The sequence below is a fragment of the Meiothermus cerbereus DSM 11376 genome (assembly GCF_000620065.1).
GTDB lineage: Bacteria > Deinococcota > Deinococci > Deinococcales > Thermaceae > Meiothermus > Meiothermus cerbereus.
Map to the genome: position 1 here is coordinate 1 of NZ_KK211062.1, position 114387 is coordinate 114387.

94 protein-coding genes, 3 tRNA genes and 2 pseudogenes (1 of these 99 only partly in view) are annotated in these 114387 nt (G+C 61.9%); 48 read left to right on the plus strand and 51 right to left on the minus strand.

Features of this window, described 5'->3' with window-relative positions:
• Window positions 1–362: 362 nt before the first annotated feature.
• From Q355_RS0113955 to Q355_RS0113975, 5 genes are all read right to left on the minus strand, one after another.
• Window positions 363–1505: a citrate synthase/methylcitrate synthase gene (locus Q355_RS0113955; RefSeq protein WP_027878340.1), complete on the minus strand. Its 1143-nt coding sequence runs from the start codon at window positions 1503–1505 to the stop codon at window positions 363–365.
• A 61-nt stretch (window positions 1506–1566) separates the two neighbouring features.
• Complete coding sequence (locus tag Q355_RS0113960) at window positions 1567–2367, minus strand: HesA/MoeB/ThiF family protein (protein WP_027878341.1); 801 nt, start codon at window positions 2365–2367, stop codon at window positions 1567–1569.
• Window positions 2368–2397: 30 nt separating this feature from the next.
• On the minus strand, window positions 2398–2790 hold the full coding sequence (locus tag Q355_RS0113965) for a M67 family metallopeptidase (protein ID WP_036259686.1): 393 nt from the start codon (window positions 2788–2790) through the stop codon (window positions 2398–2400).
• Window positions 2787–3470: a DUF2461 domain-containing protein gene (locus Q355_RS0113970; protein ID WP_027878343.1), complete on the minus strand. Its 684-nt coding sequence runs from the start codon at window positions 3468–3470 to the stop codon at window positions 2787–2789. Before Q355_RS0113970 ends, Q355_RS0113965 begins: the two co-directional genes overlap by 4 nt.
• Window positions 3471–3539: 69 nt before the next feature.
• A complete protein-coding gene (locus tag Q355_RS0113975; protein WP_027878344.1) occupies window positions 3540–4046 on the minus strand; it encodes a TlpA family protein disulfide reductase in 507 nt (168 codons plus the stop codon).
• Between the two features lie 380 nt (window positions 4047–4426).
• Between Q355_RS0113975 and Q355_RS0113980 the strand changes: the two genes are divergently transcribed.
• From Q355_RS0113980 to Q355_RS0114000, 5 genes are all read left to right on the plus strand, one after another.
• A complete protein-coding gene (locus tag Q355_RS0113980) occupies window positions 4427–5704 on the plus strand; it encodes an MFS transporter (RefSeq protein WP_051529448.1) in 1278 nt (425 codons plus the stop codon).
• A 9-nt stretch (window positions 5705–5713) separates the two neighbouring features.
• Window positions 5714–7999, plus strand: a complete 2286-nt coding sequence (locus Q355_RS0113985) for a DEAD/DEAH box helicase (protein ID WP_027878346.1) — start codon at window positions 5714–5716, stop codon at window positions 7997–7999.
• A 160-nt stretch (window positions 8000–8159) separates the two neighbouring features.
• Window positions 8160–9473 (plus strand): tRNA uridine-5-carboxymethylaminomethyl(34) synthesis GTPase MnmE, encoded by a 1314-nt coding sequence (gene mnmE, locus Q355_RS0113990; protein ID WP_027878347.1) that lies wholly within the window; start codon window positions 8160–8162, stop codon window positions 9471–9473.
• A gap of 342 nt (window positions 9474–9815) precedes the next feature.
• Entirely contained in the window at window positions 9816–10334 is a 519-nt protein-coding gene (locus Q355_RS0113995; protein WP_027878348.1) for a hypothetical protein, read from the plus strand.
• A gap of 16 nt (window positions 10335–10350) precedes the next feature.
• Window positions 10351–11928, plus strand: a complete 1578-nt coding sequence (locus Q355_RS0114000; RefSeq protein ID WP_027878349.1) for a cation:proton antiporter family protein — start codon at window positions 10351–10353, stop codon at window positions 11926–11928.
• A gap of 1 nt (window position 11929) precedes the next feature.
• Here Q355_RS0114000 and mnmC2 read toward each other — a convergent pair whose 3' ends face one another.
• Entirely contained in the window at window positions 11930–12607 is a 678-nt protein-coding gene (mnmC2, locus tag Q355_RS0114005) for a tRNA (5-methylaminomethyl-2-thiouridine)(34)-methyltransferase MnmC2 (RefSeq protein WP_051529449.1), read from the minus strand.
• Window positions 12597–14021, minus strand: a complete 1425-nt coding sequence (locus Q355_RS0114010) for a pyridoxal phosphate-dependent decarboxylase family protein (RefSeq protein WP_027878351.1) — start codon at window positions 14019–14021, stop codon at window positions 12597–12599. Before Q355_RS0114010 ends, mnmC2 begins: the two co-directional genes overlap by 11 nt.
• A 184-nt stretch (window positions 14022–14205) precedes the next feature.
• Between Q355_RS0114010 and Q355_RS0114015 the strand changes: the two genes are divergently transcribed.
• The 5 genes from Q355_RS0114015 to Q355_RS16070 all read left to right on the plus strand — a co-directional run bounded on the left by Q355_RS0114015 (window position 14206) and on the right by Q355_RS16070 (window position 20683).
• A complete protein-coding gene (locus Q355_RS0114015) occupies window positions 14206–15861 on the plus strand; it encodes a S8 family peptidase (protein ID WP_027878352.1) in 1656 nt (551 codons plus the stop codon).
• Between the two features lie 390 nt (window positions 15862–16251).
• Window positions 16252–17364, plus strand: a complete 1113-nt coding sequence (gene menC / locus Q355_RS0114020; protein WP_027878353.1) for an o-succinylbenzoate synthase — start codon at window positions 16252–16254, stop codon at window positions 17362–17364.
• 21 nt (window positions 17365–17385) lie between these two features.
• Window positions 17386–18180, plus strand: coding sequence for a GNAT family N-acetyltransferase (locus Q355_RS0114025; RefSeq protein WP_027878354.1), 795 nt, complete (start codon window positions 17386–17388; stop codon window positions 18178–18180).
• Between the two features lie 84 nt (window positions 18181–18264).
• A complete protein-coding gene (locus Q355_RS0114030) occupies window positions 18265–19314 on the plus strand; it encodes an amidohydrolase family protein (RefSeq protein WP_084496147.1) in 1050 nt (349 codons plus the stop codon).
• A gap of 37 nt (window positions 19315–19351) precedes the next feature.
• The gene (locus Q355_RS16070) at window positions 19352–20683 is read left to right on the plus strand and encodes a chloride channel protein (protein ID WP_036259687.1); all 1332 of its coding nucleotides are present in this window, start codon (window positions 19352–19354) and stop codon (window positions 20681–20683) included.
• Here Q355_RS16070 and Q355_RS0114040 read toward each other — a convergent pair.
• Window positions 20586–21251, minus strand: a complete 666-nt coding sequence (locus Q355_RS0114040; RefSeq protein ID WP_027878356.1) for a PIG-L deacetylase family protein — start codon at window positions 21249–21251, stop codon at window positions 20586–20588. The genes Q355_RS16070 and Q355_RS0114040 overlap by 98 nt on opposite strands.
• A 64-nt stretch (window positions 21252–21315) precedes the next feature.
• Between Q355_RS0114040 and Q355_RS0114045 the strand changes: the two genes are divergently transcribed.
• A tRNA-Ser gene (locus Q355_RS0114045) sits at window positions 21316–21406 on the plus strand.
• 252 nt (window positions 21407–21658) lie between these two features.
• Here Q355_RS0114045 and Q355_RS0114050 read toward each other — a convergent pair.
• Genes Q355_RS0114050 through Q355_RS0114060 form a run of 3 tightly spaced genes read right to left on the minus strand, consistent with a single transcriptional unit; the run spans window position 21659 to window position 24371 of the window.
• Entirely contained in the window at window positions 21659–22846 is a 1188-nt protein-coding gene (locus tag Q355_RS0114050; RefSeq protein ID WP_027878357.1) for an aminotransferase class V-fold PLP-dependent enzyme, read from the minus strand.
• Window positions 22843–23334 carry a heme-degrading domain-containing protein gene (locus tag Q355_RS0114055; RefSeq protein ID WP_027878358.1) on the minus strand — a complete coding sequence of 164 codons (492 nt, stop codon included), beginning with the start codon at window positions 23332–23334 and terminating at the stop codon, window positions 22843–22845. The genes Q355_RS0114050 and Q355_RS0114055 overlap by 4 nt, the downstream gene beginning before the upstream one ends.
• Window positions 23331–24371 (minus strand): oxidoreductase, encoded by a 1041-nt coding sequence (locus tag Q355_RS0114060; RefSeq protein ID WP_027878359.1) that lies wholly within the window; start codon window positions 24369–24371, stop codon window positions 23331–23333. The genes Q355_RS0114055 and Q355_RS0114060 overlap by 4 nt, the downstream gene beginning before the upstream one ends.
• Before the next feature lie 159 nt (window positions 24372–24530).
• On the opposite strand from Q355_RS0114060, the gene Q355_RS0114065 reads away from it, so the two are divergent.
• Window positions 24531–25574 carry a Gfo/Idh/MocA family protein gene (locus tag Q355_RS0114065; protein ID WP_027878360.1) on the plus strand — a complete coding sequence of 348 codons (1044 nt, stop codon included), beginning with the start codon at window positions 24531–24533 and terminating at the stop codon, window positions 25572–25574.
• 96 nt (window positions 25575–25670) lie between these two features.
• Window positions 25671–28043, plus strand: coding sequence for a glutamine--tRNA ligase/YqeY domain fusion protein (locus Q355_RS0114070; protein ID WP_027878361.1), 2373 nt, complete (start codon window positions 25671–25673; stop codon window positions 28041–28043).
• A 65-nt stretch (window positions 28044–28108) separates the two neighbouring features.
• Here the strand turns inward: Q355_RS0114070 and Q355_RS0114075 are convergent, their stop codons facing one another.
• On the minus strand, window positions 28109–29323 hold the full coding sequence (locus tag Q355_RS0114075; protein WP_027878362.1) for a PQQ-dependent sugar dehydrogenase: 1215 nt from the start codon (window positions 29321–29323) through the stop codon (window positions 28109–28111).
• A gap of 151 nt (window positions 29324–29474) precedes the next feature.
• Between Q355_RS0114075 and trhA the strand changes: the two genes are divergently transcribed.
• Entirely contained in the window at window positions 29475–30134 is a 660-nt protein-coding gene (gene trhA, locus Q355_RS0114080; protein WP_051529455.1) for a PAQR family membrane homeostasis protein TrhA, read from the plus strand.
• A 303-nt stretch (window positions 30135–30437) separates the two neighbouring features.
• On the opposite strand, the gene Q355_RS0114085 is transcribed toward trhA, so the two are convergent.
• Window positions 30438–30647 carry a hypothetical protein gene (locus Q355_RS0114085; protein ID WP_027878364.1) on the minus strand — a complete coding sequence of 70 codons (210 nt, stop codon included), beginning with the start codon at window positions 30645–30647 and terminating at the stop codon, window positions 30438–30440.
• 27 nt (window positions 30648–30674) lie between these two features.
• The gene (locus Q355_RS0114090) at window positions 30675–31265 is read right to left on the minus strand and encodes a hypothetical protein (RefSeq protein WP_027878365.1); all 591 of its coding nucleotides are present in this window, start codon (window positions 31263–31265) and stop codon (window positions 30675–30677) included.
• Between the two features lie 137 nt (window positions 31266–31402).
• On the opposite strand from Q355_RS0114090, the gene Q355_RS0114095 reads away from it, so the two are divergent.
• The 4 genes from Q355_RS0114095 to Q355_RS0114110 all read left to right on the plus strand — a co-directional run bounded on the left by Q355_RS0114095 (window position 31403) and on the right by Q355_RS0114110 (window position 34738).
• On the plus strand, window positions 31403–32164 hold the full coding sequence (locus tag Q355_RS0114095) for a metallophosphoesterase family protein (RefSeq protein WP_027878366.1): 762 nt from the start codon (window positions 31403–31405) through the stop codon (window positions 32162–32164).
• A gap of 52 nt (window positions 32165–32216) precedes the next feature.
• Window positions 32217–33098, plus strand: a complete 882-nt coding sequence (locus Q355_RS0114100; protein ID WP_027878367.1) for a DNA polymerase III subunit gamma/tau — start codon at window positions 32217–32219, stop codon at window positions 33096–33098.
• A 113-nt stretch (window positions 33099–33211) separates the two neighbouring features.
• A complete protein-coding gene (locus tag Q355_RS0114105) occupies window positions 33212–33991 on the plus strand; it encodes a PSP1 domain-containing protein (RefSeq protein ID WP_027878368.1) in 780 nt (259 codons plus the stop codon).
• A 132-nt stretch (window positions 33992–34123) separates the two neighbouring features.
• Window positions 34124–34738 carry a hypothetical protein gene (locus tag Q355_RS0114110; RefSeq protein WP_027878369.1) on the plus strand — a complete coding sequence of 205 codons (615 nt, stop codon included), beginning with the start codon at window positions 34124–34126 and terminating at the stop codon, window positions 34736–34738.
• A gap of 190 nt (window positions 34739–34928) precedes the next feature.
• Here the strand turns inward: Q355_RS0114110 and Q355_RS0114115 are convergent, their stop codons facing one another.
• On the minus strand, window positions 34929–35840 hold the full coding sequence (locus Q355_RS0114115; RefSeq protein WP_027878370.1) for an ABC transporter permease: 912 nt from the start codon (window positions 35838–35840) through the stop codon (window positions 34929–34931).
• 3 nt (window positions 35841–35843) lie between these two features.
• A complete protein-coding gene (locus tag Q355_RS0114120) occupies window positions 35844–37718 on the minus strand; it encodes an ABC transporter permease (RefSeq protein ID WP_027878371.1) in 1875 nt (624 codons plus the stop codon).
• 134 nt (window positions 37719–37852) lie between these two features.
• Between Q355_RS0114120 and ubiE the strand changes: the two genes are divergently transcribed.
• Together ubiE and Q355_RS0114130 are read left to right on the plus strand one after the other, a co-directional pair.
• The gene (gene ubiE, locus Q355_RS0114125; protein WP_027878372.1) at window positions 37853–38617 is read left to right on the plus strand and encodes a bifunctional demethylmenaquinone methyltransferase/2-methoxy-6-polyprenyl-1,4-benzoquinol methylase UbiE; all 765 of its coding nucleotides are present in this window, start codon (window positions 37853–37855) and stop codon (window positions 38615–38617) included.
• Window positions 38604–39149: a hypothetical protein gene (locus Q355_RS0114130; protein WP_027878373.1), complete on the plus strand. Its 546-nt coding sequence runs from the start codon at window positions 38604–38606 to the stop codon at window positions 39147–39149. Before ubiE ends, Q355_RS0114130 begins: the two co-directional genes overlap by 14 nt.
• 361 nt (window positions 39150–39510) lie before the next feature.
• On the opposite strand, the gene Q355_RS0114135 is transcribed toward Q355_RS0114130, so the two are convergent.
• Window positions 39511–39981 carry an FKBP-type peptidyl-prolyl cis-trans isomerase gene (locus tag Q355_RS0114135; protein ID WP_027878374.1) on the minus strand — a complete coding sequence of 157 codons (471 nt, stop codon included), beginning with the start codon at window positions 39979–39981 and terminating at the stop codon, window positions 39511–39513.
• A 128-nt stretch (window positions 39982–40109) separates the two neighbouring features.
• Between Q355_RS0114135 and cysK the strand changes: the two genes are divergently transcribed.
• The 4 genes from cysK (at window position 40110) to Q355_RS0114155 (ending at window position 46221) form a co-directional block, all read left to right on the plus strand.
• Window positions 40110–41036 (plus strand): cysteine synthase A, encoded by a 927-nt coding sequence (cysK, locus tag Q355_RS0114140; protein WP_027878375.1) that lies wholly within the window; start codon window positions 40110–40112, stop codon window positions 41034–41036.
• 99 nt (window positions 41037–41135) lie between these two features.
• A complete protein-coding gene (gene radA, locus Q355_RS0114145) occupies window positions 41136–42449 on the plus strand; it encodes a DNA repair protein RadA (protein ID WP_027878376.1) in 1314 nt (437 codons plus the stop codon).
• On the plus strand, window positions 42446–43516 hold the full coding sequence (locus Q355_RS0114150; protein WP_027878377.1) for a PIN/TRAM domain-containing protein: 1071 nt from the start codon (window positions 42446–42448) through the stop codon (window positions 43514–43516). Before radA ends, Q355_RS0114150 begins: the two co-directional genes overlap by 4 nt.
• A 92-nt stretch (window positions 43517–43608) precedes the next feature.
• Window positions 43609–46221, plus strand: coding sequence for a tetratricopeptide repeat protein (locus Q355_RS0114155; RefSeq protein WP_027878378.1), 2613 nt, complete (start codon window positions 43609–43611; stop codon window positions 46219–46221).
• On the opposite strand, the gene Q355_RS16820 is transcribed toward Q355_RS0114155, so the two are convergent.
• A complete protein-coding gene (locus Q355_RS16820; protein WP_156941939.1) occupies window positions 46218–46367 on the minus strand; it encodes a hypothetical protein in 150 nt (49 codons plus the stop codon). The two genes, Q355_RS0114155 and Q355_RS16820, sit on opposite strands and share 4 nt — an antisense overlap.
• Before the next feature lie 33 nt (window positions 46368–46400).
• Here Q355_RS16820 and Q355_RS0114160 point away from each other — a divergent pair, with 33 nt between their 5' ends.
• The 3 genes from Q355_RS0114160 to Q355_RS0114170 are packed head-to-tail and all read left to right on the plus strand — an operon-like array spanning window position 46401 to window position 48882.
• Window positions 46401–46970, plus strand: a complete 570-nt coding sequence (locus tag Q355_RS0114160) for a hypothetical protein (protein WP_027878379.1) — start codon at window positions 46401–46403, stop codon at window positions 46968–46970.
• The gene (locus tag Q355_RS0114165) at window positions 46967–47881 is read left to right on the plus strand and encodes an LptA/OstA family protein (RefSeq protein WP_027878380.1); all 915 of its coding nucleotides are present in this window, start codon (window positions 46967–46969) and stop codon (window positions 47879–47881) included. The genes Q355_RS0114160 and Q355_RS0114165 overlap by 4 nt, the downstream gene beginning before the upstream one ends.
• Window positions 47882–47889: 8 nt before the next feature.
• On the plus strand, window positions 47890–48882 hold the full coding sequence (locus tag Q355_RS0114170; protein WP_027878381.1) for a DUF5666 domain-containing protein: 993 nt from the start codon (window positions 47890–47892) through the stop codon (window positions 48880–48882).
• 59 nt (window positions 48883–48941) lie between these two features.
• On the opposite strand, the gene Q355_RS0114175 is transcribed toward Q355_RS0114170, so the two are convergent.
• Window positions 48942–50486: an ABC transporter ATP-binding protein gene (locus tag Q355_RS0114175; RefSeq protein WP_036259691.1), complete on the minus strand. Its 1545-nt coding sequence runs from the start codon at window positions 50484–50486 to the stop codon at window positions 48942–48944.
• Window positions 50487–50591: 105 nt separating this feature from the next.
• On the minus strand, window positions 50592–51725 hold the full coding sequence (locus Q355_RS0114180) for a BMP family lipoprotein (protein ID WP_027878383.1): 1134 nt from the start codon (window positions 51723–51725) through the stop codon (window positions 50592–50594).
• A 298-nt stretch (window positions 51726–52023) separates the two neighbouring features.
• Between Q355_RS0114180 and ligA the strand changes: the two genes are divergently transcribed.
• Complete coding sequence (gene ligA / locus Q355_RS16075) at window positions 52024–54045, plus strand: NAD-dependent DNA ligase LigA (RefSeq protein WP_036259694.1); 2022 nt, start codon at window positions 52024–52026, stop codon at window positions 54043–54045.
• Between the two features lie 205 nt (window positions 54046–54250).
• Here ligA and Q355_RS0114195 read toward each other — a convergent pair whose 3' ends face one another.
• From Q355_RS0114195 to Q355_RS0114270, 17 genes and pseudogenes are all read right to left on the minus strand, one after another.
• Complete coding sequence (locus tag Q355_RS0114195; RefSeq protein ID WP_027878384.1) at window positions 54251–55009, minus strand: 3-hydroxybutyrate dehydrogenase; 759 nt, start codon at window positions 55007–55009, stop codon at window positions 54251–54253.
• 29 nt (window positions 55010–55038) lie between these two features.
• Window positions 55039–55743: an ABC transporter ATP-binding protein gene (locus Q355_RS0114200; protein ID WP_027878385.1), complete on the minus strand. Its 705-nt coding sequence runs from the start codon at window positions 55741–55743 to the stop codon at window positions 55039–55041.
• Complete coding sequence (locus Q355_RS17360; RefSeq protein ID WP_425411867.1) at window positions 55740–55967, minus strand: ABC transporter ATP-binding protein C-terminal domain-containing protein; 228 nt, start codon at window positions 55965–55967, stop codon at window positions 55740–55742. Before Q355_RS17360 ends, Q355_RS0114200 begins: the two co-directional genes overlap by 4 nt.
• Before the next feature lie 9 nt (window positions 55968–55976).
• A pseudogene (locus Q355_RS17365) lies at window positions 55977–56393 on the minus strand (ATP-binding cassette domain-containing protein); the annotation flags it as partial.
• 55 nt (window positions 56394–56448) lie between these two features.
• Entirely contained in the window at window positions 56449–57357 is a 909-nt protein-coding gene (locus Q355_RS0114210) for a branched-chain amino acid ABC transporter permease (RefSeq protein WP_027878387.1), read from the minus strand.
• Entirely contained in the window at window positions 57354–58211 is an 858-nt protein-coding gene (locus tag Q355_RS0114215) for a branched-chain amino acid ABC transporter permease (RefSeq protein ID WP_027878388.1), read from the minus strand. The genes Q355_RS0114210 and Q355_RS0114215 overlap by 4 nt, the downstream gene beginning before the upstream one ends.
• 82 nt (window positions 58212–58293) lie before the next feature.
• Window positions 58294–59457: an ABC transporter substrate-binding protein gene (locus tag Q355_RS0114220; protein ID WP_027878389.1), complete on the minus strand. Its 1164-nt coding sequence runs from the start codon at window positions 59455–59457 to the stop codon at window positions 58294–58296.
• Between the two features lie 19 nt (window positions 59458–59476).
• Entirely contained in the window at window positions 59477–59881 is a 405-nt protein-coding gene (locus Q355_RS0114225) for a MaoC family dehydratase (RefSeq protein ID WP_027878390.1), read from the minus strand.
• Entirely contained in the window at window positions 59878–60681 is an 804-nt protein-coding gene (locus Q355_RS0114230) for an alpha/beta fold hydrolase (RefSeq protein ID WP_027878391.1), read from the minus strand. The genes Q355_RS0114225 and Q355_RS0114230 overlap by 4 nt, the downstream gene beginning before the upstream one ends.
• On the minus strand, window positions 60674–62146 hold the full coding sequence (locus Q355_RS0114235; protein ID WP_027878392.1) for a class I adenylate-forming enzyme family protein: 1473 nt from the start codon (window positions 62144–62146) through the stop codon (window positions 60674–60676). Before Q355_RS0114235 ends, Q355_RS0114230 begins: the two co-directional genes overlap by 8 nt.
• Entirely contained in the window at window positions 62137–63150 is a 1014-nt protein-coding gene (locus Q355_RS0114240) for a 3-oxoacyl-ACP synthase (protein ID WP_027878393.1), read from the minus strand. Before Q355_RS0114240 ends, Q355_RS0114235 begins: the two co-directional genes overlap by 10 nt.
• 410 nt (window positions 63151–63560) lie before the next feature.
• Window positions 63561–65345: a DNA primase gene (gene dnaG / locus Q355_RS0114245; RefSeq protein WP_027878394.1), complete on the minus strand. Its 1785-nt coding sequence runs from the start codon at window positions 65343–65345 to the stop codon at window positions 63561–63563.
• Window positions 65346–65444: 99 nt separating this feature from the next.
• Window positions 65445–65837 (minus strand): annotated as a pseudogene (locus Q355_RS0114250) (IS4 family transposase); the annotation flags it as partial.
• A gap of 269 nt (window positions 65838–66106) precedes the next feature.
• Window positions 66107–69154 carry an AAA family ATPase gene (locus Q355_RS16080; protein WP_245597599.1) on the minus strand — a complete coding sequence of 1016 codons (3048 nt, stop codon included), beginning with the start codon at window positions 69152–69154 and terminating at the stop codon, window positions 66107–66109.
• 313 nt (window positions 69155–69467) lie between these two features.
• Window positions 69468–69932 (minus strand): hypothetical protein, encoded by a 465-nt coding sequence (locus Q355_RS0114260; protein ID WP_027878396.1) that lies wholly within the window; start codon window positions 69930–69932, stop codon window positions 69468–69470.
• A 445-nt stretch (window positions 69933–70377) separates the two neighbouring features.
• Window positions 70378–72954, minus strand: a complete 2577-nt coding sequence (locus Q355_RS0114265; RefSeq protein ID WP_027878397.1) for a BamA/OMP85 family outer membrane protein — start codon at window positions 72952–72954, stop codon at window positions 70378–70380.
• A 125-nt stretch (window positions 72955–73079) separates the two neighbouring features.
• Window positions 73080–81512, minus strand: a complete 8433-nt coding sequence (locus tag Q355_RS0114270; protein ID WP_027878398.1) for a translocation/assembly module TamB domain-containing protein — start codon at window positions 81510–81512, stop codon at window positions 73080–73082.
• A 147-nt stretch (window positions 81513–81659) separates the two neighbouring features.
• Here Q355_RS0114270 and Q355_RS0114275 point away from each other — a divergent pair, with 147 nt between their 5' ends.
• Window positions 81660–81926 carry an acylphosphatase gene (locus Q355_RS0114275; protein WP_027878399.1) on the plus strand — a complete coding sequence of 89 codons (267 nt, stop codon included), beginning with the start codon at window positions 81660–81662 and terminating at the stop codon, window positions 81924–81926.
• 364 nt (window positions 81927–82290) lie between these two features.
• Here Q355_RS0114275 and hflX read toward each other — a convergent pair whose 3' ends face one another.
• The gene (gene hflX, locus Q355_RS0114280) at window positions 82291–83976 is read right to left on the minus strand and encodes a GTPase HflX (protein ID WP_027878400.1); all 1686 of its coding nucleotides are present in this window, start codon (window positions 83974–83976) and stop codon (window positions 82291–82293) included.
• Window positions 83977–84144: 168 nt separating this feature from the next.
• On the opposite strand from hflX, the gene Q355_RS0114285 reads away from it, so the two are divergent.
• Window positions 84145–84726 carry an HAD family hydrolase gene (locus Q355_RS0114285; RefSeq protein WP_027878401.1) on the plus strand — a complete coding sequence of 194 codons (582 nt, stop codon included), beginning with the start codon at window positions 84145–84147 and terminating at the stop codon, window positions 84724–84726.
• 9 nt (window positions 84727–84735) lie between these two features.
• Window positions 84736–85266: a YdcF family protein gene (locus Q355_RS0114290; protein ID WP_027878402.1), complete on the plus strand. Its 531-nt coding sequence runs from the start codon at window positions 84736–84738 to the stop codon at window positions 85264–85266.
• Here the strand turns inward: Q355_RS0114290 and Q355_RS0114295 are convergent.
• The 6 genes from Q355_RS0114295 to Q355_RS0114320 all read right to left on the minus strand — a co-directional run bounded on the left by Q355_RS0114295 (window position 85263) and on the right by Q355_RS0114320 (window position 88962).
• Window positions 85263–85745: a DivIVA domain-containing protein gene (locus Q355_RS0114295; protein WP_051529456.1), complete on the minus strand. Its 483-nt coding sequence runs from the start codon at window positions 85743–85745 to the stop codon at window positions 85263–85265. The two genes, Q355_RS0114290 and Q355_RS0114295, sit on opposite strands and share 4 nt — an antisense overlap.
• 80 nt (window positions 85746–85825) lie before the next feature.
• A complete protein-coding gene (locus tag Q355_RS0114300; RefSeq protein WP_027878404.1) occupies window positions 85826–86470 on the minus strand; it encodes a YggS family pyridoxal phosphate-dependent enzyme in 645 nt (214 codons plus the stop codon).
• A 36-nt stretch (window positions 86471–86506) separates the two neighbouring features.
• Entirely contained in the window at window positions 86507–87328 is an 822-nt protein-coding gene (locus Q355_RS0114305; protein WP_027878405.1) for a purine-nucleoside phosphorylase, read from the minus strand.
• Between the two features lie 287 nt (window positions 87329–87615).
• Window positions 87616–87692, minus strand: a tRNA-Met gene (locus Q355_RS0114310).
• A gap of 1 nt (window position 87693) precedes the next feature.
• A tRNA-Met gene (locus tag Q355_RS0114315) sits at window positions 87694–87770 on the minus strand.
• A 103-nt stretch (window positions 87771–87873) separates the two neighbouring features.
• Entirely contained in the window at window positions 87874–88962 is a 1089-nt protein-coding gene (locus tag Q355_RS0114320; protein ID WP_027878406.1) for an XdhC family protein, read from the minus strand.
• A 469-nt stretch (window positions 88963–89431) separates the two neighbouring features.
• Here Q355_RS0114320 and Q355_RS0114325 point away from each other — a divergent pair, with 469 nt between their 5' ends.
• The 5 genes from Q355_RS0114325 to Q355_RS0114345 all read left to right on the plus strand — a co-directional run bounded on the left by Q355_RS0114325 (window position 89432) and on the right by Q355_RS0114345 (window position 95442).
• Entirely contained in the window at window positions 89432–89932 is a 501-nt protein-coding gene (locus Q355_RS0114325; RefSeq protein ID WP_024050194.1) for a (2Fe-2S)-binding protein, read from the plus strand.
• Between the two features lie 63 nt (window positions 89933–89995).
• Complete coding sequence (locus tag Q355_RS0114330) at window positions 89996–92362, plus strand: xanthine dehydrogenase family protein molybdopterin-binding subunit (protein ID WP_027878407.1); 2367 nt, start codon at window positions 89996–89998, stop codon at window positions 92360–92362.
• A gap of 104 nt (window positions 92363–92466) precedes the next feature.
• Entirely contained in the window at window positions 92467–93303 is an 837-nt protein-coding gene (locus Q355_RS0114335; RefSeq protein WP_027878408.1) for an FAD binding domain-containing protein, read from the plus strand.
• Window positions 93304–93367: 64 nt separating this feature from the next.
• The gene (locus Q355_RS0114340) at window positions 93368–94261 is read left to right on the plus strand and encodes an AAA family ATPase (RefSeq protein WP_027878409.1); all 894 of its coding nucleotides are present in this window, start codon (window positions 93368–93370) and stop codon (window positions 94259–94261) included.
• Entirely contained in the window at window positions 94258–95442 is a 1185-nt protein-coding gene (locus Q355_RS0114345) for a vWA domain-containing protein (RefSeq protein ID WP_027878410.1), read from the plus strand. The genes Q355_RS0114340 and Q355_RS0114345 overlap by 4 nt, the downstream gene beginning before the upstream one ends.
• A 289-nt stretch (window positions 95443–95731) precedes the next feature.
• Here the strand turns inward: Q355_RS0114345 and Q355_RS0114350 are convergent, their stop codons facing one another.
• Window positions 95732–96943 (minus strand): S8 family peptidase, encoded by a 1212-nt coding sequence (locus Q355_RS0114350; RefSeq protein WP_027878411.1) that lies wholly within the window; start codon window positions 96941–96943, stop codon window positions 95732–95734.
• 101 nt (window positions 96944–97044) lie between these two features.
• Complete coding sequence (locus tag Q355_RS0114355; protein ID WP_027878412.1) at window positions 97045–98706, minus strand: acyl-CoA carboxylase subunit beta; 1662 nt, start codon at window positions 98704–98706, stop codon at window positions 97045–97047.
• A gap of 122 nt (window positions 98707–98828) precedes the next feature.
• Here Q355_RS0114355 and tpiA point away from each other — a divergent pair, with 122 nt between their 5' ends.
• The 7 genes from tpiA to paaZ all read left to right on the plus strand — a co-directional run bounded on the left by tpiA (window position 98829) and on the right by paaZ (window position 106152).
• Complete coding sequence (tpiA, locus tag Q355_RS0114360) at window positions 98829–99575, plus strand: triose-phosphate isomerase (RefSeq protein WP_027878413.1); 747 nt, start codon at window positions 98829–98831, stop codon at window positions 99573–99575.
• Between the two features lie 11 nt (window positions 99576–99586).
• A complete protein-coding gene (locus tag Q355_RS0114365; protein WP_027878414.1) occupies window positions 99587–99910 on the plus strand; it encodes an MliC family protein in 324 nt (107 codons plus the stop codon).
• Between the two features lie 67 nt (window positions 99911–99977).
• Window positions 99978–101102, plus strand: coding sequence for a pyridoxal phosphate-dependent aminotransferase (locus Q355_RS0114370; RefSeq protein WP_027878415.1), 1125 nt, complete (start codon window positions 99978–99980; stop codon window positions 101100–101102).
• A 161-nt stretch (window positions 101103–101263) separates the two neighbouring features.
• On the plus strand, window positions 101264–102298 hold the full coding sequence (pdhA, locus tag Q355_RS0114375) for a pyruvate dehydrogenase (acetyl-transferring) E1 component subunit alpha (protein ID WP_027878416.1): 1035 nt from the start codon (window positions 101264–101266) through the stop codon (window positions 102296–102298).
• Window positions 102295–103293, plus strand: coding sequence for an alpha-ketoacid dehydrogenase subunit beta (locus Q355_RS0114380; RefSeq protein ID WP_027878417.1), 999 nt, complete (start codon window positions 102295–102297; stop codon window positions 103291–103293). Before pdhA ends, Q355_RS0114380 begins: the two co-directional genes overlap by 4 nt.
• A gap of 98 nt (window positions 103294–103391) precedes the next feature.
• Complete coding sequence (locus Q355_RS0114385; RefSeq protein ID WP_027878418.1) at window positions 103392–103925, plus strand: DMT family transporter; 534 nt, start codon at window positions 103392–103394, stop codon at window positions 103923–103925.
• Between the two features lie 166 nt (window positions 103926–104091).
• Window positions 104092–106152 carry a phenylacetic acid degradation bifunctional protein PaaZ gene (gene paaZ, locus Q355_RS0114390; RefSeq protein ID WP_027878419.1) on the plus strand — a complete coding sequence of 687 codons (2061 nt, stop codon included), beginning with the start codon at window positions 104092–104094 and terminating at the stop codon, window positions 106150–106152.
• Here the strand turns inward: paaZ and Q355_RS0114395 are convergent.
• Genes Q355_RS0114395 through trpB form a run of 4 tightly spaced genes read right to left on the minus strand, consistent with a single transcriptional unit; the run spans window position 106128 to window position 109827 of the window.
• Window positions 106128–106976 (minus strand): MBL fold metallo-hydrolase, encoded by an 849-nt coding sequence (locus tag Q355_RS0114395; protein ID WP_027878420.1) that lies wholly within the window; start codon window positions 106974–106976, stop codon window positions 106128–106130. The two genes, paaZ and Q355_RS0114395, sit on opposite strands and share 25 nt — an antisense overlap.
• Window positions 106945–107805 carry a DNA-methyltransferase gene (locus Q355_RS0114400; RefSeq protein ID WP_027878421.1) on the minus strand — a complete coding sequence of 287 codons (861 nt, stop codon included), beginning with the start codon at window positions 107803–107805 and terminating at the stop codon, window positions 106945–106947. The genes Q355_RS0114395 and Q355_RS0114400 overlap by 32 nt, the downstream gene beginning before the upstream one ends.
• 10 nt (window positions 107806–107815) lie before the next feature.
• Window positions 107816–108607, minus strand: a complete 792-nt coding sequence (trpA, locus tag Q355_RS0114405; RefSeq protein ID WP_027878422.1) for a tryptophan synthase subunit alpha — start codon at window positions 108605–108607, stop codon at window positions 107816–107818.
• The gene (gene trpB / locus Q355_RS0114410; protein WP_027878423.1) at window positions 108604–109827 is read right to left on the minus strand and encodes a tryptophan synthase subunit beta; all 1224 of its coding nucleotides are present in this window, start codon (window positions 109825–109827) and stop codon (window positions 108604–108606) included. Before trpB ends, trpA begins: the two co-directional genes overlap by 4 nt.
• A gap of 260 nt (window positions 109828–110087) precedes the next feature.
• On the opposite strand from trpB, the gene Q355_RS0114415 reads away from it, so the two are divergent.
• The gene (locus tag Q355_RS0114415; RefSeq protein WP_027878424.1) at window positions 110088–111317 is read left to right on the plus strand and encodes an aminopeptidase; all 1230 of its coding nucleotides are present in this window, start codon (window positions 110088–110090) and stop codon (window positions 111315–111317) included.
• 121 nt (window positions 111318–111438) lie between these two features.
• Entirely contained in the window at window positions 111439–112308 is an 870-nt protein-coding gene (locus Q355_RS0114420) for a hypothetical protein (protein ID WP_156941940.1), read from the plus strand.
• A gap of 125 nt (window positions 112309–112433) precedes the next feature.
• On the opposite strand, the gene Q355_RS0114425 is transcribed toward Q355_RS0114420, so the two are convergent.
• Window positions 112434–112889 (minus strand): regulatory protein RecX, encoded by a 456-nt coding sequence (locus Q355_RS0114425; RefSeq protein WP_027878426.1) that lies wholly within the window; start codon window positions 112887–112889, stop codon window positions 112434–112436.
• Between the two features lie 135 nt (window positions 112890–113024).
• Here Q355_RS0114425 and Q355_RS0114430 point away from each other — a divergent pair, with 135 nt between their 5' ends.
• From Q355_RS0114430 to Q355_RS0114440, 3 genes are all read left to right on the plus strand, one after another.
• Window positions 113025–113762, plus strand: coding sequence for a metallophosphoesterase (locus Q355_RS0114430; protein WP_027878427.1), 738 nt, complete (start codon window positions 113025–113027; stop codon window positions 113760–113762).
• Between the two features lie 126 nt (window positions 113763–113888).
• The gene (locus Q355_RS0114435) at window positions 113889–114173 is read left to right on the plus strand and encodes an Lrp/AsnC ligand binding domain-containing protein (RefSeq protein WP_027878428.1); all 285 of its coding nucleotides are present in this window, start codon (window positions 113889–113891) and stop codon (window positions 114171–114173) included.
• Window positions 114174–114180: 7 nt separating this feature from the next.
• Window positions 114181–114387 carry the beginning of a CPBP family intramembrane glutamic endopeptidase gene (locus Q355_RS0114440; RefSeq protein ID WP_027878429.1) on the plus strand. The gene runs 354 nt beyond the window's last position, so only the first 207 of its 561 coding nucleotides appear in the window; its start codon is at window positions 114181–114183; the stop codon falls past the right edge of the window.

Below are 114387 nucleotides of genomic sequence, written 5' to 3' on the forward strand. Positions count from 1 at the left end.
TCTATCTCCAGGAGCACCCCGAGGTCATCCGGGGGGTGGCGGGGTTCGGGTGGATTCCTGAAGAATGACTATCTATCTAAGGTTGGTATAATACCGGATTCAAAAAGATAATCTTCAAACAAAAAGCGCTAAGAGGCTATCTTTTTGAATCCTAGAGCACTCCCTTCGGTCGGGTTATTTCGTCACCGTTCGGTGACGAAATAACCGAATCTGGTATAAATGCCAGATTCCCACGAGTGCCGCCCATTCAGGCCCTAGCATCCGTGGGAACCCCGGCTATTTATCGCAGCGCATCTTTGTTAAGCCCGATTGACTCCCTTCGGTCGGGGCCGTCTAAACAATCTTGCCAAACCTGTCTTTGGCTAGCGCTTGGACAGGGGCTTATAGGGCAGATCCAGCTTACCGGTGTAGTGGGAGTCTGGGCGCAGTAGGCGGTTATCCACTTTGGTGTACTCGAGGATGTGCGCGCACCAGCCCGAGATGCGGGCCACCGCAAAAATGGGCGTGAAGAACTCGAGCGGGTAGCCCAGGTCGGAGTACACCACCCCAGAGTAGAAATCGACGTTCGGGTAGATGCCTTTGGGGTTGTAGATGGCACCCGCCTGGCGCTCGAGCTCCTTCAAAATGGCGTACTCCTTGCTGTGGCCGTGCTTGGACGCTACCTCTCCCGCGTACTTGTCCAGCACCCCAGCCCTGGGGTCGTAGGACTTGTATACCCGGTGGCCCATGCCCATTACCCGGCCCCTGCGGGCCTGCAGGTCGGCCAGCCAGGACGCGACGTTCTCGGGTGCGCCAATCTCGGCAATCATCTTCATCACGGCCTCGTTGGCCCCGCCGTGCCGAGGCCCTTTGAGCGCGCCTACCGCCGCCACAATGGAGCTATAGATGTCGGTCTGGGTAGAGTAGGTCGCGATGGCGGTAAAGGTAGAGGCATTAAAGCCGTGTTCGGCCTGCAAAATCAGGGCTACGTCCATCAGTTTGGTCTCTTCCTTGCTGGGCAATTTGCCGTTGGACATGTAAAGGAAGTTGGCCGCGTGGGACAAGCCTTTGCGGGGGGCAAGAATTTTCTGCCCCTCCCGGTGGCGCTTGGTGGCCGCTACGATGGTGGCAAACTTGGCGATCAGCGAGAGTGATTTCTCGTAAAGGGCCTCGGGCGAGACGTCGCCTTCGGTGGGGTCGGTCATGCCCAGCTCGCTCACCGCCGTACGGAGCATGGACATGGGGTGGGCATCGCGGGGGAACTGTTTGATTTGCTTGATGACGGAAGGCGGCAAAGCCCGCAGCGAGGCCAGCCTGGCACTGAAGGCCTTAAGCTCCGCTTTGTTGGGTAGGTGGCCGTGCAGAAGTAGGTAGGTTACCTCCTCGAAAGTGGAGTACTCGGCCAGATCCTGGATTTTGTAGCCAGCATAGTACAGGCGACCCTGATCGCCATCGATAAAGCACAGGCTGCTTTCGGTGAAAATGACGTCTTCCAGACCTCGAGCAATGGTTACGGTTGCGCTCATAGACTCTCCTTAAGCTTTCCCGACTGCAGTCGGCTATAGCCTGTGTATTGTATCGCGCTTTTTACACCGAAATACCGCACCAAAGCTCATAATCTTGCAGTGTAGTTACACTAGGGTGTTCGCCACACACCCCACAGTCCGGGCGACGGGGAAAACCAAGGCGGCGGAAGCGCGCCTGCAAGCCGTCGTAGAGCAGAAGCTGGCCGGACAGCACCTCTCCCAGCCCCAGCAGCACCTTGAGCGCCTCGGTAGCCATCAGGCTGCCAATCACGCCGGGAAGCACCCCAAACACCCCGGCTTCCGCACAGTTCGGAACCGCTCCAGGCCTGGGTGGCTGGGGAAACAAACAGCGGTAACAGGGTCCTCCCTGGTAATGAAAAACCGAGAGCTGGCCCTCAAACTGGTGAATGGCCCCGTAAACCAGCGGTTTATCCAGCAAAACACAGGCGTCGTTGATCAGGTAGCGAGTAGGAAAGTTGTCGGTGCAGTCGATGATGAGGTCGTAAGGCTCCAGCAGCCCTAATGCGTTTTCGGAAGTAATGCGCTGGGCATGAGCTTCAACATGGGTATGCGGGTTGATGCTTTCCAGTCTATTTTTTGCCACTTCGGCCTTGCGCTGTCCGATAGATGCGGTATCGAACAGTACCTGCCGCTGCAGGTTGGAGAGGTCCACCCTATCCATTTCTACCAGACCCAATCGGCCCACCCCCGCTGCGGCCAGGTACATGAGCACCGGCGAGCCCAGGCCGCCTGCGCCCACCACCAGCACCGAGCTTTGCTTGAGCCTGGCCTGGCCTGCGCCCCCCACCCCTGGCAGCACGATGTGGCGGGCGTAACGATCCAGCTCCTCCTTAGTCCACATACCAGCACTATAGCAACCCTGCGCAAACGTTCAGTCTTGCTCGAGCCAGACCGGCACTTCTTCCCCTTGCGGTAGCCAAAAAGCCCGCAGGTGTTCTGAACGCATATCGAAGATTACGTAAGGGACACGCCAGAAGGCCTGGGCACGGTCGGTTTCACTAGGCTGCGCGGGCCCATTGGGGTGGGAGTGAAAAATTGCCACGAGCTCGAGGCCCGCCCGTTCGCTATACCGGACTGCTTCGAGGAGGGACTGGGGTTCTGCCTGGTAACGTTCCCAGGGTCGGAGATGAACGTTGGGCAGAGGCCAGACCTGCAAGACCCGTCCGGCCTGGCCCAGCCATAGCCCCACCCCTTCGCGGGGCAGGGCCGCCCGCAGGTGGGAAAGGGTTTGCTCGAGGCATGCCCTGGACAGGCGCACAATCATGTCTCTGTGGGAAGCAACAAAACCTCGCTCAAAAACCGATTGAGCGGCAACAGCCTGCGAAAGGTCTTTTCTACTGTATCCATAAACTCTTCCGAAACAACTATTTCCTCGGATAGGTTGTACGAGACTGTAAAACTACGCTGCTTCAGGTCTTCGATAAGCGGGTGATGGGGGTCAAAGCCTTTGGGCGGGCGGGTTAGCTTGCCTTCTCCATCGAGCTTTAGCTTCTTACGGAGCATCAACCAGCGGGGATCCTGGCGGGCAATAGCCGCCCGGATGCGCCGCAGGTTGTCGGGCTCGGGCATCCACATTCCGGCTCCCAGAAAGCAGTTGTCGGGCTCCAAATGAATATAAAAGCCCGGCATGTGTACATCTTGCCCCAGGCGGTGGCGAAACTGAGCCGCGGCATGGGTCTTGTAGGGGGCTTTGTTGGCGCTAAAGCGGGTATCGCGGTGGATGCGAAAGAGACTTTGGGGGCCCGCTACATAGTCGGGGGTTATTTTCTCCAGGCGCGGAGCGAAATCTGCAATAAAGCGCAGAAACGGCTGCCGAACCCAGGCCTCGTAGCGGGGCTTGTTGGCCTGGAACCACTCCCGCTGGTTGTTGTAGCGCAACTCGACCAGAAAATGAAAAAGTTCGGAGGAAAAATAAGCTTGCTTGGTACCCTTGACAGCGGCCATTGGCGTAACGTTAACGGTTGAATAGTTATAGGAATTGTTGCTAAGGCTCGAGTTGACCCCAAATTGGGCCTAGTTGAGCTGCGCCAGCGCGGCCTGGAGCTGATCCGGGCTCATGTAGCCTCGCACTTCCCCCAGCAGCTTACCCTTGGAGTCGTAAAAAAAGTTCGAGGGATAGCCGTTCACCCTCAGCGACCTGGAAACCGTGCGCAAGGCATCCTGGTACACCACCGCGCTGGCAAAACCCCGGGTGTCGTGGAACTGGCGCACCAGTTGGGCCGGCTCGCCGTCGTTCACAAAGGCGAAATGAACATCTGGACGCTGGCGGGCTATCGCTTCGAACTCGGGGAGCTGCCGCTGGCAGTAGGTGCACCAGGTAGCCCAAACGGTAAGCACGGTGGGCTTTCCACTCTGGAGCTGTACGCTGCTCCCGTCGAGGCGGACCAACTGGGCTTGAGGCAAATCCCCAGTTCTTTGCGGGGGAGAGGAAACCAAAGCCAGCACAAGCAGGCCAACTGCAATAAGGCCAACGATGCCCAGCTGCAAAGCCGGGGAAAGTTTTTTAGGTGCAGCTTCCATCCAGATAAGTCTAGCAGGGCGCCAGCCCGTAATGTGTTTACCGCTTCCAAAGGGCCGGATACTAATACCAGATTCGGTTAGTTCGTCACCGAACGGTGACGAACTAACCCGACCAAAGGGATACGCTTTCTTCGCCGAGCGCAGCGAGGGGCGTGCTCTAGGATTCAAAAAGATAGCCTCTTAGCGCTTTTTGTTTGAAGATTATCTTTTTGAATCCGGTATAAGGTGGATGACGCCAGTGGCGAGGCGGCGCTCTCGGCGCCTGGTTGAGGGGATGCCGGCCCATAGCATGTTTGCGCTCCAGAGGTTCCCGGTGTAACCGGCCTCGAGGGGGTGGGCGGCGAGAAAAGCCTGCGCTGAATCAAGCGTATACTGCCCTTGTGTCCACCTGGCCCCACGCACCCTCCGATACCAAGCAAGTGGCGATTCCCCCCCTGGTACGAAAAAACACCTGGCTGCTGGCCATCACCCAGGCCGTGAGCGGAGCGGGTATGCAGCTCGTACCCACCTTTGGGGCCATCCAGGTGGTGCTATTGCTGGGTAATGCCACATTCGCGGGTCTAGCCACCAGCCTTCTGGCCTTGTCCAGGGTGATGACGGCCTATTTTGTGGGGCGCATGACCGACCGGAGGGGAAGGAAAGCCGGGCTATACCTGGGATTGTGGCTGGCGCTGGTGGGGGCCTTGCTCATCGGCACCGCCACCCTGTTGGGCTCGTTTGCCCTGTTTGGTGCGGGTGTGCTGGTGTTTGGGAGTGGGGTGGGGGCCGTCCAGCAGATGCGGGTGGCGGCAGCCGACATGTACCCCCCCAGCCGACGGGCCGAGGGGCTTAGCCTGGTGGCGATGGGTTCGTTGTTCGGTGCGGGCCTCTCCCCTCTGGTGGTTTGGACGGCTGAGCAGCTGGGGCTGGCCCTGGGGGTGAGCGAGATTGCCCTGGCCTGGCTGATGGTGCCGCTACTGATCCTACCGAGCTTTTTGCTGGTAAACAGCATTCGACCTGACCCAAAGCAGATGGCCCTCGAGCTCAGCCGCTATTACCCGGCCTGGGCCTTGCACAGCACTGCTTCGACCTCGGAAAACCTCGAGCAAAAAGACTTGGCCCGCATCCGGGTTGCCGCCATCCTTACCGCGGTGGTGGTGCAGGGGCAGATGGTCATGATGATGGCCATGACCGCCCTGGCCCTCAAGGCCCTCGATTGTAGCCTTTCGCAAATCTCTTTTTCGGTGGCGCTGCACGTAATGGGCATGTTTGCTTTTTCCTGGCCCATAGGCCGCCTGGCCGACCGCCTGGGCCGCAAGCCGGTGATTATGGCGGGGCTGGTAGTAGCGGGGCTGGGGGCCTTGCTGGTGGGGCTGGGCGAGGGCTACTGGGTCATCACCGCCGGTACTTTTCTGGTGGGACTGGGCTGGTCAGGGGCTTTTTTGAGCGCCAATACCATGCTGACCGACGTGACGCCACCCACCCGGCGCGGCCAGGCCATTGGGGTGCTCGACCTGTGGTCCAACACCGCCGGCATGAGCCTGCCCATCCTGGGGGGGCTGATTGTAGAAGGGTTCGATTTACAAGCGCTGGGCTTTTTTGGCGCCCTTTTGGTGCTGATTCCACTTTACAATTTGTTTCAGGTGCGGGAACAACAACCCGGAGACTACCGCCCATAAACCCAAAGCATGTCGTTGCCCAAAGAACTACTCCCCTACCCTAGCTACGCCGAATGGCTGCGCGACCTTGAAGGCTATGCCGGACAGCTCGCATTTGTGCGGGTACTGCCCCCACAGCCTCCAGAAAAAGTTCCCTACGACGGCATTTTCTCGGGCGTGCTGATGGCCTTGAGGCTCTACCCCTATCGCTTTCAGGCTGAGGCCTTGGCCCAGCTCGAGCAGAACCAGCACCTGGTGATGAGCACCTCTACGGCCTCCGGCAAGAGCCTGGTCTTTCAGGTTCCGGTGCTAAAGGCTTTGCTCGAGGGCCAGACTTCGCTGTTGCTCTATCCCACCAAGGCCCTGGCCCACGACCAGCTCGGGCGCTTAAGGCAGATGGGCAGGGCGCTCGAGGTCGCCGACAAAGTCTATGCCTACGACGGCGATACCCCCGATTCAGAGCGCAAAAAAGCCAGGGAGATGGGGCAGGCCCTCCTCACCAACCCCGATATGCTGCACTTTGGCCTGCTGCCCCGCCACGGGGAGTGGGCCGAGTTTCTCGCTAGGCTGCGGTACATCGTGCTGGACGAACTGCACGCCTACCGGGGAGTGTTTGGCACACATACCGCCCTGATTCTGCAAAGGCTGTTGCGGCTGGCCTGGCACTACGGGGCTCGCCCCCAGGTGATTGCGGCCAGCGCCACCATCGCCAACCCCGCCGAGCACGCCCAGAGCCTGACCAGCTTGCCGTTTGCTCAGATCACCGCTAGCCCCCGGGGAGCCGAGCGCGAGTTTGCGGTCTGGGTGCCTAAAGCCCTGGATAAGGAAGGCAAGAGCCGTCGCAGCCCCAACCTTGAGGCGGCCTTGCTGGCCCGCTATGCCGCCGAGCAGGGGCTGCGCACCCTGATTTTTACCAACGCCCGGCGCACCGCCGAGCTGGTCGCCCGCTACGCCGCCGACGAGCGGGTACGGCCCTACCGGGCTGGCTATACCGCTGCCGAACGCAGAAAGCTGGAACAGGCTTTGCAGGAAGGCGAAGTTCGAGTGCTGGTGAGCACCAGCGCCCTCGAGCTGGGGGTGGACATTGGGGGGCTGGACGTCGTGGTTCTGTTGGGTTATCCGGGCTCGGTGAGCTCGTTTTGGCAGCGGGCCGGGCGGGCCGGACGGGGAACAAGGCGCGCACTGGTGCTCTGGATTCCCCGCGAAGACCCCATGGACGCCTATTTTGAACAGCACCCCGAACTGCTCCTGGCAGGCGCGCCCGAGGCGGCCATTGCCGACCCCGACAACCCCACGCTCTTTCCCCTACACGCCCACTGCGCCGCACGGGAGTTGCCCATTGCGCTACCCAGCGCTACCCAGGCCCCCGACCCTTTTTACAAACCCTGGCACAACATCCAGCCCCCCCTCATCGAGAAATACGGACGGCTTTACTCAACCCTGCGAAACCCACACCAGGCCCTGGTTTTGCGGGGGTTTGGCAAGAGTTTTAGCTTGCGCGACAACAGCGGGAAGCTACTGGGCACCCTGGATGAGCGCCAGGCCTACTGGGAGGCCCATCCTGGAGCAGTTTATCTGCACCAGGGCGAAACTTACCTGGTGCGCAACCTCGACCCCGAGCGGCGGGAAATTGTGCTCTTGCCGGGCCTCGAGGACTACTACACCCAGCCCCGGGCCGAGACCGAAATCGAGGTGCTGCAGGGCGAGGAGATTCTGGAGGGAGTCTGGGTGGGGCCGGTGGTGCTGCGGGAGCGGGTGACGGGCTATGTGAAAAAGCGCTTCATAACCGAGACCGTGCTGGAAGAGGTGGCCCTCTTGATGCCCGAGCTGACCTTTCAGACCGAGGCGGTCTGGTTTCACCCCTGCGAAGGCCTGGTGGTGCTGCCCACCCTGGAGGAAGCCCGCCAGCCCGACCAGACTTTTCTAACCGAAGCCCAGGTGCCCGCGGCCCTCCACGCCCTCGAGCACACCCTGATTGGCCTCTTACCCCTCTTCGTGCTGGCCGAGCGGCAGGACATCGGCGGGGTTTCCTATCCCTTCTACCCCCGGCCCCTGCCCTCGAGGGGCGGCCCCACCATCTTCATCTACGATGGTTATCCGGGCGGGGTGGGGTACGCTCGAGCGGCGGCGCGGCAGTTCTCCCGCTGGATCGCCGCCGCCCGCGACCTGCTACAGCGCTGCCCATGTGAGGAAGGCTGCCCACGTTGCATCCTGTCTCCCAAGTGCGGCAATGGCAACCAGTATCTGGACAAACAGGCCGCCTTACTGCTGGCCGAGTCGCTTAGTGCCCATTACCGCAGCGGAAAGCCCAACTGATGAATGAACTTATTGCCCAGATGGTAGATTCGCTCGAGTCCGACCCCAAGGTAACAAGGGTGCTACCAGCTCCCGCGCGGGACGATGCTACCCCCTCACCCGCAGCAAAACTGCCCTAACCCTCATTGACTGGCTTCTGCCGAGAATAGACTAAACCTCTGTGGGCCTGCCTTCGCTAAATGATGTGATTGCCGCTATTGCCACACCCCCCGGCAAGGGCGCGGTGGGGATTGTGCGGGTCTCGGGCAATGGCGCTCTAGAACTGGTCTCGAGGCTCTGGCAGGGCAAAAACCCTTGCAGGCTGGCCGGTGGGCGCTTTACCTACGGCATAATCTGCGACCCGAACACCCTGGAAGTGCTGGACGAGGCGCTGTTACTGGTCTTCCGCAAGCCGCACTCCTACACCGGCCAGGACAGCGCCGAGCTGCACACCCACGGCTCACCCGCGGTGTTGCGCCGGGTTTTGCAGGCACTGTTTGAGCTGGGGGCCCGCCCGGCCCAGCCCGGCGAATTCACGTTGCGGGCCTACCTGAACGGAAAAATGGACCTGGCCCAGGCCGAGGCGGTGTTGAGCTTGGTAGAGGCCGAGTCAGACGCCGCCCGGCGGCAGGCCTTGCGGGGCCTCTGCGCGGGGTTGTCGCAGAAGATCACCCACCTCTGCGAGCAATTGTTCGACCTGCTGGCGCACATCCAGGCCTGGCTGGACTACCCCGAAGAAGGGGTCGAACCCGCCCAGATTCAGGAAACCCTCGAGCCCGTTTTGCAGGAAATCGGCCACCTGCTGGCCACCGCCCCCGCCGGGCGCATCGCCCAGAAAGGGGCCCGGATTGCCCTGGTGGGGGCCCCCAATGCCGGCAAGTCCAGCCTCCTCAACGCGCTCTTAGGCTACGAGCGGGCCATCGTTACACCCATCCCAGGCACCACCCGCGACTACCTGGAAGCTCCGCTGGAGATTGCCGGGGTGCCCATTGTGGCTATAGACACCGCCGGAGTCCGGGAAACCCACGACCCAATCGAGAAAAGCGGGGTGGAACGGGCCTTACAGATCGCACAGGAAGCCGACCTGGTGCTCTACCTGGCCGACCAGAGCCAGCCCCACCCCACCCCGCCACCGCTGCCCTGGGAGCGCACCCTGAAGGTAGCCACCAAGGCCGACCTGGCCCCCGCCTGGACAGCGGATTCGTACCTGCGGGTCTCGAGCCAGACCGGCCTGGGCCTGCACGAGCTACGCCAGCAAATCCACCAGCGGCTTCTGGGCCAGGCCCCCGAGGGGGAGCTTTGGGTCAGCAACGAGCGGCATGTGGAGGCCCTGCGCCGGGCCCAAACCCACCTGCACGAAGCCCTGCAAGCCCCCCAGGACCTGGCCGCCCTCTCGATCGAGATGGCCCTGGACGCGCTGGCCGAAATCCTGGGCAAAGACGTTTCGGAAGAGGTGATTGACCGAGTATTCCGTAACTTTTGCGTGGGCAAGTGAAAAGTCGAAGGCAAAAAGCCAAGCACCCCTCGAGCTTTGTCCTTGAACTTCCCACCCTGATGGCGCGCATTCGTTGAAAAGCGGCTTCTGTCGTCTGTCCCGAGGGTAATCGTCCCCTGGGTGAACAGCGGCGCCAGCCGTCTGTCCCGAAGGGGATCGTCCCTGGGTGAACAGCGGCGCCAGCCGTCTGTCCCGAAGGGGATCGTCCGCTTGGTGAACAGCCGCTTTAGCGGTCTGTCCCGAAGGGGATCGTCCCTAGGTGAACAGGCTGGTCGGGGCTATGTCCCAAAAGACCGTCCCCTGCACTTGTACGGTGCTGGCAGCCCACGTAAACTTGCCGCCATGGAGGAGCCCAAAGCGGTAGTCTCAAAACGCAGCCTGCAGACCTATGTGGTTGCGGTAGGGCTGATGGTCATGGGCCTGGCCCTGGTAGCTTTATGCAGCGCCGCCTGGCTACAGGGCGTCGAGCCGCGCTGGTCGGTGATTCTGTTTGGGCTGCTGGGGGTTTACATGGTGCTACTCGGGGTGGATGAAGGCTGGCTGAGCGGGCTCGAGGTCACCCCCACCCACCTGCGCATCCAGAGCTTTGGCCGCTGGACGGAACACCCGCTGCCCCGCGTTGAGGCCGTGGATGGCCTGCGGGACATCCTGGGCGGTGGAATCCAGCTGGTTCTGATAGCCAGCGAAGGCGAGGCCATCCGGGTTCCGCTGCGCCGCTACGCCAACGCTGGCCCCCTGGCCCAGGGCTTGCTGGATGCGCTGTGGTTGAAAAACCCCCAGCTTATCCTGATGCCCCGTTTGGCCAGGCGGCTGGGCCAGCCCCCCTTCGGGGTTTTGGCCGCTAAGAAATCCAGGCGTTAGCCTCTATGATTGAGGTATGGAGCTGGCGTGGGTAGGGGCCGCCTATGGGCTGGGGTTGCTGGCGAGCCGCTTTGGCCTGCCACCCCTGGTGGGCTATCTGGGGGCGGGTTTTGCGCTCTGGGGGTTTGGCTACCAGGACAGCCGCTTGCTGGGAGAAATCGCCGATGTGGGCGTGCTGCTGCTTTTGTTTACGGTGGGCCTGAAGCTCCGCTTTGCCAGCTTAGTGCGCCGGGAAGTGCTGGGCGTGGGGGGGATCCATCTGGTGCTTTTCGCCCTGCTGCTGGGCCTGATCACCCTTTTGCTGGGCATGAGCACCGATGCGGCGCTTTTTGTAGGGGTGGGGCTGGCCTTCTCGAGCACCGTACTGGCCGTCAAGCTGCTGGATGACCGGCGGGAGCTCTCCACCTTCCACGGGCGGGTGGCGGTAGGCATCCTGGTTTTGCAGGACTTGGTCGCGGTTGGGCTACTGGCCTATGCCGGCGTCAAAAATCCAACGCCCTGGGCCTTGCTCCTTCTGGCCCTGCCTCTGCTGCGCCCTGTTGTGGGCTGGATTCTGGAAAAAAGCGGCCACGACGAGCTTTTGTTGCTGTACGGCCTGGGCTTGTCCCTAGGGGGTGCTAGCCTGGCCCAAAGCCTGGGGGTATCGCCGGAGCTGGGGGCTTTGCTGATGGGCGCGGTTCTGGCAGGACACCCGCAAACCTCCGAGCTTTCGCGTACCCTGTGGGGCCTGAAAGAGGCTTTCCTGGTGGCCTTTTTCCTGGATATTGGGCTGATGGGCCTACCCTCGGCCTCGGCGCTGCCGCTGGCGCTGGGTTTTATCCTGCTCATACCGCTTAAGGCCGTCTTGTTCTTCGCTCTCTTCATCGCCTTTGGCTTGCGGGCTCGCACTGCCTTTGTAACCAGCGTTTCGCTCGCCAGCTACAGTGAATTCGCCCTGATTACCAGTGTGGCCGCCGTAGAGGGGGGTCTGTTACCGGAGTCCTGGGGCCAGCTGGTGGGGCTGGTGGTGGCGGTCTCGCTGGCCCTGGCCGCCCCCCTCAACCGCTCGGTGCATAGCCTGTTTCAGCGCTACGAGCATTTCTTGTTGCGCTTCGAGCGTAAGGTACAGCACGCCGACGACGAGCCTACCAGCCTGGGCGGGGCCGAGTGGCTGGTGGTGGGCATGGGCCGCACGGGTGGGGCCGCCTACAAGATGCTGGCCAGCCACGGCTACCGGGTGTTGGGCCTGGATGCGGACGAAGGCAAGCTGGACTTCCACCGGGCTAAAATGCGTCAGGTGCGCTACGGCGACGCCGAAGACCCCGAGCTATGGGAGCGCTTGGACTTGACGGGACTCAGGGGCGTATTGCTGACCCTGCCCGACCTCGAGGCCAAGCTTCGGGCCGCCCGTGGCCTTAAGCAGCGGGGCTTTAGTGGAATCATTGCCGCTACCAGCTACCACCGCGAAGAAGACCCGATCCTGCTCGAGGCCGGCGTAACCCTCATCTCGCACCCCTTCGCCGAGGCCGGAGAACGGCTGGCCGAACGGGCTATGGGCCTGAACATTATCCCTGAGTCGGATGACCCCAAGCTGGCCGATACGCGAACAGCTTGATTTAGGGGTGTTCTGCCAGCGTCCAGGCTTTCTTGCCTACACCCGGAACCTTACTTACCACAAAACCGGCCGCTGCCAGGTCGCGCCGAAAACGTCCAGAAACCGAGTAGGTTGCCAGCCGTGCGCCACTACTGGCGGCCAAAAATAGCTTTTCCAGCACGCGGGGCTGCCAGGGCTCGGGGTTAACCCGGGGGCTAAAGGGGTCGAAATAGATAGCGCTGGCCCACCCCGCCGGAAAAAGCGCAGCCGTTACGTCCTCGAAACGAACCTCGAGGCGGCCCCAGGGGCCCTTTAGGCAGAGTGAACCCTGCGGATGGGCCGGCCAGCGCTTTAGCAGGCTGGCCCATATCCGCTGGGATGGCGCCGAAAGGGGAAGCTCCACCGAGGCCAGAACCCCGCGGGATACCGGAAAGCCCTCATAGCTTATGTACTCCAGAAAAACCCCGCGCTTCAGGCAGTCTTCCAGCGTGGCCCGGAAATTGACCCCCAGTCCAAAGCCCACCTCCAGCACCCTGGGGGCCGGGTGCTGATGGGTCTGGGTCAGCTTCAGGTAAAGCTCGTTGGCCTGCATCCAGGCCCCATGCCGCGAGCTGTAGGCCTCGCCGAATACCGGGTGCACCAGGGTAAGCGAGCCATCCTGGGTTTGCAGGGGCTGGTAGGGTTTCAGCTCAGGTCTCAATCTCCACCTTCTGGGCTTCCTGCTGCATTAGGTGCCACAACGCCTCCACGTGGCTGCGTTCGGTGCTTTCGACCCCAATCGAAACCCGCACCATCCAGCGCCCTTTCAGCAAGGCTGGGGTGAGGAAGGCCCGGCCCGAGCGGTTGATGCGGGCCACCCAGTTTTGCGTGTGCTGATCGAGCTGCTCGGGCGAGAGGTGGCCCGGATTGTAGCGCACACAGAGCGTCTGGAAGGGCACCGGGGCCAGCAGTTCCCAGCCGGGGGTCTGCCGCACCTGGGCCTCGAGCCACCTGGCATTGGCTATGTCGCGCCGCAGGCGGGCTTGCAGTCCCTGAAGCCCCTGGTCGCGCAGGGTGAACCAGAGTTTGAGGGCTCTGAAGCGCCGCCCCAGCGGGATGCCCCAGTCCTTGTAGTTTTTGACCTGCCCATCGGCGGCGGAGTGCAGGTAGGAGGGGTTGGTGGACATGGCCCGAATCAGGTGCTCCGGCTCACGCACGTAATAAAGCGAGCAATCGAAGGCTACCCCCAGCCATTTGTGGGGGTTGATGGCGATGGAATCGGCCTGTTCGATTCCGTCCCACAGGTGGCGGCACTCCGGCAAAATCATGGCGGAGCCGGCCATAGCGGCGTCAACGTGAAGCCAGAGGCCATAGCGCTGGCACAGTTTGGCAATTTCGCGCAGGGGGTCGATGGCGGTGGTATTGGTAGTGCCTACCGCCGCCACCACCGCGCAGGGCTTGCGGCCTTCGGCCAGGTCGCGCTTTAGGGCGGCCTCGAGCTGGTCTGGACACATGGCGTGGTTGTCATCGGTGCCGATGAGGCGCAGGTTCTCGCGGCCAAAGCCCGCCAGCAGCACGGCCTTGGGTACGGAGCTATGGGCCTGATCGGAGGCGTAGACCGTTAGGGGTTGCGGCTCGGCCTGGAGCCCGCCCCGATCCTGGGACTGGCCGGTGGCCCACTCCCGGGCCGTAAGCAGCGCAACCAGCGTACCGCTGGAGGCGGTGTCCTGAATTACCCCTTGAAAATACTCGGGCAGGCCCAACATCTGCCGCAACCAGTCGGTCGTGACCTCCTCGAGCTCGGTCAGGGCTGGACTAGCCTGCCAGGTGATGCCGGTCTGGCCCAACCCAGTAGCTACCAGATCGGCCAGTACCGAAGACAGCGGGGCATTGGAAGGAAACCAGGCGAAGAAATTAGGGCTTTGCCAGTGGGTCAGGCCGGGAAAAAGGGCCATGAGGTCTTGCCGCACCTCTTCAAAGCCCACCGGCTGCTCGGGAGGTGTAGGGGAAAACATGGCTTTGATGGCCCCAGGCTGCACTTGCGCCATTACGGGCTTGGCCTCGAGCCCGGCGCGGTACTCGGCTATAAAGTCAATCAGCTGGTATCCCAGGCGCTTGAACTCTTCTGGCGTCATACCCCAAGACTACCTGATCGTGCGCTTCACAGAGGTTGCTATGGCTTCAATCCCAACCAGACGGGCCTTTGCGACAGGTCAACCCGACCATTGCCGGGTAGATAAAGCCAGGCTCAAGGTCTATCCCAAGATTTCTTTAGTTTTCGCTCAAACTCAGATCCATAGCGCTGCCTAGCCTGAAGGCATGGTGTTATTAAGACTGCTCATCCCGATTCTTCTGGCATTGCTGGCCCCAGTCACGCTGGCCGCACCTGCCCTGGTAGAAGTAATTGTGGAACTTGATGGGCCACAACTACCCAAAGGGCAGGCCCGGGCCGAACTCACGCGTCTGCTCAAAGCCCACCTGGGCCAGATGCAAGGGCGGCTTAGCGTCAAGGCTAGCAAGGGGTTCTGGGCCAGTCAGAGCTTCCTGGTACGCTTACCGGAGTCGCAGGTAAGTCGCCTGGCCCAGATTCCCGGGGTGCGACGGGTCTACCCAAACCGCCCGGTACATATCAGCCAGCCCGTAGCCTCGGCCCTTGCTAACCCGGTCAACAGTGGAAGCAACTGGGCCTTACAGCACATCGGCGTGCCTGGCCTGTGGGCGGCTGGGATGCGGGGTCAGGGCATCCGCATTGGCCACCTGGACACTGGGGTAGATGCATCCCACCCCGACCTGCGTGGGAAAATAGCCGCCTTTGCAGAGGTTGACACCGACGGCACAGCCCGCCCCAGCGACCCCTACGACTCCTCGCTGCACGGAACCTTTACTGCCGGTCTGCTGGTGGCCAACAATGTGGGTGTGGCCCCAGAGGCACGCCTGGTTTCGGCTCTGGTTCTACCGGGTGGCTACGGCACGCTGGCCCAGGTGCTGGGCGGCCTGGACTGGGTGCTCGAGCAAAACGTGCAAATCGTTTCGATGTCGCTGGGCCTCGAGGGGAGCTGGAGCGAGTTTGTGCCTGTGGTCGAACGCATGAAGCAAATGGGGGTATTGCCAGTGTTTGCGGTAGGGAACTCCGGCGGCGCCCCGGCCTCCCCTGGCAACATGCCGGGGGTGCTGGCGGTAGGAGCCAGCAACCCCGCCAATCAGATTGCTGGATTCAGCAGCCGCGGCGAGGTGCGCTGGGGCGCACCCTACCACACCGTGGTGAGCAAGCCCGACCTGGTTGCCCCGGGGGTGGACGTGCACTCAACCATTCCCGGCGGGCGCTATATGGCCATGAGTGGAACCTCCGTCAGCACCGCCATTGCTGCCGGCAGTGCGGCCTTGCTGATGTCCGGGGGCTTCAAGGCCGAGCAGGTGCGGCAAGCCCTGCTTAGTGCAGCGCTGCCCCTGTCATCTGCTGGCAGCGGCAGGGGCCTGATTCGGCTGGCAGAAGCGCTGGCTGCGCTAAAGCCCGCACCGCCCAGCAGCCCTCAGGTCGGCCAGCCAGCCCCAAACACCCCAGCAGATAGCCCGCCCATCCCCAAAAAATCCGCCCTTCTGGTGGTCGAAGCCTCCGAGGTAGACGCCGTAAAAAAGGCCCTGGATGGCCTGGGTTTTAGCAGTACCCTGGTTCAGGCAAGCCCTACAAAGCGGCCTGAGGCCGGAAAAGTGGCAGAATACCCACTGGTCGTCTGGGTTCTGCCGCCCGACTGGAGCAACCACTGGCCAGAAACCCAGCGCAAGATGCTGCGGGCCTACGTGGAGCAGGGCGGCAGGCTGATGCTCATAACCAACGACCCCAGCCAGCGCCCCCTGGCCGAGTCCAGCACCTTTGGTAAAGGCAAGGCCAGCTTTGTCAGCGGCGACCTGGGCCGTATGGGCCTCGAGCAGCAGGCGCAGGTTTTGCAGGGCCTCATCCAGCAGCTCCTGCGCTAAGGCTGGCCCAGTTATACCAGATTCGGTTAGTTCGTCACCGAACGGTGACGAACTAACCCGACCGAAGGGAGTGCTCTAGGATTCAAAAAGATAGCCCCTTGATGTTTTTTGTATGAAGAGTATCTTTTTGAATCCGGTATTAATCCGAAGAAAACCTTGCGCCCTTGATGCGTTCCTTTTGCTTTGGCCTTGGCGCGAGCATTTTTCAGATTGGGTCGGTTTCGTCCTATACCGTTAGCCCGGTTTTTGTGATTTTGGCATGAAAACTCAGGTCACAGTAGTCTGCAATCTGTGACTTTGTTCACTATACTGACGCTTGTGAAAACCGTCTACACCGACCATCCGGTACACTTACTGGGCTTTTCGCATCCAGCGCGTTAGCATACAGGCATGAAAATCGAAGCAGCCGACCTCCGCCTGATCTCGCTACCACTCAAGTTTCGCTTCGAGACCTCCTTTGGGGTGCAGACCATGCGCCACCTTATCGTCCTGACGCTCTACGGCGAGGGCCTCGAGGGCTACGCCGAGACCGTGATGGAGTTCACACCCCACTACCGCGAGGAGACCATCCCAGGGGCCTGGGCGCTGTTGGAAGAGCTGCTGCTTCCCAAAGTGCTGGGCAAAGACTTCGCCAACCCCGAGCAGCTCTGGGGCGAGATTGCCGGCTTTAGGGGCAACAAGATGACCAAGGCGGCCCTCGAGATGGCCTTCTGGGACCTCTGGTGCAAAAGCCTGGGACAGCCCCTCTGGAAGGTGTTGGGCGGTGTGCGAACCGAGATTCCGGTGGGCATCAGCCTGGGGATAGAACCCAGCCTCGAGGCCACTCTCGAGAAGGTGGGCCGGGGACTGGCGGAAGGTTATAAGCGCATCAAGCTGAAAATAAAGCCCGGCTGGGACGTCAAGGTGGTGATGGCGGTACGCGAAGCCTACCCCGAGGCCAGCCTCACCGTGGATGCCAACTCGGCCTACAGCCTAAACGATATTGCCACCTTCAAGGCCCTGGACGCCGCCGGGCTGGACTATATCGAGCAGCCCCTGGCCTTCGACGACATCCTGGACCACGCCAAGTTGCAGGCGGCCATCTCCACCTCCATCTGCTTAGACGAGTCCATCACCTCGCCCGAGGACGCCCGCAAAGCCCTGGAAATTGGGGCCGGGCGGGTGATTAACCTCAAGCCGGGGCGGGTGGGCGGTATCCTGGCCAGCCGCAAGATTCACGACATCACCCAGAGCTACGGCCTGCCGGTCTGGATGGGCGGGATGCTGGAGGCCGGCATTGGCCGCGCCGCCAACATCCACGTGGCCACGTTGCCCATGTTCATCAAGCCAGGCGATACCAGCAGCGCCAGCCGCTACTGGCAGGAGGACATCATCGAGGAGGCCCTCGAGGCCACCAGCGGCCTGATGCCTGTGCCGCAAGGCCCCGGCCTGGGCATCACGCTGAAGCGCGACCTGATTCAAAGCCTGACCGAGAAATCGGCCTATGTGACCCCCCGGAGCTAAAACGCCCAACGCCCTCGCCTTATGAACGTTGTGATTCGTGAACTGCACGAACCCGAGGAAATAGCACAAATTCCCCGGCTCGAGCAGGCCATCTGGAACGACCCCAGCGACACCATCCGCCCCGGCACCCTGATGGCCCTGGTGCATGAGGGAGCTTTGCTGGCAGGGGCCTATGTGCCCGAGCCCAACGCCACCGAGCGCCTGGTGGGCTTCATCTTCGGCTTCCCCACCGACCGCCCGAGCGAACACCACTCCCACATGGCCGGGGTCTTGCCGGAGTTTCAGGGCAGCCAGATTGGCCTCCTGCTCAAGCGTTACCAGCGCGACTGGGCCTTGAGCAAGGGCTACCTGCGGGTGGTCTGGACCTTCGACCCGTTGCGGAGCCTCAACGCCCATTTCAACCTTCGCAAGCTGGGGGCTACTTTCAACCGCTATATCCCCAACTGCTACGGCACTATGGGCGGCATCAATGCGGGCGCACCTTCCGACCGGGCCTACGCGGTATGGGAGCTCTGCTCCCCCAGGGTTTTTCAGCGCATCTACGCCCCCGCCCCTGCCTTTGACCCCAGGGGCCTGCCCCAGGCCAACCAGATCGAAAGAGAGGTGCCAGTAGGGCTCGAGCTGAGCCTGACCGAAAAGCACGTCCTGGTACAGATACCCGAGAACTGGGGCCAGATCTTGCAAACCAACCCGCCCCTGGCCCAGCTTTGGCGCACCCACAGCCGCGAGGTCTTCGAGCACTACTTCCAGCAGGGCTACCGGGCGGTGGACTTTGTGCGAAACCCCAACCGCTACGTGCTGGAACGGGACGATTGAGCCAGACATCATCGGGAGGATAACCTGATACTCAAGCCTGAAATCTGGACTGCTGAGGTGGTGTATGCGGGCTTTGGCACGCCCATGCTCGAGGGGGGCCTGGTGGTGGTGGGCCAGCATGTAGCGGCAGTGGGTCAACTGGACGAGCTGCAGCAAGCCTATCCTGATACGCCATTGGTGCACAAAGGCAAAGCCCTCACGCCGCCGGTGGTGAACGCCCACACCCACCTGGATCTGTCCACGGTTCCGTATTTTCGAGGAAGCTACAGCAGCTTCATCAGGCACGTGATTGACCACGCTTCCGAACGCAACGTAAAGGCTGCCGAACGAGGCCTGCGTGAGCTTCAGGCGCTCGGTGTAGGCGGCTTTGGCGACATCGTGTACAAGCCCGAGGTGCTCACATGGCTCCTAGAACATAGCCCACTCCCAGGGGTGCTTTACCTGGAAGTGATCAACCGAAACCCCAGTCAGGCAGATTCGGTGGCGAAAAAAGTCGCCCAGCAGTTATCGGACTGGAGGCAGCAGAATAGTCAAGTTGGGGTGGGCATTTCGCCCCACACCCCGTACAACGTGAGCGCGGCTCTGCTCAAAAAGCTGGTGGAGATTGCCCGGCTGGAGGGCTTCCCCCTGCAGATGCACGTGGCCGAAAGCCCCGAGGAGACCGAGCTGATGACCCAGGGCAGCGGGGCGCTACAGGAAGTACCCCTGCAGTATGGCTTTCCCGCTTATCAGGACTGGCCTGGCCTCACCCCCGTGCGCTATCTGGCCGAACTGGGGGTGCTGGGGCCGCACCTAACCATCGTGCACGGGGTTCAGGTAGACGAAGAGGAGGTGCAGATGCTGGCCCAGTCGGGCACCCGCCTGGTTTCCTGCCCCCGAAGCAACGCGGGCCTGGAATGTGGCCGGATGCCTTGGGAACTGTACCTGAAGCACCGGCTCGAGCCCGCCCTGGGCACCGACTCGCGTAGCAGCAGCCCCGACCTGGACGTGCGAAAAGAGGCGCTTTTGTTGTGGGAACAGGTAGACCCCCGGGTGCTGGTACGGGCCGCAACCCGCAACGGCTACCGGGTGCTGGGCCTCGAGGCCCCGCGCATCACCCGCGGAACACCAATTTCCCAAGTACAATCCTGGTAGCGAGCACGGCGGTTGCAAAACACCGCACAACGACACTATGCAGATTGGTTCACTCATCGTCTATAGCGCGTTCGTCGGGGCTCTGACCGGCGTTTTTGCTGCTGGGTTTGTATTCATCTTGCGGCTGATCGAGCGCTACCTGCTGGGTGAAACTCTGGGCTACCTGCCGCCCGGCCTGCCCGGCGAGGGTGGGCTGTCCCAGGTTTTTCGTGGGCCGACCTTCTGGTGGCTGGCCCTGCTGCTGCCCCTGGCCTTCGCCGCCTCGAGCTACCTGGGTTCGGGCCGAGGACTGGGCTGGCTTTTAGCGGCGTACCGGGCAGGCCGCCCGGTACGGGCCATTGAGTACTTTCGAGGCATTATCGGTTCGCTGGTTCAGCTCGGAGCGGGCTCCCCGCTGGGCCGTGAGGGCCCCATGGCCGCCCTGGGTTTGTGGATAGGAAGCGCTCTAGGGCGGCGCATCCCGCTGGGGGAGTCGAGCCGGTTCCTGCCCTTTGCGGGGATGGCTGCGGGCTTTGCCGCGGCCTTTCATGCACCCATGGCGGGAGCGCTTCTAGCCAGCGAGATCGTCTACCGGGGGCTGGCCCTCGAGGTCGGCGCCCTGGCCCCCGCGCTGATTGGGGCCCTGGCCGGCTTTACCGTGTATGGGCTTTTTCATGGCTACGGGCCGCTGCTCGAGCTGCCCCCAGGACCGCTGGAATGGCCCCAGCTCTTGTTTGGCCTGGCCATCGGGCTGGTTTGCGCCGGGGTAGGGACGCTCTGGCTCGAGTCTGAGCGGGTTTTGCAGCGCTACTTAAGGCGTCTGGGATTCGGCCTGCGCCATGCCCTGTTCGGCTTGGTGCTGGCCGTGGTGTTGCTGCTCATGCCCGAGGCCATCGGCAATGGGCTGCCCTGGGTACAGCTCGGCACCTCCCCCATCCTGACGCTGCCTTTTTTGGGTGTACTGTTCTTGGTGCAACTGGCCTTGCTGATACTGGGTGGCGGTGTGCGGGCCTACGGTGGTCGGCTCACCCCGGCCCTGACCCTGGGCGGCCTTAGCGGGCTGATTCTGGCCCAGCTTCTGGGCGAGGTTTTTCCCTCCATTGCCCCCTCGCCCCAGACCGCCGCGCTGGTGGGTATGGCCTCGCTTCTGGCCGGTATCGCCCGTGCACCCTTTGCCGCAGTGGTGCTGGCAGGCGAAATTGGCGGGTATAGCCTGTTGCCGCTCACGCTGATTGGCGCATTTGCAGCCTATACCTTTACCAGCCCCCGTGGAAGTTTTGAGGATATGGAGCTCAACCAAGATAAGGAAGCGCCAGCGGAGCCTCAGCCTGAAAACGCTCCGCAAACTTTACTGAAGCCTCCGCCCCCAGCCTCGAGCGATTCGCCCTGAAGGCCTCCAGGCTGTACTCCCACTGGTAAAAGTCGCGGTAAAAACTGAACACCTGTTCGGCCACCGCCTGGCCTTCCTCGCCCACATCCACATACACCGCAGGCCTGGGAATATCGCTGCGGTAGTAGTGCAGCAGCCGCACGGGCTCGCGGTAGGGCTCCCCCACCAGCTTGGGAATGCGGCAGAACTTGAGCGCCGAGAGGGTGGCCCAGTAGGCGGCCCGGTGGTCGGGGTGGACATCGTAGGGGTTCCAGGTAAAGACCACATCGGGCTTCCAGGCCGCCATCACCTGGGCGATGGCCAGGGCCTCTTCGCGGCCTCCGGTCAGGCTCGAGTCGGCAAAGTCGAGAAACTGCGCCTCTGCGCCAATCATCTGGGCCACGGTATGCCCGTGCCCCTCGCGGATACGCGCGACCTCGTCGGGGGACATCTGGCCAAACTGGCTGGCCAGCTCGCCTCGAGTGAGCCAGAGAATTTTGGCCGCATCGCCTCGCATGACATGCTTGGCCAAGGTACCGGAAACTCCTATTTCGTCGTCTGGATGAGGGAAGACAGCTAGCAAGCGCACGCACAAGAGTATAACGCCAAAGCTTGACGCTCCTAATACTGCCCTGTACACTCAACGTTGCCCTGGAGTGGTGCCCGAGTGGTTGAAGGGGCACGCCTGGAGAGCGTGTATACGGGTTCTCCGTATCGAGGGTTCGAATCCCTCCCACTCCGCCAGGGAAGCCATCCGCCAGCGGATGGCTTTTTTGTTAGGACTTACGCAGTTGAACGTTGACAAAACCATAGGCTGGCTCCTCACTTCAGCCCGTCGGAATCGTGTTTTATTGACGTTGTGGGCTTCTTGTTTCTGGAATCGTTATACCTTGTAAACGCAGGTACGTTAGGATTCGGGTAAATGCCGTTCTGTACGCGATTTTATCAATCTTGTTCCCCCCAAATCCTCACTCAAGTGCGTAACTCCTATTTGTTTTAGGCCCCCAGGGCCCGGGCCAGGGCCTCCACGTCCTCTAGGCTGTTGTAGACCTGGGCCGAAATCCGCACCCATAAGCGTCCGCCAAGACTCAGGATGGGGGCTTCAATCCGGTGTTCGTACAACAGGGCGTACTGCAGACGCACCGCATCTTCTCGGGTTGTGCCCAAAGCAGCCGGTAGAGGCAGCGTGACCATACAGCCCAGCATAGCCTCGGGGGCCGGAGGTTCAAACCCCCAGCGGGCGCTGAGCCAGGCCAGGGCCTGCCGTGCTAGATGGTGGTTGTAGGTCTGCATGGCCTCGAGGCCCCATTCTTGCATCAGCGCCAGCGCCGCCGGGGCCGCCAGAAAGGGCGTGGGGTCTTTGGTGCCGACCCAGTCGAACTCCTGCACAAAGCCCTGCCCCAAACCCCAGGAGATAACGGGCGGATGGAGGCCCTGCTGCCGCTCGGGAGCGACCCACAAAAAACCGCAGCCTTTGGGGGCCAGGGCCCACTTGTGCAGGTTGCCGGTGTAGTAGTCCACCCCCAGGCGGGGGATATCCAGGGGAATGGCCCCCGGCGCATGGGCGCCATCGGCCAGCACCGGCACCCCCGCCGCCCGGCAGCAAGCCGCCATCTCGGCCAGAGGGAGCACCAGGGCGGTCTCGGAGGTGATGTGGTCGAGGATGGCCAGGCGGGTGCGGGGGGTGAGGGCCTGGGCCAGTCGGTTCAGGTAAAGTGCAGGCTCGGCCACCGGAAAGGGCAGCTCGAGCGTAACCAAACGGGCCCCCTGGCGCTCGGCCACAAAGGCCGCCGCGTTGCGCACCGCACCGTAGGCCAGGTTGGTGATCAGGATTTCGTCGCCGGGCTTGAGCTCGAGCGAGCCCAGCACTGCATTGACCCCGGTGGTGGCGTTATCCACAAACACCAGGTCTTGCCCCTGGGCCCCCATAAAACGGGCTACTGCAGAAGCGGCCTCCCGCAACCGGGGAACAGCCCGGTCGGAGGGGCCCGAGAGGCCGCACAGCTCCCTTAGCAAGAAACGCGCGGGCTGCTGCTCCATCTCTTCGCGCAGGGCCTGCTGCACCGCCAGCACCCGCCGGGGGGTGGCCCCCACCGTGCCGTGGTTGAGGTAGACGATGTCGGGCTCCAGGGGCCAGTGGGCCAACATCCCCCGGCCAAAGCTGGTCAGCACCGATGGGTTCATGGGTCTAAGGCCAGCTCTTCGTAGGGCAGCTTCAGGTAGTCGGCCAGCACCTCCACCACCAGCTCGTGGTCTTCGCGCTGGGGCAGCCCCGAGACCGTAATGGCCCCAATGCAGCCCGCCCCCTGCACGAAGATGGGAAAGCTCCCCCCGTGGGCGGCATACTCGCGAACATCCAGTCCACGTTCCTCGAGGCTGCTCTCCTTCTGTTTGAGCCAAAGCCCCACCGCATAGGAACTGCGGTGAAAGCGCTGCACCACGTTGCGCTTGCGCCGAATCCAGTCGGCGTTGTCGGGGGTGGTGCCGGGCATGGCGTAGTAGAACAGGGGCTGGGCAAATAGGCTGATGTCCATGGCAATCACGCCGTGAAGGCGCTCGGCGGTCTCTTTGAGCCGCTGCCCCAGCATCCAGGCTATGGCGGGGTCAAAGCGCTCGAAGCGCAGGCGGGCTTCCTGTTCGGCAATAACCTTCAGATCCTGTTCGACATTCATACCTGACCCTCCAGGGCAATCTCTCGGCGCTCGAGGGCGCTTTTATGGGCAGCATCGAGCAACTCCATCAGTCGCACCGCCTGCTCGGGCGGCACCGGGTTGGGCCCTTGGCCCCGAATAGCGTCCCGCACACTCTCGTAGTAACGCCGGTAATCGCCGACCTCGACAAAAACAGGCTCCGGGGCCTGCTCGGGCCGGTAGAGCCAAGCCTCGCTTCCCTCGGGCTTCCAGCCTGGCGCACCCGGACGCAGGCCGTCTTTAAGGGCTTTTTCCTGAGTATCCAGGCCATACTGCACCAGACTGCCCTGGGTTCCGTGGATCACAAAGCGTGGGCTACCCCCCGGCACCAGGGCGCTGGCGTGCAGCACCACCCGCAGCCTCGAGTAGCGCAGCAGCACGTGAAAGTAATCGGGGGCCTGGGCCCCCTGCCGCTGCATGCCGATGTCGGCGAAGATGGCCTCTGGCCAGCCAAAAAGCAGCAGGGCCTGGTCAGCCAGGTGGGGCCCCAGGTCGTACCAGATGCCACTGCCAGGGCCAGCCTGCTCGCGCCAGCGGTTCTGCACCTCTCGGCGGTAGCGGTCAAAGTGCGACTCGAAGTAGACCACCTCCCCCAGGGTTCCGGCTTCCACAATTTTGCGCAGGGTCAGAAAATCGCCGTCCCAGCGACGGTTCTGGAAAACCGAGAGCACCCGTCCCTGGGCTTCGGCCAGTTCAGCCAGGGTGCGGGCCTGGTGGGCATTAAGGGTAAAGGGCTTGTCCACCACCACATGCTTGCCTGCTTCCAGGGCACGCCGCGCTAGCTCGAAGTGGGTGGAGTTGGGGGTGGCAATCACCACCAGGTCAATGAGGGGGCTGCTAATGACCTCCTCGAAAGTAGCGCTCACCCAAACTTCGGGCCAGTCGGCGCGTACTTTTGCGGGCTGACTGCTCTGGATAGTCACCAGGTGCAGGCCTGGCACAGCCTGAATCAGCGGTGCATGAAAGACTTTTCCGGCCATGCCGTAGCCAATGAGTGCGACATGAATGGGTAGGGTCATAGCACCTCTTCTACCTGCAAAACCACACGATCCATCATTTGCTCTAGCCTAACGCGCTGAGGCCCCAACTTGCCAGCTATATGGGGTAGGCGGTAATGTAGCGGTAGCCAACCAACCAATAGAACACCAGGTTGAAAGGCATTATCCCGTGAGGTCGCTGTGAGGATTGGAATCGTAGGTGCCGGCTGGTGGGCCGGGTTTGCTCATCTGCCCGCATTCAGAGATGCTGGGGCGCAGATTGCAGGCATCTACAGCCGCACCCCCGCCCATGCCCAAAAACTGGCCGCAGCCTTTGGCACCCAGGCCTTTGAGCGCTACGACGACCTACTGCAACTCTGCGACGCCGTAGCCATATCCACCACCGACGACACCCACGCCCCGCTGGGCATCCAGGCCCTGCAGGCGGGCAAGCACCTCTTCATGGATAAGCCCCTGGCCCGCACAGTGGAGGAAGGGCGGGCCCTGGTAGCAGCGGCCCAGCAGCACCAGCGCATAGGCCTGACGGCCTTCACCAGCCGGGGCGACCTGGCCGCCGAGACCGCGCAGGCCCTGGTGCAGGCAGGTGAGATTGGGGATGTTCTTTATCTACGGGGCTACTTCCACGGGGGCTACATGGGCGACCCCAGCGGCCCCACCACCTGGCGGGCCAAAGCCGAGACCGGCGGAGCGGGGGGCGCCGTGGCCGACCTGGGGGCCCATCTATTCGACCTGGTGCGGATGGTAACGGGCCTCGAGTTCACCCAGGTGATGGCCCAGGGCCACATTCACCTACAGCGGCCCGACCCCGTCAGCAACTACGACGAAGGGGCGGTGCTGGCCCGTCTGGGCGAGGCTAGCGGAATGTTCTCGCTCTCGAGGGTGCACATCGGGGGCGATCAACGGCTCGAGCTCGAAGTCCAGGGCACCCAAGGGGCGCTCAAGCTCTCCCCTGCCCTGTGGGGCAGCGGACAAAGCGCCCAACTTTTGTTAGCGAAGCGCCCCGGCCAGTACCAAGCTGTGCCCCCCGACCCCAGCCTGTTGCGGGGGCGCAACCCCGAGACCTCCTGGGGACACTTTCAGTTCATCGAGCTGGCCCGGCGCTTCCTGGAGAGCATCGCCAAAAACCAGCAACCCACGCCCAGCCTCGAGGACGGCCTCATGGCCCAACAAGTGATTGACGCGTGTGTGCTAAGTAGCCAGCAAAACACCTGGGTATCGGTTTGAGCTGACCCAAAGCACAAACTGCACAAACGGTCGGGCTCTACGTGAACGGGCTACTTGGGCCTGGTGTATAAGGCAGTGTATTCTTTGCATGTTGGCATGAGCACTTCTACGACCAAACCCCGCCTGGTAAGTCCTAACTTCATCACCGAGATTATCGATGAAGACCTGAAAGCAGGTCGCTACCAGAAAATCGTGACCCGCTTCCCCCCCGAGCCCAACGGCTACGCCCACCTGGGGCACGCCATTGCCAGCTACATCGACTTTGGCATCGCCCACGATTACGGTGGGGAGTGCCGCTTGCGTATGGACGACACCAACCCCGAGGCCGAAAAGGCCGAGTACGCCGAGGCCCTGATCGCCGACATGCGCTGGCTGGGCTGGGACTGGGGGCCAGAGGTAAGCTATGCTTCTAACTACTTCGAGCAGCTTTACCAGATGGCCGAGCGGCTCATCCAGAAGGGCCTGGCCTATGTGGACAGCGTCTCGCCCGAGGAGATGGCCCGGCTGCGCGGTACAGTGGACAAACCCGGTACGCCCAGCCCCTACCGCAACCGCAGTGTGGAAGAGAATCTGGATTTGTTCCGGCGCATGCGGGCCGGAGAGTTCCCCAACGGTGCCCACGTACTCCGGGCCAAGATAGACCTCGCCAGCCCCAACATGAAGCTGCGCGACCCGGTGCTGTACCGCATCGTTCATGCCGAGCACTACCGCACCGGCCAGCAGTGGTGCATCTACCCTTCCTACGATTTCGCCCAGGCCACCACCGATGCTCTGGATGGGGTCACGCATAGCCTGTGCAGCCTCGAGTTTGTGGACAACCGGGCCATCTACGACTGGCTGATGGACCACCTCTGGGGCGAGCCACCCCTTCACCAGACCCCCCGTCCGCATCAGTATGAGTTTGGCCGCCGTAGCCTCGAGTACACCGTGGTCTCCAAGCGCAAGCTGCGCAAGCTGGTGGAAGGGGGCTATGTGCGGGGCTGGGACGACCCCCGCATGCCCACCCTGGCCGGGCAGCGGCGCCGGGGGGTGCGGCCCCAGGCCATCCGCCGCTTTGCCGGGCAGGTCGGTATTTCTCGCACCAACCGCACGGTGGACATCGCCCTCTTGGAAGGAGCCATCCGCGACGACCTCAACACCACCGCCCCGCGGGTCATGGCGGTGCTGCACCCCCTCAAGGTGGTGCTCACCAACCTGACCGAGCCCAGAACCGTTAGCCTCCCCTACTGGCCCCACGACGTGATCGAGGAGTCCCCTGACGGCCTGGTGGCCCTGCCCAGTGGCGAGCGCGTGCGGCCCGAGGAAGCCGTGCGCCAGGTGACCCTCACCCGCGAAATTTACATCGAAGCCGACGACTTCGCCCTCAACCCGCCCAAAGGTTTCAAGCGCCTGGTCCCTGGCGGCACGGTGCGGCTGAAGATGGCCGGGGTGGTTCGCTGCGACACCTACCAAACCGACCAGAACGGCCAGGTGACCGAGCTTCACTGCACCCTGCTGGAGGAGGCCAAGGCCGCCGGGGTGATTCACTGGGTGAGCGCCAGCGAGGCCGTGCCCGCCGAGTTTCGCCTCTACGACCGGCTTTTTACCGTACCCCACCCCGAGGCCGAGGCCAAAGAGCTCGAGGACGAGCACGAGACCCCCGACGACCACGACTTCCTTCGCTTTGTGAACCCCAAAAGCCTCGAGGTCGTGCACGGTTACATCGAGCCCAGCGTACTCAAAGACCCCAAGGAAACCCGCTACCAGCTCGAGCGCAACGGCTACTTCTGGCAAGACCCCCTCGACTCCAAGCCCGAAGCGCTGGTCTTCAACCGCATCGTAACCCTCAAGGACACCTGGGCACGTACCGCTGCACGCGAGCAGGAAGCAAAACGCACTGGGGAAGCCAAAACCCCGGCCAGCGCCAAAGTCTCCAGCCCCGCCCCCCAGTCCGAACCGCAACTAACCCCAAAGCAGCAGTCCGTTCTGCAAAACTTTATGGCCCAGGGCATCCACGAGGCCGAAGCACGGATACTGGCCCGCGAGCCCCGGCTGGCCGACTTCCTGCTGCAAGCGGCCCAGTCGGCCCCGTTGTCGGCATTGGCCCACTGGGTCGTCAACGACTTAGGTGCTGCCCTGCGCTCCGGCGAAGCCAAAATTGCCCCCGCCGGGCTGGCCGGACTGGTCAGGCTGCTCGAGGCCGGAGAAATCAATACCCGCATCGCCAAGGATGTGCTGGCCGAAGCTCTGCAAACGGGCCAAGACCCATTGGAAATCGTCCAGCAGAAACGGCTAAGGCAGGTGAGCGACCTGGGGGCCCTCGAGCCCATTGTGGAGCGCATCCTGGCCGAAAACCCCGATAAAGTGGCGGCCTACCGCGCCGGCAAGAGCGGTCTGATGGGCTTTTTTGTGGGCCAGGTCATGCGCGAAACCCAGGGGCAGGCCAACCCAAAGCGGGTGCAGGAGCTAATAAGCCGAAAGCTAGGCTAGCGCGAGCAACAGGGCACAACCACCTCGCAGATAGGTTGTTCTGGAGTATCGCACATACCCCAAGCTCAGCGGCCCCTGTACCAGATGCGGTAAACCCGCCCGCCCCTGGCGTCCGAGACATACATCGCACCATCCGCGCCGATTACCAGCCCCACCGGGCGGCCCCAGGCATCGCGGCACATCTGGCCGGGCTCGCGCCAGCCGGTCGCAAACACCTCCGCACGCAGCGGCAGCCCGTTTTGAATCTCAAAGCGTTCAATTTTGCAGTCGCGGTAGTTGGCCGGGTTCTGCACCCCCAGCGAGCCGTGGTAGGCAATAAAGAGGCTATTGCGGTACTCCGGGGGAAAGTGGCTCTTGGAGCCCCAGGTCATCCCCAGCGGGGCCGAATGGGCCGGTGCGGTAAAGATGGCCGGAACCGCTTTGCGGCAGTCGAAGCCCTGGGTGCGGGGGTCGGGAACTTCGGCCCGCTCGGCCTTCAGGTTTAGGCCCAAACCCGGCGTGTAGCAGTAGGGCCAGCCATGAAAGCCCCCCGGCTGCACCGCCACAATCACCTCCTCGGGCGGCAGGTCGTCGCCCAGGTGGTCGGTGCCGTTGTGGGTGGCCCAGAGTTCGCCCCTGGGAGTCCAGGTGAAGTCCACGCTGTTTTTGAGCCCCTCGGCCCAGACCGCCCGGCGGCGGGGGTCGGGGTCTTGCAGAAAGGGGTTGTCGGCAGGCAGGCTTCCATCGGGGTTAAAGCGCAAAATGGCTGCCCGGCGCGGGTCGCGCTCGGGGCCAAAGTTGGTCTCGGAGCCCACCGAGACATAGAGCTTGCCGTCGGGCCCCACGTGCAGGGTCCGGGTAAAGTGCCCCGAGGGGCCTGGGAGATCCGAAACCACCGTTTCCTGTACCCACCCGCGCCCCCTTGGCCGCAACCGAACCACCGTGGTGCTGGTCGCCACGTACAGCCAGCCCTGGTGCCACTCGATCCCGTGCGGTAACTCCAGATTGTTCGCAACAACCTCTACCCTATCGGCCCGACCATCGCGGTTCTGGTCCGGCAGACGCACCACCTGGCCTCCGTACATCAGGGTCAGGTACAGTTGCCCATCGGGCCCCACGCTCATCATGCGGGGCGCGCCCTCGAGGTTTTCGGCAAAAATCTGAATGGCAAATCCGGGCGGCAGTCGAATGCGGCGGGCAGCCTCGTCGGGCGCAGGTTGTGCTGGGGGCCTCGAGGCAAACCACACGACTCCGGCCACGGCCAGCGCAGCTACCCACACCCATCTGTCCCAGTGGGTCATCTGTGGTTCAGGGTAGCAAATCTAGGAAAACTTCGATGAGAACGCATCGTACCCCAGGCCAGCTCCTTAGGCCTGTAGGTATCTCATAGTCTGGTGCTACACTGCCTTAAGGAAGATGCCACCCAGTGGTATGCGCTTCAAAGCAAAAACTATGAAAAGTACCCACCCTACAACCCCTGGTATCGCTGTTCGTGAACCTTTCAATACCTACTCCCACGCTGTTGGTGTGGTGCTGGGCCTGGCCGGTATGGTCGTGTTGTTGTTTTTTGCTCAGGGCAATCCGGCCAAAGTTGCTGGCGCGCTGGTGTTCGGCCTGTCCATGATCCTGATGTACACCTCCTCGGCCCTGTACCACGCTTTGCAGGTCTCGGAGCAGGCCTTGTTGTGGCTACGCAAGCTCGACCACGCCGCCATCTTTCTCTTCATTGCAGGCACCTATACACCGGTGCTGCTGCAGGCCATGGAGCCTTCCTGGCGGCCCTGGGCCCTGGGGCTGGTCTGGGGACTGGCAGTTTTAGGCATAGGCCTCAAACTGGTCACGCTCAAAGCCCCGCGCTGGTTGTACACCGCCACCTATCTAGGCATGGGCTGGCTTGCGGTGTTTTTCCTGCCCAAGCTGGCTCTGAACCCCTGGGCCCTGGGCTTCCTGATTGCGGGCGGCCTGGCCTACAGCCTGGGCGCGGTGGTCTACGCCGCCAAATGGCCCAACCTGCTGCCCGAACGGATAGGTTTTCACGGCATCTGGCACGTATTTGTGCTGCTGGGAAGCCTGGGCATGTATTTTGCTGTTTTGGCCCTGTACCTGAACTAATCTCCGGTAGGGCCAGAACCCCACCGGCGTTGTACCCTCGGGGAACCACCTCACCCGAAGCTTTCAGTTTGGTTCAGGTAAAACCGGCTGGACACGAAGGCTCCGCAGAACCATTCCGGTTCTTAACGCTTATATGAACCCCACCTGAAGCTTTCTGTTTAGAGCAGGTCAAAGCCGACCGGATGCAAGGGCAGTTCCTGACACAGCTTCAGGTGGGAGCCCCAACAAAAAGAACAAATCAAAGACATTCGCACACTACGACAGGAATAGGCTTTATCGCGCTCTTCGCATGTGAAGAGCGCTCTAAAAACCTATGCTAACCTGGCCTAGCTTGCCCAGGATAAGCATCGAGGCCACTGCAGCCGCCGTCAGGATGATGAGGATCAGGGCCATGGCGATGTAGCGAAGGTCGGCCGTTTCGCTCTCGACCTCGAGGGCACGGGGGCGCAGAGCCAGGTACAGCAGCCAGGTAACCATAACCGCAAGAACCGTGAAGATGATTGCAAACAGCACTTTTCTCCCTCCTATACCCCTTACTGGTTAGCACATACGCCAGGCTTCCAGCAGGGTTTGCAAACTCCTGTCTAAGCCTACCAAACCCAGGCCATAAGTGGGTATACCCCGCTCCCAGCCCACCGCCCCGACCGCTGGCCCCACGAGCGTGGGCAAAGACGCCGGGGCTGGGGCTTCCCAGGGGGCATAGGCCCTGTGCTCGAGGTAGCTAAACTCGGGCCGGAGTACCACCTCGAGCTGCCGGGCTTCCCGCGGGTCGTGCCATGGCGCCCACTCCCCCTCGGCAGCCTCCTTACCGCCAGGGAAAGCAAGGCCCAAACCCTCCCCCGGCATCACCACCAGCGCCCAGCGGGGATTGGCCCAGTGTAAAGCCCTGGCAAAAGGCGCAGCGTGGCCTTCAGAGGCATCAAGGCCCAGCACGATTCGGCCCTTGAAGCGTTTGGGCAGTTGAGGCAGCACTTTCTCCAACATTGGTCTGCTCATCCACAGCAGCAAGGTATCGCCACCATGCGAACCCTCGAGCCAGGCATAAAAGCTACCAAACTCATCCACAAAAGTTCGGGTGTGTTCTGCCAGCCAGGACTCCAGCCATTCGGTATTTGGGGTTAAGGTCTGCACACCAGAAGGATAACCTCTTTTGCCAGGATGTATGCTACCGGTGTAGCACGAAAAGCCGGTCGGCTCTGGCCCGACCTTAACAGGGCGCTTTAGGTGGGTTCGTATTATCTGGTGTAGCTGGGTATGATGGTGAGGCTGTGCGCTATCTGATTGTCTCCGACCTACATGGCAACTGGCCCGCCCTCGAGGCCGTCCTCAAGGAAGCTCGAGGCTACGACCAGGTGCTCTTCCTGGGCGACGCCGTTGGCTACTACCCCGACGCCAACCGGGTACTGGACTGGTTGCGCTCGGTGAATGCCACGGGGATAATGGGCAACCACGACATCTGGTTGCTGGAAATCAAGTCTATGCAGATTGAGGGACCGGTACTGGAAATTCTGTCCTGGCAGGCCGAGCGTATCAGCCCTGAGAACCGGGAATACCTGTCCAGACTGCCCTGGATCGCCGAAGTGGAAGGAGCCCTGCTGGTGCACGGCAGCCCCCTCGACCCCCTGGCTTATCTGGAAGAGATTGAGCAGGCCCGGGATGTGTTTGAAAAGGTAAAGCACCGCTGGATCTTTCACGGGCATACCCATCTAGCTGGAAGTTACCTGACCCTGGACGCACCTTCGGGGCGCGCTACCACCGAAGGAAGCACACAAGGGCGCTGGGTGCGCTACAACCGCTACGCCCACGGCGGCGAGCTGATCCTCGCCCCCAGAGCCCGCGCCATCGTGAACCCCGGTTCAACCGGCCAGCCTCGAGACGGCGTGGTTGGCGCCGCTTATGCAATCTGGGATGCAGAAGAAGGCTCCGTGGAGTTTTACCGCGCCAAGTACAACCTCGAGCATGTGCTGGCCCGGCTGCACCACGAGCAATTTCCCATGTGGCTCTACGAGCGGCTGGTGCTGGGCAAGTAGCGGTTTGCCCAGGCGGCCCGTGAGCGCTCTGCGTATCCCATAACAAACGGCTATGCAAATCCTCGGACATCAGGGAATCCTCGAGCTGCTGCCCAGGCTACAGGCCCAGACTTTTTTGTTCACCGGGCCGGAAGGAGTAGGGCGTCGGCAGGTAGCCCGCTGGTTTACGGCTGGCCTCAACTGCGAGCAGGGATTTCCCCCCTGTGGCCGGTGCGCTTCGTGCCGGCTAGAACCGCACCCGGACTACCTGGAAGTTGCACCTGAACAAGAGACCAAAACCGGCCGCAAAGCCCGCTTACCACAGATTCGCCTCGAGCAAATTGCCCCGCGCCAGGATGCCGAAGAACAAAGCCTGCTGGACTGGATTTCCACCTATCCTCGCTTCAAGGCCAAGGTGGCGGTGGTGGATGGCGCGCACTTTTTAGGAGAAGCTGCCGCCAACGCCCTGCTAAAGGTTCTGGAAGAACCACCGTCCTTCGCCCGAATCATCCTGATTGCCCCCAGCCGTGAGCTGGTGCTGCCCACGTTGGTGAGCCGCAGCCTCGAGGTCGGCTTCACACCAGTACCCGAGGCCCTTTTGCAGACCCTAAGCACCGATCCCGAGGTTCTAGCTTTTGCCCAGGGTGCTCCTGGCAGGGTGCGCTGGGCTTTGCAACACCCCGCCGAGTTCGACAGGCTGGTCAGCCGCACCCAGGGCGTGCTGGAGGCCTTGCAAGCCGGCCCTGCCCAGACCCTCGAGGCCCTCCGGCTGCTTGCTGAAGTAGAAGAAGCCCTCCCGTACCTGGGGCGACGCCTGGGGCAGCTCTTTTCGGTCGAGAACCCCGCCTACAAAGCGGCCCTCGAGGCCCTTGCCCGCGCACAGGACGCACACTCGGCTTACGTCAGCGAAGACCTGGTTCAAACCTGGCTGGCCCTCAAACTCTCACAGCTCTAGATTTCCCGGGGCATTTTGCCTTAGGCTAAGTACGGATTGTGCGCTCTTTGCAGTCCGCAGTATGGCAATTTATGGGCCATTTTCAGTCTCAGGGCCCTTTTGAGGAGGTTTACATGGAATGCGTAGGCGTGCGATTTGCGCACGGCCCCAAAATTTACGATTACCGCTTCAGCAACCAGGCCCCACCCTTGGGTAGCTGGGTGGTGGTAAAAACCGCACGCGGGCTCGAGCTAGCAAAAGTGCGCACCGAGCCCCATCTGGGCCATGCTGTGGGCGAAATTGTTCGCATCGCGACCCCAGCAGACCTGGAACAACACAGCAAGCTCAAGAACCGGGCCGAGGAAGTCCACTGGTGGCTCAAAGCCCGCTTGCGCCGGGAAGGTGTAAGGGCCAAGGTTCTGGGCTGCGAGTTCACCCTGGACGGCAATCATATCTCGGTGCAATACTCCGCCGAAGAGCGCATTGACCTGCGGCGCTGGGTTAATGAACTCAACAAGCTGGCCGGGGCTCGAGTGGAGTTCGTTGCGCTGGGCCCCCGCGACCAGACCGCCTACCTGGGCACCCTGGGGGCCTGCGGCATGGAGTCGTGCTGCTCAAAATGGCTCCAGGATTTTGCCCAGGTCTCCATCAAGATGGCCCGCGATCAGCAGCTTCCGCTCTCACCCGAAAAAATCTCAGGCCCCTGTGGACGCCTGCTCTGCTGCTTGCAGTACGAACACGAGCAGTACCAGGAGCTGCTGGCCGAGCTGCCCCGCAAAAACAGCAAAGCCTGTAGCCTCCAGGGCACCTGTGGCAAGGTTGCCAAGCTTAACCCCCTGGCCGGAACGGTGGAACTGCTTACCGAGGAGGGCAGTACCGTAACGGTACACAAAAGTGAGCTCCGATGGGATTAAAGCGCTCTTCACAAATATTGAGCCGCCCACAACTTGATTGCTTTGTCCTGCGCAGCACAGTTGCCTCCCGGATGGGAGGTAACGTCTTTGAAGGGTGCGATAAGAGCCGGATAAAGCCGTGAGGGGTACCTGGTGCTGAGCATCGGACAGGTTCTCACCCGTAGTTTTAGGCTACTGGCACAGCACCCCATTGGCATTGTCTGGTTGCTGATTCAAGCCCTCCTGGTCAGTATTTTTACCCTTGGCATCATGGCTGGACCCATGCAGGTAGGTGTCTATACCGTCCTGGTTCACTATGCCCGCACCGGCGCATGGAACCCCGAAGCCCTCTGGGGCAACACCACAAGGCACAACATAGTGGCCGGCATTGTGTTTGTAGCCAGTGCCCTGGCGGCGTTTGTGGCGGGCCTACCGGTTGCGGTGCCAGACCCCCTGCTGGCCTCGTTGCTAAGCTATCTGGGTCTGGTCGCCATCAACCTGCTGTGGTTTTACACCTTCCAGATTATGGCCGACGACGACCAGACCTGGCCCAGAGCCATCCGCAAAGGTTGGGACTTAATGCAACAGGGAGGACTGGGCAGCCATCTCCTGCTTATCGCCATCCTGGAATTGCTCATCCTGGTGTCCACGCTATCCACTTGGATACCTTTCCAGGTCGTGGTGTACCTGCTCCTGCTGGGTTTCTCCACAGTGGCCCGTGCGGTGGCCTACGTGCAGCTGGTGCCCCGGCGGGCGTTTGAGCCCTGAGCACCAGCCCACATACACACAAAAGCAGCTCTTATACCAGATTCGGTTAGTTCGTCGCCGAACGGTGACGAACTAACCCGACCGAAGGGATACGCTTTCTTCGCCGAGCGCAGCGAGGGGTGTGCTCTAGGATTCAAAAAGATAGCCTCTAAGCGCTTTTTGTTTGAAGATTATCTTTTTGAATCCGGTATTACTTATCGTATGGCTTGCCCACAGCTGCCGGTGGCCGGCTGCGGCCGATGAAGCCTGCCAGCACCAGCATCGTCAGGACAAACGGCAAGGCCTGTACGATGGTCGCGGGCAGAATATCGCCACCCTGAAGCTGGATGGCCAGGGCCTGGGCGAAGCCAAAGAGCAAAGTAGCCCCCAGCACACCCAGCGGATGCCACTTGCCGAAGATGAGCGCCGCCAGGGCAATAAAGCCCGCCCCTGCGCTCATGGCCCGGATAAACTGGTTCAGGAAGCCAATCGAGAGGTAGGCCCCGGCGATGCCCGCCAGCATGCCCGACAAAATAACTGCCGTGTAGCGCATGCGAATCACGTTCACGCCCATGGTCTCGGCTGCCTGGGGATGTTCACCCACAGCCCGCAGGCGCAAACCCCAGGGGGTTTTGAACAGCACCCACCACACCACCGGCACCAGCAAGAAAGCAATCAGTACAAGTATGGATACTTCGCCGCTACCGAAGGATATCAGCGGGAGACGATTCTTAACTTCTTGCGAAGTGGAGGTGTTGTTGTAGAGCACCTGCAAGACAATCGAGGGCGCCCCCAGGGCCGCGATGTTTATGGCCGTACCCGAGACAATCTGGTCGGCGCGGTACTTGATCGTGGCGATGGCGTGAATCAAGCCCACCAGACCCCCCACAATGGCCCCAACCAAAAGGCCCACCCAGGGAATCCAGAAGGCCTCGAGGCCCCCGGTCGCCACCTCGATTCGGTTTACGGTAATGGCAGCGGCCGCCGCACCGAACAAAATCATGCCCTCGAGGGCGATGTTAACCACCCCGCTACGCTCGGAAAACAAGCCGCCCAGCGCGGTCAGTAGCAGTGGCGTGGCCTGGCGCAAGGTCGAAAAAAAGAGCGCGATAACGATTTCCATAGACTAATCTCCTGCCACCGTCGCAGACTTGGCCTGACGGGCCTCTTGCTCAGCTTTGGCTTCGCTCTCGACCTGGGCTGCCCGCAAGGGGTCTGTAAAGTAGCGCGGCAAAAAGCCACCCACCGCTATGAACAAAATTATGAGCGCCTGCAAGACCTGGATAATCTGGTTGCTGATACCCAGCTGGGCGTTGAGGGAGACCCCTCCCGCCAGAAGCACCCCAAACAATGTGGCAGAAAGAAAAATACCCAGGGGCATGTTCTGACCCATCAAGGCCACCGCAATCCCATCGAAGCCCACGCTCGAGGGGATGGCAGTTTTGAGGCGATATGTACCGTCCATACCAGCCCCCAGCACGTAGTGGGTAGCAGCCAAACCCGCCAGAGCACCCGAGATGATCATGGTCAGGATTATCTTCCGCCTTAAGTTAACCCCCGCATATTCTGCGGCCTTGGGCGCCAGGCCGGTTGCCCGCAGCTCGTAGCCCCCCGCAGTACGAAAGAGGTAAAAGTTATAAAAGAGCAGGGCCAGAACGGCAATCAGGAAAGAGCCATTCAGGAGCTGCGAGGACAGGGCCGAGCTGATGGTCACAGGAATACCCGGCAACACCTGCCCCACCACATACCCCGCCACCAAAGCCACAAGGGCTGCCAGGAGCCGCTTACCAAGCTCGAGTCGCCGGGTGGCGTAATACACAGTGAGGGCAGCCACCACCGCAAGCGGCAGGGCCCAGGAAAAAGTGCTGTTGGGGGCGAAGATATTAATCATTAGGGGGATACGCCCACCCTCCTGAATCTCCTCGCTGCGGCCCTCGAAACCTTCGGCTTTGAAGGGTAGCCGCACCTTGTTACCAAAAAAACTGTACTCGTTGGCCGCCAACATAAACAGCAACACCGAAGCTGCGATGTAGTTCATCATGATGGTGTTGATGACCTCGTTGGCGCCAAAGCGGGCCTTGAGCCAGCCCACAATGCCGCCCCACAAAGCCCCACCCAGGGCCGCAGCCACAATGGCAGCCGGCAGCAGCAACCAGCCCGGTAGGGGCAGATACACCCCGGCCAGCATGGCAAAAAGCGCCCCAATGGTGAGCTGGCCGGGAGCCCCGATGTTAAAAAGTCCCGCCCGAAAGCCAAAGGCCACAGCCAGGCCGGTGAAGATCAGCGGGGTGGCAAAAGCCAGGCTGTTAAAGATGCCCGGCAAGGTCAGGATGGGGCTAAACAAAATTTGAAAGGTATAGGTGACCAGGTCGAGCTTTCCCGCGATCAGCTCGCGCAGCCCCAGACCCTCAACCCCCTGGGTGCCAAGCCCAGGCCGCAGGATGGCCACCACCACGGCACCCACCACCACGGCCAGCAGAAGCGAAACCACCGGAACCACCACCCCGCGCAGGCGCACCAAAAAGGCCAGCCCGCCCGGTAGTTGCATGCGGGCCACCAGCAAAAGCGTCAGGGAGTAAAACAACCCGGCATAGGCCCCCAGCGAAAGGGCGAAACGACGCAGCGGCGGACGCCGCGCCCCCGCCGCCAGGGCTGCATCGTTCACGGCAGTGATGGCTTGATAAAACAAAGCGGCCTCGAGGGCAAACAAAGCCAGCCCCACCCCCCCCAGAATGTAGAGAACCCTGGCGCGGGTTTCGGGGTTGGGCAAAAACACAGCCACACTAGCCGCCAAAAGCAGCGAGACCCATATCCCAAAAAACAACCCTAGCCAATCAAAGCGCAACCCCTCTGGCAGTGTAAGGCCTTTGGGGTTCATGGTCCCTAGCGGGTTGAGCAAGTAGCCAGTGCCATCAAACTCCCGCATAGGTACAGCCCAGGGGGACAGCATCATCAGCGCAAGCGCGATCACCCCCACAATTAAAAACAGGTACCTACCCATAAGTTCCTCAGAGCGGATTCTACACTGCAAAGCCATTTTGCGTAGCACGAACTCATTGAAGGCGCGAGCTTCTTGAGCTCAAAAACTACGGGAATTTCTACAATTATCTACCGATGCGGTGATAAACTTGTCAGGTGCAAGATTCGACGGAAGGCAAAGCCAAGGTCGTTCAGCAAATGTTTTCGGAAATAGCCCCACGCTACGACTTTCTGAACAGGGTGCTGTCTGCAGGTGTGGATCGCGTCTGGCGGTTGGCCGCAGTCAAGGCAGCTCTGGAGATAAGACCGGCCCGCATCCTCGACCTGGCCACCGGTACTGGCGACATCGCCCTATTGCTAAAAAAGGTTGCGCCCGAGGTAGAGGTTATCGGGGGCGACTTTGCTCTGCCCATGCTCGAGCTGGCCCGCCAAAAAGCCCAGCGAGCCGGCCTTGCCATCTCCTTTGTTGAAGCAGACGCCCTCCAACTGCCTTTCCCCGATGATCATTTCGATGCCGTAACCATTGCCTTTGGCTTTCGCAACTTTGCCGATTACAAAAAAGCACTGGCCGAGCTGTATCGGGTGCTTGCGCCAGGCGGGCGGCTATGTATTTTGGAGTTTCCTCCCCCGCCCCGTGGCGGCTTGGGTGCGCTATACCGCTTTTACTTCACCCGCATCCTGCCCTTAATTGGGGGGCTCATTTCGGGCAACGCTTCAGCCTATCGTTACCTACCCGATTCCGTGGAGCGCTTCCCAGATCCCCCAACCCTTGCTACCATGATGGCTCTGGCCGGTTTTAACACCCGCTACCAGCTTTTCACCGGCGGTATTACTGCCCTTCATATTGGCGACAAGCCTGCCCCCGCTAAGCCCACCCCGGCTGTTCGCACTGGAGAGTTTTACCCCGATGAACCATCCTGACCTGGCTTTTGAAATTGACCCACAGCGGCTGCTGCTGGAAGGCATGGAAACCGGCGCCCTGCCAGACCTGAAGCCGCTCGAGCTTGCACGTGAGTACGCCCAGGAGCTGGCCCAGGGGAGCGGAGGGGAAAACGAAATAGTGCGGTGGTGGCACAGCCCGGGCGGTTTTTACTACGAGTTCAAACAGTTTCCTGCTGCCTTTTATGGCCGCTCAGGTCTGGTTCAGGGTCAGTACCTGACACCCCAAGAAGCCCAGGTGCTGGTGTGGGATGCCCTGACTCGAGCCGACAAAGACCAGGCCGACCTCACCCTTTTTTACACCGCCAACCTCATGCAAAGCGACCAGGACTTTTTCATGGTCTATACCCTGGGTCAGATGCGTATCGAGCGGGGCGAAGCCCGCTACGCCCTCCCGCTGTTCATGCGCTTGAAGCTGCCGCAATACCTGCTGGTACTGTTCCGCAGCAATGACGAGTACCTGGTTTTCAAACTCCCGCAAGGGCAGCCTGTTTTATTGCAAATCCGCGCTTAGCACGCCCCCTCACTTCGCTCAGCGAAAGAGCCTCGCCCACGGGTGATATGAACCCCGCCTGAATCGTTCCGTTGGGGATTGTTGGAGCATCATCGTTTTTCAAGCTGTTGCCACCCGCGCTTCAGGCGGGGGCCCCAGAAAAAGAACAAATCAAATAAATTCCTTATGAGTAGACGCTTGAGCGGTGTCTGTTCACCCAAATTCGGTATTGCTGTGCAGGTACGGTTCATGATAGCAACCATCCCCTAAAACAAAAGGCAGGGGCCTATGCCCCTGCCTTTGGCCCAACTGGCCTTGCTTATCGCATCCTCGAGAGCGGCAAATGTGCCGTGCAGGACAAAGCAATCAAGTTGTGAGCGCTCTAGTGGCTGTGCTCTTTAGCGCTGTGCGCGTGGCCGTGCTCGAGCTCTTCCGGCGTTGCAGGCCGAACGGCTGTAAGGGTCACGTCGAAGTCGAGGGTCTCACCTGCCAGGGCATGGTTGAAATCAATGGTTACCTCGTTATCGTCCACGCTCAACACCGTAAAGGGCATGGGGTTGCCCTGGGGGTCTTCGGCGTAGAACATGGCCCCTTCCGCCAGCTCGGCATCTGCCGGAAAGGCTGCCCGATCCACGACCTGTACACCTTCTGGATCGTAAAGGCCGTAGCCCTTTTCGGGGGGTACAGAAACAACAACCCGATCGCCGGCTGACTTGCCCTCGAGGGCTTCCTCCAGACCCGCCACAATGTTGCGATGACCGTGCAGATAATCCAGCTCACCCTGGTCAATCAGCTCGTTCTCGACTTGCAGGGTATAACGAATGGTAACCACATTTCCTTTGCTTGCCGTCATAAAGGCTCCTCTCCATTCACAGAAACCATTCTTCGTTTCCGCGAGACAACCGAGTATAAAACATTCAGATGAAACAATCGTAAACCAAATCGGATCCCACCCGTAACCCCATGCCCTATGCTTAGGTCATGAACGTGGAAGACGTAATCGGAAAGACGCCGGTGGTTCGCCTCAAACGCCTGGTAGAGCCTGGCATGGCGGAAGTTTGGGTGAAGCTCGAGGGCAACAACCCCGGCGGCTCCATCAAAGACCGCACCGCCTGGTATCTGATCAAAGACGCCGAAGAGCGCGGCATCCTGAAGCCGGGCTCGGGGCAGCTCATTGTGGAGCCCACCAGCGGTAACACCGGCATCGGCCTGGCCATGGTAGCGGCCAGTCGGGGCTACAAGCTCATTCTGACCATGCCGGCTCAGATGTCGGAAGAACGCAAGCGCATCCTCAAAGCCTATGGGGCCGAGCTGGTGCTAACCGACCCCAGCCGCCGGATGCTGGCCGCCATTGAGGAGGCCAACCGCATCGTGGCCGAGCAGGGGGCCTTCATGCCCAACCAGTTCGACAACCCCGCCAACCCCAGGGCCCACTACGAGACCACCGGCCCCGAAATTTTCCAGCAGATGGAGGGTCGGCTGGATGCCTTCGTGTATGGCTCGGGTACAGGGGGCACCATTATGGGGGTAGGCAAGTACCTGCGCGAGCGGCTGCCCAACATCCAGATCATCGCCTGCGAACCCCGCCGCAGCAATGTGCTTTCGGGCGGCCAGATGGGCTCGCATCAGTTTCAGGGCATGGGGCCTGGCTTTATCCCGCCCAACCTGGATGTGAAGATGCTGGACCAGGTAATTCAGGTGCTGGAGGAAGACGCTTTCCCCCTGGCTAAGCCGCTGGCCCGCCAGGAAGGTCTTTTTGTGGGGATGAGTGCCTGCGGGATGATCTGGGCTGCCCTGCAGGTCGCCCGGAAACTTGGGCCCGGCAAAAGGGTACTGACCATCGCCTGCGACTCGGGCATGAAATACCTCTCAACGCCCCTCTTTGCAGACGCAGAGGGCGGTGTCTAGTCCAGGGGGGTGTGGGCTTCACCGGGCAGCAGGATGTGGCTGCGGAAAGGTGCATTCAAGCTTTGATTTGCGCTGGATGCAGGCTACACTGGCTGTTAGATGGCCAGGGCTTCTATTCAATATCGCTGTATCGAGTGCGGGTACAAATCGGTAAAGGAGCTTGGGCGCTGCCCAAACTGTGGGGCCTGGGACAGTTTTAAGGAAGAAGCACCCCCGCCCAAGCCCGGCGCGGCCCCAGGTAAGGCCGGGCTGTCGCGGCCCCTGCCCAACCCGGCTGCGCTGACCCGCCTGGCGGATGTGTCTGAGGGTGGGGAGGTTCGCTTCTCGAGCCGCATGGGAGAACTTGACCGGGTGCTGGGTGGGGGGTTCGTGCCGGGCGAGGTGCTCCTGTTGGGCGGTGAGCCAGGGGTGGGCAAAAGCACCCTTTTGCTGCAGGTCGCACAAAAGATGCTGGAAATGGGCAAGCGGGTGGTTTACCTGGCCGGAGAGGAGTCGCCCGGCCAGATTCGCCTGAGGGCCAGGCGGCTGGGAATATCGGGGGAGCTCGAGCTGCTGCGGGAAACTGGACTGGATGCTATGCTCGCCACCCTCGAGGCCGCCCCACCCGACTTCCTGGTGGTGGACTCCATTCAAACCATCGAAACCACCGCCTCCCCGGGTTCGCTGGTGGCGGTTCGCGACGCCACCGCGGCCCTGACCCGCTTTGCCAAACACCACCAGGTAACCACCGTGCTGGTCGGACACGTCACCAAAGAGGGCATCGTGGCCGGGCCCAAGGTAATTGAGCACGTGGTGGACGCCACACTATACCTGGAGACGGCCGGCAACTTCAGGGTTTTGCGCTCCAGCAAAAACCGCTTCGGGCCGGTGGGCGAAATGGGCGTCTTTACCATGATTCATGAGGGCATGGAGGAAGTCGCCAACCCCTCGGCAGCCTTTCTGGCCGAGCGTCCGGTGGGCGCTCCGGGTTCGGTGGTGGCCCTGAGCCTCTCGGGCGAGCGGGCGCTGGCCCTGGAAGTACAAGCCCTGGCCGCCCGCACACCCTTTCCGGCTCCCCGCCGGGTTTCACAAGGCCTGGACAGCCGCCGGGTAGACGTGGTGCTGGCGGTGTTGGAGCGCAGGCTCAACCTGCCTTTGGGAAACCTGGACATCTACGTCAATCTGGCCGGTGGTCTGCGGGTCTTCGACCCAGGGCTGGATTTGGCTGTGGGCCTGGCAGTGTATTCTGCTGTGGTAGGCCGTCCACTTCCCCCCGATGTGGCGGTGGTGGGCGAGGTGGGATTGGCTGGGGAGTTGCGCAGCGTGGAGGGCCTCGAGCGTCGTCTACGCGAAGGTCAGCGGGCGGGCTTTAAAGAGCTGGTACATCCGCCCCATTTCAAAAGCCTGGAGGCTGCGGTAAGCAAGTTTCTATGAGTATGGCGCGCTGGATTTTGTACGCACTGTTTGCCTATTTGGGCTACCAGGCAGGGGTGTGGCTCGAGGTCAACAACCTCATCGGAAGCAGCCCGCTGGGTAGCCTGACCAGCTTGAACCGCCTGTACCTGGGGGTGGTGGGCCTTCTGGTGGGTTTTTTGCTCATACCCCGCCTGACAGACTGGGCCCAGCAGCGCTGGGAGCACACCCAGGCCTGGTTGAAGCGCCTCCCACCCGAGATTCCCGTTGCCATCACGGTGGCTTCAGGTCTGGGGCTTCTCTTGGCGGTGCTGCTCACCAACCTGTTGAACCAGATTCCGGGCTTTTCCGCCATTCACTCGCTGATTATTGCTGCGGTGCTGGTCAGCTCACTTTCGGCTTTTGCCATTGTCAATCGGGAGTATTTCCGGCTGGCCCGCCCGTCCGCCCACCCGCCCAAGATCCGAGGGGGCAAGGTACTCGATACCTCGGTGCTGATCGATGGGCGCATCGGGGATGTGGCCGAGATGGGATTCCTGGAGGGCCCGCTGTTTGTACCTCGGCAGGTGTTGCGCGAACTTCAGCAATTTGCCGACTCCGCCGAGGCCCAGAAACGCGCCAAGGGCCGCCGGGGCCTAGACACCCTCGAGCGCCTCAAGCTTAGTGTGGGGCTCGAGGTGCTCGATAGCACCGAGACCGATGAACCCGTGGACGACCAGATTCTGGCCGAAGCCAAAAGGCTGGGCGCAGCCCTAGTCACCAACGACCATGCCCTGGCCCAGCTTTCCCGCATCTACGGGGTCAAGACGCTCTCGGTGCAGGCGTTGGCCTCGGCCCTGCGGGCCCCCCTGCAGCAAGGCGACACCCTGAACATCACCATCGTGAAGGAGGGCAAGGAACCCGGCCAGGGGGTGGGCTACCTGGAGGATGGCACCATGGTGGTGGTGGACGATGCCATTCCATTTCGCGGCAAGGAAGTGGGGGTAGTTATCACCCAGTCCATTCAAACCCAGGTCGGTCGGCTGCTGTTTGGCAAGCTCCAAACCGAGGACAATGCGCGTCCTGACCCCAAAGCCCAGCGGCAGTAAAAGACCTAGCCAACACCCTCCCCACACCGCGCAAGCGCTTCCAGCGCCATGCAGGGTCGGTGCTTTTACGGGTTCAGGATAAACTGTAGTCAATGCCCTACCGCGTACCCAAAAGCCGACTTCTCCCGCCCCGCACCGCGCGGGAGGTGGAGCGGCTGCGGCTGCTGGAGCGCCTGCGGCAAGGGTTTGCGAAAAGTCCAGTGCTGGTGCTGGCTGCCGGAGCCGGGTATGGCAAGTCCACCCTGCTCTCGAGCCTCCCCGCCCTCTGGCTCACCCTGGGCGAAGACTGCTCCGACCCGGTGGTTCTGGGCTGGCATCTGGTCGAGGTCTATCGGCCCCGGCTGGGCGATGCGCTGGAAGGGGTGGCAGCGGCGCTCGAGCGCGGGGCCTGGGCCGTAGCCGGCGAGCTTATGCTCGAGTGCCTGAGCGACCAACCAGGACATATCCTGGTAATGGATGAAGCCCAGCGGGCCGCAAGCCGCCAGGCCGTGGCCCTACTACGAACCCTGGCCCAGGTGCCGGGCTTGCACATGGCCCTGCTAACCCGCCGGGCCGCGCCCTGGGAGGTGCTGGGACAGGTGCTGGACGAAAGCGAGCTGGCCTTTGACCCCGCCGAGTCTTTGCAGCTGGGCCAATATATCGCCCCCGAGCTGAGCGCTTTCGAGGTCGAGCAGGCCCACAGCCTGGTACGCGGCTGGCCGCTGGGGCTGCGGCTTTTGTTGCGGGCCATGCAGCGGGGCGCCAAACCCGAGGAGGCTTTCTACGCCCATCCCGACCCGGCTGGCCTGCTGGTTTATTTGCTGCCCGCCCTGCCTGAGGAAGTGCTTAAGCTGGCCGCAAAGGCCAGTGTGCTGGGCGAGGTGGGACCCGAGGAGGCTGCCTGGGTAGGAGGGCTCGAGGCCCTGCAACCCTATGCCCCAGACCTGCTGCTGGAGCACGTGGGGGGGCGCACCCGTTTTCACCCCCTGGTGCGGGCAGCCCTGATGAGTCTGCTTGAGCCCGATGAGGTGCGCAAGCTGCTGGCAAAAGCCGCAGAGCTGGCCCTGGAGCGGGGAGAAGAGGTGCAGGCAGCGGGATACCTCCTGGAAGCCGGGCGGCTGGGCCACGCCGCCGACCTGCTGCAAAGGCAGGGGGAGGCCTGGCTGGCTCGAGGACTTACCTACACTGTGCTGGCGCTGCTCGAGCGCCTTCCCGAAACCCTGCGCGCCACCCGTCCCACTTTGCGTTTTTTGCACGGAGAGGCCTTGCGGCAGGCCGGACGTTACACCGAGGCCGAAGCCGTGTACCAGCAGGCGCTGCAGGCGGGTGTAGAGCAGGCCCTGCTGGGCTTATCAAGGCTTTATCTGGACACCGTAGAGCCAGCCAAAGCCCAGGGTTATCTGCTGGCCGCTCGAGTGCGCTTTCCCAGCGAGGTCGAAGGCCTTTGGGCCGAAAATCTGCTCAACTCCGGGCGGGTAGAAGAGGCCCAGGCCCTCGGCCTGCAAGGCCCCCGGGTCTGGCTGCGCAGCGGCCAGCCCGAGCGAGCCCTGGCCGAGCTACGCCGCTGGGAAAAGGGCTCCACCGCCCGCGCGCCACAGAACCACCGCGAGGGAACCTTGCTGCTAGCACTTCTGGAGGCGATTGCGGGCGATGCCAGGGCTGCCGAACAAGCCGCCCATCGGGGCCGCCGCGAAGGCGAGACCCTGGGCAGCCCGTTCGTGGTAGCGCTGGCCGAAGCCCGGCTCGGACACGCGCTGTTGGCGCAAAACCGCTGGAGCGAGGCCGCCGAAGCCTATCAGCGGGCGCTTTCGCTCTCACATGGAGGGCCGGCCCGCCTGCAGGTGGAACCCCTGGGCGGGCGGGCTGCGCTCGGCGAGGCCCGGGCCTTTGAGGAGATGGTGCGGCAGGCCCGTGAGGCCGGGGATGCCTGGGTCGAGGCCTTCATGACCCTGGTTGCGGCCCAGGCCCACCTGCGGCGGGGGCAGCCCTTTAGCCTGCCTGCACTGCCAGGGCTGGAAGACCCCTTTTTGCGAGCCCTGGCTGACAACTATCCCTGGCAGGCCGACCAGGAAGGCTTGTTGCTACGCTACCCCTTCCTGAGCCAACCCACCCTCTTTGCCCCGCCGCTTCACCGCAGCCGCAGGCTCTTGTGGGAGGCTGGCCGGCTCTCGCTGCCCTATCATCCGGGGGTTGCGGTAGAGATACGGGCCCTGGGCGGCCTCGAGGTCTGGGTGAACCACCAGGAGGTACGGTTCAAACGGGAAAAGGCCCGGATATTGCTCGGCCTACTTTTGCTGCGTGAATGGAGCAAGGAAGCCCTGCTCGAGGCCCTGCAGGTTTCCGACGGGGAGTTTCGCGTGCTGTGGTCGGAGCTCTTGGGGGCCCTGGAGCCGGGCCGTCCGCCCCGGGCTCAGGGCTACTTCCTCAAGCCCTACGCCCTGAACCGGGTGCCCGAGCTGTGGGTAGACCTCTGGCACACAGACCAGGAAGGACAGCCCCCCTTCGAGGGGCTGGATCACCCCGAGTTCGAGTACTACCAGGCCGCCTGGCTGCAAGGGTTAGTAAAGCGCTACCGCCACAGCGAGGCCCCAGCCGACTGGCTCCGGGGGCTCAGGCTGGAGCCCTTGGACGAAGAGCTTTACCTAAGGCTTTTGAAAACGGAGCTGGCTTCCGAGGCCCGTCTGCTTCGGCAAACAGCCTTACGGGAGCTCGAGCTCGAGGCCTAGGTGTCTCCATCAAATCCTTCAAATACGCCCAATTTTGGTTCTTTGCAAAAGGCTTCATCGTACCAATCAGGAAAAAAGCTGTTTCGAACGTATTTTTTGCCCCAGGGAGTGGCAGCAAAAACAGCCAAGGCTGCAATAAAGTTCACGCTTCTAAGCCACCTTGCTTCTAACCTCGAGCCGTGGTTCGCTCTGCGCTCATTGCCCTGGTAACCATTGTGGTGTTTTCGGTCTTCCTGTCCACACGCCCCATTCCAAGCCCAGCTATACCCAACCGGGGGGTTAAGTTGGAAAATGTCCAGCTTACCCTTTACCCCGAGCAAGATCCCAAAGCCCGCTGGGAGTTCAGAGCGAGCCAGGTCGAACAAGACCCCGGCACCCGTGAGGCCAAAGTAACCGGCCTGCAATCGGGAAGGCGCTATGTCGAAGACCGGCTGGATATGCGGCTCGCCGCACCGGAGGTGGTCATAGATCGTAGCGATAACCTGCGGGTTCCCTATGCCAGGGTAGAGATTCTCAAAGGCTGCTACACCGTCGACCTGGGCAAGCCGGGCGAGGCGCCGGTTACGATAGACCAGCGCGAGGGCTTTCGTGCCCCAAGCGTCCACATCACCGCACCCAGCCTGGAAGTGCGGGGCAAGGACTTTAGAAGCGATTTTGGTATCGAGAACCCCAGTTGGCGCGACCCCATCGAGAAATTTATCTCTGGTGGGGAACAGCCGCCCTGTCCTATCGAAGGTGGTAGTTCATGAAACGTCTAGCATGGCTTCTTTTTCTACTAGCACTGGCAGTACTGGCCCAGAGCAAAGAACAGCGCATCATCACCATCGAAGCACCTGGTGGGCAACGCTCAGGCAACCTGCGCAACGGCCCCTGGGTCTACGAAGGCGGTAAACCGGGCGGGGTAATAGGTAGGGTAAAAGACCTCGAGATCAACGCCACCCGGGCCATCCTGGAAGCCCCCCAGGGCAAAACCATGCAGGAGGCCGAGGGTGAGCGGGTGGCCTCCTTCGAGGGTAGTGTGGTGGTCAAGCGCGACCGCATGACGGCCAGCGGCCCCAAGCTGGTCTACCGCGAGTCCAGTGGGCGCGGCACCCTCGAGGGCAACGCCCGTATGCGCCAGGAACCACGGGACAAAAACAGCGATCCGGTAGAGGTTACCGCCCCCGTCATGACCTTCGACGTTGACACCAATATCTCAAGCAGTGAAGGTGGCGTAACCCTCAAGAATGGCCGCCAGGAAGGGCGCTCGGAGACGGTGTACTACGAAGAAGACCGCGGCCTGGCGGTCTTTGGCGATGCCAAAGAAGTGGTGCTGCTGCGCAAGCGCGAGGGCAAGGGCGACCTGGTGATTCGGGCCAAAGAAATCCGCAGCCTGACCGACGAGAAGCGCCTGCTGGCCACCGGCGGGGTGACCCTGGTAGACGGTGACATCACCACCACCGGGGCCAGCCTGGTCTACAACGACAACACCGGCGAGGCCACCATTGTGGCGGGTCGGGTGGGCAACCAAAATGTACCGGCCCGCAGTGTGAACGCCAAGGAGCGGGCCACTTTGTCGGGCAACTCGCTTCTGCACAACGTCAACCGTTCGCAGGTGCGGGTGCTGGCCCAGGCACCCCGGCTGCCGGTAAACGACTTCCGCAAGCTGGGCGAGCAATAATAAGTGCCATGCGCTGGCCCTGGCTGGTCTCGGGACTGCTGTTGCTGGTGGCCATAGCCCAGCAGGAGCCCGAGCCCTCTTTCCAGACCACCGCCGAGATTGAGCGACGGGGTAAAAAGATTGTGGTGGTCAAAACCGGGCCGGACAACCCCCCGGCCATCATCGAGCTGCGCGACCTGTATGGCGGCATCATTACCGCGCTGGATAGCGAAAAGAAAACCCTCAGCCTGGGGGAGCAGCTTTTTGCGACCGATAAGCTGACCCGCTACTGGCACCAAGGTAAGCAGGTGCAGTTTGCCGACCTAAAGGTAGGACAACAGGTGCGCCTCGAGGCCGCCGAGCAAAACGACGGGAGCCTTAAGGCTTTCGAGGTTCGGATTGGGGAGAGCCGCGAAGGCCCCTCTTTGGTTCGCTCGCTTTTTGCCGACCCGCCGCCTTTTCGCGTGCAGATTACCTTTGGCGAGGATGCCCTGGCTTTTGGGGCCATCGCCCGCGTGGAGCAGATTCGTGGGGTAAACGATTATGTCTTCATGACCGGAGGCACCGCCCGCTACATCGAAGAAGAAGATCGCCTCGAGCTCGAGCTCAAGCCCGCGCCCAGGGCGGTGGAAGTACAGCAAGGCAAGAGCAAAGCCTGGGGCAGCCGCCTCGACTACGACAACGAAAGCGGCAATGCCTTGGTAGCCGGGCCAGTAGAGCTCGAGCGCGCGGGTGAAAAACCCCTTCAAGGCAGCGCCGAACGCATGGTTTATAACGTAGACGACGAGGCTCTTACCTTATTTGGCGCCATCCGACTGGTTCAGGATGGCCGCACCTCCACAGCCCAGGGTGCGCTTGTACGCGAAAAAGACCGCATCGCATTTCTGTACGGCAGCAAAGACAAGCCGGTGCGAAGCCAGAACAAAGATGGCTTCGTGGAGGGAACCAGGGTGCTGTACAACCTCGACACCGGCGATGTGGTGGTGCTCGAGGGGGTCAAGGGGGAGTTTCAAGACCCATAGGCTGGCGCTGTTCAGCCCTCTTTATAAGTGGGACTGTAGCATGCTCTCCGAAGACCGCTCTAGTCTTTAATCCCCGCCATCAGGAGCCCCAGCTTTTCCTCGGTGGCCTCACTGGCTTTCAGCTCGCCCATGATGCGGCCCTCGAACATCACCAGAATGCGGTCGGCGAGCGAACGCACCTCGTTAAGGTCGGCTGATACCAGCAAGACCGCCATGCCGGCATCCCGCGCTTTTACAATTTTTTCGTGAATGAACTCGATGGCCCCAATGTCCACCCCACGGGTGGGCTGGGCCGCTACCAGCACCCTTGGGTTGCGGCTCAACTCACGCCCCACAATGATTTTCTGGGCATTGCCACCCGAGTAACGACGGGCCACCAGTTCGGTGCTGCGGGGCCGCACGTCAAATTGCTCCACAATTTCACGAGCCGAAGCCTCGATATGGTCGGCATTTAGAAAGCCCAGGAAGCCCGCATTGGGGCTTTTGTAGTGGTCGCCCAGGATCAGGTTCTCGCGGGTGGTAAAGTCCAGTACCAGCCCGCGCGTATTGCGGTCTTCAGGGATGTGCGAAACACCCCACTCACGCACCGTCCGGGCACTGGGTTTGAGGCTTTGACCGTCGTACTCGATGAGACCTTGGTAAGGCCGCAAGCCAGTAATGGCCTCCACCAGCTCGGTTTGCCCGTTGCCCTCAACCCCCGCAATACCCACAATCTCACCCGCCCGCACCTCAAAGGATACGCTGTCCAGCCGGTGCTTTTTATCCTTCCCAGGAATTGAGAGGTTGGAAACTTTGAGCAGCGCCGGGCCTGGCTTGGCCTGGTCCTTATCCACCGAGAGAATTACCTCGCGCCCCACCATCATCCGGGCGAGCTCGGCCACGTTGGTCTCGGGGGTGTTGACCGTACCCACCACCTTGCCGTCACGGATCACCGTAACCCGATCCGAGAGCTTGATCACCTCGGCCAGCTTGTGGCTGATAAAAATGACCGCGTTGCCCTGATCCACAAACCGCCGCAAGAAGTCGAACAGCTCGTCGGCTTCCTGGGGCGTGAGGACGGCAGTTGGTTCGTCCAGAATTAGGATTTTGGCCTTGCGGTAGAGGGCCTTGAGGATTTCCACCCGCTGCTGCAAGCCTACCGGAAGCTCCTCTACCGGGGTATCGAGGGGCAGGTCGAACTCGAGGTCTTTCATCAGGGCCTCTACATCGCTGCGGGCCTGAGCCAGGTTGAGCTGGGCCCCCTGGGTGGGTTCTGAGCCCAAAATTACGTTCTCCAGCACAGTAAATGGGTCTACCAGCATGAAGTGCTGGTGCACCATCCCGATGCCCCGTGCAATGGCATCGCCCGGTTCGCTGATGTTTACTTTCTGGCCGCCAACCCATATCTCGCCCTGGTCTGGCTTAACCAGGCCGTAGACAATCTTCATTAGGGTGGACTTGCCCGCCCCGTTCTCCCCTACTACCGCCAGCACCTCGCCCCAGCGAACATCCAGAGAAATGCGATCATTGGCCAGCACCAGGGGATAGCGCTTGGTGATGCGCTTTAGCTCGAGGGCCACCGTACCCTTGACGTGCGTTTTGGAGGCGGAAAGCGAATCGCTCATGCCCACAATCATACAAGCAAGAAGGCCGCCCAACGCCAGGCGATACCATCTCCGAGCAAAAAAACGCCCAGGGCAAAAACCCTGAGCGCTCGAGGTAAAAATCTACTAACGCTTGCTGGGCACCTTAATGGCGCCAGAGATGATCTGGCTGCGCAAAACCGCCAGACGGTTGACCACAGCCTGAGGAATCAGGGCCTTGTTGTACTCATCAAGGGCATAGCCTACGCCATTGTTGTTCAGGCCAAACTCCTTGACGCCGCCTTTAAAGGTACCTTCCTTAACCGACTTAATCACGTCGTAGGTGGCCACGTCCACCCGCTTGAGCATGGAGGTGAGCACGTGGTTCAGGGTGTTGGGGTTGTTGTCGGTGTCGCCCAGGTAGTTCTGGTTGGCGTCAACCCCAATCATGAACATGGGGCGGGTGGTGGCAGCCGGGCAGGACTGGTTGTAAGCGGCGTAGCGCGGCACGTTGGCGCCGTTGTTGGAGATGAAACGCACGCCAGAGGGCAGCTCGTTTTGCTTCAAGCAGCGCTGCTGTTTCACATAGTCCAGCACACCCAGGCCCGAAGCCCCCGCAGCGGCGTAGATGATATCGGCGCCCTGCTTGGCCTGAGCGGTGGCAATTTCCTTGGCTTTGCCGGGGTCGTTCCAGGCCGCGGGGGTGTTGCCTACGTAGTTGATGAGCACGCGGGGGTTGGCGATGTTGCGCTCGCGCATACCGGCAATGGCCCCAGCCCGGTAGCCTTGCTCAAACTTGTGGATCAGCGGGATGTCCATGCCGCCCACAAAGCCCACCACACCGGTGTTGGTCATGCGGCCCGCGATGTAGCCGACCAAGTAGCTGCCCTCGTGTTCGCGGAAAACCAGGCCCACGGCGTTGTCGCACTTGCCTTCGCAAGGAACCGAGTCAATAACCGCAAACTTGACGTTTTTGAACTCCTGGGCGTTTTTGGTAATCGAGGGTTCGTTGGCAAAGCCTACCCCCACGATCAGATCGAAGCCCTCCTCCGCAAAGCGGCGGATGCCCTGACCTACCTGACCGGGGTCGCCGGGCTCAAAGTCGAAGACCTTGACCCCGAGTTCCTTAGCCGCCCGCTGGGCCCCTTCAAAGGTGGACTGGTTGAAGCTGCGGTCGTTTTTACCACCTGCATCGAAAGCCATGCCCACGCGAATTTCCTGAGCGAGGCTCAAGCCTAGCGCGGTCGCTACGGCAACACCGAGCATTACGAGTTTCTTCATGCGATTCGCCTCCATTTAGCTTGTGGGTATCACAAGCGCTGAACTGGCTGTTAGCCTCAGGCATTATAGAACACAACGCGGGAAGCTTGAAAGGGGCTTGACAAAAGGAAGTAGCCTCTATAACGCCCTCTTTGCATGTACGGCACTACACCTGCCGCCTTCTACAAAAGCTTGCGGTGACAACCTGCGAGCAAGCCATGTAGTCGGTTTCCTCATCTGCAAAAAACCCGCCCCAGCACAGCAAAGGTGCCCGCTTCAACCGTCTATGAAGTGTGCGGTAAGCTGATAGCATCACGGTATGTCTACACCCAAGCAACGAATCCTGGAATTGCGTGAACAGATTCGCTATCACAACTACCGCTATTACGTGCTGGACAAACCCGAGATCTCCGATGCCGAGTTCGACCGCCTGATGCGTGAGCTGAGGGAGCTCGAGCAGGCCCACCCCGAGCTCATCACCCCCGATTCGCCCACGCAAACGGTGGGTAGCGCCATCCTCGAGACCCCCTTCACCCCGGTACCCCACCCCACCCGCATGTACTCGCTGGGCAATGCCTTTTCGCCTGCCGACATCGCCGACTTCGAAGCCAGCATCAACCGCCTGCTGGGCCGCGAGGAGGTACGGGTGTACGTGCTCGAGTACAAAATTGATGGACTTTCGGTCAACCTCATCTACGAAGCGGGGGTGTTCCGCCAGGGTCTGACCCGGGGCGACGGCCAGGTAGGCGAGGACGTCACCCCCAACCTGCTGGCCATCCCCGACATCCCAAGGCGGCTGGCAGAACCCCTCGACCTCGAGGTACGGGGTGAGATTTACCTGCCCATCCAAACCTTCCTGGAGCTCAACGCACGGCTCGAGGAAGAAGGCGAACCCCCTTTCAAAAACCCCCGCAACGCCGCGGCAGGTAGTTTGCGGCAAAAAGACCCCCGAATAAGCGCCCGCCGTGGCTTACGCGGCCTGTTCTATGGGGTGGGCCAGCCCACCAGCCTGGGGGTAGCCACCCAGCAGGAACTTTTGAAGAAACTTAGTCAGCTCGGTTTTTCGGTAGAACCCCACTATCGGCTGGTTGAGGGGGTGGCCGGGGTCGAGCAGGGCTACCAGGCCATGCTGGCCGAACGCAGAAAACTGCCCTTTGAGGCCGATGGCGTAACCGTCAAGCTAAACGACCTGGCCCTCTGGGACGAGCTGGGGTATACCGCCAAGACCCCCCGCTTCGCCATCGCCTACAAATTCCCCGCCGAAGAAAAGACTACCCGCGTGCTGCGGGTGGTCTTTCAGGTGGGGCGCACCGGGCGGGTTACACCAGTGGCCGAGCTCGAGCCCGTTTTTCTGGATGGCTCGACCGTGAGCCGGGTTACCCTGCACAACGAAAGCTACGTACAGGAGCTGGGCTTACGGATAGGCGATACGGTGCTGGTACACAAGTCCGGCGGGGTTATCCCCGAGGTTTTGCGGGTGGTAACCGAAGCCCCCAGGGGCCATGAGCCGGTGGAGTGGCCCAGCCACTGCCCGGAGTGTGGGGTAGAACTCCTACTCTCGGGCAAGATTCACCTCTGCCCCAACCCTTTGTGCCCGGCCAAGGCCTTTGAGTCCATACGGCACTTTGCCAGCCGCAGGGCCATGGACATCCAGGGGCTGGGCGAGAAGCTCATCGAGCAGCTTTTAGAGGCCGGTCTGGTGCGGGATGCCGCCGACTTATATCGGCTCAAGAAAGAAGATATTGCCGCGCTCGAGCGCAAAGCTGAAAAAAGCGCCCAGAACCTCATCGAGCAGATAGAGGCCAGCAAAAGCAGGGGCCTCGAGCGGCTGCTGTTTGCCCTGGGGATTCCCCAGGTGGGCGAAAGCACCGCCCGCGCCCTGGCCAAGCGCTTTGGACACCTGGATAACATCCTCAAGGCCACAGTTGAGGAGCTCGATGCCGTACCGGACATTGCCAAGACCACCGCTCAGTCCATCCACCAGGCCCTGTCCCGCCCCCAGATGCGCCATTTTATTGAGCGCTTGCGGGCCGCTGGGGTGGTGTTCGAGGCCAGGGAGAAGCAGCAAAGCCATGCCCTCGAGGGCCTTACCTTCGTGCTGACGGGTGAGCTTTCCCTACCCAGGGAGGAAGTGGCCCGGCGGCTCGAGGCCCACGGAGCTAAAATTTCCGGCTCTGTAAGCAAAAAAACCAGCTATGTGGTGGCTGGGCCGGGTGCGGGCTCCAAGCTGGCCAGGGCCAGGGAGCTGGGAATCCCCATTCTGGACGAGGCCGGGCTAGCCGAGTTGCTCGAACAAAAGCTGGGGCCGGGGGTGCTCCAGGCTGCACCAGGGCAACTATAAAGTGGTCTTCAGAATGGCCCGGCCCCAAGCAGCAGAACAGTCCTCCAAGACCGGATGATATGAACCCCGCCTGAATTGTTCCGTTAGGGAGAGGTTAGGGCACCATCTTTTTTCAGGCTGTTTCTACCCGCGCTTCAGGCGGGGGCCCCAGAAAAAGACCAAATCAAAGACATTTCTTATGACCTTGCCAGGAGGGTTTTGCTGTTTATCGCGCCGTCCAGCCCAGATCAATCACCTGGGCCGAGCCGGTAATCGCCCCGGCCCTGTCGGAGGCCAAGAATAGTGCGTACTCCGCGACTTCCTCCGGTTCGATCAAGCGCTTGATGGCCGCCGGGGCCAGCATCACCTTTTCGATCACCTCGGCTTCGGGGATGCCCAGGGTGCGGGCCTGGTCGGCAATTTGCGACTCCACCAGGGGGGTGCGTACGTAGGCCGGGCAGATGGCGTTGCAGGTGATGCCATATTCACCGACCTCGAGCGCCACGGTCTTGGTCAGGCCCAGCAGGCCATGCTTGGCCGAGATATAGGCCGATTTGTAGGGGCTCGCCACCAATCCGTGCAGCGAAGCGACGTTGATGATGCGGCCCCAGCGCCTTTGCTTCATGTCGGGCAGGGTGTACTTGATAAGCTGGAATGGGGCTGTAAGCAGCACCTGCAGCATCATGTTCCAGGTGTCTTCGGGGTATTCGTCCACCGGGTTGATGCGCTGTAGACCAGCGTTGTTGACCAGGATGTCTACCGGGCCAAGCTCGAGCGCCCTTTGAGCCAGCGCCCTAACCGAGCGCTGGTCGGAAAGGTCGGCCTGAATAAAAACCCCACCCAGGGCCTGAGCGAGCTCAGCGGCATTGGGCGCGAGGTCGTTGAGGATGAGGCGGGCCCCTTCACGGGCGAACACTTCGGCAATGGCTTTTCCAATGCCGCTACCGGCGCCGGTGATGAGGGCAGTTTTGTCTTTCAGTTGCATACCCTATATTACGTGCATCTAAGCCATATTTAGAGCGCCAAATAGGCCTTCTGTACGTCTTCGTTCTGGGCCAGGGTTGCCGCACTGCCCTGCAGAACCACCTTCCCGTGTTCCACCACATAGCCCCGGTCGGCCACCTCGAGCGATAACGCCACGTTCTGTTCCACCAGCAGCACCCCCACCCCTTCGGCTTTAACCCGAGCCAGGGTAGCCAGCACTTCCTCGGCCAGCTTTGGCGAAAGACCAAGGCTTGGCTCGTCCACCATCAGAATTCTGGGCCGGCCCATCATGGCCCGCCCAATGGCCAGCATCTGCTGCTCACCCCCCGAAAGGGTTCCGGCCAGCTGGCCGCGCCGCTCGGCCAGGCGAGGAAAAAGGGCGTAGGTGCGCTCCAGTCCTTCCTGCCGGTGCGACCAGGCCAGAAAAGCCGCCCCCAGCAGCAGGTTCTCCTCCACGCTCATCAGGGGGAAGAGCTGGCGCCCTTCCGGCACATGTCCCAGTCCCCGTCGGGCCCGCTGGGCTGCCGAAAGGCCCAGAAGGCTGGCCCCGCCAAGCTGCACCTCGCCCCCCCAGGGTCGAATCAGCCCAGAGATAGTGCGCAGCGCGGTGGTCTTGCCAGCCCCGTTGGCGCCCAGCAGGGCCACCAGCTCGCCCTGGGCTACCTCGAGCGTAAGCCCAAACAGCACCTGGGCCTTGGCGTACCCGGCCATAAGGTTCGTCACGCTGAGCCTCACGAAGCCCTCCCTAAATAGGCCTCGCGCACCCTGGGGTTAGCGGCCACCTCGTCGTAGCGGCCCTGGGCAATTACCTGGCCGTAGTCCATCACCACCACCCGGTCGGCCAGGGCCCGCACCACCGGCATCAGGTGCTCGATGAAGAGTACCGTCACACCGCTCTCCCTAATGCGTCGCACCAGCTCCACCGCCTCCAGGGCCTCTGAAGGGCGTAGGCCGGCCATCACCTCGTCTAAAAGTAAGAGCCTGGGCCTTGTGCATAGGGCGCGGGCGAGCTCGAGGCGCTTGTCTTCCAGAAGCGTGAGTTCCCCAGCAAGGGTCTGGGCCTTGGGCGCCAGGCCCGTGCGTTCGATGATCTCTTCTACCACACCCTCGGCCACTTTAAGTGAGGTGTTTGGCTTGCCGTAGAGGGCCCCCACCAAAAGGTTTTCCCATACGGTCATCTCGGGAAACGGCTGCACAATCTGAAAGGCCCGCCCCAGCCCTTTCCAGGTTCGCACCTCGGGCGGGGCCTGGGTAATCTCCTCGCCCAGGAACTCAATGCGGCCTTGATCGGGGCGTAGAAGGCCCGAAAGCAGGTTTAAGAGGGTGCTTTTGCCTGCCCCATTGGGGCCGATGACCGCCAGGATTTCTCCAGGCTGAACCTGCAGGTCTACCCCGCTGGCTGCGACCACCCCACCAAAGCGTTTGGAAAGGCCCTCGACCCTAAGCATGCCCCACCCCCTTGCGGCGGAAGAGGCTGACCAGACCCCTGGGCAAAAACAATATGGTCAGCACAAGTATCACCCCGTACACCACCAGATAACCCTCGCCAATTCGCAGGCGTAGCCAGGTCTCGAGGCTTACTATGATGAGCCCACCCAACAAGGGCCCGGTGGTGGTGTAAAGCCCACCAAAGATGGGAATCACCAAGGCCTCCACCGCCCGCCCCAGGCCAAAAGCGTCGTAGGGGGAGAGAAAAAGGGTCTTCATGGCATACACCCCACCCGCCAGACCGGCCAGAAAAGCCGATATGGCGAAAGCCAGGAGCTTGACCCGTACCACCGGCACCCCCAGCACCCGCGCTACCGCCTCGCCTTGCCGGGTTGCCGTCATGGCGTAGTGCAGGCGGCTTCTACCGAGGAACAGGCTAATCCCGCTGGCTAGGGCCAGCACGGCCACCGCCAGGTAGTAGCTGCCCAGGGGAAAAGCGCCCCCAAAAGCAGGCTGCACCGGCAGGCCGATGGCCCCTCCAGTAAAGGCCGATTTGAGCACCAGGGTGCGCATGACCTCGCTGAAAGCCAGGGTGGCAATTGCGAAGTACATCCCGTGCAGCCGCAGGGTGGCCAGGCCCAGCAGCAGACTGAACAAAGCGGCTACCACACCCCCCAGGAGCAATGCCGGGAGGGTGCCCACGGCAGGGGCCGCCAGTGCGGCGGCATAGGCGCCTAGACCAAAAAAGGCCCCGTGGGCCAGCGAGAGCTGCCCGGTGCGGGCCAGCAGATCCCAGGCCAGTGCCAGGGCGCTAATCAGAAAGGCAAACTGGGCGCTGTCCAGCAAAAAAGCCCGCCACTCGCCCAGGGGCAACCCCGGAAGCACCAGCGCCAGGAGCAAAAGCAACCCAACCAGCATCATGCCGCCCTCCAGCTACGCCAGGTGAGGGCCACAAAGATGACCAGAAAGAAGACCGCTTCCACCCAGCCGCCCCCACCCGGCACGTAGGTGCTTACCAGGGCTTCGGCCAGGGCCAGGATAATTGCCGCCGGCACTACCCCCCGTAGGTTGCCCAAACCTGCCATCACGATAATGGCAAAGGCTTTAAGGGTGTAGGCAAAGCCCACCGTGGGAGAGGCGTAGAGCATTACCGAAAGCATCACACCGGCCACCCCGGCCAGAGCTGCCGATAGGCCAAAGGCCAGCAGGTATACCTGCTGGGTCTCGATGCCCAAAAGCCCCGGCGCCAGCCGGTTTTGCGCTACTGCCCGCACCGCCAGGCCCATCCGGGTGCGGTCGAGAAAGCCGTACAGAGCAGCCAAAATGCCCACCGAAAGCCCAAAGGTCAGCAACGGCGGTACTCCAAACGAGAGTCCCCCCAGGCTAAGGGTAGCCCCCTGGTAGCTGGTAGAGACCACCCGGGTATCGGCGCCAAAAAGCAGCAGGGCGATGTTTTGCAAAGCTACCGAGAGGCCGAAGGTGAGGAGCATCTGGTTTAGTTCGGGCGCAGCCAGGATGGGCCGGATCAGGCCCAGGTAGCTAATGGCCCCCACCAGAAAAAGCACCAGGGCCGCCAGTCCCAACGAGAGAAAAGGATCGAGGCCAGCTCCCACAAAGAGCAGGTAAGCAATAAAGGCCCCAATCATGGTGAACTCGCCGTGGGCAAAGTTGACGATGCCCACCACGCCCACCGCCAGGGCCAGCCCACTGGCCACCAGCGCGTAGATGCCGGCGGCCAGGATGCCGTTGATGAGGGTTTGCAAAAGTAGTTCCATAGTTTGGGCTGTGGGTGCGGAGTGGAGGGCAGCGCGCCAGGAGCCTCACGGCTGCTCTGCGCGCCTGGCCCTCTGCCCTCTGTTAGTAGTTGCCGGGGAAGCGCAACGGACGTGCGGCACGATTGGCCGGGAAGACCGGACGGCGTGAGCCTTCCAGGTACTGGAACTGTAGCCAGATGCTCTGGTTGAAACCCTGGAAGCGGGTACGCCCGGTGTCGGAGGGCTTGAACGATAGGGGGCCGAATGGGGTATCCATCTGCACCTTGGCCAGTTCGGCGGCGATGCGGTCTTTATCGGCGGAGCCAGCGGCCTCCACTGCCCTGCCCAGGCTAAGCGCAATTACGTAGCCCATGGGGGCCATGTACTCGTCGGTAACATCGCCGAACTTGCGGCGGTAGAGGTTTACAAAGCGGCGGCTTTCGTTATTGGACACCGAGGGCAGCCAGGCGGTCATGCCGGCAATGTCGTTGGAGAGAGCGTTCTTCTCGAAGCCAACCGGCCAGGCGGGGGGCGCACCGTAGATGAGCTTGGGCTCGAGCCCCACCTGCCGGGCCTGGGCCGCGATGGGCAGGGCGTCCACGTCGTAGCCGATCCAGTACAGAATGTCGGGCCGGAAGCCTTTAAGGCGGGTCAGGATGGAGGTAAAGCTGCCCGAACCCGACTTGAAGGGTTCAGCCTGCACGGTGTAGCCCTGCCGCTCGAGCTGCTGACGGTAGGTCTGGATGCCCGCTGAACCAAAAGGCCCGTCTTCGTAGAGGATGGCCACCCGCCGGGCTCCGAGGTCGTAGAGGTGCTTGAAGAACTCGAGCGCTGCCGCTACGTTGTGGTAGTCCCAGGGGTGGTAGTGGAAGAAGCGGCCATAATCACTAAAAGCCTGCTCCACCACGCTGCTGGCTGCCCCGATGCAGAGGAATAGCGGCTGGTATTGCTTTACCGGCCCCGAAAGGGCAAACGTTACCCCAGAGGCCAGCCCACCAATCACAATGTCTACCCGGTCGACTGTCATCAGCTTGGTGAGGGCCGGAACCGCAGCCGCAGGGGCGTTGCCATCGTCTACCACCACCAGCTCGATCTTTACCTTTCCGCCAGCATTGACCTGGTCAACCCCAAGCTGCACCCCATTCAGTGCGGCTTTGCCCGCTACGGTCGAGGTGGGCAGCAGCACGCCTACCCGCACGGTGGTCTGGGCCATGGCCAGCCCAGCCAAACCCAAGACAGCCAAAAGAACCAACCAGACTCTTTTCATACTTGCCTCCTATATGGCTTCACAGAACTTCCTCGTACAGCACCGTGGCCTCACCCTCGATGACCCGCTCGCCTTTTTGGTTGGTGCAGACGGTCTCGAGACTCAGGATGGGTTTATCCGGGCGGATGGCCCGCACGGTCACGGTGGCGGTGATGGTATCGCCCAGGTAGGTGGGCTTCAGAAAGCGCAGGCTCTGGCCCAGGTAAATGGCGCCCGGCCCCGGCAGCCTGGTGCCGATGGCGGTGGATATAAGACCAGCCACCAGGACACCCTGGGCAATACGGGCCCCAAAACGGCTTTTCCTGGCATATTCGGCATCCACGTGTAGGGGGTTGGTGTCGCCCACCGCTCCAATGAACAAGGCCAGATGTGCCTCTGCCAGGGTCTGGGTGTAGGAAGCTGTATCTCCCACCTTGAATTTCATTGTTTGACCTCCAAAAACTTGGCTATTTGCTGGGCCAGCCCAGGTGCATTTTCCAGGGGAGCCACATGCCCCACCTGGGGGAGTACCCGGTGTGTAGCGCCGGGGATGGCCATAGCAATTTCCTGGCCGTAAAAAGGCGGGAAGAGCAGGTCGTCCTCGCCAGAGAGAACCAGGGTGGGGGCTTCTATACGGCCCAGTCGAGGGCGCAGGTCTTCCATCGCCAAAAAACCATCCAGCAGGTGTCGCTGCGCTTCTGGGGTGGGGGCCGCCTGTTCCATCTGCGAAAGCCAGGCCTCGCTCGCTACCTCCGGGTGGGCCTGTAGGAAGGCCCGACCCCAAATCCAGGGCAAAGCCACCAGCATGCGCCCACGGGTACCGCCCCACTCCAGGCCCCGCCGCCAGCTTTCAACCTTGGCCCGCAAAAGGGGGTCGAGGCGGGGGGTAGTACACAGCAGCACCAGCTTTTCCAGGCCGGTGGGCCTACGGGCGGCGTGTACCTGCGCCACCACCCCACCATTGGAGAGGCCCAGCAGGTAGTAGCGCTTTATCCCCAGCGCTGCCAGGAGGGCTGCCAGGTCGTCGGCGTGGAGCTCTGGGGGATAAGGCCCCGCGGGCACGGCGCTTTGACCCTGGCCCCGCATGTCGTAGCGCAGCAGCCGGAAGCCCTCGAGGTAAGGCAACAGGGGCTCCCAGGCTTCGGTGCGCTGGAAGATGCCGTTAAGCAGCACCAGCCACGGTGCCGCTGGGGGGCCCTCCGTGCGGTAGAAGAGTGTGGTGCCGTTCAGCGCCAGCTCAGGCATGGGACTCCTCGGTAAACCTGCGGTATAGCTCGCTCTTCAAAATCTTGCCGGGGCCGCTTTTGGGAAGCTCGGAGATGAAAAGAAAGTGTTTGGGCACTTTATAGCCCGCCAGCCGGGCCCTGAGAAAATCCTTTAGTTCCTCCTCGCTGATGGGCGTTTTTAGCACCACCGCGGCCAGACCCACCTCGCCCCAGCGGGCATCGGGTACGCCCAGTACGGCGCACTCGAGCACCGCCGGGTGGTCGTAAAGAACGCGCTCAATCTCGATGGGGTAGACGTTTTCGCCACCCGAGATGAACATCTCCTTGGCCCGCCCCACGATGTAGTAACGTCCCGCGGCATCTCGCTGGGCCAGGTCGCCGGTACGCAGCCAGGTGCGGCCCTGGTGGACAACCAGGGCTTTAGCGGTCTCGGCGGGACGCTCGAAGTAGCCCGACATCACCACCGGCCCGGAAAGCCAGAGCTCACCCTCGAGCGCCTCCAGGCCGTCATCCCCCACCAGCCGGGCCCAGAGGTGGGGCATTGGTCGGCCCACCGACTCGGGGTAGGCATCGGCTTCCTCGAGGTCTTGCGTGAAGCAGTTTACCCCACACTCGGTAAGACCATAGCCTTGCTTGAAACGCACCCCTTTGGCCCGGAAGGCTGCCCGCACAGGGTGGGGGCAGGGGGCGCCGCCAGAGATGGCCCAGCGCACCGTTTGCAGGTCGGCCTGGGCGAAGTGGGGGTGCTGGGCCAACATCTGGTACATGGTGGGCACCAGGAACAAAAGACTCACCCGGTGCGTGCTGACCCAGGCCAGGTACTCCGCAGGGTCGAACTTCTCCTGCAGCAGTACCTGGGCCCCCAGGTAAAGCAGTGGGGTGGCCAGGGCGTTCAGGGCGGCATGGAACATGGGCGTGGCCACGATGTAGCGATCTTCGGGCGAAAGCCCCCAGCTCATGCAGGTCTGGATGGCGTTGACCAGAAGCTGGCGGTAGGGAATCAGGGCCCCTTTGGGTAGCCCGGTGGTGCCGCCGGTGAACAGCAGCAGGGCGGGGTCTTCCAGGCTGGGGGCATAATCGGGCAGGCTGCCCTCGGGTAGGGTTTGCAGGGCTTCCAGGGGGTAAGCCTGCGGGTGCAGCCGCTGTGCGATTGCGGCGAATTCATCGGTGTAGAAGAGCACCCTGGGCCGGGTGTACTCGAGCAACCCCTTCAGCTCAGCCTCGCTCAGGCGGTGGTTCAATAGGGTGGGTATAAAGCCCAGCAGCGGTGCAGCAAAGTAGAGCTCGAGGTAGCCCAGGTGATTGGGCCCCAGCACCGCCACGCGTTCCCCCCTGGTTACCCCAAGCCCGGCCAGCGAGGCCGCAGCCCGCTGGGCCCGCCGGTACAGCGCAGCGTAATGCAGCCAGCTCCCACGCCAGTACACCGCTGGGCGCTCGGGGTGGTAGGCGGCCAGGCGCGAGAGCCAGTTGGCGTTCAGTTCCATCTGGCCCCCCCTTCAAAGCGCAGCACCGCCGCCCCCCAGTGGTAGCCCACCCCAGCAGTAGCTAGGGCTACCAGGCTCCCCGGGAGCAGCCTGCCTGCCTCGCTGGCCAGCTTCAGGGAAAGAATGGGGTCGAGCTGGCCCAGGTGTCCATAATCGGACAGGTAAATGGAATGCTCTTCCGATAGCCCCAACCCGGCCAGCACGGCCTGGTGGGCCGAGGGCTTCATGTGTAAAAGGGCCAGGTAGTCGAGGTCGGCAGCCGTATAACCAGCCTGCCCAAGTGCGCCCTGGATGACCTCCAGAAAACCGGGCAGCGAGACCTGCTCGAGCCGCTCTTTCATCACTTCAGGCTCAGCCACCCGCAACCTGTACTGGCCTACATTGGCCGGAGTTAGGGGCTCGACCGTGCCCCCCACCGGCACCCGCACACTGGTTGCTAGGGTGGGGTCGGTTTTGAGCCGGCTGGCCAACAGCTTGAGCCCGGATCCCTGCCGGGCCACCACCACAGCCCCACCGCCCGCCGCCAGGTCGTACATGAAGCGCACCGCGGGGTCGGCGTAGTCAATCAGGTCGCCGTTGCGGTAACCACCTGCAATCAGGATGTGGGCCAGGTCGGGGCGGCTGGCCAGAAGCCCCTCGGCTACTGTCAGCGCGGTGATAAAGCTGGCGCATTTCTGGTTCAAGTCAAAACACCAGGCCCGGCTGGCCCCCACCATCTGGGCAATGAGGGGTGCGCTGGTCCAGACCGGATAATCTTTGTGCTCGTCAGTGATGCTAATCACCACGTCCAGTTGTGCGCCCTCCAGATCCGCCTGTTGTAGCGCGGCCTGGGCAGCCCAGCCCCCCATCCGGGCCGGGTGGTCGCCTGGGCCAGGGATGGGTTTTTGGTGGATGCCGAGCTTCTCCCGCACCACCCATTCCGGCAGCCCGCTGGCCGCAGCAATCTCGCTGCTGTGCATGCGTGGTGTAGGTAGATAGACCCCAAGGCCCCGAAGGTACGCCATCTCGAACCTCAAAACCAGATTGAGGTGAGTTTATGCGGGGCCTGTTACAACCTTGTTACACACAACCCGGCCCTGGAGGGTGGGTCGAGGGTGTTGTTTGGCGCTCTCTCCTGCAGTGCAAACAGCGAGCAAGGTGCCGGTGGCTCGATTTGATACCAGATTCGGTTAGTTCGTCACCGAACGGTGACGAACTAACCCGACCAAAGGGATACGCTTTCTTCGCCGAGCGCAGCGAGGGGTGTGCTCTAGGATTCAAAAAGATAGCCTCTTAGCACTTTTTGTTTGAAGATTATCTTTTTGAATCCGGTATTAGATCTACTGGGGGGCTGTAGAGGTAAAAATCTGATGCGGAGATACTTAGTATTACGCTGGCCTGGTTCCAAACAATTCTCAAGGTAGAAAGTTTTTTATCAGCGCTTGTAGACCCGCCGCTCGGCCTCGATGGCCTGCAAGACCTCCTGGATTTCTTTGGTCAGGGCGCGAATCTCGTCCAGGTCGGTAACGCTTTTGAGCTGGGTTTTGAGTTTTTCCAGCCGCATCTCGAAATAGACCTCCCGTACCCGGGCCAGCGCCACATTCAGGTGGACCTCGAGGTTCTGGCGCTCAAAGCTGGGGCTCTTCATCAGTACGTCGATCAGACGGGCGCCTTCCCCCCGTTGCTCAAAATGCTTCAGGATTCGGTTCTTGCCCTGTTCAGAACGGGCCGCCTGCATAAATTCGGCCAGAAGGCTTCCTTCGGGCGGCCAGGTGTGGTCTTCGACGTACTGGGTCCACTGCAAAAACTCCTCCTCGGGCACCGAATACAAAAGTGCGATAACATCCAGCTCGCGCAAGAGACGTTTTTCCGTGAGGTCTGGGCGGCCCAGGCCAATGCCCTGGGTTCGGTCGGGTCGGGCGGCGGAACCAGCCCGCCCTGAGGAAGTGCGGGCCCGGGCCAGGTAGTCTTCCAGCGCGCGGGGGCTGATTTCCAGCGCACCAATTACCTTGGCTTTTAGTTTCTCGACCACCTGGTCGAAGGGTTCACTCGAGATCAGGCGGGGCTTGAGGGCCTCGAGCACTTTCTGTTTGTGCTCGGGGCGCTTCAAATCCAACCCCGCCGAAGCCTGCTCGAAGCGGTACTCCACCTCGGACAGCGCCGCCTCCAGCGCGGCTTCAAAGCGGTCTTTACCATCGGCAACCAGCAACAGATCCCCCGGGTCTTTACCCCCCTCGAGCAGCACCGCGTACACTACAAAGCTTCGAGCGATCTCCAGGTTCAGGCTTTGCAAGGTAGCTTTACGCCCGGCCTCATCGGCATCGAAAGCCAGGTAAAGCTCGGTGGCATCGGCCCGCTTCAGCAGGTGGGCCTGCTCGTTGGAGAGCGAGGAACCCAGTACCGCCACGGTTTCGGCAAAACCCAGCTGGTGCAGGGCGATCACATCGAACAGCCCTTCTACCACTACCGCCCGCCCGCGCTCACGGATGGCCGCACGGGCCTCTGGATAGCCATAAAGTAGCTGGCTCTTCTTGAACAGGGCGGTTTCGGGAGAGTTGAGGTATTTAGGGTTGTCGTCTTTTTCCAGGGCTCGAGCCGTAAAAGCCACGATGCGGCCCAGCGGATCCAGAATGGGAAAGGTTACCCGGTTGCGGAAGCGGTCAAAATAACGCCCCTCGCGCTCCATGAGCACCCCAGCCTCCAGGCCTTCCTCCGGGCTTATGCCGTGGTCCTGCAGGTACTTGATCAGGCCATCCCGGCTTTTGGGCGCATAGCCCAGACCAAACCGTTCGATAGATGCAGGGGTCAGACCGCGTTCCTGCAGGTACTGCAGTGCCTCACCAGCCAGGTGGGAGCGGAAGTAAGCCTGGGCCAGCTCGAGGATTTGCAAAGCCTCCTTACGCCCGGAGGAACGCCCTTTGTACTGTGGCAGCTCAACCCCGGTCTCCTGAGCAAGGCGCTCGAGGGCCTCACGAAACTCAATGCCCTCAATCTTTTGCAAAAAAGCAAAAATGTCACCCCCACTTTTGCAGCCAAAGCAGTAACACAGCCCTTTGGCCTCGTTGACCTGAAACGAGGGGGTTTTTTCCTGATGAAAGGGGCAGAGGCCCTTCCAGGTACCCTTGCCGCTTGGCTTGAGCGCCACATACCTGCCCACCAGCTCCCGAATAGGCATCCGGGAGCGGATAAGTTCGATGGCTTGGGCACTTTGGGCATCCATAGGAGGTAGGCTTGTCAGGGCATTTGCCCAGCAAATTTAGAACTACATTCTAGCTCGCCCTTGCAAGAGGTAGGCCATAGTTAAAGATTTGGAATCCGGTCATATAGAGCACTCTTCACAAATATTGAGCTGCTCCCAGGCACATGACAAAAGCCCCATACAAGCGTACAGTTCGGTTTTCCTGGCTTCTGGGGCAAAGAGAAGCTGGCGTAGATAATCAAGCCCATGGCGAAAGGTGGAGTAGAGCTTACGCGCATGGGTTTTGATGGGGATAGGCTTGGTTCGTGAGAGCCATTCCCCCACCTGATGCGCCCAGACCAGGGCAATGCTCATCAAAGCAATCAGCGACTCCATCCGTTCAGCCCGGGTCAGGTGGGTGGATTCGAAGTCGAAGCCCTGGGTTTTGAAGGCTTTGAAGAGGGTTTGGATCTCCCAGCGCCGGGCGTATCGAGCAGGGGCCTGCTGGGGATCGGCCTCGCGGACGCGGATCAAGGCCAGCACAAATGCGGCCAGAAAGTCCAGTCGGGCTCGATGCCACTGCAGGTGGGGTCGAAAAACTTCGCTGAGTTCGATGATTCATGGGACTACCTCTTGGCGGGGCAGTCCCTATTTTTATCAGCTCCTACGTGCTTCTGGTAAGTTTTGTCGTGTACCTAGCGTCTGGGCATCGCTGCACTAAAGAACCCGCAGATTGCTGGGGGTGAGTTCCGCACCAGCTCCAGCCAGTACTTCGTCGGTCTGTATGGACCAACCCAACCCGTTCACTCGAGCCGCTCTGGACGTAGTGCCAGATGCATATCAAACTTCTGGCAAAACCAGCGCGCCAAAGCACCCAGAATTCCGTACCCACGAAAACTATAGGCCCTCAAGCGGGGTTTTTCACCCTGGATCACCCCGTGCAGCAGGGTTTTCCAGAGCTGGGCCAGCGGGGTTCTGGGCTCAAGCTCCAAAAGGCCGCTGGGGTCATGCCCCGAAGCCAGCAAAAGCTGGGCCTGTAGCAGGCGGGCGTAGCCGTGCTGCACCACGAAACCGGAGGCTGCCGTTTGCTGCACCAGGTAATGCGCGATGGCCAGGGCCTTCTTGGGGTTGTGGGTTTGCTGGGTAAAGCTAAGGGCCAACAGTGCGTAAAAGTAAAGGGTTGGATTATGTCCCCGCTGCGCCAGCAACACCGCGTTTCGTATGTGGGCTGTCCCACTGCGTGCCTGATACCATTTGTTGATTCCCATTGCCAGCTCACAGGCCGCCCGTACCTCTAACTGCGACTGCCCCTGAAGCCCTTTGAGCAGCCGCTGAAGCATCTGGCTGTTGTGCTGCCCTGGGGCCAGGGCATAGGCCAGGGTCAGCAGGGCCAGGAGTTGTGGCGAAGGCGCATGCACAACAGCCGACTCGCCAAAGTAAAGCGCATCCTCAAGCTGACCCGACTCAATCAAGTAGCGCAAGCGAACTCGGCTCACCCGCTCCACAACCCATTGGGGCGCACCCTCGAGCAACAACAGGCCCTCTTCCAACAAGGCCCTTGCCTCCTCCATCTGGCCAGAGTCGAGCTGCAAGGCCGCCAGATGACCGCCGTACAGGCAACTAAACCAGGTGGGCAAGACTTCGCCCGGCAGCTCACCCAGGGCATTTATAGCCTCGCGCAGCTTGAACTGTCGCCATAGCGCTTCAGAAAGAAGCAGCCGGGCCTCAAAGTTTTCGGCAGGGCTATGGGCATACTCCCTGAGGTACGCTTCACACAGCTCCTGGGCTGGTTTAAGCTGTCCCAGACGCAGCAAGCCCCGTGCACGAACCAGCCGGGCAGCACCCTCGAGGTAAGCCGGGAGCCCTTGCAGCAGTCTGTCCGCCTCCTCCATCGGGAGGGTGCGGGCCAGCGCCAGGGCCAGGCGGGGTTCAATAATTTCAGCGGGCCGGGGAAGCTCCATCTGGGGAGCAATCCCCTGCCGGGACGGGCCGCCAGTGCGGCTGTCCACCAGGTCTACCTGCCCCAGTGCTAGGCTGGCCTCGAGTCGAATAGCCCAGGCCCGCTGGTGCAAAGCCTGCGGCAGTTCCCGGGCTTCCATGGGCAGGCTGGCCAGCTCGAGGGCTTCTGCATAGCGGCCCAGGGCCAGGTAGGCCTCGGCAGCCTCGAGCGCAGCCTGCCAGCGCACAGTGCCCTCGGCCAGGCGCAGGGCCTCGAGGTAGCCCAGAATGGCCCCTGAGTAGCGTTCCTCCGTCCAGGCCTGTTGTGCAACCACCCGCCACATGCGGTAGGCCGTAGTTATATCGCCGGCCGCCTCGAGGTGGGTGGCAGCCTCGGCCAGACGCCCCTGGTGCTGATACCAACGGGCCGCCTGCTGGTGCCAGTTCTGCACCTGCTGTCCGCCAACCTGGCCCAGAATCGCCTCGCGCAGCCAGGGTATCGCAAAGCGCAACTGCCCCCGGTCGTCGGCCTCGAGGTAGCCCTCCCCCACCAGCCGGGTCAGGTCGGCCTCCTCCCCTACCAGGTGCCTGACCAGCTCGGGCGGGACGGTCGAACCCAAAACCGCCGCGGCCTGCAGGGCCACTCGAGCCAGCCGGGGCAGGCTGTCCACCCTGGGCTGGTACAGCGGGATAGGCTCAGGCTCACCGTTTGGGGTCAGGCTCAGGGCCTGTACCGCCAACGGATACCCGCCGCTGGCCTCGGCTAGGTGAAGACTGGCGGCCGGGCCCAGTTCGGGGCGGGCCCGCAAAATCAGACGCTGGGTATCCTCGAGCGAAAGGGGCTTAAGTAAAAGAGGTTCCAGGTCGTCGGCTGCCTCCCAGCGGTTTTGCCGCGCAACCAAAAGCAGCATAACCCCCGGCGGGGCGGGGCGGCGGGTGAACTCCAGCACCGTCGGGTCGGCATTGTGCATATCTTCCAGCACCACCACCAGCGGGCCGTTCTGAGCAATTTGGGCCAACATCGTCCACCAAGTCTCTATCAACAGGCGATCGAGTTCGTCGGAGGGCAGGCCGGGATGCTCTGCAACGCCAATGCTGTAATCCAGAATGGTACGCAGATGCTCCGGCAGCTTCAGCTGCCGGAGTTGCAAAAGCCCATCTGGCAACAACTTTTGCAATGCCTGTCGCAGGGCATAACGCAAGGCCACCCCAGCCGTCAGGTGCGGAGCAATCACACCGCGCACCCCCTCGGGCAGGGTTTCGATCAGGTGTCGGGCCAGGTGCGACTTGCCCACCCCCATAGGCCCATACAGCACCACCCTGCGGCCTGCCCCAGCGCGAACCGCCTCCAGCGCGCGGCGCAACACCTGGGCCTCCTGCTCCCGGCCCAGCACCTCCGGGGGGTCATGGCGCAAGCCCAAAAACCGGAATGGCACCAGGGGTTCGGCGTAACCTTTGAGAGGTTGGGGAGCAAGGGCCTCGGTGATTGCGTTTGGAACGAGGCGCATGGTAGTTACATCACACCACACCTCACCTGGTGGGGCCGCCTGGGACAGGCGCTGCGAGAGGTTGATGGCTGGCCCCAGCACGGTCTGATCGCCGGCCAATCCCCCACCCAGCGGGGTCCGCAAGACCAGACCGCTGGCCACCCCCGCTCTGCCTGGCAGGGTACTCGAGGCCACCATGGCCTGGGCAGCCTCGAGTGCTGCCCGCGCATCCGACTCCTGGCTGCGCGGAACGCCAAACACAGCCAGAAAACCATCGCCAAAAAACTTATCTATGTGGCCACCATAAAGCCGAACATGGTTGGCAGCCGTCTGCAAGGCCGTGTTGGCTGCCTCCCAGGTATCCTCCAGCGGGTGTGCCAGCGCATACTCGGTAAACCTCGAGAGGTCGAAAAATACCGCGCTCACCCAGCGACGTTCCTGAACAAAAGTCCCCCCCGGCAGCAACGCATTTCCGCAGCGAACACAGGTCTCCTCACCAGCAGCATTGGTGTAACCGCAACGGGGGCAAATCATAGGGCTAAACCACTGCTACAAATGTCTGGATGCACTTAGCGATCTAAAAAGTATATGACGCCAGGCAACTTGCCTTCCCAGTACAGGCTGCTCAGCATGCCCAAGTATAGCCCCTGCCACAAGGATTTCCAAGCCAAACAACAAAAAAGGTGGCCGCGGCGCTGAGCATAGCGGGCTTGCCCGGGGCCTCAACAAAGCCCTTTAGCTAACGCGAGTAGGCATCCGGTCGAAAGGCCATCAGTGGAGGGGCCAAATAGGCCCGAACCGGTGTCCCCGGGCCCGGAGGGCTTGGGGCAGCCAGAATCATTTGCAGATTTTTTTCATCGTTAGGGCTCTCCACCTGTAGTACAAAATACTGGGCATCGAGCACGTCGCCTACCCGTCCCCTCACCAGGTAGCGGCCACCGCCCAGGTGCTCGATGGTTGGGGCCTCTGTGGCTTCCTCCCACCGCTCAACCTGCCCATGAAAAATCAGGGGGGTTTCTTCACCCGAGAAGGGTGTCAGGGCTCGGTCAAAAACAAACAGGGGGCCCCAGGGGGTGAGCACCTCGAGCATGGGGCTTCCCATTGGTTCGGGGCTTACAGGCCAGCTTTGGGCATAACTCGAAAAGCGTTCCCAGAAGGATTCAGGGCTGTCCTCGAGGGCCACACGTCGGGTCGTCACGTTCATCACCCTCCATGATAATGCCCAAATTCGCCCCAGATCGCAGACGCCAGCACGACAGCAGTTCTGCCCTGTTTTTGCCAAACCGCTGTCGTGCAGCGTTCAAACACCCTAGAGCGCTCTTCATAGTCCTTGAACCCCTCACCAACTTTATTGTTGCATCCCACGCAGCACAGTGACCATCCCGGATAGGAGACCACATCTGCGAAGAGCACAACAAAAGTCCTCGGTTGGTTTTGCAGGCCTGGGTCTCCACTTGAAGCACCGGTAGGCAGAGCCAGCACCTCCAGGGGATGACCAATATGAACCCCACTTGAAGCTTTGTGTTTAGGGCAGGTCAAAACCAACCGGATGCAGGGCCAGCGCTTGGCGTAGCTTCAGGTGGGGGCCCCAGCAAAAAGCACAAATCAAAGATATTTAGCTAAACAGAGCACTTCCGGCGGGGATCAGCCTAGAACCCCAGGCCCAGACGCAAGGCAAAGCGACCCGCGGGGTTGCGCTGACTGAAACCGTAGTCCAGGCGAATGGGCGGCAGGACTGCTCCCAGCAGGTCGAGGTTGACCTGCATACCAAAGCCAACCCCCAGGAAGAAGGCGTCCAGGTCTCCTGAGGCGGGCCAGAGACGGCCAAAATCGGCAAACAAAAACCCGTAGAGGTTGGTTCCACCGGTTGGGCTCAGGCCAAAGTCATAGCCGTACTCGATGGAACCATTCAAAACGGTGGTTCCCTTATCGAGGAAGCGGGGGTCGTAGCCGCGCAAAGTGGTAATGTCGGTGCTGTTACCCCCCAGGCTAAACTTTTGGCTGTCCTGGGCTGTGCCCAGGATGGTACCAAAGGAGAGGCGCAGGCCCAGCGCCTGACGAGCGGCCTGGTCTAGCTGGAAGTAGGTTCTGCCCGTTACCACCACCGGCACATACTGCGTGGCATTGCTGCCTTTAGGGAAGGTGATACCGTAGCCAGTGTTGAGGTTGAGCGAGAAGCCCTGGGTGGGGAAGTTGGGGTTATTAAGTGTGGTGTAGGTCGTCCCCAGCGTGAGGGTCAGGGCCTGGAACTCCCGCACGTTCTGCTCAAATTTGTTCTGGGCATCCTGTAGCAAGGCATCGCTACATGCGGTATCCTCGGCCACCGGCGGGTTGGCTTTGTTGCTCGAGTCGGGTACTTTGACCAGGCATCGAGGCCGGTTGGGATCGTTAACTTCCAACACTGGAATGTTCCACTCCCAGCCCAGCCCTGCCGAAATCCGAAGGTTTGGCAGGTCGCTGCTCAGGGGGCGCGAAATGGAAAAGTTAATGCCCGTCTTGCGCTCGGTGTACTGCCACAGCGAAGTCCTGTCCTTATCATCAATAACCCCATCTCCGTTCAGGTCGGGGGTGTTGCCGTTGTAAAGCTGCTCGAGGGGAAAATTAATGTTGGCCTGGGGTTGGCTGTAGACGCTTATCCCAAAGGAGGTGCGCACCTGCTTAAAGTCGGCGAAGTCGATGTAAACCCAGGGAATCCGGTACGAGGCGTTGAAACTTATGAGCTGGCCGGCATCGTTGGGGTTGATACCCAGGGTTACGCTGTACTGATGGGCCAGTCCCCACAGGTTGGTGTCGCTGATGCTAATGTTGCCCTCCCAGCCGGTCAGGCTACTCCACGAGATCCCGGGAATGAAGCTGCCGGTCTGAGCTTCGCGGAAGCTCAGCACGAGTATCACGTCTTCGGGCTTGTCACCCTGCTCTGGGCGTATTCCCGGCGGCTCGCGCAACAAGCCGGTACGCAGGATATTGGTAATGCCCTGCCGCAACGCGCTTACCGAGAACAGGCTACCCACCGGCGGCATCTCGCGCAAATACACACTGGGGTCGGTGCGGGTCAGTGCAGGTTCAATGCGGTATCCGGCAATTCGAAGCTCACGGAGCCGCTGCACATAGACCCCCTCGCGGAAGGTAATCTCGGGCTGTGCTACCAGGTCATAGCCAGCATCGCGGTACTCACGCAAAATTCGGGCAAAATCCTCGTTGGCTAGGGCGGGGTTGTATTCGTCGCCCGGTTTGAGCCGTAGTTTTTCCAGCAGCTTGTCACTTGCAATCGCAGTGTTGCCTTCTATGCGCACCTCGCGAATTGCACCAAAGCGCTGCTCACCCGCTTGAAAAACCAGGCGTACCCCTTCCTGGCTCACCCGTTCGGGCCTGAACTCAACCACCCGGCTGATGCTGCGCGACAAGGCGTTAACCCCGTCCAGAATCTGGTCAAGGTTAAAGGGATCGCCCACCTTGAGCCCCAGGGCGCTGATGTCCACCCCTCGAGCGCTAATCTCGACAATTTTCAGCTCGCTAAAGGCCACCTTCAGCACCCCATCCACCAGGCTGGTACGGGTAAGGTCTACCCCACTGCCCCTGAAGCCGGCCGAAGCGTAGACATCTGCAGTGCGGCCCACCGCATCGCGGAAGCGCTCGAAGGAAAAACGCCCATTCTCGATTACCGGCTGGAAAAGGGGCTCGAGGCGTTCCTTGGGAACATAGGTCGCTCCCCCCACCTCCACCGACTTGAGCTCAGGGCTCTCCTCGATATTGAAGAAAAGCTCTACCCCACCCGCTACCTCCTTGGTCTCGGGTATCACCCTGGGTTCAAAAGGAAACCCCTCGTTGCGGTAAATGCGCGCCAGGGCCAAAGCGGCCTCGGTGGCCTTCTTGGGGTTGAAGACCGAGCCCACCCCAATGGCCTGTTCGGTTTCCAGGTAGCGCAGCACGTTGGCCTCGGGGAAAGCCCTGGCCGAGGTCGCAACTTTGCTGATGGTGGGGTTGGTAGTTACCTCTACCACCAGCTTGCTGCCGTCCAGGCGGACTCTGGCATCACGAAAGTAGCCGGTATTCAGCACCGCTGCTCTAGCCTGCTCGAGGTCGCCAGGTTCGTCGCCCACCCCAAAAGGTAGCGAAATGCGCACCAAAGCCGCCAACACGGCGTCGGCGCCCTGCACCTCCACTTCCTGAATGGGTGCTGCCAAAGCTGCACCCAGCAACACCACCAAGGTCAACAATCGCTTCATGCTGCCAACGATATGCGTAGCGCGTGAAGTGTGCGTGAGAGGGCTTCTGTGGGAAGCAAAGATTTGGGGTGGCAGTACCTCGAGCCCCTTACATTCAGCCGGTTTTAAGCTGCAGCAAACCCGGATTAGTAACGGAAGGTAAAGCCAATACCGAACTTAATCCCGTCGCTGCGGAAGGCGTCGCCGATACCGGTAGCCAGGTCAATTGTTAGGTCGGCCCCGAGGGGGCGAATGGTCCAGCCAAAGGAGATTTCCGGCCTTGGCTGAGGAAAGACTTCTGTGCTGATGCGCAAGCGATAATCGCCCCGCAGGTATTCGGCAAAAACGGTCTGGTAGCCACGCAGGTCTACCGAGTAGGCAAAGAACAGCTCGGGAGAAAGATAGCGCCCGATGGTGAAGCGGGTCTCTTCGATGGTTCCACCGTTGAGGGCTGGGATTTCCACACGCACCTGATCCAGCCCCAGCGCCTTAGCCAGCTCGCGCTCGAGCTGCCCCACAATAAAGTTCTGTACCGCCGCCTGAAGACCGGTCTGGGCGATATCGGCGGGCAGGGCCGACAGGTCGGAGCGGCCCAGCAGCAACAGGGCATAAATTTCGGCATCGGAGTAAGGCTGGCCATCGTTTTTGCGGGCGATCTCGTTGTTATGACGGGCCACAAAGGTAGGGGTGAGGTTGACCTTGATGCGCCCGTTCTGCCGCACAAACTCTCCTTTAAGGGTGAGGTTAATCTGAATGCGCCGGTTGTCCTGACCCCGATCCAGCACCTGTGTATCGGCCACGATTTGCAAATCGGGCAGAATGCCCGCCGCTGGGCTGAAGCGCGCATAGCTGCGTTCGTCCGGTGAACGATCCCTTATGGTAAAGTCGCGGTCCCATAGCTTGAAGCTGCCCCTGAGCGGCACCACCTCGCCGGAGAGAAAGGGGTTGGCAAGATCGCCATTAAGGAAAATCTCGCCCGCCAGCTCACCCTGGGCCAGCGATTCCTGGATTAAGATGCCGCGGTCGGCTTTGAGTTGAATGTTGGCAAACTCCACTGGCACCAGGTTGGCAGGGCGGGGGGTTCCGGGATCGGGCGGCGCACCGATGGTCAGTTCGCGCTGCCCCTCGGGGAAACCCAGCCGGGCGCGCATCACGTTGGCTGCCCCCTGAACAATGTAAGACCCGCGCTGGTAGCGTAAAATTAGGTTGGTTTCAAGCAGGCCCTCAAGCAAGAAATACTGTGGATAACTGACCGGCACCTGACCCTGCAGGGTTAGGATGAGCTGGGGAAACAAGGTTCCGTACAGGCGGGCATCCTGCTTTTGCAACCTGGCGTCCACGGTGTAGGCGGGGTAGTTGAAGCTCAAGTCAAATGGTTCATTGGGGCTCAACAGGGGCAGGTTGGCCGAACCCCTGGCCCGCACCGTAAAGTTGCTGAGGTCGCCTTCACCGGAAAGCTGGGCCTCGGCGGGGTAGGGCGCGGTAAGTTTGATGCGCCCCTCAGCACTGGTGGTATTGCCGACCCGCAGCACCGCACGGGGGGTTTCGGCCCTTACCGGGCCCAGCTTGAAAGCGAAATTTTCCAGCGTAAGGTCAAACGACTCCCCATTGGAAGCCAGGCGTAGTGTGCCGCCGCCCTCGGGAGCCAGGGCCTTTAGGTTGGGTATAACCTGTAGCACCGGCGTAAAGCTGGTGTTCTCCAGGCTCAGACGCAGGTTGCTGCCCCGCCGACCATAGTACCCGGAGCCCGTCCAGGTGCCCTTGCCCGTCAAACCCAGCTGGTCTATATATAACCGCTCTTGCTCGAAACGTAATGCGGCTGTGCCCACCAAGGTATCGCCCCCGCCCTGGAAGCGCAGGTACTCCCCTACCCAGATGCCTTTGGATGCCCAGGGGTTGCGGGTGTTGTAACTAAAGGTGGTTCGGCCTGTCCAGAAGGCCTGCCCAGCCAGATCGCCCGCCCAGGTGGAGAAAAGCCAGTGCAAAGGAAAGGAAGCCGCTACAGCCTCCCCGCTCAGGATGCCATTTTCCAGACGAATGCTGGCCGTGGTGCGGTTGAAACCCAGGCTGCCGTTTTCACGCAATTCGTTTAACTGGCCGGTTCTCTCAAAGCTAATTTCGGCCTGCAGCAAGCCATTACTGAAAGCACCCCGGGCACGGGTGGTCAGGGCCAGGTCGTCACCCTTAACCCGCAGGCCCGGGCTACTCAGGTTGAACTCGAGCCGACCCTGGCTAAACTCCAGCGACCCGCTGGCCCGCCCAGTCAGAAAAGGCAGTCGGCTGGCAATCTGTGGAACTTCATCAAGGGCCAGGTCTTTGAAGCCTGCACGGGCCCAGAGCCCATCCCGGGCCAGCTCCCCCTGCACCTCGAGGTTGCCCACATCACCCTTGAGGGTACCGGAGGCGCTCAGGGTTTGTTTACCTTCCAGCACTAGCTGCAGGCGACTGGAAAGTGGCTCGAGCAGTACATCGAGCCGCAAGCGCCCCTGCCAGTTTCCTGCTTCAGGGTATTTTAGCTGCCCTTCAATCCAGGGCCCTTTGGCGGTGACGGCGGCCTCGAGCAGGCGTCCTTGGGCCTCGAGCAGTTGCTTTTGTTCGGTGTCCCGATAGGTCAGCTGCCAGCGCCCATCGAGTCCGATCTGCCCAGCCAGAACACCGTTTTTCCAAGGAAGCCAGGGGGTCTCGGGATGGGTGATGCGTAGGCTGGCTTTTTCGCCCATCCCTTCCAGGGCCACCCCCAGCCCATAGGGGGATAGGTTAAGCGCACCATCCAGCCGACCCTCTTTGAACTGGAGCACCCCCGTACCCAGCTCAGGCGCGGCCAGGCGCACGGCCAGGGTCTGTAAATCCAATCCCGCCACCAAGCGGCCTCCCGCAAAGGGGTAGACGGCCTCGAGCACAGGCCCCTGGCCCCGAACCTCGAGGTTTTGCAGAACCAGTTCTCCCGAAGCGCTGCGCTCGGCAAGGTTTATCAGCAAGCTGCTGGCCCGCGAGGCTGCAGCTTTGCTGGCATCGTCCAGGCGCCTGGCCTGGGTACTGACCAGCATCAGGCTGTTGAGGCCCTCGCGGTTGGGGGCCACCTGCAACATGGGGTAGCGCAGGCGAAGCCCCAGACCCAGCACCTCCCCCTCCACAAGCGGGATTCCACTGCCCGAAAACTCGAGGCTCCCTTCACGGAAATGCAACCTTCCCGACCAAGCCTCGCCGTAGCGCAGCGAGCCGTCTACGTCGCCGCTCAGGCTGGCCTGCAGCTGGCCTTGCTGCCAGGTGGCCTGAAGTGCCCCTTTGCGGCCAAAGGCCTCCCAGTCCAGACTTCCCTTTAGTCCATTCCAGGGCCCCGCCACCCGCCCGCTCAGGCGAAGGCCGCTGAGGTTGTAATCCTGCAAGCGGGCCTCGAGCTGGTCTGGGCTGAGGGTGGCCTCTAAACCCGGTGCCTGGACGCGCAGGCGGGTATCCTGGCCCTCGAGGTTCGCACTCTGGCCCGCAATCTGGTATTTGCCACTAACCCAGCGGCCCGGATAGGTGCCACGGGCCTCGAGCTGGCCCAGCCCACGGGGCAGCGCGCCCACAAAAGACCAGTTGACCTGCAGGGGGTTGAGCCGCAAACGGCCAGTCAGCGGGGCCAGCTCGGCCAGGCCTCGCAGGTCTATTTCGTTACCCTGGGCATTAAGCTGCACTGCCCCCCACTCCGGTACCTGCACCTGACCATTGCCCCGCAAAGCCAGAGGGGAAGCGTCTAGCTCAAAACGCCCTTGCAGCTTTAGTTCGGTAGCCTGGCCAGGGATGGGGCCTCCCAAGTCGGCCTCGAGCTGCCAGCGGGTAGGTTGGCTCCAGCCCTCACGCAGCTGCGCGCGCAGGCTGCCCTGCCATCCCTCGCGACCGTTCAGTTTTACCTGCCCGGCATCCAGGTTGGCCTGCCCCACCAGCCGTCCACCGGGCAGCGGAAGGTCAAGCTGTAGCAGCCCGCTGGGCGCATTGTTCACCCAGCGGGCCGTGCCGCGGGCGTAGGGGCCATCTAAGCGTAGTTGCAGCAGACGGTCATATGCCAGGTCAAACCGTTGTGCTTCGTAGCGACCCTGGATTTGGGCCTGCAGCTGGGCCGGGAAGGCCATGCCGGTAGCCTCGAGGTTCGGCCCACTGACCACCAGCGGCAACTGCAGGGACTCCCAGGGGCCTTCACCCTGGGTCTGAAGGCGCAGGGGCAGGCCCACGAAGGGCTCGAGGTCGCTGTCCATGCTGAGCTTCAGCACACCCTGGGCCAGGCGGGCCGAGAGCCCCGCGCCTTCGGCCTGGGCCCAGAGCGCATGCAAAAAGCCGCTGGGCTGCCCATTCTGACGGGAAGCCGGCGCCTCATCCCAGGGTGAAGCCACGCCATAGCCAAAACGCAAAGCCACCTCGGCCCCACGCCCTACCAGGCTGCCCTCACCCAGCAACTCTGGCCTGAACAGGCTTCCCCCCAGGCTGCCCCGGGCCCGCAGGGTGCTGGCCCCCAGGGTGCGGGTGTATGCCACCTGACCGCCCAGCTCGCCTCGGCGGTTGGTGCGGGCCTCCACATCGGCCTCGTAAGCAGTACCCCGCGCCACCAGACTGGCCCCTTCACCCCGCAGCTCCAGGGCAATCTGCTCGCCCCGGGCCTGCATCTGCCCGCTAAAAGTCTCGCCCGCCAGGGCTAGGTTGCCCGACAGGCCGTAGCGACGCTCGCTCAGCTCGAGGCTCCCCTGCCCCGCCAGGCGCAGGCTGTCCAGGCTGGCGGCCTGGCCCTGGGCTTCCACCCGCATGGGGGCCGCCCAGGCCAGCGTCCAACGGGCCCCTTCGCCGCTCAAACGCAGCGGGCCACTTTGCTTCAGGTATTGCAGGCTGGTGAGCTGCCCACTGGCCTGGTAGCGGCTTCCTACATTGGAGAGTTCCAGACTGGCCTGGGCATACGCGCTCGTTAGCTGAAGCTGGGCCAGCCCCCGGTTCTGCTGCAGGGCATAGCTGCCCTGGGCCTGCACCCTAAAGGCTTGGGACTGGGCCTCCAGCCAGAATTCCGGACGCAGGCGCGACCCGGCAATCTGCGCCTCCAGATCGAGCCCCGGCACCCGGTAGGAGAGGCGGCCCTCCAGCTTTTCGCCCACGTGGAGCAGGCCCTCGAGGTCGCCTGTTCCAATCACCCTGGGGTCGCGGCCCGGCTCGAGTTCCAGCACCGCCCCAGCCTGGTAATCTGGAAAAAAGGCCGAAAGGGAGCGGTTTTTGTAGCCCAGCTCGAGCTGCTGACCATACACATAGAGTAGCCCCGTCGCCTCACCATCGGGCACCAGGCCCGAGGACAACAGGCCCGACAGATCCAGGCGCCCATTCAGGCGCCCCTCTACATCGGCCCCCCAGATGCGGGCCAGATGGGCGGTCTCGAGGTCGAAGATGGCCTGCTGACGCACCAGCTGCACCCGCCCCTCGGGCAAGGTCAGGCTGGCCCGCAAACGCGACAGGTCGGCACCCTCGGCCTCCAGGGTGGCACTCAAGGGAAGGCCGGCGTAGGTGGTGCGAAGGCTGCCCTGGACAGCTAGCGCTTTCCCCTCGAGGCTACCCTGCAACACCCCTTTGCGCTCCAGAAGTTGATAGGACCAGTTCACCCGGCCCGCGTAGGACAGGCCCTTGCCCTCGAGCTCCAGCGGCCCTTCCAACTTCCAGCTTTGGGTCAGTACATCTGCACTAAGCTGCCAGTTCTGCGCTTCCAGGTAGGGCAGGTTGTAGCGCCCCTGGCCCCGGGCCTCGAGGTTGTTCCACGGGCCGCTCACCTCCAGACTTCCGCTCAAGTAAGGCAGGCGCAGGCTGCCCCAAAGCGCCACAGCCTCGCTACTGAGCTGCCCGCGCACCGTGCCGTAGGGGCTTTGCGCCGCCAGGCTCACCGGCCCCAGCAGGCCCGTGCCGCTCATCTGGGCCTGGCCGTAGGAGGTCTCCAGGCTCAGGCGCCCCCCGCGCTCCGACCAACTGCCCTTCAGGCTTCCCGGCACCCCCCAGCGGCTTAGATCGTAGCCGGTCGCAATGGCCCGCAGGCGCAAACCCTCCAGCGGCCTCCCGGCCACCAGCCGATAATCCCCTGCCAGGGTCAGGCGGCCATTCTGAAAGAGCCCTGAATAGCTCAGGTTGGTGCCGCGACCTCTAAACTCGAGCCCCCCTTCCAGCTCCGGCAGCACCAGCCGCCCCTGGTAGGCCAGCCCGAACAGATCAGCCTGGCCAGAGAGCTGGCCCCTATAGCCGGCGTAGCCCAGGCTGCCCCTTACCGACAGGTTGCGCCAGGCACCTTCGCCGTTCACGGTTCCATAGGGGGTACGCAGTTCCAGGCTGCCGCGCTCGAGGTTCCCCCTGGCCCGCACACTTCCAGGCTCCCGGTTTACCAGCAGCGGCAGCGTGCCCTCAAACGGAAAACCCGCCTTTAGCTCCACCCGTCCACCCGGCCAGCGGGCCTCGGTGCGGCTTACCTCCAGCGGCACCGAGGGCACCTCCACAAACCCCGCCAGCGGCAGGGTCAGGCGCCCTTTGAGGGCTGTGCTGGGCCAGACCGGGCCGGAAAGCTGGGCATAACCACTGGCCGTCGCCCACAGGGTAGCCCCACGCCCCTCCAGGGTGCCCCCGAGCCAGGGGGTAGCGAAGCGTACCTGGCCCGAGTAGAGCGCACCCTTTAGACCCAGGTTGGCTTCCAGGCGAACCTGTGGCCCCAGCTCGAGCGGCCCTTTGAGCAAGAGCCCGCTGGTTCCATCTGCGGTGATACTAAGGGTCTCGAGCCGGGCCTTGAGCCCGGTGCTGTCGGCGGTTCCACTGAGCGGCAGCACCCGCAGCGGGGTACGTACCTCGCCCTGGTAGCGGGTAGCCAGGTCGTAAAGCTCGCCCTTCACCGACACCCGCTCACTCTGCAGATCCCAGCCCCCCGAGAGCTTACCTTGTTCGTAGCGCACCTCCCCCGAAAGCTTAAAGGCCTCCAGGATTTGCAGGGGCAGCCCGCGCAGGCCCAGGGTGAACACCCCGTTGCGGTACACCCCGCTGGCCCAGCGGTTGCCCAGCCGCCAGGTGGGGCCATCCTGCTCTACCGCAATGGGAAAGCGGGCGTAGGGGGAGTCATAGTCCAGGTCGCCGCTAAAGCGCCCCGCCTTCAAGCGGGCCTGGCCGCCAAGCTGGCCCACCAGCAGCTCGAGGCCGGAAAGCCGCATCTGCAGGTCGTCCCAGGTTCCGCTTAGATCCAGCGCCCCCAGGCGGCCCTGAACCATAGCCCCCTGGCCCTGTAAGTTGCCCGATAGGCTAAAAGGCCTGGTCAAAGGCAGGCCGACGTTTTCTGACCGCACCCCAAGGCTCCAGCGCGGCCCGGTGCTGGAAAAGCGAACCGCGGCCTCCCCCAGTAGGGGCCGGGGCCAGACCAGGGTACCCTCGGCCTGAGTATTGGGGCCTTTGCCCACCAGGCGCAGGTTGCTCTGAAACGAGTCGCGCAGGCGCACCATGTACTCGTCGGTGTTTCGCAGGGACAGCGTAGCCTGAAAGGTGCGGTCGAACAAAGCCCCGTCCACCACGGTATCGAGCCGAAACTTTTTGTCGAAGGCCAGCGTCCCCTCATAGGTTAGGGGTTCGCCCAGCAAGCGGCCCTCGCCACTGTAGCGCCCGCTCAAGATCAGGTTCTGCCAGCCCCGGCCCTCGAGCACCAGCGGCCCACCCCCGCTCACCGGCAGGCGCAGGCCAAAGTTCTGCGCCAGGGCGGGCAGGGTGGGGTTGCCCTCGACCCGGAAGCGGTACTCCTGGTTGGGCAGATCCACCGTAGCCGAGCCCTTGAGGGGGCCATCCAGGCCCTGCCCGACCAGGTTGGCGGTTACGGCCTCCCCGTCGAAGTCCACCGCGCCGAAAATGTCGGTAAGGGTAAAGCCCACAATTCTGACGGTGGCGTTTTTGATCTGGTTTTTGCCCTGGATACCGTTCTTCACCCTGGGCCCGATGATCCAGGAGCCCAAAAGCTCGCCCGACTCAAAGCCATCAAACCAGTAGCGGGCCGCCCGCAGCTCGCCCCTGGCCTCGATCTGCCAGGCCTCAAACTCGCGCCCGGTGCGCTGAACCGTAGCCCAGAGCCTCCCATCGGGAAGCGCTAGCGCAACCTGATAGGGGTCACGGCCCCGCACGGTAGCCCGCAGGGTGGGCAGGAAAAACTTCTGGCTCTGTTCAATCTGGACACTCACGCGGTTTAGCGCCAGCTCGTCCACCCGCAACTGAATGGGGGTAGGAGCAGCAGGTTGCCGCCGCTCCGGGATGATGCCATCCCAGCTCAAAAAAACATCGCCCTCTTCGGCGATAATCCGCAGCGGTAGCTCGCGGCGTAGCAAGCTCAGCAGGTTATAGCCGATACGCAAGCGCTGAACCTCGAGCCGCACCCCATTGCCTTGCAGTTCAACCCTCCGCAGCTCGAGGCCCCCCAGCAGGTAGCCCCCCACCCCCTGCCATTGTCCGGTAAAGCCGGCAGCCTTAAGCCCTTCTCGCAGGGCATAGTCAATCAGCGGGGGAAATGCTGGGAGCCCCACCAAAAGGAGGAGCAGAATTGCTGGAACCCAGCGCCAAAACCGCACACCTTCAGTCTAGCCCAGAACTCTGAGGGGAATCTAGGAAATGCCCATCGGGGGACAATCAAGTCTAGTTTTTGAGCGAAAGATTTTAGTCCAAGTCCAAAACCAACCAGTCTTTAGCAAAAGTTTGACTCGTTGTAGATTGAGGACGTGCTGCGTATTACGGTATTGGTCAGTGGACATGTGCAAGGGGTGGGCTACCGCTACTTCACCCGCAAGAAAGCCTTTGAGCTGGGGCTATCGGGTTACGCCGAAAACCTTCCCGATGGGCGGGTGGAGGTGGTGGCCGAGGGCGAAAGAGCCGACCTCGAGCACCTGATTCATCATTTGCGTCAGGGGCCCAGGGGGGCTAAGGTAGAGCACCTGGACGTGCAGTGGAGCGAGGCCACCGGCCTCAAGGGGTTTCAGACCTACTAATACCAGATTCGGTTAGTTCGTCACCGTTCGGTGACGAACTAACCCGACCGAAGGGAGTGCTCTAGGATTCAAAAAGATAGCCCCTTGATGTTTTTTGTTTGAAGAGTATCTTTTTGAATCCGGTATAAGTCCATAGTTGAAATGCAAGATGCTGTTCCGAAAGATCGCTTTAGGAATTGCGCCAGGTACGCATAGAATCATTCCGCGGGGTTTTGCCAATCTACCCAGGCGCAACCCATCAGAAGTGTCTTCGATTTGTTTTTTTCTGGGGCCCCCGCCTGAAGCGCGGGTAGCAACAGCCCGAAAAACGATGGAGCTCCGACCTCTTCCTAACACAAATTCAGGCGGGGTTCATACCACTCCCTCAATCGGTAGAGGCGGCTACTGCCACCCTGGGTTCAGGAGAAACGTAAGCCCAGGCTGCCGGTCGCACCCCCTGGGCCAGCAGGGCTTCGGCCACCCACTGCTTGAGCTCGTGTAGGCCCAGCCCCTTCACCGCCGCAACGGGCAGGCCGCCCAGACGTTCTTTGAGAAACTCGAGGTCGTACCCATCGGCGGCATCGGCCTTGGAGAGCACCAGCACGCGCCGGGACTCAACGCCAAGCTCGGCCAGCAGGTCTTCGACTACCTCATAGCGTTCCAAAGCCCCTTCCTGTGAGGCGTCCAGCACGTGCAGCAGCACATCGGCATCGCGCAGCTCTTCCAGCGTCGAGCGGAAGGCCTCCACCAGGTCGCCTGGCATGTGGCGAATAAAGCCTACCGTATCGGTAAAGAGCACCTCACCTATGCCCGGCAAAAAACCCCGGCGGGTGAGCGGGCGCAGCGTAGCAAACAGTTTGTTCTCGCCCTCGTCGCCTTTTTTGGCCAGGGCGTGCATGAGGGTGGTCTTGCCCGCATTGGTGTAGCCCACCACCCCCACTATGGGCAGGCCCGATTTATCCCGCTGACGGCGGGTTTCCTGCCGGCGAGCGGCAATTTCGCGCAGCTTGCGGGTAAGCTCGGCGATGCGGTCTTTCAGACGGCGGCGATCCACCTCGAGCTTGGTCTCGCCTGGCCCCCTGGTGCCGATACCGCCCCCCAGGCGCGATAATTCCTTGCCCTTGCCCACCAAGCGGGGCAGGAGGTATTTGAGCTGGGCCAGCTCGACCTGCACCTTGGCCTCGGGGGTGCGGGCATGCTGGGCGAAGATGTCCAGAATCAGCTGGGTGCGGTCGAGAATTTTGAGTCCGGTAATGGTTTCAAGCTCGCGGGCCTGGGCTGCACTCAGATCGATGCCAAAGATCAGGGTGCCCGCGTTCTGGTGGTAGGCCTGGGAGACCAGCTCCTCCACCTTACCGCGCCCCACCGCATAGCGGGGATCCAGGCTGGGGCGGAAGACCAGCTCCTGGTGGGCCACCACCGCCCCGGCGGTGCGGGCCAGTTCGGCCAGTTCGGCCAGGTCCACCTCGGCCTGCACCCCCTCGCCCTGGTCTACCCCCACCAACACCGCCCGCTCCCCCGAGCCATCCCGCAGGTCGAGGCCACGGGCCTGACGCGATAGCTCTTCTTCTAAGGCCGCTACGGCCACAGCCAGGTCCCACTCGAGGTACTCGTAGTAAGGCCTGGCGGGGAAGATCTGCCAGTCTTCTTCGTCGGCTTTGGGGGGTGATAGCTGGGCTAAGTGCAGCTTGCCGGGATGGCCCTGCTCCACCTCGAGGGCCCCCATTGCGTCCAGGCGGTGCAAAAAAAGCATCGAGAGGTCGGGCCGGGAAAGCCCCCCCTGGCCCAGATGGGTGTGCAAAACGCGATACCCCGACAAGCGGGTTTCCACCAGGGCCGACTCGGGCACGGGCAGTTCCTTGGCATCCCCTACCGCCACTCGAACGACCCGCCCTCCTCTATCGAAAAGCAGGCTTATAGGTTTTCCCAGCTCCCCGGACAAAGCCGCCAGGGTGCGGGCGAGTTCGGTAGTGAGCAGGCGGTTGGCTCCCACACGGCGGTTGTACAGGTTAGCCAGGCGCTTCTTTTCGCTAGGCTTCAAACCGTTGGTGCGACCAAAGATTTTCTCCACTAATCAATCACCTAAGCTGAGCAAAAACAAGCGCGCTCCATCCACCGTTATGGGCTTCAGGGAGCGCAGCTCGAGGTCTCAACTTGAGATCAGTATAGCACCTGCTTTGGGGAAAAAATGATAGAAATCATAAGACTGAACCAGGCCGCTTCAGGTAGGCTTTAGGGTGTGCTGAGGCTGAAAGCCGTATTCTTCGATCTGGATGACACCATCTTGAGGCCCCGGGCCTGCAATCCCTGGGCAGAGTTCAAGAAAAGCCACGGCCTAAAGCCCCATCTTCTAATCCTGGATGGCATTGCCCAGCGCCCATCGGAAGAGCAGGCCACTCTGCATCGCCGCTTGTTGCAGTACGAGCAGGCGCTGGCAGCAAGTTCCGAGCTGCGCGAAGGAATGCCCGAGCTGCTGAGCCAGCTAAGCGCTTTGGGCCTGGCTACGGCCCTGCTAACCAACAACCACCGGGCCGCTACCGAGAAGGCATTACAAAAGCACGGGCTGGCATTTGATCTGGTTCTCACCCGCGAGGATGCGCCCCCCAAACCCAGCCCAGCTTTGTTGCAGCATGCTTTAAAGTTTTTTGCCCTAAAGCCCCACCAGGCGCTTTTCATCGGGGACTCGGAAGGTGACCTGCAAGCCGCACAGGCCATACAAATTCCGGTGTGGTTTCTGGCCACACCGCACAACTCGACACTAAAGCCCCGCTTCGAGTACCCTATAGAACTGTTGCAGGCACTGATGCAACATTGGGGGTAGAATTCAGCTATGCGCTGGTGGTGGGTGTTGGTGCTTCTGGCTTTAGGACTGGTCTTTTTTAGCCCCAAAGCGGTCTCCAGTTCGTTACAAAAAGCCGACTGGATTGTGGTTTTAGGAGCAGCGCAATACAACGGTGAGCCTTCGGACATTTTCCGCAATAGGCTCGAGGCCGCTTTGCGTCTGTACCGCCAGGGGTACGCGCCGCGCATTGCCGTGACCGGGGGCCGCCGTCCCGGCGACCGCTACAGCGAAGGCGAAGTAGGTTGCCAGTATCTCCAGGCCAGAAAGGTGCCCCGTTCAGCCCTCTACTGTGAGCAGCAAAGCCGTCGCACCGTGGAAAACCTGACCAACATTGTGCCCATCATCGGCAAGTCCAGTGTCATTATCGTGACCGACGAGCCGCACCTGCCCAGAGCCCTCATCCTGGCCGAACAACTGGGCATCCGGGCCAGCGGTTTTGCGGTACGGGGAAACTTTAAGGAATCGTACTGGCAGCGCGAAAGCTGGCTGGCTGTTCTGGCCCGGCTGGGGGTGCGTTAGCGTTTGAAGCGATCCAACGAAGACAGATAGCCCTCCAGTAGGGCGCGAAACTGGCCCACAAACAGGTCGCGCTCGTTGCGCACCTGTTCGATGTCGCTCTTGATTCGCTTCATCTGCTCGATGAGTTCCTGCAGCGCAGCCTGGCGCTCGGTCTCGGTCTCGCGCTTGATGAGTTCGGCCTCGCGCTCGGCCTGGGCCTTAATCTCGCGGGCGATGCGCTCGGCGGCCACCACCGCCCGCTTTAGCTCGGCCTCGCCCTCTTTGGATTTGGCTAGCTCGGCCTCGAGTTCACGAATGTGACTACGTAGGCGTTCATTTTCTTCAATCAGGGCGGTCTGCATATCGGCCACCCGACCCAGATACTCCCGTACCTCGGCCACCGCGTAGCCCCGCAAGCCCTGGCGAAACTCCTGGTAGCGGATGTCCAGTGGGGTTAGGTCGCTACGTTCACTACGCTCGATACGAAACTCACCGGTCATGCGCTCGTCCACGGCCTTAGACTACTACAGCTTTTGCTCGGATATCGAGAACACCCCAGCACAATTCAAATAAGGCACATTCACGTCTCAGGCTCAAAAATAGCCCGCCCCACCCGCACCAGGGTGGCCCCCTCCTCTACCGCCACCTCGAAATCCCCCGACATCCCCATGCTGCGCTCGGGCAACTGGTACTGGTCGGCCAGCCTCGAGAGTCGGGTAAATAGGGGTCGCACCGCCTCAGGGTCTTCGGTATAGGGCGCAACTGTCATCAAGCCCTCGACCCGCAGTCCCTCCAGGGCTTGTATCCGGGCCATGGCCTCGGGCAGCTCTTCCTCCAAAAAGCCGTGCTTCTGGGGTTCGCGGCCCAGGTTGAGCTCGAGCAGCACCCGCTGTATCTTGTTATTTTCTTGCGCTTTGCGGGCCACAGCCTCGGCCAAGCGTACCGAATCGATGGAGTGAATCAGGTCGAATCGCACCGCAAACTTGGCTTTGTTGCGCTGTAAAGGCCCGATAAAGTGCCACTCAGCCTCGAGTTCTTGCATCTTAGGCAAGGCCTCCTGAATGCGCGACTCGCCCAGGGGAAAACGGCCATAACGCAGCACCCGCTCATGAATTTCTTCCACCGGGTGTTCCTTGGTGACCGCTACCAGCCGCACGCCATGGGGGTCGCGCCCCGCCCTGGCGCAGGCCTGCTCGATGCGTGCGAGAACGTCAGGAAGACTCATGCCTGGTCACCCGCAAAATTCGCCCAGAGGAAGCCCTCACATGGCGGCTAGAATTCCACGCACAAACCTGCGGAACAAGGCCCCGCTCCTGGCCGCGGTAGCCAGCACTTCCTGCTCGGTGGCGTGGTGCTCCCGTTCGGGCACCGCCATATCGGTAATGGTGGAAAGACCCAGCACCTTGGCCCCCAGATGTCGCAGAGCGATTACCTCGGGCACGGTGGACATCCCAATTGCATCGGCGCCAAGGGTACGCAGCAGCCGCAGTTCGGCCCGGCTGGCAAACTGCGGCCCAGGCCACCAGGCATAAACCCCTTCGCGCAGGTGGAAGTCCTGGGCTCTGGCTACTTTATGGGCCAGCGCCCGCAGCTCTAGGTCGTAGGCGTCGAAGGTCACGGGAAAGCGCGGCCCCAGGCGCTCGTCGTTGGGGCCGGTAAGGGGCGAAAGAGCGGCGTAGTTGATGTAGTCGCTGTGCAACATGAGCTCGCCGGCATTCCAGCCCGGGTTGAGCCCCCCAGCAGCCGAGGTAATCAAAAATGTCCTGGCCCCCAGAAAGAACCCCACCCGCTGCGGAAATGCCGCCTGGGCTGGGGTGTAGCCCTCGTAGCAGTGCACCCGGCCCTTGTAGGCCAGTACGTTTTTGCCCTCGAGCCGCCCCAAAATGAGCTTCCCCTCGTGCCCGGGTGCCGTGGAGTGGGGGAAATTAGGCAGCGTGCTGTAAGGAAAGCTCGCCACCGTCTCGATCTCGTCACCCAGGGGCCCCAGGCCCGAACCCAACACGATGCCCACCTCGGGCACAAAGTCGGTTTGGGTGCGAATGTGGTTTACAGTCTCTTGAATCTGGTCGTAGGTAGAACTCATACGCCCAAATCTACCGCAAAACACAGCTCAGGGTGTAGTGCAGGCCAGCACTCCTCTATCCCAACCCTCTGCCACAACGGACGCTCGGCCCCGAAGACCTGCTGAAGCCAAGGGCTAATATGCAATCCTTCCGCTCACTTCGACGGGCTCAGGGAACTCCTGCCATCGCAGAGGCGCTGCGTCAACAGAACAATCCAGCAAGATTTGGGGGTGAAAACTTTATTTAGGTCAGGAGGGTCAAAGCTAAAACCGGGGTTCAGACGACCCCGGTTTTTTGCCTCCTGGAATGGTGGCTATGGGCGGACTTGAACCGCCGACACCACGATTATGAGTCGTGTGCTCTAACCAGCTGAGCTACATAGCCATGGTTGCAGGGACAGGATTTGAACCTGTGACCTTCGGGTTATGAGCCCGACGAGCTACCAGACTGCTCCACCCTGCGTCGGTAGGGGGGTCGCCCCCAAAGCCGCAAACTCAATCTTAGGCGGGAAACCGCGCCTCGTCAAGGCGCGCAAGCCTTTGGCCTCGCCACGGCAAAGCCGCGCTCAGGTCAAAACCCGCGCCGTGGTCGCCTCGTGAATCCCGGCCTTCTTGTCGTGCAAAAAGCCACCCTGGAAACCTCTTTGTAGGGCCACAATCTCGGCCAGGGCCGCCACCGCAATCTCCTCCGGACTTTCGGCGCCGATGTCCAGCCCGATGGGATTCCGCAGACGGGCCAGTTGCTCCTGGCTGGGCACGAAGCCTTCGTCTTTCAGGGCATCCATAATTTTTTCCAGACGGTTGCGCGGACCCAGCATACCCACATACCGGGCCGGCGACTCCAGGGCGAAGCGCAGGGCCTGGCGGTCAATGTCGAGGTGGTGGTTCATCACGATGACGTGCTGGCGGGGCGTCAAACTGATTTTCTGGTCGTATTCGTCGTGGGCAGCTTGAATGGTCTGGCAGCCTGCAAAACCCTGCAAAAGCTCGGGGCGGGCGTCCACCACCGTCACCCTAAACCCCAGCACCAGGGCCTGGTTGGCCATGGGCTTGGCGTCGTGGCCTGCCCCGAACAAAACCAGCTCGGGAATGGGGCTGCTGACGTCAAAAAATACCTCGGCCTCCTGCACATAGCGGGTGGTGGGGCGGGAGGAGCCCCCCTGCATCTGCTGGGCAATTCGAATCACCTGGTCGTGCAGTTCGGGGGGGGTAATTTGGCCCTCGAGCGCCCCGTTGGGCTTGAGCCAGACCCGTCCCTCGCCACCCCCCATCACCGTAGCCAGCACCGAGGGCTCCGACTCGGTGGTCTCCTGCAGCCAGCGGTGCAGCATCCCCTGGGGCTCCACCGGCTCAACCCAGACCTCGACCGTACCACCACAACCAGGCCACCAGGTCTTTTCTTCGTTGTAATCGAAGATGGTACGCTCGGCCCGGCCCCGGGCCAGAATCTGCATGGCAATTTCGATCATCTCCTGCTCGAGGCAACCCCCGGAAATCATGCAGGCCGAGCCGCCGTCCTCGCGCACCAGCATCTTGGCCCCTTCGCGGCGATAAGCCGAGCCAATCACCCGCACCACCGTCGCCAGGGCAGTCTCTTTTCCCTCGGCCCAGGCGGCCTCGAGGGCAGCCAACAGCATGGGTATCTCGTTTGCCATAAAACTGTTCCCCTCGCCCCAACCTACACCCAGAAGCCCCCCAGGACTCTGTTAGCAGAACACATTTGCCCAATTTCGTGCTATTGGCAAAACCCGGGGCTTCTTGTTACTCTCATCTTCGAAGTTATATAGTAGCGGCTAAAGATTTCAGTTGCAGGTGTGCCCACTCGCTTTGTTTGGCTAGCCTGAGAGTGTTTCTGGTAGCTATGGCCTCGAGGTGCTGTCGTGACTAGATTTTCTATATACCCAGCAGTGTGCGTTGCAGACAGCCTCGCTAAAGCAACCACCGTGGATTTACGAACCAGGCCCGTCATGCAGGATCCAGTTCCAACGCAGTTCCACAACACAAGCCTTTTACCTAGCAGCAGCTTGCCCGGCTTTCGAGGAGGAGATGAGGGACCGCCAAGCCTTTGACACAATTTGGCTATCAATGGTCTGAACCAACCCACCATATCGTCGAGGAGGAAGCATGGCAGAAAAAGTACACATCAAGGTAGTGGTCAACGGGCTCGAGCACCACAGCGAGGTGGAGCCGAGGCTTTTATTGGTTCACTACCTGCGCGAAACCTTGGGGCTTACCGGAACCCACGTAGGCTGTGATACCAGCCAGTGCGGGGCTTGCACGGTGCACGTAGACGGACAGGCCGTGAAGTCGTGCACCATGTTCGCGGTGCAGGCCGATGGCGCCAGTGTAACCACCATCGAAGGCATCGGAAGCGTCGGCAAGTTACACCCGGTGCAGGAAGGTTTTTGGGAGATGCACGGGCTACAGTGTGGCTTCTGCACCCCCGGCATGATCATGGCGGCGGTTGACCTGCTCAACAAGAACCCCCAGCCCAGCGAAGAGGAAATCCGCCATGCCTTAGAGGGCAACCTGTGCCGCTGCACCGGCTACCACAACATCGTGCGGGCCGTGCAGTACGCTGCCGACAAGATGGCGGGCAAGGTTGGAGCCGCTGCGGACGACTAATCCCGGGAGCAGGATTCAAGCAACCTGTCTCATACCCCGGATTTACAGATTAGGGAGGAAACAATGGCCGAAAAACTCTTTGGCAAGGCGATGAAGCGGGTCGAAGACCCCCGCTTCATTACCGGCTCCGGTAACTATACCGACGACATGACCCTGCCCGGCATGGTGCACGCGGCCATGGTTCGTTCGCCGTATGCCCACGCCCGCATCAAGGGCATCGATACCTCCAAGGCCCGTTCGCATCCTGGGGTGCTGGCGGTAATTACCGGCCAGGAGATGAAGGATGCCGGCATCAACGGGATTCCCACCGGCTGGCTGCATCCCGGCATCAAAACCCCGCCCCACTACGCCATTACCTTCGACAAGGCCCGACACGTGGGCGACATTGTGGCCGCGGTCATCGCCGAAACCCGGCAGATTGCCGAGGATGCCGCACAACTCGTGGAAGTGGACTACGAGCCCCTGCCCGCGGTTGCGCTGGGGAGCGACGCGCTCAAACCCGGTGCCCCCGCTGTACACGACGACGTGCCCGACAACGTCTGCTTCACCTGGAGCATTGGCGATAAAGCTGCGGTAGATGCGGCTTTTGCCAGCGCCTACAAAACCGTCAAACTCAACCTGCGCAACAACCGGCTGGTGCCCAACGCCATGGAGCCTCGAGCCTCGCTGGCCCAGTACCTCAAGGCCAGCGACGAGTACACCCTCTGGACCACCAGCCAGAACCCCCACATTCACCGCCTCCTGATTGCCGCTTTCATCATGGGCATCCCCGAGCACAAGCTGCGGGTGATCGCCCCGGATGTGGGCGGGGGCTTCGGCAGCAAGATCTACCAGTACCCCGAGGAGATTATCGTGCTCTACGCGGCCAAAAAGCTGGGCCGACCGGTCAAGTGGACGGCCCGCCGCTCGGAGAGCTTTGTCACCGACTCCCACGGACGCGACCACGAGACCGTGGCCGAGATGGCAGTGGATCAGAACGGCAAGATTACCGCGGTGCGGGTGGACACCATCGCCAACATGGGGGCCTACCTGACCACTTTTGCCCCGGCGGTGCCCACCTACCTGTACGGCTGTTTGCTGGCCGGCACCTATACCACACCCCACATCTACTGCCACGTAACCGCGCCCTTTACCCACACCACCCCCGTGGATGCCTACCGGGGCGCCGGGCGGCCCGAGGCCACCTATCTGCTCGAGCGCCTGGTGGACGTGATGGCCCACGAGCTGGGCATGGATCCGGTGGAGTTCCGCCGCAAGAACCTGATTCCCCCCGAGGCCTTCCCCTACCAGACCCCGGTGGCTTTGCAGTACGACTCCGGCAACTACGAGGCCAACCTGAACAAGGCCCTCGAGCTGGTCAACTACAAAGCGCTACGCGAGCAGCAAGAAGCCTGGCGCCAGCAAGGCCGCCACATGGGAATCGGGGTGGTGACCTATATCGAGGCCTGCGGGCTGGCCCCCTCGGCCCTGGTGGGCAGCCTGGGGGCCCAGGCCGGGCAGTGGGAGAGCGCTTTGGTGCGGGTGATGCCCACCGGCAAGGTGGAGGTCTTTACCGGTACGCACAGCCACGGTCAGGGCCACGAGACGGCCTTTGCCCAGGTGGTGGCCGACGAGCTGCAAATCCCCGTCGAGGACGTGGTGCTGATACACGGCGACACCGGGCGGATGCCCTACGGCTGGGGGTCGTATGGCTCGCGCTCGGCCCCCACGGGCCTCTCGGCCATCGTGCTGGCGACCCGCAAGATTATCGACAAGGCCAAAAAGATTGCCGCCCATCTGCTCGAGGCCAGCCCCGACGACATCGTGCACGAAGACGGCAAGTTTATGGTCAAGGGGGTGCCCGACAAGGCCAAGACCTTCTTCGAGATCGCCCTGATGGCCCACCTGGCCCACAACTACCCCGCCGACCTCGAGCCCGGCCTCGAGGCCACCCACTTCTATGACCCCAAAAACTTCGTCTACCCCTTCGGCACCCACATCGCGGTGGTGGAGGTAGACCCCGACACCGGCAAGGTCAAGCTGCTGCGCTACCTCTCGGTGGACGACTGCGGCCCGGTGGTCAACCCCCTGATTGCCGAGGGCCAGGTGCACGGGGGCATTGCCCAGGGCTTGGGGCAGGCCCTGCTGGAAGAGGCCGTCTACGATAAAGAGGGCCAGATTCTCTCGGGGAACTTTTTGGAGTACACCCTCCCCCGCGCCGACGATCTGGTGCAGATCGAGCACGACCACACCGTGACCCCCTGCCCGCACAACCCCCTGGGCATCAAAGGCATCGGCGAGGCCGGCACCATCGCCTCCACCGCCGCGGTGGCCAACGCCGTCATGGATGCCCTGCGGCCCTTTGGTATTGTGCACCTCGACATGCCCTACACCCCCGAAAAGGTCTGGCGGGCCATTCACGGCAACAGGCTGGCCCAGGCCGCCGATTAGGCCGGGCCTGCGCCGTGTGGTCAAGAGATATAGCGCCGCGATAAAAGCAGGGGAGCCCACAACTCCGCCTCACCCCGCTCCCCTGCGCCAAATGGAGGGTTTAGATGTACACATCTGAGTTCGCCTATAAAAAAGCTAGTAGCCTTGCGGAGGCCATCCGCCTGCTCCAGCAGCACCCCGATGCCAAGCTGCTGGCAGGCGGCCACAGCCTGATTCCCACCATGAAGCTGCGTCTGGCTTCGCCCCCGGCCCTGATCGACATCTCCAGGGTGCCGGAGCTGCGCGGGATCCGGCGCGAAGGCGAGACCCTGGTCATCGGAGCCATGACCACCTACCACGAGCTGGAAACCTCCGATCTGCTCAAACAGCACTGCCCCATCATTCCCCAGGCCGTACACCTGATTGGCGACCCCATGGTGCGGGCCCGGGGCACCATCGGGGGTTCGCTGGCCCATGCCGACCCCGCCGCCGATCTGCCGGCTTCTATGCTGGCCTTGGGGGCCCAGATTAAAGTCCAGGGGCCCTCCGGCAGCCGGGTGGTGGAAGCTGAGCAGTTTTTCACCGGCATGTTCAGCACGGCCCTGCAGGAAGGCGAAATCCTGAGCGAGGTACACATTCCCATCCGGCCCGGCGCCCGCATGGCCTACGCCAAGTTCCCCCACCCAGCCAGCCGCTACGCGGTGGTGGGGGTGGCGGTGGTGCTGGACGGAAATACCGTGCGGGCGGCGGTTACCGGGGCGGGCGAGCACGCCATGCGGCTTACCAAGCTCGAGCAGGCCCTCTCGGGCCAGCCCCTTACCGCCCAAAACATCGCCGCCGCCTGCCAGGGGCTGCTCCCGCCCGACAACCTCAACCACGACCTGGTAGCCTCCAAAGAGTACCGCGCCCACCTGGTGGACGTGATGGCCAAGCGGGCTTTAATGCAAGCCGCCGGGCTATAGAAGCCCTGATAAATGTGAGGGGCTGAGGCCATTCAGCCCCTTATCTTCGTGCCATGATATGAACATGATGCCTAAATCCGTCGAGGAGACCCAAAAAGCCCTCGAGGCCCATCGCTACATCGCCGATAAGGGACTCTCGGTAGCGGTGTTTCTGGCCCTGAAGCTGGGCCGCCCTTTGCTCCTGGAGGGCGAGCCAGGGGTGGGCAAGACCGAGATCGTGAAGGTGCTGGCAGAGATGCTCTCTACCCGTCTGATTCGCCTGCAATGCTACGAAGGGTTGGACATTAGCAATGCGGTGTACGAGTGGGACTACGCCCGCCAGCTCCTGCAAATTCGGCTGCTGGAGGCCAGCGGCGAGCGCGACCAGGAAAAAGTGCGCCACGAGGTGTTCAGCCAGGAGTTCCTGCTCAAGCGCCCGCTTTTGCAGGCCCTGGAAAGCCAGAACGGCAAGGCCCCGGTACTCTTGATTGACGAACTCGACCGGGCCGATGAGGAGTTCGAGGCGTTTTTGCTCGAGTTCCTTTCCGACTGGCAGATTACCGTTCCCGAGGTGGGCACCCTCAAGGCCGAAAGGCCGCCGGTGGTGGTGATTACCTCCAACCGCACCCGCGAGATACACGACGCCCTGAAGCGCCGCTGCATGTACTACTGGATCGACTACCCCAGCTTCGAGAAGGAGTACCGCATCGTGCAGGAAAAAGTGCCGGGCGTACCGGAAAAACTGGCCCAGCAGGCGGTAGCCTTTGTGCAGGAGCTGCGTAAGCAGGACCTCTACAAAGCCCCCGGCGTGGCCGAGACCCTGGACTGGGCCTCCTCGCTTTTAGCCCTGGGCCAGACCGAGCTTTCCCCCGAGGTCATCGAGGAAACTCTGGGGGTGCTGCTCAAGTACCAGGACGACGTGGTTAAAGCCAAAAACCAGGCCCGCGACCTGCTGGCTAGGGCCCAGATGTCTATATGACCCTGTCCACCCCACAGTTACTGAGCCATGTGGTGGCCTTCGTACGTAGCCTGCGAAGCGAGGGCATGGTGGTTACGCCAGGGCAGACCGCTACCTTTGCCAGGGCCTTAGGGGAGATTTCCATCTTTGACCCGGAGGCTTTTTTCTATGCGGCCCAGAGCACCCTCCTGACCCGGCAGGAAGACCGGGCTAAGTTTGCCGAAGCGTTTCGCAAGTTCTGGCAACACCTTGGCCTGGAACGTTTTCCAGCAGAGCTGCTCAATCAGGCCCCGCTACCTCCCAAAAAAGAGCAAAAGGCCCGGCCCGGCGAGGTGGGGCGCGAGCCGCGCTCCTCGGAGCGAAGCTCCAACCAACCCCAGCCCGTGGTGGATCGCGCCCTTACCTTCTCCGAGACCGAGGTGCTCAAGCAAAAGCGCTTCGACCAGATGAGTGAAGCCGAGCTCGAGGCCGCCCGCAGGCTGCTGTATGGCTTCGTATGGAACCCCCCCGAGCGGCGTACCCGCCGTCTGAAAGCCCGCGGCAAAGAGCAACTCGATCTACGCAAGAGTTTTCGTCGCGCCCTCAAACACCAGGGCGAGCTGGTGGTGCTCGAACAGCGTTCCCGCAAACACAAACCCCGCCCCATCGTGGCCCTGGCCGACGTTTCGGGCTCTATGGAGCGCTACGCGCGGATGCTGCTGCACTTTCTACACGCTTTTTCCCTCGAGCAAACCCGCCAGGGGGTGCGCCAGGTCGAGAGCTTTACCTTTGGCACGCGCCTGACCCGCATCACCCGCACCCTCAAAAAACGCAGCGTGGACGCTGCTTTGAGTGAGGTGGGGCAGCAGGTCAAGGACTGGTCGGGCGGCACCCGCATCGGGGCCTGCCTGCACAGCTTCAACCAGAGCTGGGCCAAGCGGGTGCTGGGCCGGGGGGCCATCGTGCTGGTCATCTCCGACGGCTGGGACCAGGGCGACCCCGAGCTGCTGGCCTTCGAGATGGAGCGCCTGCAGAAGTCCTGCCACCGCCTGATCTGGCTCAACCCGCTTTTGGGCACCCCCGGCTACCAGCCCCTCACCCGCGGCCTGGTGGCGGCCCTGCCCTACATCGACGACTTTCTGCCGGTACACAACCTGAACAGCCTGGAGATGCTGGTGGAGGTCTTGCAGGGGCTCGAGCGACGCCCCGGCAGTGCCCACTGATATGAAATCTCGCCAGCTTGTTCTCATAATGCAGAGCCTGAGCGATAGCGGGTCTTCCCTGAGCCTGTCGAAGGGAACACCCTGGGATGGAGGCCCGTATTGCCGTTGGGGCGTTGGCTTCGACAAGCTCAGCCAACCTTATCGCACCCTTCACAGACGTAGCCTCCCACCCTGGAGGCAACTGTGCTGTGTAGGACACAAAGTGCAGTTTCCAAACGACCCTGCCCCAAGCATAGCCAAAACGCCCGCCAAGAAAGGCGGGCGCGGGTCTAGGGATTGGTAGCAACAATCAGTAATTGCTGTACAGCAGCAGGTTGGGCGAACGCCGCCCGGCGTTGCTCACCACACCCGAAGTGGCGTTGCCCACAATGGCGTTGCGCACGGTGGCGGGGCTGGCACTGGGGTTGCTTTGCAGGTACAAAGCCGCTACCCCGGCCACATGGGGGGTGGCCATCGAGGTTCCGCTGATGGTGTTGGTCGAGGTGTCGCTGCTAATCCAGGCCGAGGTGATGGAAGAGCCGGGGGCGAAGAGGTCGAGGCAGCTACCGTAGTTGGAATAGGAGGCCCTGGCGTCGGTGGAGGTGGTGGCCCCCACGGTAATGCCTGCAGTGACGCGGGCTGGCGAGAACTGGCAGGCGTCGCGGTTGCTGTTACCTGCGGCCAGGGCAAAGGTAATCCCGGCGTTGATGGCGTTATTGACCGCGGTATCGAGGGCGCTCGAGGCCCCTCCACCCAGGCTCATGTTGGCCACCGCCGGCTTTTGGGCGTTCTGCCGTACCCAGTCCACCCCGGCAATCACGCCCGAGTTGGTACCCGAGCCGCTGCAATCCAAGACCCGCACGGCGTACAGGCGCACGTTCTTGGCTACGCCATACACCGAACCCCCCACCGTCCCGGCCACATGGGTTCCGTGGCCGTTGCAGTCGTTGCCGTTCTGGCCATCGCCAATTGCGTCAAAAGCCACCGCTGCGCGGCCCCCAAACTCGCTGTGGCTCACGCGGATTCCGGTGTCGATGATGTAGGCATGTACGCCGCTGCCGGTGTTGCTGTAGGTAAAGGTGCCGCTCAGGGGCAGGGCCCGCTGGTCAATGCGATCCAGGCCCCAGGTCGCACCCGTCTGGGTCGCATCAATAGACATAATCTGGTCGGCCTCAATGTAGGCCACCCTGGGATCCTGGCGCAAGGCCGCCAAGTTCTCTGGGGAAAGTCTGGCCGCAAGCCCCTGCAAAGCAGCGGTGTAGACCTGCTGCACCCTGGCATCGGGAGCAAGTCCGAGGCCCTCGAGTTCACGCTGCAGGGTAACACCTCTACCCAAACCTGCTTTCAGGCTCTGCAAAGAAGCCAGCACGTTGGCGTCATCCTTGTAGACCACAATGTACTGACCCTGGATGGCATTGGGGTTGTCGAGGCCCAACACCGGAGCCAGGTTATCGGTGGTTGCGCGGTTGCCACAGGCCGCCAGCGCCAGCAGTAAAACGAGCCAAGCAAAACGAAGATACATCGCCAAGAACCTCCAGGAGCTGGATTAACTTTGGGTCTGATACCCGCAGAAAGTATACACTTCCTGGCGCAAATGTGGTGCTTTAGCAAAACAACCCTCAACTACACCTGAAAAACACCCAGGCGCATCGGCTCCCGCACGGGGTTGAGCGCGCAGACCTCGAGGCTCCGGATCAGGCGCTCGCGGGTCTCGTGGGGAAAGATCACTTCGTCCACCCAGAGCCGGGCGGCGGCGTAGCGCGGGTCGAGGGTCTCTTCGTAGCGGGCCTTGATGCGCTCGTAGAGTTCGACCAGGTCTTCCTCGGTGGGCTTGCGCCCCTCGCGCTCGAGCTTGGCCAGCTCGATCTCCATCAGGGTCTTGGCCGCGGCGTTGCCACTCATCACGGCATACTTGGCCGAAGGCCAGGCATAGATAAAGCGGGGGGCGTAGGCCTTGCCGGCCATGGCGTAGTTGCCCGCACCAAACGAACCCCCGGTGATGAGGGTAATCTTGGGCACCACCGAGTTGGAGACCGCGTTCACCAGCTTAGCCCCCCGTCGAATAATGCCCTGTTGCTCAGACTCCTTACCCACCATAAAGCCGGTCACGTCCATCAGGAACAACAGGGGAATGAAGCGCTGGTTGACCTCGAGGATGAACCGGGCGGCCTTGTCGGCGGCCTCGGCATAAATCACCCCCCCTACCTCGATCTTGCCGGATTTTTTGATGATGAGCCGCTGGTTGGCCACAATCCCCAGCGGGAAGCCCCCCAGCCGGGCGTAGCCGCACACCAGGGTCTGGCCGTACTCGGCCTTGTACTCGTGGAACTCGGAGCCGTCCACCAGCCGGGCAATCACCTCTTTTACGTCGTAGGGTCTGGAACCATCGGGCGATACCAGCCCATACAGGTCTTCCGGGGGGTGAAAGGGCTCCACCTCGCTTTTGCGCTCTGCTGCCCAGGGGGCCAGGGTTGGCTGGGCGTAGAGCGAGGCCAGAGCGCGGATGCGGGCAATGGCTGCTTCATCGTCCTTCTCGTAAAAGTCCACCGTGCCCGAGACCTCGGCGTGCATCCGTGCCCCGCCCAGTTCGTCCGAACCCACCTCCTGCCCGATGGCCGCCTTGACCAGGGCCGGCCCAGCCAGGTAAAGCCCCGAACCCTCGGTCATAATCAGCACATCGGTCATCAGGGGCAGGTAGGCCCCCCCGGCCACGCAGTTGCCCATGATGGCCGAGATCTGCGGGATGCCCAGGGCGTTCATGCGGGCGTTCAGGTAGAAAATGCGGCCAAAGTCGTCCTGGTCGGGGAATACCTCGTCTTGCAGGGGCAGGAAGACCCCTGCCGAGTCCACCAGGTAGACCGTGGGCAGGTGGTTCTCGAGGGCAATGGTCTGGGCCCTAATGACCTTTTTGGCGGTGATGGGAAAAAAGGCCCCCGCCTTGACGGTGGCGTCGTTGGCGATAATCATCCAGTCCCGACCAGCGATTTTGCCAATGGCGGTCACCACCCCACCCCCCGGGGCACCCCCCCATTCGGCGTACATCTGCCAGCCCGCATAGCCCAGGATTTCCTCGAGCTCGCTGCCAGGATCAATCAGGCGGGCCATCCGCTCTCGAGCCGTCAGGCGACCCCTGGCGTGCTGGCGCTCTATGGCCTTGGGGCCCCCACCCTGGCGCACCTGTTCCAGCGAGGTGCGAAAATCGGCCAGGAGCCGTACCCAGGCATCCTTGTTTTGCTTGAAGGTAGACGATTCGCGCTCCTTGGGGCTGATGTGGCTTTGCATCATGACAGAAGTCTACCGTTTTTCTGTCGGTGGGTTGTAATTCCGTCAGGTTTGTAAGCGTCCTCAACCCAACCAAGGGCCAGCAAAAACGCATCTTGAAGGCTTTGCCGTATGATGACCGCAATATGCGCAAACGACTCGTCGCAGGCAACTGGAAAATGTACAAAACCCCCACCGAGGCCCGGATGTGGTTTCGCGACTTGGTCGCAAAGCTACCCCAGACCCAGGCCGAACCGGCTTTGCTGGTGCCATTTACCCATCTGCCCTACGCGGCGGAAATCCTCGAGGGCCACGGGGTGTACTGGGGTGCGCAGGACGTCTCGGCCCACAACGAAGGTGCGTACACCGGCGAAGTTTCAGCAAAAATGCTGGCCGACCTGGCCTGCAAGTACACCATTGTGGGGCACTCCGAGCGGCGCAGCTACCACGCTGAGTCGGACGCGCTGGTAGCGCAGAAAGCCCGCCGCCTGCTGGAGCATGGGATAGTCCCCATCCTCTGCGTGGGCGAACCCCTGGAAGTCCGCGAGGCCGGCCATCATGTTGAATACACCCTGCGTCAGCTGGAGGGAAGCCTGGAAGGGGTTCATCCCCCCTCGGCCTCGAGCCTGGTGATTGCCTACGAGCCGGTCTGGGCCATCGGTACCGGAAAAACCGCCACCCCCGAGGACGCCGAAGCCATGCACCGCGCCATTCGGGGCTGGCTGGCGGGCCGCTACAGCTCGGACTTCGCCGACCAACTGCGGATCCTATATGGCGGTTCGGTCAAGCCCGATAATGCTACGGCCCTGTTCTCCCAGCCCAACATCGACGGCGGACTGGTCGGAGGGGCCAGCCTGAAGCTCGAGGACTACATTAAACTGCTCTTGGCTTAACCGGAGGAACTATGCGTGCGTGGATGTGGAGCATGTGGGTGTTCGTTGGCCTGCTGGGCCTGGCCCAGTCTGCGGAGGTGGTGCAACGCACCTACCGCTGTGCCGGGGGTGTGCAGATTCGGGCCGTCTACCAAAACAACTTCGACCGGGTGGGGGTGGTGTTCAACAACCAGACCTACGGCCCGTTATTTCAGGTAGAGGCGGCCTCGGGTGTCAAGTATTCCGATGGTAGGGCCACCTGGTGGCTAAAAGGCAGTGGGTCTTCCGAGGAAGCCATGCTAATTAGCGAGCGCGCAGGTAGGATACTAGCCAAAGCGTGCAAGCCCGTGCGCTAAAGCTCGGCTTTTAGGCCGTACAGCAATGTTACCAACCGGTGGATGGTATGCGGTAGACTTTTTGCACATGGCCAGCCTTCATTCGCGCACCCAGCTTTCAAAAGAGAGCATCTTTGCCCACATGAGCCGCCTGGCCGCAGCGCATGGGGCCATCAACCTGGGGCAGGGTTTTCCCTCCAATCCGCCGCCCGCTTTTTTGCTCGAGGCCGCTCAGCGGGCCATCGGTGTGGTTGACCAGTACACCCCGCCCATCGGCTTACCCAGGCTGCGTGAGGCGGTTGCCGAAGACCTGGGGGTTTCACCTGAGGATGTGGTCATCACCGCAGGGGGCACCGAGGCCCTGCACGCGCTGGCCGAGTCGCTGTACGGCCCCGGTGACGAAGTGGTCATGTTCGAACCCTATTTTGATGTCTACATTCCTCAAACCCGCATAGCGGGTGCAGAGCCCAGCATGATCCCCATGCGCCTCACGGACCGCTGGGAGGTGGATCTACCGGCGCTGGAGCGGGCCATTACGGTACGTACCCAGGCCATTTTGCTCACCAACCCATACAACCCCACCGGCTCGGTATTCTCCCGCAGCGAGGCCGAACAAATTGCGGCCCTGGCCCGCAAGCACGACCTCTGGATCATCAGCGATGAGGTCTACGACGAGCTCTATTTTGCAGAGCCTCCCGTCCGTTTCCGTGAGCTCGCGCCGGAGCGGGTCTTTACGGTGGGCTCGGCGGGCAAGCGCCTCGAGGCCACCGGCTGGCGCATTGGCTGGATTGTAACCCCGCCCGGTCTGGCCTCAAAGATAGCCGGAATGCGCCAGTGGAGCAGTTTTTGCTCGGCAGCCCCCCTCCAGGCGGCAGTAGCCGAAGCCCTGCCGATTGCCCGCAAAACGGGCTTCTATCAGGAGCTGCGCGAGAGCTATGGTCGGCGCAAGGACTTGCTCGAGCAGGGCCTGAGGTCGCTGGGCCTCAAAACCTTTGCCCCCGCCGGAACCTATTTTCTGACCGCCCTCCTGCCCGATCTCGACGCCGAGCGGCTGGTGCAGGAGGCTGGGGTAGCCATCATTCCCGGTTCGGCGTTCTACCTGCAAAACCCGGCCCCCAGGGGTCTGTTCCGCTTTGCCTTTTGCAAGACCGCCGATGAAATTGTTCAGGCCCTCGAGCGCTTGGAGCGCTATTTGAAACAAATCAAGGCCTGACTGGGCTTTGCAATGCCAAACCGTCTGACCAGAATCCTGTGGAGCCACTTGTCAGAACGCATGATGTGCGTTTTTTCACGATACGTTGCACGTGAAGAAATTCTGCTTTAAGCGCAGCCTGAACCCATGCAACAGGGCCATCTTGGGCTAAACTGAACAGCGTGGACACAATTCAGTACCTCGACGAACAAGGCAAACCGTTGCGGGACTTACCGCTCAGTCCCGATGAGCTGCTCCTGGGCTATCGGGCTTTGCGTCGGGCACGGCACTTCGACGAGCGCGTGCTGGTCTTGCAGCGGCAGGGACGGCTGGGGGTCTACCCACCCTTCCGGGGCCAGGAGGCCGCCCAGGTGGGCGTGGCCCTGTGCCTCAAGGCCGATCACGACTGGCTTTTGCCAAGCTACCGCGAAAGCGCAGCCGCGCTCACCTTTGGCATGCCCATCAGCAAACTCATTCTGAACTGGCGGGCCGACCCGGCGGGCTGGGGCGCGCCCCCCAACGTCAACATGGTTCAGTTTTACATCCCCATTGCCACCCAGATACCCCAGGCCGCTGGGGTCGCTTATGCCCAGCGGCTCTTGGGAAAGGACGCTGTGGCGGCGGTGTTCATCGGTGATGGCGGCACTTCCGAAGGCGACTTTCACGAAGGGCTGAACTTTGCCTCGGTGTTCGATGCACCCTTGCTGATTGTGGTGCAGAACAACGGCTGGGCTATTAGCGTGCCCACCCACAAGCAGATGAAGGTGCCACGCATCGCCCAGAAAGCCCTGGGATACGGGATCCCGGGTGTGGTGGTGGACGGCAACGACCTGGTAGCGGTATGGGTGGCCGCCAGGGAAGCCACAGCCAGGGCCCGCCGGGGTGAGGGCCCTACCCTGATTGAAGCGCTCACCTACCGGGTTGCTCCCCACACCTCCTCCGACGACCCCAGCCGTTACCGCAGCGAGGAAGAAACTGAGCGCTGGCTCAGGCGTGACCCCATTGTGCGCATGAAAAACTGCCTTGTGCATCTGGGGCTGTGGAGCGATGAACAGGAGTCCGCGCTTACATCGGAGCTCGAGGCCGAATTCCTAGCTGCCGTAGAGGAGGCCGACCAGGCCCCCGAACCCAAACCCTGGGAAATTGTGGAGCAGGTCTACGCCGAGATGCAGCCCGACCAGAGAACCGCCTGGAATTATCTGCGGGAGGAAGCATGATTGCTGAACGTGGCACTCGAGTGCTGAACAACGTGCAGGCCATCAACGAGGCCCTGGATCTGGCCCTGGCCAAAGACCCTCGGGTGGTGCTCTTTGGCGAAGACGTGGGCACCATGGGGGGGGTGTTTCGGGCCTCGGACGGCCTGATGCAAAAGTACGGGGAGAAACGAGTTTTCGACACGCCCCTGGCCGAGAGTGGCATCGTGGGGTTTGGGATTGGGCTGGCCCTGGCCGGGCTGCGCCCGGTGGCCGAGATTCAGTTTGCCGGGTTTTTGTACCCGGCCCTCGACCAGATTCTTTCGCACCTGGGCCGCATGCGCCACCGCACCCGCGGGCGCTTTACCATCCCCATGGTGATCCGGGCCCCCTACGGCGGCGGGGTCAAGACCCCCGAGCAGCACGCCGACAGTCCGGAGGCCATCCTGACCCACGTGCCGGGGGTCAAGGTGGTAATTCCTTCCTCGCCTGACCGGGCCAAGGGGCTTCTGCTCTCGGCCATCGAAGACCCCGACCCGGTGTTTTTCTTGGAAGCCATCAAGCTCTACCGAGGCGTCAAGGGCGAAGTACCCGAGGGCTACTACACCTTACCCATCGGAAAAGCCCGTGTGGTGCGCGAAGGCAGCGCCGCCAGCCTGTTCTGCTACGGGGGCATGGTGGAGGTCTGCCTAAAAGCCGCCGAGGTCGCCGCCCGGGAAGGGGTGGAGCTGGAGGTGGTGGACCTCGAGACCCTGGTGCCCCTGGATACCCCCACCATCCTGGCCTCGGTGCAGAAAACCGGACGGGCGGTGGTGGTCTACGAGGCCATGCGCACGGGCGGCTTTGGGGCCGAGGTGGCCGCCCGCATCGCCGAGGAAGCCCTGGACTACCTGCAAGCGCCCATCGTGCGGGTCGCCGGTTGGGACGCCCCCTACCCCCCCTTCAGCGCAGTGGAGAACTTCTACCGCCCCGACGCCAGGCGGGTTCTGGAGGCCGTTCGCCGGGTACTGACGCACTGAGCTCAGGCCGACCAAAAAACCAGCCAACCAGAGCCCGCATTGGGCCTGGATAACGCTTGCACCATCTGTATTACCCAACATATGATGCACTCGCCAGTATGGATTCAAAAGAGCTTCTTGCAGCAGCGGTTGCCATTACGACCGGGATACTGATTGCCAGCCTGGGGTTGATCAACAGCCTCTTGCAAAGCAAAACCGGGCTCTGGGGCCTGTCTACCGTGGTGCACACCATCGGCCTTGGCTTCTCCCTGGTGGGTCTAATCCTTTTCCAGCAAGGGCATTTTTTGGGTCTAAACTCAGCACACCCAGTCCGATACGCCCTGCTGGCAATGACCCTTCTGAGCCTTGGGGTAGGCATATTTCTGGTCTGGCTGGGCCTACAGCAGGGCCTTCCCTGGTACAGCTTTTTGGGGGGTTTAGTGGGTCTCTTGGTGGTCATGGGCACGGTATATTCCGTCAATCAACTGGGCATCACCAACGCCATTACCCTTCTGCTGGTAAGCCAGATTCTGGCAGCGGCCATCTTTCAACACCTGGGAATTCTGGTACAGGAGGCCAGTCCGCTCTCGCTGGTCAAGCTACTGAGCCTAAGCCTCATGCTGCTGGGGGCTATAGCCGTGGTGAGAAGCTAGAGCGGTCTACAAAGAAAATGGTACAAAGCCATTCACAACAAGTGCTGTTCGAGGCTTATTTTTGCTCCTGCTCCCAGCGGCAAAAATAGCGAAGGCCACGATAATGGCACGCCCGCCTTACCTTTTAGATCTCCAGACATAACAAACGCTTGTTAGAATAGCTGCTATGAAACTCAGTAGTTACGCGGTGGGTAGCTGGTATCAGGGCTTGGATGACGGCGTCCTGGTAAGCGATGCGGTCTATGGGGAGCCAGTCGCCCTGGTAAGCAGTGCCGGGCTAGATTTTGGCGCTATGGTCGAGTACGCCCGCAGGGTCGGCGGCCCCAACCTGCGGCGCTACACCTTCCACGAGCGGGCGGCCATGTTGCGGGCGCTGGCCCAGCACCTGCAGGCGCGCAAAGAGCAGTTCTATGCCCTCTCGTACAAGACCGGGGCCACCCAGTACGATAGCTGGTTTGACATTGATGGAGGCCTTGGCACTTTTTTTAGCTATTCCTCGCTGGCGCGGCGCGAGCTGCCCAACGAGCGCTTTCTGGTAGAAGACGACCCCCTGGTGCTCTCCCGGCAGGGCACCTTCCTGGGGCGGCACATCCTGGTTCCCAAAGAGGGCGTAGCGGTGCACATCAACGCCTTCAATTTTCCGGTCTGGGGGATGCTGGAAAAGCTGGCACCGGGCCTTATTGCCGGGGTTCCGGCCATCGTCAAACCCGCCACCCAGACCGCCTACCTGACCGAGGCCGTCTTCCGGGCCATGATTGAGTCGGGGATTCTGCCGGAAGGGGCCATCCAGCTGGTCTGCGGTGGCATCGGCGACCTGTTTGAGCACCTGAACGAGCAGGACAGCGTAACCTTCACCGGCTCGGCCTCCACCGGGCGCAAGCTGAAGGTGCACCCCAGCCTGATTGCCCACGCGGTGCCGTTCAATATGGAGGCCGACAGCCTTAATTGCGCCATTCTGGGCCAGACGGTGGAGCCGGGCGACCTCGAGTTCGAGCTTTTTGTAAAGGAAGTGGCGCGGGAGATGACCGTCAAGGCCGGGCAGAAGTGCACCGCCATCCGCCGGGTGATCGTGCCCCAGGACAAGCTGGAAGCCGTGCTGGAGGCCCTTAAGCAGGAGCTCGCACAGGTCACCCTGGGCGACCCCAGCCGCCCGGAGGTGCGGATGGGCCCGCTGGTGGGAGCAGCACAGCGCCAGGACGTGCAGGCTGTGCTCGAGCAGCTCAAAGCCCAGGGCTGTGAGGTGGCCTTCGAGGGCTCGCATGAGCTATTGGGGGGCGACTGGGAAAAGGGCGGCTTTATGGCCCCTACCCTGCTCTATAGCCCCAAACCCTGGGCGTGTGCAGCCCACGACCTCGAGCCCTTCGGGCCCGTAGCCACCCTGATGCCCTACCAAAGCCTGGACGAGGCTATCGCCCTGGCCCGGCGGGGCAAGGGCAGCCTGGTGGGGAGCATCGTTAGCTACGACCGGCAGGAGGCCCGCACCCTGTTCTTTGGCTGCGCCACCCACCACGGGCGGATGCTTATCCTCAACCGGGAAAATGCCCAGGAGTCCACCGGCCACGGCTCTCCCCTGCCCTTGCTCTTGCATGGGGGGCCAGGCCGGGCCGGAGCCGGCGAGGAGCTGGGCGGGCTACGCGGCGTCAAGCACTACATGCAGCGCTGCGCCGTGCAGGCCGACCCCACCACCCTAATGGTCTTGAGCAACGAGTACGTGCGCGGAGCCCAGCTCAAAGAAGACCTGTTGCACCCCTTCCGCAAGTACTTTGAAGACCTGGAGATTGGCGAGAGCCTGCTGACCCACCGCCGCACCGTCACCGAGGCCGATATCGTGAACTTCGCCAACCTCACCGGCGACTACTTCTACGCCCACGTGGACGAGATCGGGGCCAAAGACTCAATTTTTGGCAAGCGGGTAGCCCACGGCTACTTCCTGATCTCGGCGGCGGCGGGTCTGTTTGTGAGCCCGGCGCCGGGGCCGGTGCTGGCCAACTACGGGCTGGAAAACCTGCGCTTTATCGAGCCGGTGGGCATTGGCGATACCATCCAGGCCCGCCTCACGGTCAAGTCGAAAACGGCCAAAGACCCCAAGCCCGGCGAGCGGCCCACCGGGGTGGTGACCTGGGCGGTGGAGATTACCAACCAGGAGGGCAAAACTGTAGCCCTCTACGACATACTAACCTTGGTAGAGCGCAAACCTCAGCCTCAAGGCCAGATAGCCTCGGCTTGATAACCTTTTTCACCATGAACCAGCCGCCCCAAGGGATGCCCGGGCTCATGGGTAAAACACAGCAAGTAATTGCCCTCTATCCAGCGCTCGTACATCTTCTTGCGGGTCTTTAGGGTGGTCATGGGGTAGAGGTCGAAGGCCATGATGTAGGGCAGGGGGGTGTGGGCCATGGTGGGAATGAGGTCGGCGGTGTAGGCAAAGTGCTGGCCCTGCGAACGAAACTCTACCGCCTGCATCCCCAGGGTGTGTCCAGGAACCGGCACCACATACAGGCCCGGCAAAATTTCTTGCTCCCCCTCTACGGTTTCAAGCCGCTCGAGGAGGGGTTCGATGTTTTCCTGCAGGTAGCTGGCCCGGCTGCGCTCGTGGGGGTGCAGGGCCTCCTCGAGCTCCTGTTTTTGCACGATGTGGCGAGCATTGGGAAAGGTCGGCTGAAGCCGCCCCTCTATCAGGCGGGTGTTGAGTCCGGCATGGTCAAAGTGCAGGTGGGTGTGGATCACCAGTGAGATATCCTGCGGCCTTACCCCCAGAATTGCCAGCTGATCCAGCAGCGGGTTGGTTTCGCTCAAGCCGTAGATGCGACGAAACTTCTCGCCAGGTTTGCGGTCAATGCCGGTCTCGACCAGCACCAGCCGTTCCTGGGTGCGGATCAGCAAGGGGTTGAGCCCCAGTCGTACACGGTTTTGCTCATCGGGCGCAGCCAGCTTCGACCAGAGGTTCTTGGGCACCACGCCAAACATCGAGCCACCGTCCAGCCATATTTCGCCGTCGCTCAAAATCCAGAGGTCGAAGTTAGCGAGCTTGTGGTACAGGATGGGACGCATCGGGGATGATTATCTCAGGTTGGAAGGCCGCCAGTCTACGCCGCATGACGGCGACTGCATCCGGGCTTTGGTCTACCAACACGAAACCCCGCCCATTGCGCGCCGCCGCCTCGCCAGTAGTACCAGAGCCGGCGAAAAAGTCCAACACCGCCTCGCCGGGGTTGGAGTGCACCCGCACGATGCGCTCTAAAAGCCGCAGGGGTTTTTGCGTGGGATAGCCGGTTTTCTCCTTGGAGGAGGTCGGCACGATGGTCATCCACCAGACATCGGTGGGGGTTTTGCCCCTGGCGGCTTTTTCGGGCCCCACCATCTTGGGCGTTAGGTAGGGAATGCGGTCAATGGCCTCGTAGTTGAAGGTGTACTTCTTAGGGTCCTTGGCGTACCAGAGCAGGGTGTCGTGCTTGGCCGGCCAGCGGTTTTTGGAGCGCCCCCCGTAGTCGTAGGCCCAGATGATCTCGTTGATAAAGCTCCGTCGGCCAAAAATCTGATCCAGCAGCACCTTCACGTAGTGCACCTCGCGGTAGTCCAGGTGCACAAAGAGCGAGCCCTCCGGGGTGAGCAGGCGGTGGGCCTGAAGGAGCCGAGGGCGCAGGAACTCCACAAAGTCGTCAAAACGGTCGGGGTAGACCGGGGCCTTTAGCGGCTCGGTGCGGTAGCGCTTGCCCGCAAAACCGCGGTGCGGCCCCTGTTCATCGGCTATGGCCCGTATGCGTCGCCGCTGCTGGGTTTTGCGGGTGTTGAAGGGCGGGTCGAGGTAGATGAGGGGGAAGGATGCGTCGGGCAAGGTGGTGATGTAGTCGAGGCACTCTGCTTGCACAATGCGCTTCATCGGCCTGATTCTAGCCGATGAAAGGGCCTGGGACTCCCCGCAGTCCTTCGCGCACCTCCTCCAGTACCTCCCCTAGCCCCCTCCCCTCCTCTAAAGCCCGAATCAGGGCACTGGCAATCACCGCGCCATCGGCAGCCTGGGCGGCCTGCTCGGCGGTGGCCCGGTTGGAGATGCCAAAACCGATGGCCACCGGCGCATCGGTATGCTGACGGATGCGGTGCACCAGTTCGCTCAGGCCCTCGGGCAGCCGATCCCGCGTCCCGGTCACCCCAGCTACCGAGACGGTGTAGACAAAGCCGGTGCAGTAGGGCGCAACGGTCTGGATGCGGGCCTCGGTCGAGGTAGGGGCCAGCAAGAAGGTGGTCTCGAGGCCCACTTCCTGGGCCAGCGCAACCAGCTGGGGGTCTTCGTCGGGCGGCAGGTCGGGCAGAATCAGGCCGTTGGCCCCGGCTTCTTTGAACATCTGAAAAAAGGCCGCGGGGCCCACCGCCAATACCGGGTTGATATAGGTCATCAGGAAAAGGGGCTTGTCGGTCAGGGCCCGGATCTCCCGCACGAAGTGGGCCACGTCGGTCACGCGCAGGCCCTGGCGCAGGGCTTGCTCGGAGGCCCGCTGAATCACCGGCCCGTCGCCCAAGGGATCGGAGTACGGCAGACCCACCTCGAGCAAATCGGCATAGGGCAGCACCTGCCGGACGAGCTCGAGGTCTTGCCCACGGCTAGGGTAGCCGGCCATCACGTAGGGGATGAGCGCGGCCCGTCCCTCGGCTTTGGCCTTGGCGAAGGCTTCACGGGTGGTCATGCCTGGCCTCCTGTGCCTTCTTCCAACACCCGCATCACCTCCACCACGTCCTTGTCGCCCCGGCCCGAGAGGTTGATGACCAGCACCTGATCCGGCTCCATCTCCGGGGCCAGCTTGGCCGCATAGGCGATGGCGTGGGCCGACTCCAGAGCCGGGATAATCCCCTCCAGGCGGCACAGAAGCTGGAAGCCCTCGAGGGCCTCCTCGTCGCTGATGCCTACGTACTCGGCCAGGCCTTGCTCGGCATAGTAGCTGTGTTCGGGCCCCACGCCCGGATAATCGAGACCCGCCGAGACCGAGTGGGCCGGTAGAATCTGGCCGTCGTGGTCGTAGAGCAGGTACATCTTGGAACCATGCAGCACGCCCTTCCGGCCCGCCCCAATGCTCAGGCTGTGCATACCCGAAGCGGGCCCGTGGCCGGCGGCCTCCACCCCAATCAGGCGGGGGCGGTTTTCCTGGTAGGCAAAGGGCGCAAACACCCCAATGGCATTGGAGCCCCCACCCACGCAGGCCAGGATCACATCGGGGTTCTCGCGCCCCTCCTTCTCCCGGAGCTGGGCCTTGATTTCCTCGCCCACAATGCTCTGGAAGTCGCGGGCCATCATGGGGTAAGGGTGCGGCCCCACCACCGAGCCGATGATGTAGAAGCTATCGCGCACGTTGGTCACCCAGTCGCGGATGGCCTCGTTGGTGGCATCCTTCAGGGTGCGCGTACCGCTTTCCACCGGTCGCACCTCGGCCCCCAGGAGCTTCATGCGAAAGACGTTGAGGGCCTGCCGGCGCACGTCCTCGGCCCCCTGGTAGACCACGCACTCTAGTCCCATCAGCGCGGCGACCGTCGCTACTGAGACCCCGTGCTGGCCCGCGCCAGTCTCGGCAATCACCCGCTTCTTGCCCATGCGCTTGCACAACAGGGCCTGACCCAGGGTGTTGTTGATCTTGTGGGCCCCGGTGTGGTTCAGGTCTTCGCGCTTGAGATAGATTTTGGCCCCACCGAGGTGCCGGGTCAGGTTCTCGGCCAAGTAAAGGGGGCTGGGCCGACCCACGTACTCACGCAGGTAATAGTCGTACTCGGCCAGAAACTCGGGGTCTTGCTTATAGTGCAGATAGGCCTCGGTAAGCTCCTCTAAGGCCGGAATCAGGGTCTCGGGCACATAGCGCCCGCCGAACTCACCATAGCGGCCTTTGGGGTCGGGTAGGGGGTAACTGGGTAGGTGCATGGGTTCCTCTCGCAACTTGGATTGAGCTTGGGTTCGCTATACAACAAAAAACTCGAGGTCTTCGCCTCGAGAAAAGCCCCGGCGCGGGAAACTGACACCGCGCAAGGGCTCAGCAACGCCACCAGCGCTGGTGGTGCCACTTGTAGCTGCGGGGGGTACGGGGCCGCATGTTGTTCAAAGGGTAGCAAGCCCCCGGGCTTCCGTCAAGGATACTGAAAGCGGTCTGCACTTGCCGGACAGTTCGGTTAGAGTATGGCGGTATGGAAGCGTTTGAACACTACCTCGATCAGATGGCAAAAGTAGCCGTACAGGTGGGGCTGGGGCTCCAGGAGGGCCAGGAGCTGGTCATCACTGCTCCGATAGAGGCCGTGCCGCTGGTGCGAAAAATTACCGAATACGCCTATAAAGCCGGTAGCCCCCTGGTCAGCGTGCTCTACGACGACGACGCAGCCCACCTGCTGCGCTTTCAACACGCTCCCGAGGCCTCCTTCGACACCGCACCCAAGTGGCTCTACGACGGCATGGCCGAGGCTTTCCAGGCTGGAGCGGCCCGCCTGCACATCGCTGGCAACGACCCCAGCCTGCTTAAGGGTCAGAACCCAGAGCGGGTGGCCCGGGCCAACCACGCCCGCTCGCTGGCCTACCGGCGGGTATTGGAGCTCATCGCCAGCCACCACATCAACTGGAGCATTGTGGCCTACCCCCATCCGGCCTGGGCCAGGGCGGTTTTTCCAGATAGCGACGAGCAGGAAGCGGTAAAAAAGCTGTGGGAGGCCATTTTCAAAGCCTCGAGGCTCGATTCACCCGATCCCGTAGCCTCCTGGAAAGCCCACAACCAGTACCTCGCCGAGCGCGTGGCCTACCTGAATCACAAGCGCTACCACGCCCTGCACTTCAAAGGTCCCGGCACCGATCTGCTGGTGGGCCTGGCCGATGATCACCTCTGGGCCGGTGGTGCGACCCGGGCCAAGAATGGCGTGGTCTGCAACCCCAACATCCCCACCGAGGAGGTCTTCACCACGCCCCATAAAGACCGCATTGAGGGCTATGTGCGTAGCACCAAGCCCCTCTCCTATTTGGGCAGCCTCTTAGAGGACATCGAGATGCGCTTCGAAAAAGGCCGCGTAGTCGAGGCCAGAGCCAAAAGCGGGGCCGATGTGCTGAACCGGGTACTGCAAACCGATGAAGGCGCGCGTAGCCTGGGCGAGGTGGCCCTGGTGCCGCACTCCTCCCCCATCGCGCAAAGCGGCCTTCTGTTTTACAACACCCTCTTCGACGAGAATGCCGCCAGTCACGTCGCGCTGGGGCAGGCCTACAGCGAGTGCATTCGGGGTGGGAGCCAGCTAAGCCCCGAAGAACTCGCGGCCAAAGGTGCCAACCGCAGCCTCATCCACATCGACTGGATGATTGGCTCTGGAGAAATAGACGTAGACGGCATTACCGCCTCCGGGCAGGCCGAGCCCCTGATGCGTAAGGGCGAGTGGGTTTAGCGCCAGCTATGGTTCTTGAAAGGCCGCTTCTAGCCCAGCACCTACAGCTATTTTTACTGGATTCACAATGTGTATTTGCTAACTGAGCGTCTAATATGGTGCGTACCACAGTAAAAGTCAAATGGTAAGAGCGTTGGTTCTTATTGGGCTATTTACGCTGATGCTGGCGAAAAGCCAGGCCGAGTATAACGTTATAGAGCTGCACCTGATTATCGAGAACCGAGGGATTTACCTGCTCAGCCCGGTGGTGCAGAGCCCCCTCGAGGTGCAGGTGCGAAGCCCCCAGGAAAGCCGCCGCTTACTCTTCAGCTACGAAAGCATTCTCTCTCTGGAAGCGGCCTTTTCCAGTCCACCACAAGGCGCCGAGAACATCGAATGGTTTTACGATGGCCGCTGGTTCGTAAAACGAAACGGCTTCTGGGAACAGCAGGAGCTCGAACTAAAGGCTGCCACACCAACTGAAGTGGGCTGGCTTAAGGCTCAGCTTGACAAACTTTTCAAGCCACCGCTGGAGCTGGTGGATTTTCCCCAGCAGCCCGCCTTGCCCCCCTTGCGCTACGACCCCGAGCCGGGCGCCATTCTGTACAGCACCGTCTGGATACGCCCGGCTGAAGCGGCCAGCCTCGAGCTGCCCCGGCTCCTGGGCATCATCCCCGTGAAGCTAGGGGGACTGCGGCCACGCGGTGCCTGGCTTGGCAGCCCTGCGGAGGTGGAGCATCTGTGGCGGGAGTTTGGCCTTAGCAATCCGCCCAAAACCAACCCCAGCAGCGCGGTAGGCTTTTATTTTAGCGGGCTGCGCAACGAAAGCTTCAGGGCAAAGGTGCTGGATATGAAGCTGGAGGCTGAGGCCTTGCAGGCCGTGCTCGAGCTGGAATCAAGCGAAGCCCGCTCGCCTGAAATGACCGGGGTGCTGCTGGTCTTTGAAACCCCCCGGCGTGCTACCCTTCAGGTGGCCGACTCTAAGGGCAATATCCTGGGCACCTACCGCTAAGCGCACACCAGCCTAATCCTGAGGCCTTGGTCGGACAGGTTGAAGCTAGCCACCTTTGCACCATATAGGTGTTAACAAGCACCCACGCGCCAATTGTGCTGCATCAGGGGGTCAGTATAACCTGCTCACGACCGGGTTTGCTCGAGGTAGCGCTCCCAGGCTGCCAATGCGTGCGAAAAGGCGTAGCCCCGGTTTGCCAGAAACCGAATGGCCCGGGGTTTTTCGCCCCTGTGGCGGTTGGCATAGCGCCCCAGCAGGGCCACGGCTTCCTCTATCGGGTCGTGTTCAGCAGCCTGCTGTGCCAGCACCTGTTCTACTATCTCGCGCGAAACGCCCTTCTCCAAAAGGGCCCGGCGTAGCTTGGCCGCACCCCATTTCCCCGCATACAGCCTGGTATAACCTTCAGCGTACTGAAAGTCATCGAGATAGCCCAGCTGCTTGACCCGCTGCAACACTGCCGCCACCACGTCCGGCTCTGCCCTGCGGGCCAGTTTTTGGCGTAAGGCCGCCTCTGGGTAAGCCCTCGCCCCTAGCAAGCGCACCGCATACAAAAATAGCTGGTCGGGGGTCTCGTTCTTCATTCACCCCATTATGCTTTATGCGTAATGAGAAAGTTTGATTGGGCTTCCCTCCCCAAACCGCACTTGACGCTGGGGCATGAACCCTAGACACTAGACTGAGCCATCTGAGGTGGCTGCCGAGGCCCCCTGTATCCTATGCGCGTCTTTGCCATTGCCGACATCCATCTGTCTAAAGCCTTCCCCAAGCCCATGAACATCTTCGGGCCCGAATGGGACGGGCATCCCGAGGCTGTTTTTGAAGAGTGGCGCAAGGTTGTGAGCGATGACGACCTGGTTGTTGTAGCGGGGGATATCTCCTGGGCCATGAAGCTGCCCGAAGCCCTGCTCGACCTGGCCGACCTGGCCCAGCTTCCCGGCACCAAGGTACTGTTGCGTGGCAATCACGACTACTGGTGGCCCTCGATTAGTCGTTTGCGCCAGGTACTGCCGCCCCGAATGCACGCCTTACAACACGACTCGCTGATTATCGGAAACCTGGCCATTGCCGGTAGCCGCGGCTGGGATACCCCGGGCAGCTACAACTTCACACCAGAGGACGAAAAAATCTACAAGCGCGAAGTGGAGCGGCTGGCGCTCTCGCTCAAAACCCTCCAGGGCCATGACTACGAACATCTGGTGCTGGCCATGCACTATCCGCCCTATGGCCCCACCGGCGGTTCCACCGGTTTCACCGAGCTAATCGAGCGGCACCGTCCCACCTGTGTGGTCTACGGGCACCTGCACGGCGCCGACCCGGACAGGCTACCCAAAGACTGGAAAGGCATACCCCTATATTTTGTTTCTGCCGATGTGGTGCATTTCAGACCCCAGCTTATCCTCGAGACCCCCCACCAGATTCACACCTACCAGCCCTCACAGCAGACCCACACCTAAAAGCCGCGGTTCATGCCGGCTTCAGCAATCGCTTCGCTGAGGTACGTCCCCGTAAAGACCGGCGCACACCCCTCACGCCATTCGGCGACTTGTTGAACCTCCTTTCATCTGGGGTATCATCCAGGCATGATTACTGCGTTTGTCCTGATCCAGACCAGCCGCGAGTCCACCGCCGAAACCGCCGAGGCCGTCGCCGAAATTCCTGGTGTGGCCGAGGTGTACTCGGTTACTGGCGAGTGGGATCTGGTGGCTATTTTGCGCTTCAAGGATTTTGAGCAGCTCGACGATATCGTAACCCTGGGGCTACGCAAGCTAAAGGGCATCGAGCGCACCCAGACCCTGCTGGCTTTCAGGGCCTATTCGCGCAAGTTGCTCGAGCAGGGCTTTAACATCGGCGGCGAAGGTCTGTAGTCTCCCCATGTTTCGCTTTTTCATGCTAATCCAGCTTGGCCTCATGCTGCTGGGCCTGGTCTGGATGGAGCTGGCAGGCTATGCGGCCATAAAAAACCCCGATCCCCTGCGCGATAGCCTGTTCTTCTTGTTGTTGTTTTTTGGGCTGGTGGGGCTCGAGCGCCTGTTCTCTCTGCTATTCCCACAAAGCTTTCGGGTCGCCGAGGCCCTGCAC

What these genes read in the sequence shown, in the direction of transcription:
- Q355_RS0113955 (WP_027878340.1), bottom strand. Translation starts at nt 1,505, where the DNA reads ATGAGCGCAACCGTAACCATTGCTCGAGGTCTGGAAGACGTCATTTTC.
- Q355_RS0113960 (WP_027878341.1), bottom strand. Translation starts at nt 2,367, where the DNA reads ATGTGGACTAAGGAGGAGCTGGATCGTTACGCCCGCCACATCGTGCTG.
- Q355_RS0113965 (WP_036259686.1), bottom strand. Translation starts at nt 2,790, where the DNA reads ATGATTGTGCGCCTGTCCAGGGCATGCCTCGAGCAAACCCTTTCCCAC.
- Q355_RS0113970 (WP_027878343.1), bottom strand. Translation starts at nt 3,470, where the DNA reads ATGGCCGCTGTCAAGGGTACCAAGCAAGCTTATTTTTCCTCCGAACTT.
- Q355_RS0113975 (WP_027878344.1), bottom strand. Translation starts at nt 4,046, where the DNA reads ATGGAAGCTGCACCTAAAAAACTTTCCCCGGCTTTGCAGCTGGGCATC.
- Q355_RS0113985 (WP_027878346.1), top strand. Translation starts at nt 5,714, where the DNA reads ATGTCGTTGCCCAAAGAACTACTCCCCTACCCTAGCTACGCCGAATGG.
- Q355_RS0113995 (WP_027878348.1), top strand. Translation starts at nt 9,816, where the DNA reads ATGGAGGAGCCCAAAGCGGTAGTCTCAAAACGCAGCCTGCAGACCTAT.
- Q355_RS0114000 (WP_027878349.1), top strand. Translation starts at nt 10,351, where the DNA reads ATGGAGCTGGCGTGGGTAGGGGCCGCCTATGGGCTGGGGTTGCTGGCG.
- Q355_RS0114010 (WP_027878351.1), bottom strand. Translation starts at nt 14,021, where the DNA reads ATGACGCCAGAAGAGTTCAAGCGCCTGGGATACCAGCTGATTGACTTT.
- Q355_RS0114015 (WP_027878352.1), top strand. Translation starts at nt 14,206, where the DNA reads ATGGTGTTATTAAGACTGCTCATCCCGATTCTTCTGGCATTGCTGGCC.
- menC (WP_027878353.1), top strand. Translation starts at nt 16,252, where the DNA reads ATGAAAATCGAAGCAGCCGACCTCCGCCTGATCTCGCTACCACTCAAG.
- Q355_RS0114025 (WP_027878354.1), top strand. Translation starts at nt 17,386, where the DNA reads ATGAACGTTGTGATTCGTGAACTGCACGAACCCGAGGAAATAGCACAA.
- Q355_RS0114030 (WP_084496147.1), top strand. Translation starts at nt 18,265, where the DNA reads ATGCTCGAGGGGGGCCTGGTGGTGGTGGGCCAGCATGTAGCGGCAGTG.
- Q355_RS16070 (WP_036259687.1), top strand. Translation starts at nt 19,352, where the DNA reads ATGCAGATTGGTTCACTCATCGTCTATAGCGCGTTCGTCGGGGCTCTG.
- Q355_RS0114050 (WP_027878357.1), bottom strand. Translation starts at nt 22,846, where the DNA reads ATGAACCCATCGGTGCTGACCAGCTTTGGCCGGGGGATGTTGGCCCAC.
- Q355_RS0114055 (WP_027878358.1), bottom strand. Translation starts at nt 23,334, where the DNA reads ATGAATGTCGAACAGGATCTGAAGGTTATTGCCGAACAGGAAGCCCGC.
- Q355_RS0114060 (WP_027878359.1), bottom strand. Translation starts at nt 24,371, where the DNA reads ATGACCCTACCCATTCATGTCGCACTCATTGGCTACGGCATGGCCGGA.
- Q355_RS0114070 (WP_027878361.1), top strand. Translation starts at nt 25,671, where the DNA reads ATGAGCACTTCTACGACCAAACCCCGCCTGGTAAGTCCTAACTTCATC.
- Q355_RS0114075 (WP_027878362.1), bottom strand. Translation starts at nt 29,323, where the DNA reads ATGACCCACTGGGACAGATGGGTGTGGGTAGCTGCGCTGGCCGTGGCC.
- trhA (WP_051529455.1), top strand. Translation starts at nt 29,475, where the DNA reads ATGAAAAGTACCCACCCTACAACCCCTGGTATCGCTGTTCGTGAACCT.
- Q355_RS0114100 (WP_027878367.1), top strand. Translation starts at nt 32,217, where the DNA reads ATGCAAATCCTCGGACATCAGGGAATCCTCGAGCTGCTGCCCAGGCTA.
- Q355_RS0114105 (WP_027878368.1), top strand. Translation starts at nt 33,212, where the DNA reads ATGGAATGCGTAGGCGTGCGATTTGCGCACGGCCCCAAAATTTACGAT.
- Q355_RS0114115 (WP_027878370.1), bottom strand. Translation starts at nt 35,840, where the DNA reads ATGGAAATCGTTATCGCGCTCTTTTTTTCGACCTTGCGCCAGGCCACG.
- Q355_RS0114120 (WP_027878371.1), bottom strand. Translation starts at nt 37,718, where the DNA reads ATGGGTAGGTACCTGTTTTTAATTGTGGGGGTGATCGCGCTTGCGCTG.
- Q355_RS0114130 (WP_027878373.1), top strand. Translation starts at nt 38,604, where the DNA reads ATGAACCATCCTGACCTGGCTTTTGAAATTGACCCACAGCGGCTGCTG.
- Q355_RS0114135 (WP_027878374.1), bottom strand. Translation starts at nt 39,981, where the DNA reads ATGACGGCAAGCAAAGGAAATGTGGTTACCATTCGTTATACCCTGCAA.
- cysK (WP_027878375.1), top strand. Translation starts at nt 40,110, where the DNA reads ATGAACGTGGAAGACGTAATCGGAAAGACGCCGGTGGTTCGCCTCAAA.
- radA (WP_027878376.1), top strand. Translation starts at nt 41,136, where the DNA reads ATGGCCAGGGCTTCTATTCAATATCGCTGTATCGAGTGCGGGTACAAA.
- Q355_RS0114150 (WP_027878377.1), top strand. Translation starts at nt 42,446, where the DNA reads ATGAGTATGGCGCGCTGGATTTTGTACGCACTGTTTGCCTATTTGGGC.
- Q355_RS0114155 (WP_027878378.1), top strand. Translation starts at nt 43,609, where the DNA reads ATGCCCTACCGCGTACCCAAAAGCCGACTTCTCCCGCCCCGCACCGCG.
- Q355_RS0114165 (WP_027878380.1), top strand. Translation starts at nt 46,967, where the DNA reads ATGAAACGTCTAGCATGGCTTCTTTTTCTACTAGCACTGGCAGTACTG.
- Q355_RS0114170 (WP_027878381.1), top strand. Translation starts at nt 47,890, where the DNA reads ATGCGCTGGCCCTGGCTGGTCTCGGGACTGCTGTTGCTGGTGGCCATA.
- Q355_RS0114175 (WP_036259691.1), bottom strand. Translation starts at nt 50,486, where the DNA reads ATGAGCGATTCGCTTTCCGCCTCCAAAACGCACGTCAAGGGTACGGTG.
- Q355_RS0114180 (WP_027878383.1), bottom strand. Translation starts at nt 51,725, where the DNA reads ATGAAGAAACTCGTAATGCTCGGTGTTGCCGTAGCGACCGCGCTAGGC.
- ligA (WP_036259694.1), top strand. Translation starts at nt 52,024, where the DNA reads ATGTCTACACCCAAGCAACGAATCCTGGAATTGCGTGAACAGATTCGC.
- Q355_RS0114195 (WP_027878384.1), bottom strand. Translation starts at nt 55,009, where the DNA reads ATGCAACTGAAAGACAAAACTGCCCTCATCACCGGCGCCGGTAGCGGC.
- Q355_RS17360 (WP_425411867.1), bottom strand. Translation starts at nt 55,967, where the DNA reads ATGGCCGGCCTACGCCCTTCAGAGGCCCTGGAGGCGGTGGAGCTGGTG.
- Q355_RS0114210 (WP_027878387.1), bottom strand. Translation starts at nt 57,357, where the DNA reads ATGATGCTGGTTGGGTTGCTTTTGCTCCTGGCGCTGGTGCTTCCGGGG.
- Q355_RS0114215 (WP_027878388.1), bottom strand. Translation starts at nt 58,211, where the DNA reads ATGGAACTACTTTTGCAAACCCTCATCAACGGCATCCTGGCCGCCGGC.
- Q355_RS0114220 (WP_027878389.1), bottom strand. Translation starts at nt 59,457, where the DNA reads ATGAAAAGAGTCTGGTTGGTTCTTTTGGCTGTCTTGGGTTTGGCTGGG.
- Q355_RS0114225 (WP_027878390.1), bottom strand. Translation starts at nt 59,881, where the DNA reads ATGAAATTCAAGGTGGGAGATACAGCTTCCTACACCCAGACCCTGGCA.
- Q355_RS0114230 (WP_027878391.1), bottom strand. Translation starts at nt 60,681, where the DNA reads ATGCCTGAGCTGGCGCTGAACGGCACCACACTCTTCTACCGCACGGAG.
- Q355_RS0114235 (WP_027878392.1), bottom strand. Translation starts at nt 62,146, where the DNA reads ATGGAACTGAACGCCAACTGGCTCTCGCGCCTGGCCGCCTACCACCCC.
- Q355_RS0114240 (WP_027878393.1), bottom strand. Translation starts at nt 63,150, where the DNA reads ATGGCGTACCTTCGGGGCCTTGGGGTCTATCTACCTACACCACGCATG.
- dnaG (WP_027878394.1), bottom strand. Translation starts at nt 65,345, where the DNA reads ATGGATGCCCAAAGTGCCCAAGCCATCGAACTTATCCGCTCCCGGATG.
- Q355_RS0114260 (WP_027878396.1), bottom strand. Translation starts at nt 69,932, where the DNA reads ATGAACGTGACGACCCGACGTGTGGCCCTCGAGGACAGCCCTGAATCC.
- Q355_RS0114265 (WP_027878397.1), bottom strand. Translation starts at nt 72,954, where the DNA reads ATGAAGCGATTGTTGACCTTGGTGGTGTTGCTGGGTGCAGCTTTGGCA.
- Q355_RS0114290 (WP_027878402.1), top strand. Translation starts at nt 84,736, where the DNA reads ATGCGCTGGTGGTGGGTGTTGGTGCTTCTGGCTTTAGGACTGGTCTTT.
- Q355_RS0114295 (WP_051529456.1), bottom strand. Translation starts at nt 85,745, where the DNA reads ATGACCGGTGAGTTTCGTATCGAGCGTAGTGAACGTAGCGACCTAACC.
- Q355_RS0114300 (WP_027878404.1), bottom strand. Translation starts at nt 86,470, where the DNA reads ATGAGTCTTCCTGACGTTCTCGCACGCATCGAGCAGGCCTGCGCCAGG.
- Q355_RS0114305 (WP_027878405.1), bottom strand. Translation starts at nt 87,328, where the DNA reads ATGAGTTCTACCTACGACCAGATTCAAGAGACTGTAAACCACATTCGC.
- Q355_RS0114320 (WP_027878406.1), bottom strand. Translation starts at nt 88,962, where the DNA reads ATGGCAAACGAGATACCCATGCTGTTGGCTGCCCTCGAGGCCGCCTGG.
- Q355_RS0114325 (WP_024050194.1), top strand. Translation starts at nt 89,432, where the DNA reads ATGGCAGAAAAAGTACACATCAAGGTAGTGGTCAACGGGCTCGAGCAC.
- Q355_RS0114330 (WP_027878407.1), top strand. Translation starts at nt 89,996, where the DNA reads ATGGCCGAAAAACTCTTTGGCAAGGCGATGAAGCGGGTCGAAGACCCC.
- Q355_RS0114335 (WP_027878408.1), top strand. Translation starts at nt 92,467, where the DNA reads ATGTACACATCTGAGTTCGCCTATAAAAAAGCTAGTAGCCTTGCGGAG.
- Q355_RS0114340 (WP_027878409.1), top strand. Translation starts at nt 93,368, where the DNA reads ATGATGCCTAAATCCGTCGAGGAGACCCAAAAAGCCCTCGAGGCCCAT.
- Q355_RS0114345 (WP_027878410.1), top strand. Translation starts at nt 94,258, where the DNA reads ATGACCCTGTCCACCCCACAGTTACTGAGCCATGTGGTGGCCTTCGTA.
- Q355_RS0114350 (WP_027878411.1), bottom strand. Translation starts at nt 96,943, where the DNA reads ATGTATCTTCGTTTTGCTTGGCTCGTTTTACTGCTGGCGCTGGCGGCC.
- Q355_RS0114355 (WP_027878412.1), bottom strand. Translation starts at nt 98,706, where the DNA reads ATGATGCAAAGCCACATCAGCCCCAAGGAGCGCGAATCGTCTACCTTC.
- tpiA (WP_027878413.1), top strand. Translation starts at nt 98,829, where the DNA reads ATGCGCAAACGACTCGTCGCAGGCAACTGGAAAATGTACAAAACCCCC.
- Q355_RS0114365 (WP_027878414.1), top strand. Translation starts at nt 99,587, where the DNA reads ATGCGTGCGTGGATGTGGAGCATGTGGGTGTTCGTTGGCCTGCTGGGC.
- Q355_RS0114370 (WP_027878415.1), top strand. Translation starts at nt 99,978, where the DNA reads ATGGCCAGCCTTCATTCGCGCACCCAGCTTTCAAAAGAGAGCATCTTT.
- Q355_RS0114380 (WP_027878417.1), top strand. Translation starts at nt 102,295, where the DNA reads ATGATTGCTGAACGTGGCACTCGAGTGCTGAACAACGTGCAGGCCATC.
- Q355_RS0114385 (WP_027878418.1), top strand. Translation starts at nt 103,392, where the DNA reads ATGGATTCAAAAGAGCTTCTTGCAGCAGCGGTTGCCATTACGACCGGG.
- paaZ (WP_027878419.1), top strand. Translation starts at nt 104,092, where the DNA reads ATGAAACTCAGTAGTTACGCGGTGGGTAGCTGGTATCAGGGCTTGGAT.
- Q355_RS0114395 (WP_027878420.1), bottom strand. Translation starts at nt 106,976, where the DNA reads ATGCGTCCCATCCTGTACCACAAGCTCGCTAACTTCGACCTCTGGATT.
- Q355_RS0114400 (WP_027878421.1), bottom strand. Translation starts at nt 107,805, where the DNA reads ATGAAGCGCATTGTGCAAGCAGAGTGCCTCGACTACATCACCACCTTG.
- trpA (WP_027878422.1), bottom strand. Translation starts at nt 108,607, where the DNA reads ATGACCACCCGTGAAGCCTTCGCCAAGGCCAAAGCCGAGGGACGGGCC.
- trpB (WP_027878423.1), bottom strand. Translation starts at nt 109,827, where the DNA reads ATGCACCTACCCAGTTACCCCCTACCCGACCCCAAAGGCCGCTATGGT.
- Q355_RS0114415 (WP_027878424.1), top strand. Translation starts at nt 110,088, where the DNA reads ATGGAAGCGTTTGAACACTACCTCGATCAGATGGCAAAAGTAGCCGTA.
- Q355_RS0114420 (WP_156941940.1), top strand. Translation starts at nt 111,439, where the DNA reads ATGGTAAGAGCGTTGGTTCTTATTGGGCTATTTACGCTGATGCTGGCG.
- Q355_RS0114425 (WP_027878426.1), bottom strand. Translation starts at nt 112,889, where the DNA reads ATGAAGAACGAGACCCCCGACCAGCTATTTTTGTATGCGGTGCGCTTG.
- Q355_RS0114430 (WP_027878427.1), top strand. Translation starts at nt 113,025, where the DNA reads ATGCGCGTCTTTGCCATTGCCGACATCCATCTGTCTAAAGCCTTCCCC.
- Q355_RS0114435 (WP_027878428.1), top strand. Translation starts at nt 113,889, where the DNA reads ATGATTACTGCGTTTGTCCTGATCCAGACCAGCCGCGAGTCCACCGCC.